Consider the following 115,343-nt stretch of genomic DNA (forward strand, 5'->3'; position numbering starts at 1 on the left):
CACGAAGGTCTCCTGTCGTCGAAGTGGGTGTCTAAGCAGCTCCACTCCACGACGGGAGGCCTTCTCCAATCAACGACCGCTACAGCGAGTCGTCACACTTCCTCAACCAACCTGCCTGGGCAGTACAGCTAGCGCTCCCTGGCCATCTCGTCGATGCGCGCGAGCGCGACGGCCAGCACCGGCAGGTAGGCGGGCGCCCACAGCGGCGCGGTCATCCAGAGTCGGCAGCCGTCGCCCGAGGGGTCGACGCCGTGACGCGTCGCGGACACACCGGCGACCCGCCAGCCCCACGACCGACCGGGCACGAACTCGTCGATCGTGAACGGCAACGGCACGCCGACCGGCGTCCACACCAGACCCGTGACGCCGAGGGTCAGGACGTCGCCCTCGTCCAGTTGAGCCGCGGTGACCGTCAGGCCCCACTGCGGCCACGCGTCGAGGTCGGTGAGCACGTCCCACACGGCGTCCGACGGTGCGGCGATCTGGCGGTCGATCTCGATGCTGGTGCCTTGGAGTTTGATGCCCACCAGCCGACCATGCCCTGGCCGTCGGCGCGCCAAACACGAGGTCACGCAAGGTTTCGCGCCGGGCGCGGTTGGGTATCCACGATTCGCCTGTGAGGCAACACCGGCATCATGTCGACGCTGACACGGAATGGCGCAACAGTGACCGCAGGACTCTCCTCTCTCAACTCCCTCATCGAGCGCATCGCCCAGGGCGATTCGGACGCTCTGTTGAAGTTCTACGACCGGACCTCCTCGCGGGTGTTCGGCGTCATCGGCACCCTGGTCCGCGATCCCATGGAACGCGAAGCCCTGATGGAGCGCATCTACCTCGAGGTGTGGGAGACCGCCACGGACTTCGACGCCGACACGTTCTCCCCGGGAGCGTGGCTGGTGAATCTCGCGCACCGGTTGGCCGTCGAACACGTACGCACCGACGTCGACGCCAGCGGCAAGGCACCCGCAGAGGTGACGGCGAGCCGCGACGAGCCCGGGCGGCGCTTCGAGAAGCTGCCCACCCAGCAGCGCAAGTGCATGGACCTCACCTACGGCCGCGGCATGACCGTCGTCGAGGCATCCGAGCGCCTCGGCATGTCGGAGAAGGCCGTGTCGGCGAGCCTGTCCGACGCCGTCGACGGACTCACCGTGCCTCCGCGCGGCCTGCAGTCCGCCGTCTAGCGCACCACCTCACTCGCGCACCAACGCCTCAGCTCACTCGCGCACCAGCGCCTCAGCTCACTCGCGCACCAGCGCCTCAGCTCACTCGCGCACCAGCGCCTCAGCTCACTCGCGCACCAGCGCGACGGCGAACCCGTCCCACCCCTTGGTGCCGACCGTCTGGATGGCGGCGACGTCGAGCCGCGGATGCTCGCCCATCATGACGAACATGTCGTGCACTGCCCTGGCCTGCGCGTCGTCGGGCGAGGGGTCCAGCACCCGGCCGAAGCGGGCGATGTTGTCCACGACCACCACCGCACCGGGAGCGGCCAGCGTGACGGCCCAGTCGACGTATGCCGAGTTGTTCTCCTTGTCCGCGTCGATGAAGAAGAAGTCGAACGTGTCGCCCCGAGCGGCCAGGCGCGGCAGGGCGTCGAGGGCGGCACCGACGACGATCTCCACGCGGTCGGCGACGTCGGCGCGTTCCAGGTTGGTCGCGGCGACGTCGGCGTGTGCCTGCTCGTATTCGAGCGTCACCACCTGCCCACCGGGGCCCACCCCGCGGGCCAGCGCGATGGTGCTGTAGCCGGCCAGGGTGCCGATCTCCAGCACCCGCTTGGCGCGTGACATCGTCGCCAGTAGCGACAGCAGCTTCGCGTGCTGGGCAGATACCTCGATCTTCGGCATCCCCGCAGCGTCCGCGGCCTCGCGCGCCGCGGCCAGCGCGGCATCCTCGGTGTGCAGCAGTCGACCGAACAGCGCATCGAGGGCTACGGGATCTACGGGCTCTGGCTCGTTCACCCGGCCCACGTTAACCCGTTTCCCTTAGCGCACACCCTCCTTCGCGTACACGACCCGGAGCACGTGCGCGACCTCCGGACCCATGACGGCGTCCGCCAGATCGCAGAAGGTCCTGACGAACGCACGGCCATGGGCGGGTTCGACGGGGCTGAGGTGGTGTGCGATCTCGTGCAGTACCACCAGTTCCCGCAACGCCCACGACGTGCTGCCGTCGGGTACCGCGATCACCGCCTCGTCGCCGTCGCGCTCGTAGTGCGCAGCCGTCCTGCCGCGACGGCTACGCACCCGCAGCGGCTGCGCCTCGGGCCACGCTTGCTGCACCGCAGGCAGATTCAACACGTCGTCGACGTATTGGGAGACGGAGTCGACCGATGCGAACCGCGCCTCGGGCGGCAGCGTGATGTTGGCGCCGAAGAACTCGATCGCATTGCCCCGCGCCCGAGCCCGGTCGAACAGCGTGCGCACGAACTCCTCGGCCGCGTAGACCTTCGAGCGTTGCGCGTCGCGGGGCACGGACGGTCAGTCGTTCAGGGCTGGCCGCGCGCCGGACAGCTCGGGGCTGGGACCGAGCTTGGCGCGCTGCCCCGCCCGGTCGCCTGCCCGTCTGGCTGCCGACGAATACCCAGCCGAGGCGTTGGTGGCGCGCCAGGTGCCGCGCGCCTTGGACGCCTCGCGGTAGAACGACTTCAGCTCGATGTCCTTGTTGCGCAACGCGATCTCGGTACCCTTTGGGCGCTCGACGTCGGCGGCGACCTGCCGCTTGGCCTCGTCGCGCGCGTCGGAGAGTCGCTGCCCGACGCGCGCCCCGAATGCCAGCTGAAAGTTCAGCCGTGCGGTGATGGTCGGCGTGGGCCGATGCCTGCCGGTCGCGATGTAGGCGTCGGACGCCTTGACCATCTGCACGACGAGGCTGGCGTACAGCGCATGGGTGGCGTCGATGTCCTCGGCGAAGCCGTAGGCGTAGACGAACGTCGAGTTCGAGGCGACGTCGCACTTCACGTCGTTGGCCATCGCGATCACCACGAACAGCTGCACGTAGGTCCGCAGCCCACGGGTCCCCGCGTTGCCGATCGTCACCGTGCGCTGCACGGGTTCCTGCGCGGCCGTGCGGGTCGCGGCGTGTGCGCGGGCGACCGCCAGGTCGATGGACGTGGTGGTCGCGAGTCGCTGCGCCGCGGCCATGAAGGCCTCGGCCTCGTGTTCGTTCTCGGTGTTCTCGGCCTGTCGCAGCAGTGCGGCGATACGGGCCAGCATCTTGTCGTCCGTCACGAGCGGATCCAGTCGTGTGTCATGAATTAGAAGCTAGGGAACCAGTACGACTTTTCCGCGCGCGTGACCCTCCTGCAGGTACCGGTGCGCGTCGGCCGCCTCCGTCAACGGGAAGACCTTGTCGACCGTCACCTCGAGGGCACCAGCGTCCGCGAGCGCCAGCAGTTCCGGGCGCGCCGCATCGCGGATGGCCTGGCCGCCGTTCGCTTCGGTCAGCACCTTGATCCCCAGCTCACCGCCGCGCGCGAAGCCAGCGATGGTGGCGATGCGCGACCGGTCGGCGACCAATTCGACCGAGGTGTCCAGCGCCTCGTCGGTGCCGACCAGGTCCAGCGCTGCGTCGACGGGCCCGATCGCACGCACCCGGTCGGCCAGCCCGTCCCCGTAGGCGACCGGTTCGACACCGTATCGCCGCAGCTCGTCGTGCCGCGAGGGGCTGGCGGTGCCGATCACCTTGGCCCCGCGCGCTGCCGCCAGCTGCACGACCATCAGGCCGACGCCACCGCCCGCACCGTGCACCAGGATCGTGTCACCCGTCCCCACAGCGGTTTCGGTCAACAGGTGCCAGGCCGTCGCGCCGGTCAGCACCAGCCCCGCCGCCTGCTCGAAGCTCAGCGCCGCGGGCTTGCGTCCCACGTTGGAGCCGTCTGCCAGCACCTGGTCGGCGTAGGCGCCGCGGACACCGGTCACGATCACCTCGTCGCCGACCGTCAGTGGCCCGGTGTAGCCTCGCGCGCCGTCGCCCACCGCGGCCACGACACCGCTGGCCTCCATGCCGACCGGCATGGGCAGGTTGGCGTGGTCGTCGCCCATCTGCCCGCTGTAGAGCTTGTAGTCGACGGGGTTCGCGCCGGCCGCGCGCACGTCGACGAGTACCTGGCCCGGCCCCGGCGGAGGAAGTTCGATGTCTTGCAGCACAAGGACTTCCGGGCTGCCGTAACCGGAGGCGACCACTGTTCGCGTCATTGTGGGAAGTCTAGCCACTACTTGCCGACGAAGCCGTCCAGCGCCGTCACCAGCTGCGGCGACAGCGGATCCTGCTTCGCGTAGTTCGCGACGCTGTCGGACGGGTCGTCGCGCAGCACGTGGTTGACGCCCTTCAGCTCGACGACGGTCAGCGCGGTGTGGCCGAGCGCGGCGAACAGCGGCTTCTCCGAGGTGCAGTCGGCCTGGGCGTCGGAGTCCGAACACGTCGTCAGGACCGGCATGCCGGCCGGAACCTTCGCCGCCAACGCCAGCGGGTCGATGGCGTCGGCCTCCACGACCGCCTTCACGTTCGCGGGGTTCAGGATCGCGCCGAGGCCCTCGGGCAGCTTCGCCGGCGCTGTGCCCTTGGTCCGCGCCTCGGTCACGGCGTTGGCCCAGGCCGTCAGGACCTCGTCGCCCTGCTGGCGGTTCTTCGCACCCGTGGACACCGCCGCGTCCACGTCGGCGCGCACCCGGCCGGTGATGATGTCGAGGTAGCGACCCGACAGCGGCTGGAACAGCGCCAGCGAGTGGACCTTCAGCGCGTCGGGGGCGGTGTCGGTGACGAGTGCCATCGCGTGCACCGTGCCCTCGCCGAGGGCGTAGACGGAGATGCGCGATGCGTCGGTACGAGACTGTCCGGCCAGGAAGCGGGCCGCGGCCTTCGCACCTGCGGTGTAGACGGCGCTGCCGACGTCCGCGGGCCGCGTCGCGTAGGGCCCCAGGCCGGTCTTGCCGGTGCCGACCTTGTCGTAGCGCAGGCTCGAGATGCCCTTGTCGGAGAGGTACTCGGCGAGCTGGCGCATGTTGCCGACGGGCCCCGCGACGGCGTTGTCCCCGTTGCGGTCGGTGTTCCCGCTCTCGGAGATCAGCAGTGCCGCGGGTCCCGGGGCAGGCTCGCCGCGGTGCCGGTAGGTGCCGTGCAGGGTGAGGCCGTCGGCGACGAACGTGACGTCCTCGTCGACCCAGCCCCCCGGTTCGGTGGCCGTCGGCGCCGGTTCCGACGAGCAGGCGACCACGGCCAGGAGCGTCGCGAGTGCGACGAACAGTCGGATGGCCATCGTCTTCACAGGCACCGTCTTCACAGGCGCACCTCGATCCAGGAGACGACGTCGTCGAGCACCAGTTCGCGCTCGGGCTCGTTGAACACTTCGTGGTACAGCTCGGGATAGACCTTGAGGCTGGCGTCGATGCCGCCGACGCATTCGAGCAGTTGCCTGCTGCCGTCAACCGGGACCAGCTTGTCCTGCTCGCCGTGCACGACGAGCAGCGGCGCGGTGAGAGCCGATGCGCGCCGGGGCATCGACTCGCCGACGCCGATCAGCGCCTTGGCAATGCCGGCGGGCAGCTTGCCCTGATGGACCATCGGGTCGGCCTTGTACGCGGCGACGACGGCCGGGTCGCGGGACACCGCGTCGGTCTCCAACTGCTCAACGGGTAGCCCGGGCAGGATGCTGCCGACCGCCTTGGCGACCACGACCATCACCGGCGACACCCCGTCCTGGGCGAAGACGGCGGGTCCGGAGAGCACCATCGCCGCGTAGTCGTCGGGGTGTTCGACGCCGTAGGAGAAGACGACGCCCCCGCCCATGCTGTGGCCGAGCACCACCCGCTTGAGGCCCGGATGCTCGGCGGCCGCGATGCCGACCAGGGTGTGGAAGTCGCCCGTATACCCGGCGATGTCCTTCAGGTAGACGCGCTTGCCCTCCGAGCGACCGTGCCCGCGCAGGTCGAGCGCGTAGGTGACGAGCCCCGCTGCGCCGAATCGCTGGGCGACGTGGTCGTAGCGACGGGCATGCTCACCGAACCCGTGGCACAGCACCACCACCCCGCGGGGCGCGATCTCTGGGGTCCAGACGTCGTAGACGATGCGGACGGGGCTGCCACCGCCTTGGGCACTCTGGAAGCTGCGTTCCTCGCGGGTTGCCGACACCCCGCGAGACTAACGCCCGCTCTCCGCAGGCGCCTTCGTCGCCGCCCTGGACTCGTCGGTGGTGCTGAGTAGGCTCTGCCCCGTGAGCGTCCTCACAGAGATATCAGCCGTTCCGGAGTCGTCCGACCCCAGAGACGTCTTCCTGTCCGATGCCCAGAAGTACCGGCGCGAACTGCTCGCGCACTGCTACCGGATGACCGGCTCGCTGCACGACGCCGAGGACCTGGTGCAGGAGACCTATCTGCGGGCCTGGAAGTCCTACGACGGGTTCCAGGGCCGGTCGTCGGTGCGCACGTGGCTGTACCGGATCGCCACGAACACCGCGCTGACGTCGCTCGACGGCCGCAAGCGCAGGCCGCTGCCCTCGGGTCTTGGCGCGCCCGCGTCGGACCCGTCGGGCGACATCGCCGAACACCGCGAGATCACGTGGCTGGAGCCACTGCCCGACGCGCCGCGGGAGGACCCGTCGGATCCGTCGATGATCGCCGAGTCACGCGAGTCGGTGCGCCTGGCGTTCGTCGCGGCGTTGCAGCATCTCTCGCCCCGGCAGCGCGCGGTTCTGGTGCTGCGCGAGGTGTTGCAGTGGAAGGCCTCCGAGGTGGGTGAGGCGATCGGCGCCTCGACCGCCGCGGTGAACAGCCTCCTGCAGCGCGCCCGCGCGCAACTCGACGCCGCGCAACCGACCCGCGACGGCGAGATCGCGGACCCGGATTCGCCCGAGGCTCGGGAACAGCTCGCGAAGTACGTGGCGGCGTTCGAGACCTACGACATGGATCAGCTCGTCGAGCTGTTCACTGCCGACGCGGTGTTCGAGATGCCACCGTTCGACGGCTGGTACCACGGCCCGGCGAACATCGTCACGCTGTCCAAGACGCACTGCCCCGCCGAGGGACCCGGCGACATGCGCTTCGTCGCGACCACCGCCAACGGGCAGCCGGCGGCGGCGCTGTACATGCTCAACCGCGAGACCGGCAGGCACGAGGAGTTCCAGCTGCACGTGCTCCAGATCAGCGACGGCGCGATCTCGCACGTGGTCGCGTTCCACGCCGACGGTCTGTTCGAGAAGTTCGGGCTGCCCACTCACCTGTAGCGGATCGAGTGGCCACTCATGCGGCGGCATTTCCCAATAGGCGTGCGATAACTGGCCATTTGGCGGCCGTCGTGACCGGCATCCGGTCGATGACTAGCGTCTCGTCGAGCGACAGCACGTCTCGGTGGATCGTGATGCCCTCGACCGGTTTGCCGTTGGTGCGGTACAACGATCGTCGACTGACGGCCCGACCACAACCATGCTGCTTTCGCACGCGATGCCGCGGTGATTTCGCTGCCCTTCGGTACGTACACGTTGCGGTACACCCGGTCGTAGTGACTCCTCAGCGTCCGAGGGCTGGCGTCGCCGGTGGCGATGAGGTCGTTGCCGAGGATGGGCCTGGCTGGTGCTTTCACGAGTTCACGGTCGCAATCGGCTCCGACGAAACCGCGTCTCTTCGTCGAGTCATCCACAGGCTCGAGTGGCCAGCTTCAGCGCACTACAGCGCTCGAACCGCGCGATGACTGGCCACTCACCGACGACGGGCTCTGATGCCATGTATCCGCAGCTAGGAACCCACGGCTATATGCTATCTAGAACGTGTTCTATGATCGCCGCCATGAAGACCAAGGGCGCTCTGCTGTGGGAACTCAACACGCCATTCAAAGTCGACGAGATCGATCTCGGTGACCCCATCGCGGACGAAGTCCAGATCCGGATGCACGCCGCCGGGATGTGCCACTCCGACTACCACCTGACCACCGGGGCGACCCCGATCGGACTGCCAGCACTCGGCGGACACGAGGGCGCGGGCGTCGTCACCAAGGTCGGCAAGAACGTCACCGGCATCGAGGAGGGCGACCACGCCATCCTCGCGTTCATCCCCGCCTGCGGTGATTGCCCGCCGTGCATGAAGGGCTTCCGCTCACTGTGCGACCGTGGCGCCCTGCTGCTGGGCGGGAAGGCCATCGCCGACGGCACGTCACGCGTCCACGCCGGCTCCCACGAGGTGTCGCCGATGAACCTGCTGGGCACCTTCGCCCCGTACATGACGGTCCACAAGGACTCCGTCGTGAAGATTGACCGCGACATCCCGTTCGAGACGGCCGCCATCATGGGTTGCGCGGTGCCGACGGGATTCGGCTCGGCGACCAACGTGGCCGAGGTGCAGCCCGGCGAGACGGTGGCTATCGTCGGCGTCGGCGGCATCGGCATGAGCGCGCTGCAGGGCGCGGTCATCTCCGGCGCGAAGACCGTCATCGCAATCGACCCCAACGAGTGGAAGCGCGACCAGGCCATCAAGTTCGGCGCCACGCACGTCTACTCGTCGATGGCCGAGGCGATCGGCCCGATGATCGACGTGACCCACGGCTTGATGGCCGACAAGACCATCATCGCGGTCGGCGAGATGCGCGGCGAGTACGTCGAAGAGGCGATGATCCTCACCGCCAAGACCGGTACGTGCGTGGTGACCGGCATGGGCTCGATGATGGACGCCGACGTCAAGCTCAACCTCTTCCTGTTCACCATGTTGCAGAAGACGTTGAAGGGCAACATCTTCGGCGGTGGCAGCTCGCACATCGAGACGCCGCGACTGGTCGGGCTCTACAAGTCGGGCCTGCTCAAGATCGACGAGATGATCAGCAACACCTACACGCTCGAGAACATCAACGACGGCTACCAGGACATGATCGACGGCAAGAACATCCGCGGCGTCATCACGTTCGACGAGAAGGACTGGTAGCCGGCACTCACCCGGCCTGCTGATCGTCGAGCCGAGCGAGCACGCCCGCCGTCCACCGCTGCACCGCGCGTAGGTCCGCAGGCCGCACGTCGGTGAACACGACGGTGCGGACGAGTTCGGCGTGCGCAGGCGCGGCGGCGGCAAGGGCTGCCCGGCCCGCGTCGGTGAGGTCGACGGTCGCCGCCCGGCGATCGTCGGAGGCGCCCTGACGCGAGACCAGCTCGCGTCCCCGCATGCGGCTCAGCTGATGCGACAGCCTGCTCTGCTCCCAGCCCAGCCGCTCCCCCAGCTCGGAGATGCGGCAGCCGGCCCGCTCGTCGAGGGCGACCAGCACCTCGTAGTCGGCCAGCGACAAACCGCAGTCGCGCTGCAGCTGCCGGTTCATCGCGGCCTGCAGCCGACTCGTCATCGCGAGATGGTCCCGCCACACCCGTTGCTCGTCCTCGGACAACCACATGGAATACATGACACATCATTCATGTTGTCGTGTCCAGCGCCCGCACCTAGGCTGGCGATGAACTCGACAGGAGTGATCACATGACCACAGGCGAACTCGTCGAGATCCGGCGCGCAGGCGACCGCGCGGCCACCAAGATCTCCTGGCTCGACTCCAAGCACTCGTTCTCCTTCGGCGGCAACTACGACCCGTCCAATACCCACCACGGACTGCTCCTGGTCAACAACGACGACGTCGTGCGCCCGGGCGCGGGCTTCGACACCCACCCGCACCGCGACATGGAGATCATCACGTGGGTGCTCCGCGGATCCCTCGTCCACCAAGACTCGACGGGCCACTCCGGCGTCATCTATCCCGGTCTGGCGCAACGGATGTCGGCCGGACGCGGCATCCTGCACTCCGAGAAGAACGACTCCTGGCGGCTGACCGGCGAGACGTCCCACAGCGAGCCCGTGCACTTCGTCCAGATGTGGGTGGTGCCCGACGAGTCAGGCATCACGCCCGGCTACCAGCAGCTGGAGATCGACGACGAACTCCTGCGCGGCAAGCTGGTGACCATCGCGTCGGGGATGCCGCAGCACGCCGACGACACCGCGATCACCATCCGCAACAAGTACGCCGCACTCAAGGGCGCACGGCTGCAACCCGGTGACACGGTCGAACTGCCCCAGGCGCCGTACCTGCATCTGTTCGTCCCGCGCGGTGAGGTCAACCTCGAAGGCGCCGGCCAGCTCGTCGAAGGCGATGCCGTGCGCTTCACCGCCTCGGGCGGCCAACGGATCACCGCGACCGAACCATCGGAAATCCTCGTCTGGGAGATGCATGCAGGCCTTGAAGCGGCATAGTCGGATTCTCGCGGCCCTCGCGGCCGCCTCGACGGTGGTGGTGGCGTGCTCCTCGGCGCCATCGCCACCGTCATCCGAAGGGTCGGAGTCATCCGCCCGGCCGGGCACCACCTCGGCTTCCGAAGCGCCTGCCGCCCAGAGCCTCGAAGAGGTGACGGTGCAGGTGCCCGACGACTTCCGCGCGGCGCCGTTCGACGAACCGCGAAAGGCCTTGGTTCCCAAGGGCTGGACGCTGTCGGTGTGGAACCGGTCCGAGAAGCCGCGCCTCCTGGCATGGGCTCCCGACGGGGCCCTGCTGGTGTCCGAGCCGAGCAGCGGCCAGGTGTTGAGCCTCCGCCCGACCGGCGCGGGACCGCAGAATCAGGTCCTGTTGGAAGGGCTCGATCAGCCGCACGGCCTCGCCTTCGCCGGGTCGACGCTGTACGTCGCGCAGAGCGATCAGGTCGACGCCTATGACTACGTCGACGGGCGGGCCACCCGGCCGCGCACCGTCGCGGCGGGCCTGCCGGACGCCAAGAGCCCCGACCTGCGGGGCGCCTACTCGCACGCACTCAAGAGCGTCGCCGTCGGACCCGATGGCGCGGTGTACTTCTCGATCGGGTCGACGGGCAACGTGTCCGCCGAGGACCGCACGGCCACCCCGCCGCGTGCCACGATCATGCGCGTGCCGCCCGGCGGTGGCCCGGCCGAGCCGTTCGCCACCGGCGTCCGCAACGGCACCGGTCTCGCCATCGCGCCCGACGGCTCGGTGTGGACCGCGGTGAACAACCGGGACAACATCGCGGTGCCCGACGAGGGCCCAGACTACGGCAAGGTGATCCCGGACTACGTCGACGAGAACCCACCCGAGTCGCTGGCCAAGGTCACACCGGGCCGCGAATTAGGTTGGCCCTATTGCAATCCCGTTGGCGGTCCAGCCAACATGACGTTCGCCCGCGACGTGCAGACCAACGCCGACGGCTCCGAACTCGACTGCGCTGCGCTGCCTCCAATCGAGCAGAGCTTCGGCGCCCACTCCGCGGCACTCGGGTTGAGCTTCGTCGATGGGGGCCTGCCCGCTCCCTACGGCAGCGGCGCGTTGGCCGGCGTGCACGGGTCGTGGAACCGCGAACCGCCGCGCGCCCCCGAGGTGTCGTTCTTCCCGTGGCAGGACGGGACGCTGGGTAACCAGCAGACCCTCGTCGGCGGGTTTCAGTCCGACGACGGCACCCGGTGGGGACGCCCGGTCGCCGCCGTCGCCGGCCCGGACGGTGCGGTGTACGTCAGCGACGACTACGCCGACGCCATCTACCGGCTCGCTCCGCCTGCCTGATACCGGCGCTGCTGGGCTACGCCTGGGCCCGTCGCCACGACCCCGGTCGCGGTCGGCCAGGCGGCGCGCATAGCAAAGACATTGACCGCGAACGCGATTCGGCCGTGACGCGACCGAGACCGCGCTGTGACGAAAGTTGACAGTGGGTCACCTGTGGTTATTGTGGTCTCTACTCGAGGGACCACGCGAAAGGGCCGCAGGTGCCGAACACAGCCGCAAACTTCCGGCGCCTGATCGCCTGGACGACGACGGCGGTGCTGTGTGCCACGCTGGCGACCATGGCCGTCGCACCCGCGGCGCACGCCGCGGATGGACGAGAGCTCCTGGCCGGTGCGATCGCCGGCACCAAGGGCACTTACCTCGTCTACAACTTCGGCGGCGGCAATCCCGCGCCCATGCTCAACGCCGCGGGCAACTGGTACGAGATGACCAGTGGCGGCCACCTGATGATCATCAAGGCTGCGTCGCAACGACTTACGCCGCGATTGCTGGTCGACTCCCATCGCGGCTACCAAGGGCGCTGCGAACGCGATCCGCGGGCACGCACCGGTGAGGGACTGTTGCAGGCATCGGAGTTGTACAGCCCGCTGCAGGCGTGGCAGGCCCTTGGCCAGCCGACCATCGCGGTCAACGCCAACTTCTTCGACATCCGCGGCCAGCAGGGCGGGTCGTGGAAGTCGACGGGATGTAGTTCGCCGCTGGGCGCCTACGTCGACAACACCCGCGGCCAGGGTCGGGTGAACGCAGCGGTCACGGGCACCATCGCCTACGCGGGCAAGCAGGGCCTGTCCAACGGCAACGAGACCTGGACCGCGTTGAGCACGGTGATCCTTCCCGTCGCAGGCGCACCGTTCGTCGTCACCCCGAAGTCGCCAACCGACTACGACGCGGCCTCCCCCGTGATAGCGGGCCTGATGGACGAGGGCACGCGGTTCGTCGCCGTGGCCGGCCTCGGCCTGCTGGCCCCGGGTGACACCGGACAGATGAACGACGGTGGACCGAGCGCCGCCCGCACCGCACTCGCCTACTCGCGAGCACGGGACGAGATGTACGTGTTCCAGGGCGGCAGCTATACCCCGGACCAGATTCAGGACCTCTTCCGCGGCCTCGGGAGCGACACCGCGATCCTGCTGGACGGCGGAGGGTCCTCGGCGATCGTGCTGCGCCGCGATGCCGGCGGCATGTGGGCGGGCGCGGGCGTGCCCCGGGGATCCTGCGACACCCAGCAGGTCCTGTGCGACTCCCGCGAGCGAGCGTTGCCCAGTTGGCTGGCGTTCAGTTGACGTCAGGCGGCGTCGGACTCGCCGCCCTCGGACGCCGAATCATCGCTCCCCACACCGGCATCGGTGGCCGAGGCCTTCTTGTCGCCCCCACCCGCGGTGGTGGACGACGCAGGGCCGGGCTTGTCGGCAGGCGACGTCGCGTTGGCGGTGTCGCGCACGACGTTGAGCGACGGCTTCTTCGCCGGCTTCTCAGCCGCGGTACCCGTGGTGGACGCGTCGGCGTCGGGCTTCGCATGCTTGGGCGTCGTGGGCTCGTCGACCGTCGACTGCTCTGGCTCGTCCTGACCCTCCGGCTTGGCGTGCTTCGGCCCGGCCGACTCCTCCTCTGCAGCAGGCACTTCCGCGGCAGGCTCGGTTTCATCGGCAGAGGGCGTCTCGGCGACTACCTCGTCCTCGGCGGCCTCTTCGTCGGTGGCCTCCTCGTCCGCAGGCGTCTCCGGCGTCACCTCGGTGCCGTCACCCTCGGCTGCCTCGCCGTCCTCGGCCTGGCCCTCCTCGGCCTCGCCTTCGGCGCCTTCTTCGCTTGATTCCGTTGCCTCAGGCGCGGTTTCGTCTTCAGCACCGCCCGAGATCGACAGCTGTGAGAACGTGGCGTCCGCTGCGGGGATGTCGGCAGCCGACCGCTGAGCGCTGAGCGTGCTCGGCGCCTGAAGCGCCGTGAGCGAACTGCCGATGCCGCCACCGAGCAGCCCGCCCAGCAGGTTGTTGATGACACCGGTGAGCCCACCGAGCAGCCCTGCGAGGGGATTGGCGGCCGTGCCGGGCGTCTGACCCGACGGTACGGCGCCCGTGCCGCCGAGCAGGTTGCCGCTGAGCAGGGCGTCCAGCAGGTTCTTGAGCACGTTGGGCGTGCCCTGCGTCGGGTTGCCGCTGAAGAACTCCTTCTGGAAACCGCCGAGCAGGGCGTTGAACGAATCCGACAGCGCCCGTCCGTAGTTGATGTTCGCGAACGACAGGAACGGCGTCTCGACGCCGGCCTCCGTGAAGTCACGCGTGTAGGTGCCGTCGGCGTTTCGCACGACGTTCGAGTAGCCGATGTTCGTGAGGATGCTCAGCGCCGGAGCGAGCGCGTTGGCCAGCCGCATCGGGATCTGCGCCAGCGGACTGAGGCCGACGATGTTGAGGAAGTCCGACGCCAGGTACAGCGGTTCCAGCATGGGCAGCGTCTTGGACTGCAGCGTCAGATAGAGGTTGAGCGCCAGCGGGTCGTTCAGCTCGACCGCTTCGCCGACGGCGTCGTTGATCAGGTCGATGACCTGCTCGTCGAGCCCTTCCAGCGTCAGGCCGCGCAGCATGTAGGTCGGCAGCAGTGCCGCGGCCGCGTTGTTGCCGAGGGTGAAGGGGTTCGGCCACGACGCGAAGTCGGAGAGCGGCTGGTACTCGTAGGTCGCGTCGATCAGGATCGGCACCAGGTTGGCACCGCCGACACTCGTTCCCAGTGGGCCACCGAGACCGCCGCTCGACGACACCTGGGTGGTGGGGTTGACGGTGTTGATCCCGAAGAGCGCTGCCAGAGGTCCGAATCGGGCGAACATGCCGCCGTCGGGACGCGCCGGGTTGTTGACGAGCACCATCGGCAGCAGGGTCAGACTGCCGAGCAGGGGGTTGTCACCGAACTCGTGCAGCGCGCCGCCGGGCTGGAAGGGGAGGTCCGCCAGCACCTGCTCGTAGGCCATCGCCGCAGCGAAGGCGCCCAAGCCTATGCCGATCGTCGGGACGACGCGCAGATCCAGCACGTCGGGGATGTCCCCCGTCAGTCCATCGATGGCGTCGGAGAGTCCATTCCGCAGCAGGCCGAGCGGATCGATGACGTCGATCAGCGGGTTGTCGTTCAACCGGTCGAGGAGGTTGTTCAGGACCCCGTTGACACCGATCTCGAGGTACTCGGAGCCGTTGATCTCGTTGGCGACCGAGTTCGGGAACGACGGCGTCCAGCCCAGGTCGAGGCCGAGCATCTTCAGCACCGAGAACGTCGGCCCCGCCGTGACGATGTTGACTCCCGCGAGGTCGAGCAGGTTCGACAGGTTGAGCGGGTTCGACAGGTCGAGACCGATCAGCGCCAGCAGCCCGGTCAGGCTGCCGTCAACGGCCTCGTCGAGACCGAGCGCGTCGAGCACGTCGGCGAGTAGCTGCCCGATGCCCGGCACCTGATCGAGCACCACGTCCAAGACCGGCAGATCCAACGCGAGCGCCGAGAGGATTCCCGGCAGCAGGTTCGCAGGCAGTTCGGCGAGCAGCGAGTTCAACAGGCTGCGCGGATCGACACCCGCGGCCTGGGCGAGCGCCGCCAGGTTGATGCCGTTGACCACCGCGCGAACCAGCTGATCGCCGATCGCCTGGCCCCCGTTGTACAACACGGTGCCCAGTCCGCCGGTGATGTCCGGGACTTGACTGGAGTTCGGCAGCAACCGGATCGCGGCGGCCAGATCGACGGCTTCCTGCGACACCGCCTTGGTCGGCTGCGGGGCGGGCGCGGCGCCCATCGTCAGCGCCGAGACCGTCGCTGTCGCGGTCGCGACGACAGCGACTTTCCCTGCCCGCTGACGTGCCTTGCGGTGCCTCGCTGCCATGTGACCAGTCCCTTCCCCGACTTCTAAACGTGATTCACAGCACGTTAACACTTACGCAGACGGCAATAGTACAGATTGCTGTGGGCTCGATTTGGTGGCGAAGGTACGGACTGACGAAGGCCCTCGTCGGCCGTCACCTGGCATGACGGCGGGCGGGACTGCAGCAAACGGCCCCCAGCGACCGCGAGCGCACGAAAACGTAGCAGGGCTAGTTTGTGATCTAGTTACGGCCCTAGGTGCCGAATTTGCTGCAATCGCAAATATCCTGGCTTTCCCGACCAAGATCAATGTCTACGGGTGAATGTCCAGTGCGCTGTCGACCGCAGCCGAGACACTGGACGCGTACGACGAACCGAAGAGAGCGACGTGCATCAGCAATGGGTAGAGCTGGTGCAGACCGCGGCGCCGCTGCCATCCCGGGCGTAGTGGATGCGCATGCTGGTACCCGTCGAGTACGGCAGCGAGATGGGGACAGCCGAAGAGGGCGAGCATTGCCAGATCCGTCTCGCGGTGTCCGCCGTGCGCGGCCGGGTCGATGAGCACCACTCCGCCGGCAGTCCACATGACGTTGCCGCTCCACAGGTCGCCGTGCAGCCGCGCCGGTCGATCACCGTCGTCGAGACGGCCCGAGCGGCAGCGGTCGATGACCTCCCCCGCGCCGCGTCGCGCCGCGAGGGACAGGTCGTCGGCCGCCCCGGCCAGCGCAGGCCCCAGCCGCTCCACCGCGTAGAACTCTCCCCACGACTCGTGAACGGTGAGCGACATGGGCAGAGGACTCGCGGCAGGCCCGAAGTAGCCGGGCTCCGTCCAGCCGTCCGGCGGGGCACCGAACCCCGCGGCACCGGCGTCGTGCGTGATCGCCAGGCGGCGGCCGAACTCGTACGCGGCCGCGGCATCCGGACGGATCGATTCGAGCCGGTCCAGTTCCAGGGTGTCGTGATCCCATGCGATCACTCGCGCGCACGGGACGCCGGCATCGACGGCCGACAGCCAACGCAGCCCACTGGCTTCGTACCCGAACAGGTCGGGCACACCTGCCGAGCTGCGTTTCCGGTGAACCTCCACGACCACGTACGTCTACGGCTGTCCGGCGACCTTGCGCAGCACGCGATCACGAACGGTGATGGGAAGATTCGTCATCACGGCCACCTGCAGCTTGGGCCCGGCGCCGACGACGTACCGCGGACGCGGCCGACGCTGGGTGAGCGCACGCTCCACGACGCCGGCGACCGTCTCGGGCGCGACGGTCATGCGCTGCGCGATGGGGATCATCTTCTTCATGCCTGCGATGTGCCGCCCGTAGAGGGTGCGCTGCTCTGGCGACAACGAGTTCTCGGCGTCTGCGACCATCGCATCGGCCTGACGCCACATGTCGGTGTCCGTCTGGGCCGGCTCCACCACGGAAACGCCGATACCCCACGGGCGCAACTCCATTCGCAGCGCCTCGGCCGCGGCCTCCAGGGCGAACTTCGAGGCGCAGTACGCGCCGAGCATCGGCATCACCAGCTGCCCGTTCACGCTGGAGACGAACACGACGCGCCCGCGCGACGCCCGCAGCCGCGGCAACACGGCTCGGGTCACGGCCATCTGGCCGATGACGTTGACGTCGAACTGACGTCGCCAGTCGTCGGTCGACACGGTCTCCATCGCGCCGCTGACGACGACGCCTGCGTTGTTGACCACCGCATCCAGGCGGTCGGGGAGCGCGGTCGCGAGCGCTGCGACGTCCTCGTCCTTCGTGACGTCGAGGATGACGGGCTTGACCCGGCCCGGAGCGACGTCCCCGATCGCCGAGGCGTCGGCATCGGTGCGCACGCCCGCGATCACGTCCCATCCGCTGGCGGCGAGGTGCTCGGTGATGGTCCGGCCGATGCCGCGGGCGGCGCCGGTGACGAGTACGGAGGGCATGCCGGTCAGGCTAGTCGGCAGGAGCGGGGCCGAACCAGAACACCGCGGCACTGGCGGCCACGGCGATTGCGGCCAGCCCGATCACCGGGGCCACCACGAACCGGGTCATGGTGGCGCCGAGTACCGCACCGCCCAGCATGGTCGCGACAACGCCGTACCGAAGCTTCTCCCGCTGGCCGGTGCCGCCGGCGAGCCTGCTGTCGAACCCGATTCCCACGATGGTCGACGTCAGGACCGTCGTACTCAGCTCCTGGATGCCGAACTGCCGCGCGGTGGCGTTCTGCGCGCCGAAAGTGACGGCCAGACCCGCGATCAGGACCAGCTTGCCGCCGTCGTCGTAGGCCAGCACGCCAGACCCCGCGAGGATCGCGAGCGCGCCGAGCATGACCACCTCGGCGCCAAGTGCCACGCCCAGCCAGCGGCGCACCTCGGTGTCGAGATGCCGCGCGAATCGTCCGCCGAGCACGGTGCCCGCCACGAAACTCGCGAACGCCACCACCGCAGCCGTCATGTCGACACCGGAGTGCGGCACGAACCAGAACCCAAGGAAGATGACGTTGCCGGTCATGTTGGCTACGAAGACGTGGCCGAGCACCAGCACGCTGACGGCGTCGACGAGGCCGGTGGCGAACGTCAGCAGGAGCAGCGCGGTGACCGTCGCTCGTTGCGAGACAGGCGATTCGACGGCCATGGCCCTGCTAGAGGCGTGGGGTCAGGTCCAGCGAGGTGACCGCCGTCATCCTGGTGATCAGCCACGTGTTGTCGCGGTTCTCGAGGTCGAGCCGGTAGGACAGGTAGCGCAGCGACGGGATGCCCTTGGTCACCGGGCTCGTGGCCACGGAGTTCGTGAAGACGAGCGCCGTTGCCGCGCTGGGCGTCAGCGACTCCACGGCCGTACCCATCACCTGGGTGTTGTTGCTGATCTGCGCCTGCTTGTTCGGCTCGACGATCGAGTCGATGTACCGGCGGTAGTCGCTGGCGAAGTCCCCGCCGAGGAACCTCTCCGCGCGATCCGGCAGCGCGTCCATGTCCTCGGGCGTGTAGGTCCACAGCGTCGTGATGGCGTCCGCCGAGATCTGGGCGACCTCGAACTTGACCTGCGCCTCGGCACGGTCGGCGAGGAAGGGCTGCAGCGTCGCACCGGCGAAGGCAGCGGCTCCGATGAACAGCACGCCTGCCGCGACGGCAGCGATCTTGAGCTTCCTGCCTGCCTTGCGGTGCGGTACGAGAACGGGTTCCGGCTCGGGCGCGGGTTCGGTGTCGCCTTCGATTTCGCCTTCGAGGGTCGCGCCTACGGGCGTCGTGTCCTCGGTCGCCGTCTCCGCGGCAGGTTCATCGACGGCATCGGTGACGGTGGTTTCCGAGGCCTCGGCCACCGGCTCCACGTCAACCGGCTCCACGTCAACCGGCTCCACGTCAACCGGCTCGACGGCAGCCGGCGCGGCATCGACCGGTGCGACGGACTTGGTTCGGCGCCAAGGGAATCGGCGCTTCGGGGGCGCGCTCGCACCGGCGTCGGTGGCTGCGGCAGGCTCGGCCGTCTCCTCGGCGGAAGCCGCCTCGACGGGAGCAGCCTCGGCAGTGTCACCCTCGACGGCGTCGTCCGACGTGGTCTCGTCGGCATTCGCCGGGGCGTCGTCCGACGAGGTGTCGGCGACCGCGTCCGACTGCGCCTCGTCGGCGCCGACGTCGTCGAGCTGCTCGGATGTGGTTGTCTTTGGAGCGGTTTCGTCGACCGACTCCGTGACCGGCTCGGTCGACGTCGGCTTCTGCCGGGGCAGTCGGTGCCGGCGCGCGGACTTTCCCTGAGGAACGGCGCCCGCGGTCAGATCACCTGAACCAGCTTGCTGATCTTCCACTGCTCTCCCTCCTCGATTGTCGTGGCGACCCAGCGGCTCGCGCTCTCGACGGTGGGCCGCCCGTCGCGGCCCGGCGTGGTCACGTTCGCCGCGACCAGTACGTCGGCACTGCCGTTCTCGTTCCACCGTTGCACGCCGGCCTCGAGCACGATCCCATTGGTGGGCTCGGCCCGTGCCACCTGGATCACGATCTCGTTCGCGCGCTGCTTGAAGGACGTCGCGAACTCGCCGGTGGCCTGCGCCGCGATGTCCTCGGCGTACTCGTTCGCGTTGAACGGGTCCAGCGAGGTGTAGCGCACCATGAAGCCGCGCACGTAGTCCAAGGCGGCGGCGTCGCGCAGCTCGGTGCGGCGGCCACTCTCGTGGCCCACCACCATGTAGATGCTTCCCGCGATGGCGAGGATCGCGAGCAAGGCCGACAGCATGGCGGTCAGCGGCAGACCCCACCGCACCGGAGCCTTCGGCGTCGCGATGGGCGCCGAGAAGTAATCGCGTTCGGCGGCATCGACTTTGCGGCGCGGGCTCATCCGCCCGCCTCGTCCATGCCGGGCTTCTTCAGGACGGTGAGGTTGGAGACGCGCCACTGGCCGTCGAGCTTGTCGAAGTCGACCCGCACCGTCGCCGAGATGAACTTGAGCGCCTTGGGGTCGGTGCCGCGCTGCCCCTGCAGTGCGACGAGCAGCGCGCCCTGGTTCTGCGACGCGGACAGCACCGCGCTGTTGGTCGCCCAGTACTCGTTGCTGGTGGCTTGGCCCTTCTCGACCACCTGCTGCTGAGCGACGAGCTGCGGACGGTAGGCGTCGGTCGTCAGTGCCTGCGACCGGGCGAAGTCCTCCTTCATGGTCGCGGCACCGTAGCTCAGCATCTGCTCGACGATACGGGGGCCCTGCTCCGCGATCTGGTCGCGCGCGGTCTCGACGGCGCGCTCCTGCCGGTACTCGAACTGGTACCCGAGTCCACCGCCCGCGACGCAGAGCAGCGCCGCCACCAGGCACGCCACCCCGGCACGTCGACGCACGCCGGCGCCGGGGGCTCCCACCAATCGGGCTTCGGTGCGCAGCAGCAGATCCGCGAAGGTCCGCTTCTTGGCATCCCACAGTGGCCAGAGCCAGCCGATGAACAGGCTGATCGTGTCGAGCAGGTGCGCGACGTCGCGCAGCACCAGGCGAGCCGTACCCGCGGGGACGTCACCGCCCGTCACGATCCGGATTCCGAAGACGGCGCGGCCCAGGCTCCACCCGGTCAGCGGCGGCAGCACCCAGCGGTTGACGACCATCGCGAGGAACGCGAGTACGGCCGTGACGGTGAACACCCACCACAGCGGTCCCCACTGTGGCGTCGTGATCGCCAGCAGCGCCATGGTCGTGATGACGGCGACGGCGGGCAGCACGTCGATCGCCAGCGCACCCGCGCGCGCTGCCCAACTCGGGTACCGAACGGTGGCCTCGGGGTTCGCGTTCGGTGGGGTCTCGAGTACTGCAGTCACGACGTGACCTGCTCCAGCTTGGAGATCTTGTAGGTGCCGTCCTCCGGAGCCATCTGCGCGCGCAGGCGGTAGCCCTGCTCCTGGTCCGAAACCTCCAGATTGCTGACCTTGATGCGCATCGCGACCATCACGTCGACCGTTCCGTCGTCGTTGTGGCCCTCGACGGCGGTGCGCATCTCGGTGACCTGCACCTTCACGTTCCCAGCCTGGTAGGCGTCGGCGAGCACACCGCTGTAGAGAGCGGCCTGCGCGCCGAAGTCACCGGTCGAACAGTTGATGATCTTCGCCTGGCTGGCGCTCATGATGGCGGTGTCCGGCGCCTGGGTGGCTGCCACGCAGTCCTTCGCGGCGGCGACGGCCTCGTTCTCCGCGCGCGCCAACGCCTCGCTCTGATCGTGCGACTTGAGCGCCAGGTAACCGCCGACGCCGACGCCTGCGGCCGCCAGTAGCAACACGGCGGCGATGGAGGCGACCCACCCACGCCCGAGCTTCTCGGCTCGGCGCGGGGTGACGTCGGACTCGCGATACCCCTCGACCGGCGCATCGTCCTGCTCGGACGGGGTGTCGGTGGGATCCGTCAACGGCTGGTCAAGGCTGTCCTGCTCATCGGTGGGGTTCAGCCGGCGGGCGCCAGCATCTCCTTCCATCCGTTGTCTCCTGGGTTGCTCGAGTTGTCGACGGAGTACCTGACACCGTCGGGTCCGGTGACCTCACCGCTGGACGGGTTGTAGACCGCGGTCGGACCTGATCCCGGAGTGTAGATGCACGGGTTGGGTTGCTGACCGCTGCAGGTGACGCTGCCCTGGCCAGGGGCCGTGAGCGGGTCACTCGTCGGAGTCTGCGACTGCGGCGGAGGCAACTGGTTGGCGGGCAGCGGATTGGTGCCGTTGTTGACCGTCGGCGCCGGGATCACGTAACCCGGCTTCACCGGCTGATCGCACCGCGCGGCAGGAGCCGGGCAGGTGACGATCTGGTTCGGGTCCCCGTACCACGGGTTGGTGCCCGCCGGGACGTAGGGCTCGTTGCTGCGGCACTCGGTGGGGGTCGCGGCCCGCTTGCCGGGAACCTCCTGGCACGGGTAGTTGCGGGCACCACGAACGACGTTGCCCTGGGTGTCCTTGGGAATCTTGCAGTACACGTTGTCCGGGATCGGCGCGGTCCTCGTGTCGGCCGGTGACCGCCACTCGGCCGCGGGCAGAAACCCTGTATAGCACGGTGGCGGCTGGTTGATCGACAGCGCCAGCGGCAGCAATGCTTGGCCCTCGTAGATCGTGCCCATCTGGCCGACAGCTGCCGCCTGCGGGAACGCCACCAGGAGCTGCTCGACGCCCTTGTTCTGCTTCTTCAGCAGATCGATGACGACGGCGAGGTTGGCCAGCGTCTGCGGCAGCGAGTCCTTCACGTCGGTGAAGAACGCACTGACCTCATCGGCGGTCGGTCCGGCCTGCTGCAGGCCCGAGCGCAACGCCTGATCCTGCTGGGCTGCCTGCGCCGCGATGACGTCGAGGTTGCTCGTCCACTGTGCGATCGCGTCACCCGACTGCACCTGGCTCTCCAGGATCGGGGCCGTGTTGTCGATGATGTCGTTGACCTCGGGCAGGTTGTCCTTCAACCCCTGGGCGATGTTGTTCGTCGAGTCGACCAGGCGCTGCAGTGACGGTCCGAGCCCGCCGACGGCCAGCGAGGTCTCGGTGAGCAGCGAGTCGATCTTCTCCTTCGGCAACACCGCGAGGCCCCGATTGGCGGCGTCGAGTGCTGGGCCGACCTCGCTGGGGACCGTGCTCTTGGTGATGGTCGCCCCGTTGGCCAGGTACTGACCCGGATCGTCGGTGGAGACCAGGTCCAGGTACTGCTCACCGATGGCGGACACCGAGTGCACGTTCGCCGAGGCGTCGACCGGGATCTTGTACTGGCTGTCGATGCTCATCGTGGCCCTGGCGCCGTTGTCGGTCGGCACCACCTCGGTGACCTTGCCGATCTCGGTGCCTCGGTAGGTCACGTTCGCCGTGGCGTACAGACCGCCCGACCGCGGCAGGTCGGCCTTCAGCTCGTACTGACCGATGCCCACCAGGCTCGGGATGCGCAGGTAGTACCAGCCCAGCACGATGAGCGCGATGAGCGTGAGGATCGTGAACAGGATCAGCTGGATCCTGATGAACCGCGTCAGCACTGCTCACTCACCCCTCTCGACAAGCGGCCCACCCGGCACGTTGTGCGGGTTGGGTGTGAAGCGGACGTCCGGGATCATCGTGTTCGGATCACGACCCCACGACTGCTCCAGCGCACGGAGCATGCCGGAGATGCCGGTCCCGGTCAGAATGCCGTTGTCGATGGACGACAGGGTCAGATCCACGTTGAGCGACACGTTGATGTAGTCGCCGCGGACCGCCTTGTCGGTCGACTCGATCGGGAACGGCGCGGTCAGCATGAACTTCAGCGCACCGATCAGGTACGGCGACGCCTTGCCCAACTGCTTTAGCGGCCGTTGCAGATCGCGGAGGTTGGTGTTCAGGTCGTCGCTGATCGGCGCGAGCGCGTCGTCGGCGGCCTTGCTGATCCGGCCAAGCGACGTCACGGCGTCTGCGAACAGATCACGCGTCTCGGCGAAGTGCTGGATCAACGGCGGGAACTCGGTGAGCACCCGATCCAGCGTGTCGTTGCGCTGGGCGACGATCGCCAGCAGGCGGTTCGTCGAGTCGATGGCCCGGGTGATGTCCTGACGCTGCTCGTTGAGTTCGGCGGTGAACGTGTCGAGCCGGTTGAGGAACTCCCGGATCTGGTCGCCGCGCCCGGACAGCATGTTGTCCAGCTCGGTCTGGATGACCTCCAGGTTCGGGATGCCGCCACCGGTGAGGATCGTGCCGATGCTGGCCAGCGTCCGCTCCGTGGTGGGGAACGCCGACGCCCGGTCGAGCGGGATGGTGTCGCCGTTCTTCAGCGTCCCCTGCGGATCCGGCGGCGGATCGAGCTGAATGTGCTGGCTACCGAGGAGGCTGGTCTGACCGATCGCGGCCAGGGTGTTCTCCGGCAGATCCACGTTCGGCGCGACGTCCAGCGTCAGCGTCGCCACCCAGTTCTTCAACTCGATGGAGCGCACGCTGCCGACGAAGACGTCGGCCACCCGGACCCGGCTGTTCACGTTGAGCGCCAGCGTGTCCGGCATCTGGACGTAGATCGTCATCTTCTTGCCGCCGGTGCTGGGACCACCGGGCAGCGGGACGTTGGCGATGCCCTGCCAACCGCAGGAGGTCAGCACGACCGCCGCGACCGACAGCACGCCGGTGCGCTTCGCCAGCCGCACCAACTTCGAGCCCGCGGGCTTCTTGCGCTTCATGCCTTTCAGGACGCTCATCGCCCGCCTCCTGCTTCAGCCGGGAACAACGGACCCGACGGTGCGGGACCCGGTGCCGGCGCCGGTCCCGGCCCGGGGCCCGGGCCTGGTGCGGCCGGAGCCGAGATCGCCGCCAGCGGATTGCCGGGCGTGACACCCGGTGCCGGTGCAGGCGGGGGACCCGGCTGCGGGTACCACGGGGGCGGCAGCGGGGTGTTCTCGCTGAACGCGTTGGGCGGACCGGGCAGGTTGCCGTTGCGCGTCGTGCCGAACGCAGGCGGAGCGACCGGCGGCGCGATGTCGGGGCCACCCATCAACGCGGCGAGCGAGTCCGGCGTCAGCATGTTCGCGGTGAACGGCTGCACCTCGGTGCCCTGCATTCCGGGTGCGACCACCCAGCCGGGCTCGTGGTTGCCGTGCGAGAACAGCGTGTCCCGCGAGAAGATGCCGGGCACGGTCGTGTCCTTGTATCCGGGCGGCGGCTGCAGGCGCGGCTCGGAGTACGCGATCTGCTTCGGCAGCGTCAGCGCGGAGCTGAACTGGTTCAGGCCGAACGGCAGGTAGTTGAACTTGATCGCGTCGAGGATCGGCGCCAGGTACTGCGCGCACAGTTCCGCGGACTCCTGGTAGCCGAGCCGGCTGCCCGCCTGAATGGAGCTGCAGATGAACTCCATCGGGTTGGCGAAGTTGCCGATGACCGGGATGCTGGTGACGCCACCGGGCACGGGCGGCGCGATGTTGAGCGCATTCACCGCGAGCGTCGGGAAGACGTGGAACCCGGTCTCGAGTCCCTTGAAGACGTCGGGCTGCAGGATCGCGTTGGTGACCTCGGCGAGGTTGCCGATGTCGGCTCCGAGGACCTCACCGTTCTCGTCGAAGAACTCGCGCGTGTTGGTGAACAGCACGTTGAGGTCGCGGATGGCGTTGGCCACCTCTTGGTCGCCGTTGGAGAACGAGTTCGTGACCTGCGCCAGATCGTTGTTCAGCGCGACGAACTGCTGGTCGCTGCGATGCAGTGCGTTGACGAACATCGCGAGGCTCTTCACGACTGCGAAGAAGTCGCCGCGGCCCTGGTTGAGGGTGGACAGCGCCTCGGACAGGTTGGTCAGCGTCCGGTTGACCTCCTGGCCCTTGCCTGCCAGCCCGTCGGCGAACGAGTCGACGACGTCGCCGATCGGGCCCATGGGCTGCTCGGGCGTGGGGCCGAGGTCGGTGAGGAGCCGGTCCAGGGAGTCGCGGAGTTCGTCGTACTCGACCGGCACCTGGGTGCGCTCGATCGGGATGACGGCGTCGTTCTCCATCTCTGGACCGCCGGTGTAGGGCGGGGACAGCTGGATGGCGCGCGACGCGACGAGGCTCGGGTTCAGGATCGACGCGCTGGCGTCGGCCGGGACCTTGTACTTGCTCTCGTAGGTGAAGGTGACCTTCATCCGGTCGCCTGCCGGTTCGATCTCGTCGATCGAGCCGACCCGCACGCCCATGATCTGGACCTTGTCACCGGGGTAGAGCGCCAGCGTCTGGGGGAAGTAGGCGACCACCGTGTTGTTGGTCAGCCGCTTGTACAGATTCCACCCGACGAACGCGAGCACGATCGCCAGCACGATGACGATGGTTCCGAGGATCACCGATGCCTTCGACAGGGAAGGCACCTTCAGGTTCCGGACGTTGAAGATCGTCGACATCTCGAAGGCCTCCTATCCCTGTTGCTGACCGGGCGGCAGGAACGGCGGGTTGCCCGGTAGTGGTGGCGTGCCGACGGGCGGGAGTTGCTGTCCCGGCCCAGGCGGTGGCGGCGGACCCGTCAGTGCGGGCGGTGGCGGCGACGTGCCGTCACCCTGCAGGAAGCCCGGCGGGATGTAGGGGTCGGACGGGCCGGGTGTGACCGGCACCGTGCGCGCCCCGGGCGGACCGGGTGCGAACGGCGCGGGCGGCACGCCCTGGACGGGCGGTGCGAACTGGCCGGGGAAGGCCGAGCTGGGAACGCCGGGCGCCGGCGGCGGCGCGTTCGGGTTCGGCGGCAGTCCGATCACGTTCGGCGGGCCATAGTTATTGGAGCCGTACGGGTTCGGCCCGAACGGTCCGTTCTCGGCCTGCGTGCACGGCAGCGGATTGCCCGGCGTCGGGAAGTTGCCCGCCGCAGGTGCGTACGAGCACGGCGAGCCCGCGATGACGGCAGGGCCGGGGTTCTCGGCAGTGCCCTCGAGCGGCGTCGGCGCGGGCGGCGGTGCACCGTTGTCGAAGCGCTGACCGTTGGGATCCGGGAACCGGAACTCGGGCAGACCCGCGTTGCGCCAGAACTCCTCCGGGTTGATGCCGCGCTTCTTGAAGGCGGCGTCGACCCAGGGCTGAATGATCTGGTACGGCAGGATGTTGATCACGATCACCTTGAAGTACGGGCCAGAGGCCACTGCTTCACCGAGCGCCGTTGCGACCTTGCTGACGTTGCTCAGCACGTCCATCAGGTCGAACTTGCGCTCGACCAGCACGTCGCTGATCGTGCGCAGCTGCTCGAGCACCCGATTGATGTTCGGGTTGTCCTTGGTGAAGCCGGCCACCTGCTGGGAAAAGGCCGAGACCCTGGCGAGCAGTGCATCGACCGCCGCGTTGCGCTGGTTGATCTCGCCGAGCAGGGTCTGCGCATTGACGAACAGATCGTTGATCTGACCGCTGCGGTTGCCGAGCACGCCGGCGATCTTGTTGGCGTTGGCGAGGAGCTTCTTGATGTCCTCGTCGCGCTTGCCGATCGTGTCCGAGAACCGGGCCACCCCGTCGAGTGCTGCACTCAGGTGCGGGTAGGTCTGATCGATGGTCTCCGACAGGACGTTCAGCGACTCCTTGACCGTGGTGGTGTCCCACCCGGAAGCGGCCTTCGTCAAGTCCGAGAACGCGTCGTAGATCTGGTACGGCGTCGTCGTCTGGCCAAGCGGCAGAACGCCGTTGGCCTTCAGCGCAGTCGATCCGCGCGGGATGATCTCCAGGTTCTTGCGGCCCAGGATGGTGTCGGTGCGAATCGCTGCGCGGCTGTCGGTGCCGATCTTCGTGCCGTTCAGCGTGTAGCCGATCACGACCTTGTCGCCTTCGATGTCCGCCTTGCGGACCTCGCCGACGTCGACGCCAGCGATGCGCACCTTGTCACCCGGGTTGATGCCGCCGGTGTCGGCGAACTGCGCGTAGTAGACCGGCTGCGCGAAGATCATCGGCACACTGGCGAAGCTCTGCCCCACGCCGATCACCAGCAGCAGGATGAGGATGCCCATCATCCCGTTGCGAATCCGGTTGTCGCCCTCGAGAGTTCTCATTTCGGCGTGCACCTACCCGTTGGCTGGCTGGTCACCTTGACCGTTCGAACCGGACCGCCGGGCTGGAGGCCGTTCAGGATCAGCGATATGTCGCACACGTAGAAGTTGAAGAAGTCGCCGTAGATCCCGCCGGACCTGCCGAGAATTCGAACGGCCTGGGGGAACTTCACCAGCAGGTCGTTGAGTTCGGCCTTCTGGTCGACCAGCGGCTGCTGGATGACGTCGAGGTAGTTGACCGTGTCCCGTAGTAGCGGCCGGTTGTCGGCCAGCAGATCGGAGATGGTGCCTGCGGCGTTGCTGATCTCGGCAACCCCTTCTGCGATCGGGTCGGCCCGGTTCTTCAGTCCCGTCACCAACTTCTCGAAGTTCTGAATCGTCTCGTCGAACTGCTGCTGGTGCTTGATGGTGGTGTCGAGCACGGTGTTGAGATTGCGCACCACCTCGCCGATCGCCTGATCCCTGTCGGCGATGGCCGAGGTCAGCTGGGCGGTCTGGTCGAGGATGTCGTTGATGGTGCCGCCCTGGCCCTGGAAGATCGTGATGACCGACTGGGCGATGTTGTTGACCTTGTCCGGATCCAGCGACCGGAACAGCGGGCGGAATCCGCCGATGAGGGCATCGAGATCCAGTGCGGGCTCGGTGCGCTCGATCGGGATGGTGCCGCCACCGGGCAGGCGGGTCTGATCGTCCCCGCGCTTGAGCTCGAGGTAGCGGTCACCAATCAGGTTGAGGTAGCGGACCGAGGCAGTGCTGCCCTGGAACAGCGGCAGGGTGCGGTCCACGTCGAAGTGCACCTCGACCCGGTCGCCGCCGGGAAGCAGCTCGACTTCGGAGACCTTGCCGACCTCCACGCCGGAGGCGCGGACGAACTGGCCGGGGCGCAGGCCGCTGGCGTTCTTGAAGACGGCCGTGTAGCCGGTGGTGCGGTCGAACCGCATCTGCCCGAACACCACGATGATGAGCGCGGTGAACATGAGCAGCACCAGGGACATGGCGCCGAGCTTGATCGCTGTACCGGTGATTTTCATGGGTTGATCGTGTTCTCCCCGATCTGGCGACCCCAGACGTACTCGATCGCGATGGGCTGACCCAGTTCGAAGTGGTTGTAGGGCGCGATGCTGGCGCCGGTGTCCATCACCAGGTACGGCGCGGGCCACAGATCACGGGTCACGGGCTGCCAGCAGCCGGGGCGTCCCTCGGGTCCGCCGCTCGCGTTGACGCGAGGGAGGTTGTCGGGGAACACGTACGGGTTCGCGGCACCGATGATCGAGGTGCGGGTGTTCAGCGAGTAGCCGTTGCCGCCGCCGAAGGCCGCGCGGGCCTTGGGCTCGACGTCGTGGAAGTTGCGGATCGTGCAGAACAGCGCGGGGCTGTACTCGTCGAGCAGTGCCGACGTCGGCAGCAGGTCCTGGATGCCGCGCTGCAGGTACGGTCCGCCGCGCTCGAAGACGTCGCCGCCGGTGTTGCCGAATCCGACCGCACCCATCAGCGCCTGGTCGAGGTTGCCGCGCTGCTCGTTGAGCGTCCGGGCGGTGGTCACCGCGTTCTCGAGGCCGTCGAACAGATCGGGTGAGGCATCGGCGTAGATGTCGGCGAAGCCGGTGAGTCCCTGGAAGTCGCGGCGCAACTGCGGCATCCGCGGGTTGAGGTCGGCGAGGAGTTCGTTGCCGGTCTCGATCGACTGTCCGAACCGGTCACCGAGACCGTCGAGCGCCTGGGCGGTCGCAGTCAGGGTCTGGTTGAGCTTGATCGGGTCGACCTGCTTGGTCACCTCGACCACGGTCTCGAAGAGGGTGTTGAACTCGGTGGTGACCGCCGAAGCGTCGATCGGCGTGGATCCGCTGACCCGCGCGGGGCTGGGATCCGACGGCGAGGAGAACGCGATGTACTTGTTGCCGAAGACGGTGCTCGCCTTGATCTCCGCGTCCACGTTGGACGGGATCAGGTTCACGAACTTCTTGTCGACGTCGAGCAGGACCTTGGCCTTGGCCTCGCCGCCCACGTCGACCGCCTCGACCTCGGTGACCCGGCCGATCTCGACGCCGTTGTAGGTGACCTTCGAGCCGGGGTCCATCGACAGGCCCGAGCGCGCCGAGATCATCGTCAGCCGTTCGGGATTGGCGAAGCCGCCGCGGAACTGCACCCACACCAGGCTGACGACGACTGCGGCAACGACCAGCAGCACCAGGCCGGCCATCTTGTACGGCGGCGTCCGCGGCTTGTTGACCGAGGACTCGATCTGATCAGGTCTGGTCATGTCGCTACACCGTGAGGTTGAAGTTGGCGTCGGTGCCGTACAGCGCCAACGATGCGAACAGGACGACGAGGACGATCGCGATCAGGGAGGCGCGCATCGAGCGGCCGACGGCCTCGCCGACGCCGACCGGGCCGCCGCTGGCGTAGAAGCCGTAGTAGCAGTGGTTGAGCATCACGATGACCGAGATGATGATCGCTTGCACGAACGACCAGGCGACGTCGTCTGGTCGTAGGAACGTTCGGAAGTAGTGCTCGTAGGTTCCGGTCGACTGTCCGTAGAACAGCGTCGTGGTCACCTGCGCCGACAGGAACGACATGATGATCGCCATCGCGTACAGCGGGATGATCACGACGAAGCCGGCCATGATGCGCGTCGACACCAGGTAGCTGATCGACTTGATGCCCATGACCTCGAGCGCGTCGATCTCCTCGCTGATGCGCATGGCGCCGAGCTCGGCGGTCGCGCCGGCGCCGACGGTCGCAGCCAATGCCTGGCCCGCGACGACCGGTGCGGCGATGCGGACGTTCACCAGCGCGGCGAAGAAGCCGGTGAAGGCCTCGACGCCGATGTTGCCCAGCGATGCGAAGCCCTGGATGGCGATCAGCGAGCCGCCCGAGAGGGTGACGAAGCCGACGATGGCGACGGTGCCACCGATGACGGCCATCGCGCCGGTGCCCATGCCGATCTCGGCGATGAGCCGCAGCATCTCCTTGCGGTAGTAGCGCACCGCGTGGCCGATGGATCCGACGGCGGTGACGATGAACCACGCGACGTGGCCGACGCTGTCCAGGCCACGGGCGGGCGCACTGGCGAGCTTCGTGGCCCGCGGGATCGCTCTCGGGAAGCGCTGCCGCAGGACTGCTGATGTTGACACGTCAGCCCCCCGTTCCGAATCGGACGCCGATGGTGGTCAGGACCACGTTCACGGCGAAGAGGGCGATGACGCAGAGGACCAGCGTCTCGTTGACCGCGGTACCCACGCCCTTGGCGCCACCGGACACCGTCAGGCCGCGATAACAGCCGACGAGGCCGGCTATGAGCCCGAAGGTCAGGGCCTTGACGACGGAGATGAGGACCTCGGGTAGGCCGGTGACCAACGTCAGCGTCGAGACGTAGGCGCCGGCCGAGATGTTCTGTATGTAGACGCCGAAGACGAAGCCGCCGACGAGACCGATCGTGATGACGGCGCCGTTGAGGAGGAAGGCGACGAACGTCGAGGCCAGCACGCGCGGGACGACCAGACGCTGGATCGGGTCGATGCCGAGCACCTCAAGGGCGTCGATCTCCTCGCGGATGGTGCGCGCGCCGATGTCAGCGCAGATGGCGGTCGATCCGGCGCCCGCGACGACGAGCACGGTTACCAGCGGACCGAGCTGGGTAACCGCTCCGAGTGCTGCACCGGCGCCCGAGATGTCGGCGGCACCGAACTCGGCGAGCAGGATGTTGAGCGTGAAGATGATGAGAACCGTGAGCGGGATGGCGACCGCGATGGTGGGCAGGAACGCCACCGTCATCAGGAACCAGCCCTGCAGGATGAACTCGCGCCACTGGAATGGTCCGCGGAACGTGGCCTTGGCGGTCAGCACGCACATCTTGACGAAGCCGCCGACAGCGGTCAGTCCTGGCCTGACCTGGTCGCGGACGTAACCGACCAGGCCCGGTGACGACGCCGTCACGAATGGGCCTTCAACGCTGCGTCAACGCAGCCGTGGCCGCTGCGGCGGACCGATGCAACCCGTCGCACTCGCCCTCCTCGTTCCTGCCCCGAACCTGTGATCGCCCTCTCCCTACTGGTTGGTAGTAAGGCGGACCACAGGAGAGTACCCGATGCCGGAGTGGCGTCGCACCGCATCGGCAAACTTGAGATTCGTGCGCTCGGCAAACTCATCGTCACAGGTCAGCCCTTCGGGCTCGTCATCGAATGCGTTGACGCGCTTGTACTTTCGCTGGCGTCAATGGAATCGGCCGCCCCCAAGCGCGTCCTGAGTTCGGTCTTCAATACTTTGCCAGCGGGGTTGCGAGGCAGCGCCTCGACCACCTCGACGGCCTTGGGGTGCTTGTAGCGGGCCAGCCGCTCGGTGAGGAAGTCGTCGAGATCCGCCACCGTCAGCTCCATGGGTGCGGTCGCACCGAGCGCGACGACGGCCACCGGGATCTCGCCCCAGCGTTCGTCGGGACGGCCGATCACGGCCACCTCGGCGATCGCCGGATGGGCGGCCAGGACGTTCTCGACCTCGGCGCAGTAGATGTTCTCGCCGCCGGAGATGATCATGTCCTTCTTGCGGTCGACGACCCAGATGTAGCCCTCGTCGTCACGGCGCACCAGGTCGCCGGAGTGGAACCAGCCGCCGTGGAACGCCTCTGCCGTCGCCTCGGGGTTGTTCCAGTAGCCGGCCATCAACGTCGGTGCGCGGTAGACGATCTCGCCGACCTCGCCATCGGGCACGTCGTTCATGTCCTCGTCGACGACCCTGGCCGCGACGGTCGGGATCACCCGGCCGACCGAACCGAGCTTGCGGATGGCGTCGTCGCTCAGCAACATGCACGTCACCGGCGACATCTCCGTCTGACCGAACGCGGCAAAGATCTCCGCACCCGGGAACGTGGCCGCCATGTCGCGCAGCAGCGTGTCCGACGCGGGGGCCGCGCCCCACGACAGAGCGCGCAGCCGTAGGTTCCGCGGGTGCGCCTTCTGCGCCGCACAGACGGCCTGCCATTGGGCGGGCACCAGGAAGATCGCGGTGACCTTCTCGGCCTCGAGGACGCCGAGCAGGCCGTCGGGGTCGAACGCTCCGAGTGGATACAGCACCGTCGGCCTGCCGAGAGTGAGGCCGCTGATCATGTTGCCGATGCCTGCGATGTGGAAGAGCGGGACGCCGACGAAGCCGACGTCGTTGTTGAGGTCCGCGCCGATCGTGAAGAGGCTGCTCGCGCCTTGGACGGCGATGTTGGTGTGCGTGAGGACGGCGCCCTTGGGCCGTCCCGTGGTCCCGGACGTGTACATGATCAGTGCGGGTGAATCGTTGGGGACGTCGACCGGTTCAGGCGGTGGCCCGTCCTCGGCGATCAGCTCGTCGTACCCGAGCACCCCGTCGTCGGTCGCGCCGCCCGCGACGATCACCGTGGCCAGCGTGGAGTCGAGGTCGCGCACCGCGGTCGCGACGCCTGCCAGGACGGACTCCGTGATGACGATCCGCGCCTCGCAGTCACCGACCAGGTAGGCGATCTCGGGCGGGGTCATCCGGAAGTTGACAGGGACGGCGATGGCGCCGAGCAGGTTCGCCGCCAGGAAGGACTCGACGTACTCGGTGCGGTTGAGCATGAGGATCAGTACGCGATCGCCGAACCCTATGCCGCGTCGGCTGAGGGCGCCTGCCAGGGCGGTGACCCGCCGGTCGAGTTCGGCCCAGGTGGTGGTGCGGCCGAGGAAGCGCAGCGCAGTGTCGTCGGGCTGCATCAATGCGTGGCGGGCAAGCTGGTTCATCCAGTTGTGCCTGCGAGCCAGGTACGGCTGTGCGACGGCCTGACCGGAGGCCGAAGGTGGTGAAGACGCTGGCGAGGCCGTCAACTGTGGGCCGCTCCCTGTCGCTGGTTCGGGTTGCACGTCGCTGATATTTGATCAAACATGATGTTGTCCGGGTCACACTAAGGTCTCGACCGCGGCGTAACAACCCCGTCACGGGTGGGCGGCCCGACCGACGGCATCGAGATGGAGCGCGCCGTGAAGGCATCGACCGCAGTGCGACCGGCGAAGTCACGTTCGGTGCGTCGCGAGCAGCTGTCCGACGAGGTCGCCTCCCATCTGCGCGCGGGCATCATGTCGGGTGCGCTGCGCCCCGGCACGTTCATTCGCCTGGACGAGACGGCCGCCGAACTGGGCGTCAGCATCACCCCGGTGCGCGAGGCGCTGCGCACGCTGCGCGGCGAGGGCATGGTGCAGCTCGAACCCCACCGCGGCCACGTCGTGTCGCCGTTCAGCCGGGGTGACATCGAGGATCTGTTCTGGCTGCAGGCGACGATCGCCACGCAGCTGGTGCGCTCGGCGGCCGAACGCATCACGGACGCGGAGATCGACGAACTCGAGCGGCTCGCCGACGAGGTGGCCGCCGCGATCGAGAACCAGGACGTCGAGGCGCTCGCGAGCGCGGAGTTCGCGTTTCGGCGGGCGGTGAACCTGGCGGCGGGCCGAACCAAACTCGCCTGGTTCCTGCTGCACGCGACGCGGTACCTGCCGTCGCGCATCTACGCCGACGATCGGCAGTGGGGCAAGGTCGCCATGGCCAACCATCGACAGCTGATCGCCGCACTGCGCCGGCGCGACGCCGCGGCGGCCGTCCAGCTCACCCGCGATCAATTCACCGACGGCGCACGGCGTCTCACCGCGCGCCTCGACGAGCTGGGGCTCTGGATCTGACCGTCAGCCGGCGGCGAGCTGCTCCGCGCGGGCCTTCAAGTTGCCTGCCAGGTGGTCGAGTGCGTCGTTGACGACCTTCTTCACCATCATCGCGGGCACCGGCATCGTGGTCTCGACGTCCATGTCGACGGTGAGGAGCGTCGTTGGCCCCATCTCGACGACAGAGAACAGCTGCTCCTGCTTGGCGAAGTGCTCGCCCTGCTGCATGACCGTCTGGATCTGGTTGGGTCCCGGGTAGTAGACGGCCTGGATGTACATGCCGTCCATGCCTTGCACGGAGGTGTCCAGACGCAGCTGGCTGGGCCTGCCGTCGTCGTAGCGGGCCAGGATCCAGCAGCCCTTGATCTCTTCGTTCCACTGGGAGTAGGCCTCGAAGTCGGCGACGATCGCCATGATCGTCTCGGCCGACGCCGACACCTCGACGGTCTTGCTCACGATGGGCATCCGGCGAGCATATCGGCGCGTGCCACGATGACTCCGATGAGCACACGCATCCGGGTCGCCGTCCTCGACGACTACCAGGACGTCGCCCTGAGCATGGCCGACTGGACGCCGGTCACGACGCGCGCCGACGTCACCGTCTTCACCGACCACGTCGCCGACGCAGGAGGACTCGTCGACAGGCTGGCCCCGTTCGACGTGGTGATGGTCATGCGCGAACGAACTCCGTTGCCGCGCAACGTCCTCGAGCGTCTTCCCCGGCTGCGGATGATCGCCTCGACCGGTCCGTTCAACGCGTCGATCGACATGGCCGCCGCCGAGGAACTAGGCATTCGCGTCGGCACCACCGGTGGATCGGTGGCATCGACGGTGGAGCTGACCTGGGCGCTGATCCTGGCGACGTCCCGGCACCTGGTCGCCGAACGGCAGGCCGTGGCCGAGGGACTCTGGCAGACCGCGGTCGGACGCGAATTGGACCGCCGGGTGCTCGGCGTACTGGGGTTGGGCCGCATCGGGACGCGGGTGGCGCGGATCGGCGCGGCGTTCGGCATGGACGTGGTGGCGTGGAGTCAGAATCTGACGCCGGAGGCGGCCCGGGCGGAAGGCGTCCGCTACCTGCCGCGCGACGAGTTCTTCGCCTCGGCCGACGTGCTGACCGTGCACCTCAAGTTGAGCGAGCGCACGCGCGGACTTATCGGCGCCGAGGAGCTGGAGGCGATGAAACCGACTGCGCTGCTGATCAACACCTCGCGCGGGCCGATCGTCGACGAGGGCGCGCTGGTCTCCGCACTGCGTTCGGGATCGATCGCGGGCGCAGGCCTGGACGTCTTCGACACTGAACCGCTGCCGGCCGATCATCCGCTGCGCACGATGCCCAACGTCACGGCGACCCCGCACATCGGCTACGTGGCCGACCGGCCGTACGAGATCTTCTTCGGGGATGCCGTCACGGCGATCTCGGCGTGGTTGGACGGCGACTCATCGCTCGCCGATCGACTGTCGTGAAAGCCGCCCAGTCACATCGGTAACGCCAGTCACTGGCCGAGGCGCGGCAACCGATCGGCGGTTGTCCCATCTGGTCAGCGAATTGCCGATGGCGAGAACAGGGTTCGGGCACTAATTCGCTCGTCAGGTGGAACATCGCGCGGTCGAGTGGGCCGACGCTTGCGGTGACTCATGTGGCAGATGTGACCAGCGTCAGTCGACCACGGCCCCAGCCAACACGGCCCGGATCGCGTCCGGGATGGGGACGGGACGTCGGGTGGTCCGGTCGACGTAGACGTGCACCCAGTGACCCACCGCGGCAACGGGTGCGGCGTCGGTGTCGGGCGCGAAGACCGACAGCCGGTAGGTGACGCTGCTCGTCCCGAGCCTGGTGACGGCCAGCCCCACGACGAGCGGATCGGGGAAGGCCAGTTCGGCGAAGTACCGGCAACCTGATTCGGCGACGACGCCCAGCCACGGCGCGGTTACGGGGTCGACGTCGGCGCTGGTGTTGATCCACGCGTTGATCGCGGTGTCGAACAGCTCGTAGTAGACCGCGTTGTTGAGATGGCCGAACATGTCGTTGTCCTTCCACCGGGTGAGGACGGGCCAGTGCACCGGGAAGTCCCGGCTGGTCAGTGATCTTTCATCGACGGCCATTCCGCCAGTCTTTCAGGCAGGCTGGTGGCATGAAGATTCGCGGAGCCGTTCTCGAACGCATCGGAGCCCCCCGCCGCTACGCCGACTCCCATCCGCTGAGCGTCGCCGACCTCGACCTCGCGCCACCCGGTGACACCGAACTCCTGGTTCGGATCGAGGCGGCGGGCCTGTGCCACTCCGATCTGTCGGTGGTCGACGGCAACCGCGTCCGCCCCGTGCCGATGCTGCTCGGCCACGAGGCGGCAGGCATCGTCGAGGAGGTCGGCGCCGCCGTGACCGACGTGCAGGCCGGGCAGCGGGTGGTCATGACCTTCCTGCCGCGCTGCGGCGAGTGCTCGGGGTGCGCCACGGACGGACTGGCGCCGTGCGTACCGGGCAGCGCCGCCAACGGCGTTGGAACGCTGCTCGGCGGCGAGACCCGCCTGAGCCGCGACGGCGAGCCCGTATTGCACCACCTCGGCGTCTCGGCTTTCGCGACGCACGCGGTGGTCGACCGACGATCGGTGGTGCCGGTGGCCGATGACGTCCCGCCCGTAGTGGCGTCGCTGCTCGGCTGCGCGGTGCTCACCGGCGGTGGCGCGGTGCTGAATGCCGGCCGTCCCGAGCCGGGGCAGACGGTCGCCGTCATCGGAGCCGGAGGAGTCGGGATGGCCGCCCTGCTCACCGCGCTCGCGCACGACGACGTACGGGTCGTCGCCATCGACCGGCTCGAGGACAAGCTGGCCCGCGCCCGCGAACTGGGCGTGCACGCCGCCCGCACGCCGGACGACGTCGGCGACTTGAAGGCCGAGGTCGTCATCGAAGCCGTCGGCCACGCGGCGGCACTCGAGACCGCCATCGCGGTGACCGCACCCGGCGGCCGCACGGTGAGCGTCGGCCTGCCCCATCCCGATGCGCGAATCAGCCTGTCGCCGTTGAGTTTGGTGGCCGAGGGTCGCTCGCTGATCGGCAGCTACCTGGGCTCGGCGGTGCCTGCACGCGACATCCCGCGCTTCGTCGAGATGTGGCGCGAGGGCCGGCTGCCGGTCGAAGCGCTGGTGTCTTCGACCATCGGGCTCGACCAGATCAACGAGGGCATGGACGAACTGGCCGACGGCCATGCGGTGCGGCAGGTCATCGAGTTCTGATCAGCGGATGGTGCTGACGCCGCCGTCGACTGGGATCACCGCACCGGTGATGTAGGTGCTCGCGCGACTGGCCAGGAACACCGCGATGCCCGCCATGTCGTCGGGCGCGCCGATACGGCCCAGCGGGAGTGCGGAACCGACGGCCTCGGAGCCCGCGGCCAGCAGCTCCTTCGTCATCCGGGACTGGAACAGCCCCGGCGCGATCGCATTGACCAGGATCTTCGGCGCCAACTCCCCGGCCAGGTGGCGGGTCAGCATGTGCACGGCGGCCTTGCTGGCGCTATAGGAGAAGTTGTCGCGGCCGCGTTCGGGGGCCACGATCCCGTCGATGCTGCCGGTGTTGACGACGCGGGACGGATCGTCGTCCGTCGCCCCCTCGGTGAGCAGCGGCACCAGCGCCCGGGTCAGCAGGAACACGCCCTTGACGTTGACGTCGAAGACCTTGTCGAAGCCCGACTCCGGGAAGTCCTCGAACGAGGCACCCCAGGCCGCGCCTGCGTTGTTGAACAGCGCGTGGATCGCGTCCTCGCGTTCGGTCAGCGCAGCCGTCAGCGCATCCACCCCGGCGGCCGTGCCGAGATCGGCTGGTATCGCCTCGACCCGACCGAGTGGCGCCAATTCGGCGGCCGCCGCTGCCAATTCGGCTTCCTTGCGGCTCGACAGGTACACGCTGGCGCCAGCTTCGAGCAGCCCACGGGCGATCATCACGCCGATGCCGCGACCGCCGCCCGTGACGACGGCTACCTTCCCGTCGAGCCGGAACAGGTCAGTCATTGGCGGCGGCCGTGGTCTTGACGTCGATCCCGAGCGGCTCCGCCGACCGGACCGCCTCGTCCTTGATCAGGCCGCGCAGTAGTGCCGTGCTGAATTCGACGGCGATCTCCTGCGCACTGCGCCTGCCCTGCGGCCGCAACCATCGGTAGGAGCCCAGCGTCATCCCGATGTAGCCAAGGGCCAGCACGTGCGAATCGCACTCGAAGAACTCGCCGCTGGCGATCCCGCGGTCGATGACGTCGCGGACGTGTTCGTAGACGGCGGTCTCCGAGTGGCGGATGTAGGCCACCTGCTCCTCGGTGAACCACTCCGTGATGTAGGGGCCCTCCTGGAAGTAGACGGCCGCCCGCTCGATGTCGCTGGCGATGCCGACGAGCAACCGACGGGTGAAGTGGTAGATCGTCTCGCGCGCGGTCGCCGTCGGGTCGTCGTGCAGGGCCGCGACGGTGAAGTCGGCAGCGCTCTTGTAGATGTCGTAGAGGATCAGCGACTTGCTGGCGTAGTAGTGGTAGACCGTCGCCTTGTTCAGGCCGACGGCATCGGCCACGTCGTCCATCCGCGTCCCGTGATAGCCACGCGCAGCGAACAGCTTCGTGGCGACGGTCAGCAGTTCGTCGCGCCGGGTCGAGCCGGCGGGCGCGGATTCCCTCGCCGCCGAGCCGCTCGTGCGAGGAGTGTTCGACGCCGATGCACGGCGAGCATCGGGTTCAGTGGACATGGCGACTCACTATAGGCAGGCCGGGACGGCGCCCGGGTATCTATCAACTGGTTGGCCAGTTTATTCTCGTGCCCTGATCGGGTACCCCTGCCCGCAGCCGGAGGGATAGACTTCCGACGACCACGCAGCAGCTGGGAGGCACTCATGGATCCGAACCCGGATTACGACGCGAGCGACGAAATCGAGTACTTCTTCCAGTTCCTGCCGTGGGGCCTGCGCGGCGTGTACCCGCCCCCGGCCTACCCACCGGTCTGATCCACCGCGACCACCGTCACCTCGTCGCCGACGCTGATCGTCCCCGACGACAGCAGCCGGCACACCGAACCCGCTCGGCGGCTCAACGCCGCGGCAGCCCCGCGACCCATGTCGTCGTCGAGCAGTCGGCACGGGGCCGACACCCGCACCACCTCCAGCTGGACGTCGCCGATCGTGATCCGCGTGCCCGGCTTCGTCGGGATCTCGCCGGCGTCCACCGTCACGTTGCGCCGCGTGCCGCCGCTGTCGATCTCGCGGCCTAGGTCGGCTGCCGCCCGGTCCAGCATCTCGCGCGACTGAATGGTGACGTGGCGGTGCCGCGTCCCGTGATAGCGGTCGCCGACCAGCCCGCGACCCTCCTCCGCCAGCACCGAGTCGACCGCCCGCACGGGTAGCCGCCGCCCCTTCGCGGTGTGGATCGCCACGACCTTCACCGCTGCGCGCCCGCGAGGTGCTCGCCGAAGAAGTCGGCGATCCGGCGCCAGGCGTCGGTCTTCAGCGAGCGCATCATGCTGACCACGCAGCGGATGGCGTTGCCGCGGTACAGGTCCGGCGCAGCGGCGAGGAAGCCGGCAGGCTGCCCGTGCGGGTTTCGAACGTGGTGTCCGTCATGGTCGGTCCAGGGTGCGCACCCGTTCCATGATCCACGGCCGACGGGCGGCGCTCCACGACCGGCTCGTGGCCGTCAGGTCAGGCCGCCGCGGCCTTCACTGCTCGACCAACCTCTGCCCGCAACCGCGTGTACTCGGGCGACCGCCTGAGTTCGTCGGGGTCCACTCCCGTGCGCGGCAGGTCCACCGGCAAGTCGAGCGCCACTTGGCCCGGCCGGCGCGTCAGCACGACGATGCGCGACCCGAGGAAGGCGGCTTCGTCGGCGCTGTGGGTCACGAACACCGTCGTGCGGCCGGTCTCGGCGCTCACCTGCCGGACGTCCTCCTGCAGTCGCTCGCGGGTGAGCGCGTCGAGCGCCGCGAACGGCTCGTCGAGCAGGAACAGTGGCGTCTCGGCAGCCAGTGCCCGCGCGATGGCCACCCGCTGCTGCTGCCCGCCGCTGATCTCCCAGATCTTGCGGTGACCGACCCCCTCGAGGCCCACGCGCTGCAACAGCTCCTCGCGACGCTCGTCCCTGCGGTCCCGCGGCACCCTCGCGTACTTCAGCGCCAGATCCACGTTGCCACCGACGGTGCGCCACGGAAACAGGCGCGGCTGCTGGAACACCACGCCCGAAGTCACGCCGGGTGTCGGCGATGCGCCGGACACCCTGACCTCACCGGCAGTCGGCTCCTCGAACCCGGCGATCAGTCGCAGCAGCGTGCTCTTGCCGCAGCCGGACGCTCCGACGAGCACCAGGAAGGCGCCCGGCTCGACGTCGAGATCGACTGGACCCAGGGCGGTTACGTCACCGTACCGGTGAGCGACGTTCGCGATCCTCAGCCCACCCCTGACCGCGACGTCACTGCTTGAGGGCATCGGGCAGTCCCTTGGTGTAGATCGCGTCTTGGAACGTCTGCAGCGGCGCGGCCGACGGGATCTGCTTCTGCTCGGCCAGGAACTCCGACGCGCTCTGCAGGTTGGCGGCGAGATTGCCCGGCTTGCCCTCGGAGCCAAGCCATTCCGGTGAGGCGACCTCGGCGGGGGTCAGGTAGACGCCCTGCTTCAGCTGCCCTTCGAGCGCTTCCGGCGTTAGCCCGACCTCGGCGGCGATGGCCTTGGCCGCTGCAGCCGGGTCATCCTTGATGACGTCGAGTGCGCGTGCCTCCTGTTGTCGCCAGATGTCGACGACCTCGGGATGGGCGTCGGCGAACTCGGTGCGGACCGCGGCCAGGTCGAGGGTCGGCTTGCCGCCCTGCGCCAACTGGCGGCTGGTGATCAGATCCTTGCCGGTGTTGCGCAGGTCGTCGAGCGTCGGCAGCCAGGTGTACGCCGCATCGATGTCACCGCGGTCCCACGCCGCCAAGATCGCCTGCGGTTGCAGGTCGACCAGCTGAACGTCGCTGGGGGACAACCCGTTCTGCGACAGTGCTGCAAGCAGGCTGTAGTGTGCCGTCGACGCGAACGGCGTTGCGATCCGCTTGCCGCGCAGCTCGGGGATGCTGTTCACCCCGGCCTCGTTGCGGACCACCAGGGCCTCGTTGTCGCCTGCCACGTCCAAGACGAACGCCACCTTGTAGGGGATGTTGAGCGGTGCGGATAGCCCGCGCGCCACGGGGCTCGAGCCGAGCGCGCCGAAGTCGAGTTCCTTGGCGATGAACGCGGTGTTGACGTCGGCGCCCGAGTCGAACTTGATCCACTTGATGTTGTAGTCGGGCAGCGCCTCTTCGAGCCACTTGTTGTTCTTGACGATCAGGTCACCGCTCGGGAACGACTGATAGCCAAGGCGAATGGTCTCCTTGTTCGAGTCGTTGCCCGAGTTGTCGACCGCGCAACCCGCCAGCGCCATGGTCGCGACCGCCGCAGCGGCCAGCAGGGCCCTTAGCGTCATATCTTTCCTCTCCAAGGGACGGCGCGCCGTTCAGCGGCGCGAAGTAGACCGTCGATGATCAGACCCGAGAACCCGATGGCGAAGATGCCGACGAGCACGACCGGGGTGTTGTTGTAATTGCTTGCGTCCTTGACCAATCCGCCGACCCCGGGAAGGCCGTTGAACAGCTCCGCGGCCACCACCGACGAGTAGGCCATGCCGACTGCGAGCCGGATGCCGGTGAACGTCTCGGGCAGCGCCGACGGGATCACCACGTCGCGAATCACTTCCGCACGGCTGGCGCCCAGCGCCCTGGCGGCTTCCTGCAGGCCGACGGGTGCTGCGACGACGGCGGCCGTGGTCGCGACCGCGGCGGGCGGCAGCGCGGCCAGCGCCAGCAGCGTGACCTTGGGCGCCTCGTCGATGCCCAGCCAGATCACGAGCAGGAAGAAGTAGGCCAGCGGCGGCAGCGCGCGGATGAACGTCAGCCACGGTTCGAGCACGCTGCGCACCCAGCTCACAGACCCCATCACCAGGCCGAGCAGCACGCCGAGCACGATGCCGATGATCACGCCCACCGCCACGCGGCGCAGCGTCATGTACAGGTGCTCCCACAGCAGATAGCCGGCGTAGCCGCGGACGCCGTCATGCGTCGTCGACACGTCGAGGAACGCGCGCCACACCGTGCTGGGGAACGGCACGAACGTTTGGTTCCAGACGCCGCTGGCGGCGACGAGCTGCCAGACGACACCGAATACCAGCACCGACAGCAGCGGAAGGGCAGCGCGCGTGGTCCTGCCACGCCACTGGTTCTTGGGCGCGTTGCGCACCGGCGAGTCGACATGCGACTCGTCGGGCGTGATGTCGACGAAGACGGACACGTGACCTGACTTTCCTGGTGTGAGCGGGCGGACGCGCTCAGCGACAGCAGGAGTCGGCAGGCGGTGTCACGCGCATCCGGTATTCATACCGACGTCCTTAGATCAGCCGAAGTACTGCGCTCACGACGATTTTTAGTTCGCTGTAGTGGCGTTTCACGCGAACGCGACCGGGTAGTTGAAGATAGTGACACTTGCGCAACCCATCGCCACCGAGCCGACGCTGCCCAGCGCGCGCGGCCCGCTGTCCGCCACCGTCATCGACCTCCTCGCCGAGCGTGCCCCGCACGGACACCTGCAGCGCATCGAGTCCTCGGTGGGCGACGCCGATCCGTATGGACTCGACCTCCATCTGGCTCTCGCCGTCTGTTACGAGTTGCACTACAGCGGTTTCCGCGGCGTCGATTCCGGGTGGGAGTGGAACGCCGGCTTGCTGCACCTGCGCGGCCGACTCGAAGACCTGTTCTTGGACGCTCTGCGCCGCGACGTCGGCCCGATCACCGCCGACGACACCGCCGAGGCCGAGATGACCCGGCTGTCCGTCGAACCCACCAGCGGCAACGGACCCACCTGGCACTTCCTGAAGGACGGCACCTGGGAGCAGGTTCAGGAGTACTTCGTCCACCGCTCGATCTATCACCTCAAGGAGGGCGACCCACACGCCTGGGCCATTCCCCGCCTGCGTGGCCGCGCGAAGGCCGCGTTCGTCGCGGTCGAGTTCGACGAGTTCGGTGGCGGACGCGCGTCGGAGATCCACCAGGAACTGTTCGCCGACCTGCTCGCCGCGTCCGGCCTGGACTCCTCGTACCTGGGTTACATGGACTACGCGGTCGGCGAGACGCTGGTCGCGGTCAACCTAATGTCGATGTTCGGCCTGCACCGCTCGTTGCGTGGCGCAGCGGTCGGGCACTTCGCCGCCACCGAGATCACCTCACCGTCGGGGTCGCAGCGCATGGTGCGGGCGCTGAAGCGCCTGGGTGGGCCCGATGAGGCCATCAAGTTCTACGCCGAACACGTCGAAGCCGACGCCGTGCACGAGCAGATCGTGCGCACCGACGTCGTGGGTGACCTGGTGATGCGTGAGCCGCACGTCGAAGCCGACGTGGTGTTCGGGATGCGGGCGTTCGACTTCGTGGAGGACCGCCTGGCCGATCACATGGTGCGGTCGTGGACCCAGGGCACGACGTCGCTGCGTCGTCCGCTCGACGACTGATCCTCCGTACGGCGAACGACGACCGGAATCAAGCCTCGGCCGGTGCCTCCGCGCTGACGGTCGTCGACGCGTCGTCGTCCTTGGCGCGCTGACGGCGCCGGTGGCTGGTGTCGCACAGCGGATAGATCTTGCTGCGCCGACAGGTGCAGATGGCGCACATGAACCGGTCGGACTCCACGACGGTGCCGTCGGGCATCTCGATGCGGACCGGGCCCTGCACCATCACCGGCCCGTTCGGGACGATGCGGACCACCCGGGCCTCGTCGCTCACGGTCGGACGGCTTCGATCACGGCGAGCCGTTCGTAGCGACGACCCGGCTCGAGCCGGCCCGTGCGCTCCAGCCACGGAGCGCGCGCCTTCATCACGGGGCCGAATGGAATGCGCTGATGGGTAACGACATTCGAGCGGAGGCCGGCCGCGCGGAGCGCTTCGACGGTCTGGTCGATGCCTGCGAATTCGGAGTGCACGACGAGCAGTCGTCCGCGCTCGGCCAACAGGTTCGGTGCGTACGCGCAGAGCGGGTCCAGTACCAGACGTCCGTCGATGCCCGCGTCGAACGCCAGCCGCGGGCCCGCGTTCTCCGGGAGGTTCTCTTCGCTCTCCTCGTCGAACGGCACGTACGGCGGGTTGCTCAACACGAGGTCGAACGGGCCGTACTCGGCTGCCCGGGCCCAGTGGCCGAGGTGCACGTCGACCTCGACGCCCGCAGCCACGGCGTTCGCGCGAGCGACTCGCACGGCACGGCTGCTCAGGTCGAAGGCGGCGACCGACGCTGCGCCCTGGGCTGCGGCGTTGATCGCCACGAAGCCGCTGCCCGTGCACAGGTCTGCGACCCGCAAACCGGCGGGTGGAGCGTGCCGCTCCATCACGTCGACGATGAGTTGTGAATCTTCCTGAGGGCGATACACGCCTGCGGCGGTCATTTCGCTCGGCTCGAGGATGGCAGTTGTCACATCGGCTCCATTTCCCCACGGTGGTTCGCCGTGTGGCTACAGCGACATATCCACTGGTGCCCTCTTGAAATCGAAATAAACCTGCCTGGTGAAGGGCCTGATCGAGATGCACACTCGCTATGCGGGGCTCATCGGCGTACTGTTCGAGTAGTCCACTCTTGGACACCACGCGCCGTTTAGTTAGAAGCGGACGACAAGGCTGCACCGTTTGATTCGGTCGCGCCCCCGCTTCGTTGAGTCTCCTGCGAGCGTCGGCACCCCGAAACCTCCCGTGCAGACACGGCAAATTGCCGGGTCCGTTCGCTACGGACTGGATACGCCGCAGGTTGTCGCGGTCGTTTCCGTAGGACGCCTGTTAGGGGGTCCGCCCGATGACTATCTCTGCTTTCGTGAATCAGGTCGACGAGTGTGCCGGAGGTGCCTCGTGACCATGCAAATGGACGCTCCCATGGACACTTCATACCGGGCCGCTGAGGTCGCACCGGACGACAAACTGGTGCACCTGGCTCCCCTGGCCGAGACGACACCCGTCGAGATCGCGCCGCCGGAGAGCCCCGCTACGGCATCACGCCGGAACAACGACGAATACGCCGACGTCATCGACATGTTCCGCGTCATGCGGATGTTCGACGAGGGCACACCGCAGCATCAGCGTCACCGCGACGCGATCATCGAACGGTGCCTACCTCTGGCCGAGCACATCGCGCGCCACTATGACCGGCGCGGCGAGGACTTCGAGGACCTGCGTCAGATCGCCCGGCTGGGTCTGGTCAATGCGGTCAACCGCTTCGACGCCGAAAAGGGCAGCGGCTTCCTGTCTTTCGCCGTCCCCACGATGATGGGCGAGGTGCGTAGGCACTTCCGCGATCACGGTTGGGCCATGCATGTGCCGCGCCGGCTCAAGGATCGCCACGTGCAGTTGACGCGCGCGATCTCCGAGCTCACGCAGACCAAGGGCCGTGCGCCGACACCGAGTGAGCTGGCGGAATACCTGGAGGTCGACCGCGCAGACGTCGTCGAGAGCCTGGTGGCGTCGGCGGCCTACCGCACGCAGTCGATCGACGCGCCGGTGCCCGGTGGCGACGGTGACTCGAGGATGCTGGCCGACACGGTGGGCACCGTCGATCCGTCGTTCGCCCGCATCACCGACCAGGAGTCGGTGCGCCCGCTGATCGCCGGTCTGCCCGATCGCGAACGGACGATTCTGTATTTGCGCTTCTTCGAATCGATGACGCAGAGCCAGATCGCCGAGCGCATCGGGGTGTCGCAGATGCACGTGTCGCGGATCCTGGAGCGGACGCTCAAGGATCTGCGCGACAAGCTGGGTTAACCCGCTACAGCGCCGCCCGCGTCGAGTTCGCGGGGTTTCGGCCACGAAGTCGGCATCTCGACTGCCCGTGCGCGGGCTGCGAGGGCCGACTTCGTCGCTGCGACCGCCGTGATCGCGGTTGCTGCGGCGACCCTCGCACCAGATGCGGCCGACGCCGTCGTGATCGCGGCGGCAGAACACCACCGCTTCGCCTCGGCGAGCACGCGGTCGGTCGGTGCGACGCGAATGACCTCGCTCGCCGGGATGTAGACGTAGTGCATGGTGTCGACGGTCAGCGCCGTCGCGCCCAGCACGCTCGTCTCTCGGTAGACCTCGCCGCACTTGCGGCAGCGGACCTCGTAGCGCACCGCATCGGGACCGTCTTCGGTGAAGCAGTAATCAGCGATGGCGACACAGCTGGGGCAGCGGGCCACGCCACGCTCGACCACGGGATTCATGCACTGATCCTGCGTCTACGCGCGCGTCGATACAGCAGGTCCGACCATGTCGATGCCGTCCCGGTACGAAAACGAGATCAGCGGCTCCGCGATGATGACTCCCATGACCGATGTGCACGGGCGGGTATGGCGAGGGGGACGGCCGCAGGAGGACTTCTCCTTCGACCAGATCTCCGACTATCTCGCCGATGACGGCACGCTGGTGTGGGTCGACGTCTACGACCCGGACCACGCGACGCTGACGGCACTGGCCGACGAGCTGACGCTCAACGTGTGGGCGGTCGAGGACGCGATCGCGCCCAACGAGCGCACCAAGGCCACCGTCTACCACTCGCACACGTTCTTCACCGTCTACGCGATCGATACGGTCGCGCCCACCGACGACTCCAGCTCGACGCTGCTCAAGTACCGCATCTCGGGCTTCGTCCTGCCGCGCGGGCTGATCACGGTGCGGCTCCCGGCGGCGACGGGAGGGCGCTGGGACACCGGCCTGGTGTCGGATCGATTCGACGAGCTGGGCGGCCAGGAGCACGGCGTGGGCGCGCTCGTACACGGTCTGCTCGACGTGGTCGTCGACGGGCACTTCGATGCAGTGCAGGCCCTCGACGACGGCATCGAGGCGCTGGAGGACGAGCTCTTCGCCGAGGACGGCCCCAAGGGCGGCGGGCTGCAGCGAAGGACGTTCCGCTTCCGCAAGGACCTCGTCGAGCTGCGGCGCGTGGTGTTGCCGATGCGCGAGGTGGTCAGCGCGATCCAGCACCGCCGCCTCGACGCGAAGACGTCACCGGAACTAGACCCGCTCTACGCCGATCTGTACGACCACGTCCTGCGGGCGTCGGAGTGGACGGAGTCGCTGCGCGACATGGTCACGACGGTGTTCGAGACCAATCTGTCGCTGCAGGACGCGCGGCTCAACACCGTGATGAAGAAGCTGACGGGCTGGGCAGCGATCATCGCAGTGCCGACGGCCGTCACCGGCTTCTACGGCCAGAACGTGCAGTATCCCGGCATCGAGACCGTGCACGGGTTCGTGGTCAGCTCGGCGATCATCGTGGTTCTGGTGGCGCTGCTGTACGTCACGTTCAAGCGACGCGACTGGCTGTGAGCGCCGTTCGCCTCGGATCGCACGCCGCTCACCGTGACTAAGCGGGCCGCTCACCGACAGAGGGGTGCGCGCGTGCCCGGCGGGCAAATGCGAGACTCTTCGGATGCAGATCGGGATTCCGCGCGAGTCACACGCGGGTGAGACGCGTGTCGCCGCCACGCCCCAGACCGTCGGGCAACTCCTCAAACTGGGCTATTCCGTCGTCGTCGAGTCCGGTGCCGGAGACGCCTCGAGCTTCTCCGATGCCGCCTACGTCGAGGCGGGCGCCAGTGTCGGGTCGCCCGAAGAGGCACTGTCCGCCGAGGTAGTGCTCAAGGTCAACGCGCCCAACGACGCCGAGATCGCAGCGCTCGCCGACCACGCCACGCTGGTCAGCCTCATCTCGCCGGCGCTGAACCCGGAACTGGTCGAGAAGCTGTCCGCTCGCCCCATCACGGTGCTGGCGATGGATGCCGTTCCGCGCATCTCGCGGGCGCAGTCACTCGACGTGCTGTCGTCGATGGCGAACATCGCCGGCTACCGCGCCGTCGTCGAGGCCGCGCACGCCTTCGGCCGGTTCTTCACCGGCCAGGTGACCGCGGCGGGCAAGGTCCCGCCCGCCAAGGTGCTGGTGGTCGGCGCGGGCGTGGCCGGCCTCGCCGCGATCGGCGCGGCGGGCAGCATGGGCGCCATCGTGCGGGCCACCGACCCGCGCCCCGAGGTCGCCGACCAGGTCAAGTCGCTCGGTGGCGAGTACCTGTACGTCGACAAGGAGGCCGCCGAGGTCTCGGCCACCGGCTACGCCAAGGAGATGGACGACGACTACAAGGCCCGCGAGGCCGCGCTCTACGCCGAACAGGCGGGCGACGTCGACATCATCATCACCACCGCACTCATCCCCGGTCGGCCGGCGCCCCGCATCATCACCGCCGACATGGTGGCATCGATGAAGCCGGGCAGCGTGATCGTCGACATGGCCGCGGCCAACGGCGGCAACGTCGAGGGCACCGTCGAGGACCAGGCCATCGTCACCGACAACGGCGTGACGATCATCGGGTACACCGATCTCGCCGGCCGGCTGCCTGCAACGGCGTCCCAGCTCTACGGCACCAACCTGGTCAACCTGCTCAAGCTGCTCACCCCGGAGAAGGACGGCCGGCTCACGCTGGACTTCGACGACGTCGTGCAGCGTTCGGTCACCGTCGTACGCGACGGCGAGACCACCTGGCCGCCCCCACCGGTCCAGGTCTCCGCGGCGCCGGCGGCTGCGGCCGCGGCCGCCCCGGTCGAGGCCCCCAAGGCCAAGGAGCCGATGACGGCCGGTCGCCGGTTGGGCATCACGCTCGCTGCCGCTGCGGTGCTGTTCGCCCTGCTGGCGTTGTCCCCAGCAGCGCTGCAAATGCACCTGACGGTCTTCGCGCTGGCGATCGTCATCGGCTACTACGTGATCGGCAACGTGCACCATGCGTTGCACACACCGCTCATGTCGGTGACGAATGCGATCTCCGGGATCATCGTCGTCGGTGCCCTGCTGCAGGTCGGGGAACCCGACGGTGCGATCGCCGCACTGGCCACCCTCGCCATCCTGCTCGCCAGCATCAACATCTTCGGTGGCTTCGCGGTCACCCGCCGCATGCTCGCGATGTTCTCCCGCAGCTAGAGCTTGCCCAACCGATCGGAACCAATCTCCCCATGTTGACCCTGGAAACTGCTGCGACCGCGGCCTATGTCGTGGCAGCACTGCTCTTCGTCCTCTCCCTGGCCGGACTGTCCAGGCACGAGACGTCCCGCGCCGGCATCAGCTTCGGCATCGTGGGCATGGCGATCGCGCTCATCGCGACCATCGCGCTGGCCATCAACCACGAGATCGAGCCGTTGGGCCTCGGGCTGCTGTTCGGCGCCATGGCGATCGGCGCCGCCATCGGGCTCTGGCGGGCCCGGATCGTCGAGATGACGGGCATGCCCGAGCTGATCGCACTGCTGCACTCGTTCGTCGGCCTGGCTGCGGTACTGGTGGGCTGGAACGGCTACCTGCACATCGAGGCTCACCCCGACGGGCCGGATGCCGTCGCGATGTCCGAGCAGGGCATGCTCGGCATCCATTCCGCTGAGGTGTTCATCGGCGTGTTCATCGGCGCGGTCACCTTCACCGGGTCGATCGTGGCCAACCTCAAACTGTCGGCCCGGATGAAGTCAGCGCCACTGATGCTGCCCGGGAAGAACATCCTCAACCTCGGATCGCTGGTGCTCTTCGCAGCGCTGACGGTCTGGTTCGTCATCGATCCGCAGCTGTGGTTGCTGATTGCGGTCACCGCGCTCGCGCTGCTGCTCGGCTGGCACCTGGTGGCATCCATCGGCGGCGGCGACATGCCGGTCGTGGTGTCCATGCTCAACAGCTACTCGGGCTGGGCGGCCGCCGCGGCCGGCTTCCTGCTCGGCAACAACCTGCTGATCGTCACCGGCGCGCTGGTCGGCTCCTCCGGTGCGTACCTGTCCTACATCATGTGCAAGGCCATGAACCGGTCCTTCATCTCCGTGATCGCAGGCGGCTTCGGGATCGAGGCCGGGCCCGCCGACGACAAGGACTACGGCGAGCACCGCGAGATCACTGCCGAGGGTGCAGCCGAACTGCTCGGCTCGGCGAGCTCGGTCATCATCACCCCCGGCTACGGCATGGCGGTCGCGCAGGCGCAGTACGGCGTCGCCGACCTCACCCGCAAGCTGCGCGAGCGCGGCGTCGACGTGCGGTTCGGCATCCACCCCGTCGCGGGCCGCCTGCCCGGCCACATGAACGTGCTGCTGGCCGAGGCCAAGGTGCCCTACGACGTCGTCCTGGAGATGGACGAGATCAACGACGACTTCGACGGCACCTCCGTCGTTCTGGTCATCGGCGCCAACGACACCGTCAACCCCGCGGCGTCCGAGGATCCCAGCAGCCCGATCGCGGGCATGCCGGTGCTGACGGTGTGGAACGCCGACAACGTCATCGTGTTCAAGCGCTCGATGGCGTCGGGCTACGCCGGCGTGCAGAACCCGCTGTTCTTCCGGGACAACACGCAGATGCTCTTCGGCGACGCCAAGGACCGCGTGGACGCGATCAACGCCGCGCTGTAGCCCCATGGCCCGCGTCCCCGCGTGGTCGGTGCCGCTGTTCTTCGTCGTGGGCGCGGTGTCGCAGTACGCCGGCGCAGCGGTGGGCGTGTTCCTGTTCGAGACCACCGACCCCGCGGCAGTGGCGTGGCTGCGGGCGGCCGCGGCTGCGATGGCACTGCTCGTGTGGCGACGTCCGTGGCGCACCCGCTGGACCCGCCGCACGATCGTTGCCGCGGGCGGATTCGGCATCGTGACGGTGGCCATGAACGTCGCGTTCTTCGAGGCGATCGCCCGCATCCCGCTCGGCACTGCCGTGGCCATCGAGTTCCTCGGTCCGGTCGCGGTGGCGGCGCTCGGATCTCGGCGTGGCCGTGACATGGTCGCCGTGGTCCTCGCCGCCGGAGGCGTCGCGGCGTGTGCGGGCGTGCAGGCGGGTGCCGACGCCGTCGGGGTCGGCTTCGCGCTCTTGGCCGCCGCGCTGTGGGCCGGCTACATCCTGCTCGGCAAGCGGGTCGCCGATGCGGGGGCCGGCCTCGACTCACTGGCCGTCGGGATGGCCGTCGCGGCGGTGGTGCTCGCGGCGCCCCTGTTGCTGGGTCAGTTGATCGACGACGCTTCGGTGTTCGCCTATCCCCGCACCTGGCTGCTGGGCGCCGCGGTGGGCGTCCTGTCGACCGCGGTGCCGTACGGCCTCGACCAGGTGGTGCTGACGCGGATCGGCCGGGCGCGGTTCGCGCTGCTGCTGGCGCTGCTGCCCGCGACCGCGGCCATCGTCGGTGCCATCGCGCTGGCGCAGCGGCCGACCGTCGCCGAGGCGGTGGGCATCGCACTGGTGATGGTGGCTCTGGTGGTGGCGTCCGGCGGCGATACAGTGGCCTCGAGAAACTAGGAGATGCAACCATGCCGGTCGACCGCCTGCTCCCCTCCGACGAGGCCGCCGAGCTGATCGCGCTGACCCGCGACGTCGCCGACAAGGTGCTCGACCCAATCGTCGACGAGCACGAGCGCACCGAGACCTACCCCGACGGGGTGTTCGCGCAACTGGGCGCCGCGGGCCTGCTGAGCCTGCCGCAGCCCGAGGAGTGGGGCGGCGGCGGCCAGCCGTTCGAGGTGTACCTGCAGGTGCTCGAGGAACTGGCCGCGCGGTGGGCGGCGGTCGCCGTCGCCGTCAGCGTGCACAGCCTGTCGTCGCACCCGCTGTTGACCTTCGGCACCGACGAGCAGAAGCAGCGTTGGCTGCCCGGGATGCTGTCTGGCGACCAGATCGGCGCGTACAGCCTCTCCGAGCCGCAGGCCGGGTCCGACGCAGCGGCGTTGCGGTGCAGCGCCATTGGCGACGACGACGGCTACGTGCTGAACGGGTCGAAGTCGTGGATCACCCACGGTGGCGTCGCGGACTTCTACACGTTGTTTGCGCGGACGGGCGAGGGCAGCAAGGGGATCTCGTGCTTCCTCGTCCCCGGTGACCTGGAGGGGCTGACGTTCGGCAAGCCCGAGGAGAAGATGGGCCTCGCCGCCGTACCGACGACGTCGGCGTTCTACGAGAACGCGCGCATCGACGCCGACCGCCGGATCGGCGCCGAGGGTCAGGGGCTCCAGATCGCGTTCAGTGCGCTGGACTCGGGACGGCTGGGCATCGCCGCCGTCGCGGTCGGCATCGCCCAAGCCGCGCTCGACGAGGCGACGCGTTACGCCAACGAGCGAACGACGTTCGGCCGCAAGATCATCGACCACCAGGGCCTCGGCTTCCTGCTGGCCGACATGTCGGCCGCGACGGTGAGCGCCCGCGCCACCTACCTCGACGCTGCCCGCCGACGCGACCTCGGGCTGCCGTACGGCGCGCAGGCCAGCGTCGCCAAGCTCATCGCCACCGACGCGGCCATGAAGGTCACCACCGACGCGGTGCAGGTGTTCGGCGGCGCCGGCTACACCCGCGACTACCGCGTCGAACGGTTCATGCGCGAAGCGAAGATCACCCAGATCTTCGAGGGCACGAACCAGATTCAGCGCCTGGTGATCGCGCGCGGCCTGACCAGTTAACCGCGAGCAGACACCAACTCGCACTCAGAGCCCCCTCCGCGTGCGAGTTGGTGTCTGCTCGCGGGCGCGCCTAGCGCCAGGCGCGGGCCGGTTCGCGCGGCCAGCGGTGCCTACCGCCCAGCGGTCGGCGCGCCGGGGCGACGCGACCACACTCGCGCAACCCGAAGCGGCCGTGCCAGCGCGCCATCCCCTCGGGGGCCCACCAGTTGCGCGGACCCATCAGGTGCATGAACGCCGGCACCAGCAGCATGCGCACCAGCGTCGCGTCCATCAGCACGGCGAGCGTCAACCCGAGCCCGAACATCCGCATGATCGACACCTCCGACGCCATCAGCGCCGCGAACGAGATCGCCATGAGAAGCGCAGCGGCCGTGACGATCCGGCCGGTACGCGACAGCCCGAGCGCGATCGCCTCGTCGTTGTCGGCCTTGGTCTCCCGCCCGCCCTTGAGCCAGTACTCGCGGATGCGCGAGATCAGGAACACCTCGTAGTCCATCGACAGCCCGAAGGCGACGCAGAACAGCAGCACGGGTACGTGCGCGACCAATGATCCCGTCGCCGTCGTGCCGAGCGCACCCAGCGCTCCGTCCTGGAAGATCCACACCAGCGCGCCGAACGTCGCCGTCAACGACAGCACGTTGAGCACCACGGCCTTGATCGGCAGCAGCAGGCTGCCCGTCAGCATGAACAGCAGCACGAACGTGATTACGCCGATCACCAACAGCACCAAGGGAAGTCGCGCGCTGATCGCCTCGGCGTTGTCGTGGGTCACCTGTGCGATGCCGCCGACGAGGAAGGGCTGGTCGTTCGGCCCGATCACCGAGTGGATCCAGTCCAGCGGGCTGGGTTTCTCGTCGGTGACGGTCGGGGCGCTGCTGGTGACCGTCAGATACGCACTGCCGTCCACGATTCCGGTCGGGGCCGACGGCGGGCCACGCAGCGCACCGCCGGAGAAGGTGCCCGTGGGCGCCGACACCGACGTCACGTGCCGGGTCGCGGACAAATCGCGCGCGAAGCGCGACAGCTCACCCGCATCCACGTCCGAGGCATCGGGCACCACGATCGTCATCGCGGTCGCCGGGTTGTAGCCGAAGTCGTCGCGCAGCTGGTCGCCGACCTGGCGCGCCGACGCCGAATCCGGCAGCATCCGCTCGTCGGGGAAGCCCCACTTCACGTGCAGGAACGGCGCACCCAGGGTCAGCAGCAGCACGGTCACGCCGATGCCGACGGCCACCGCGCGGCGGGTCGCGAACCGCGCGGTGCGATACCAGAACGTGCCCTCGAGCGTCGGCGCCGCAGCCGGCCGACGGAACGCGCGCCGGGCCAGGGGCCGCAGATCGAGGGCGTCGATGCGGTCGCCGAGCACCACGATGGCGGCGGGCGCGATCACCAACGCGGCCAGCGCCGTCAACGCCACGACCGTGAGGCCAGCGAAGGCGAACGACTTCAGGAAGTACATCGGGAACAGCACCAGCGCGACCATCGACAGCCCAACGGTGGTCGCCGAGAACAACACCGTCCGGCCCGCGGTGGCCATCGTCTGACACAGCGCCGTCTCGACGTCCGAACCGCTCGCCCGCTCCTCGCGGTAGCGGCTGGTGATCAGGAGGGTGTAGTCGACGGCCAGCGCGAGGCCCATGGCGATGGTCAGGTTCAGCGCGAACGTCGACACCTCGGTGACGTGGGTGAGCAGACGCAGCAGCGCGGTCGACCCGACGATCGCCCAGATGCCCACCAGCAGCGGAATCGACGCGGCGAGCAGTCCGCCGAAGACGCCGACGAGCACCAGGAACGTGAAGGGGATCGCGAGCGCCTCCATCATCAGCAGGTCGCGTTCGGACTGCTGGTTGATCTCCACGTACGCCATCGCGGGTCCCCCCGCGGTCACCGTCACGTCGCCGCGCGTCCCCGCGAACCTGTCGGCGAGTTCCTCGGCGTGCCGCTGCGCCTCGCTGCCGCCGCCCGCGATGCCCACGACCACGAGGCCGGTGCGGCCGTCGCCACTGACGAGCGCGTCGGCACCTGCGGGCGGCACCGTCCACGGCGACTGGACGTCGGCGACGAACGGGTAACCGGCCACGCGGTCGACGATGTCGTGGCCGACGGCTCGAGCAGACGCACCCCGCGCTCCGCCACGTGCGTCGGGAGCCTCGACGGCGAACACCATCTGCAGGTCGCCCTGCCCGAACTTGTCTGCCATCAGGTCGGCGACCCGAGAGGACTCGGCGCCGGGATCCCGGAAGCCGGCGGCGGAGAGCGACTTCGTGACGTGAACGCCGTAGATGCCGGCGCCGACGGCCAGGAGTGCGGCCACGACGAGGATGAAGCGGGGTGCCCTGAATGCGAGGCGAGCGAGGAACTGCAGCTCAATGAACCTTCCGTGCTGACGAAGGTCCAGCGTGCGTGATCATTTTCAAGACCACACGAGTTATCGACCAGTTCGTCGAATCGATCATCGTGACGGTCGATCGACGCGGTTTCAGTCCTCGCGGGTGCGGCCGGCCAGGCCGATGAGTTCTTCGTGCAGCTCGAACCAGACGGTGTGGTACGAGTCGACCAGCGGGCGGCTCAGCCACGCCAGGTCGCCCGCGGCGGCCAGACGCAGCGCGGCCGCGAGCCGGTCGGCGTAGCGGCTCAGCCGCGGCAGCAGCTCCGCCGCCGCGGCGATCACGGGAGTGACGCGCTGGTGGACGTCCTGCACGCTCGCCAACACGTCGGCGTCGCCTGCTGGATCCGCCGCACCGCCGGCCCGCCCGAGTTGCCACTGCGAGAGCGCGGCCTTGAAGTCGGCGTTCACCGGGGTGAACCGCTCGTAGACCGCCTCGGCGGCCGCGTGGTCGACGCTCGCGCGTTCGGCCGCGAGCAACTCCGCCAGCCGCTCGCGGCCGGCCGGGGTCAGCCGCAACGCGGGTGCGCTGAGCAGGGCCCCGTCGGCCACCAGACGGTCCACGACCGCGCTCGGATCGGCGCCCAGCGCGCCGGCCAGGTCGGCGGCGCCGACCCGCCCCTTCAGCCGCACGGTCTGCAGCACGTCGCGTTCGTTCATGACCTGTGCCATCTGTTCTTCGCGCAAGCGCTCATCACCCGCCCAGCCTGCGTCGCGCCGCCACCAACGTCGCCACCAACGGCTCGGGCGACCTCACGTCCACCAGGCCCGCCGAGAGCGCACCGGCCACCGCATCCTCCGAGGCATCCATCGCAGGGTGGTCGCCGTCGGCGTGCACCCGCAGCGGGCTCACCCGCCGGGCGATGTCGTCGAGCCGGTGCAACTCAGGGGTGTCGGCAGCCGACCACGCCGTCGGTTCCAGCGCGCCGGCCCGCACCTCGCCGCTGTCGCCGTCGACGGTGATCATCGTGCCGTCGACCACGGCGCCCAGCCCGCCGCCGCACCCGACGACCGCGGGCAGCCCGAGCTCCCTGGCGACGATCGCGGCGTGGCTGGTGGCGCCGCCGACCTCGGTGACCACGCCGCGCGCTGCGACCATGCCCGCCATGTCGTCGGGGCTGGTCGTGGGTCGCACCAGGATCACGTCCTGGCCGGCGTCGGAGGCGTCGACCGCGGCGTCGCTCGTCGTACAGGCCAGCCCGGACGCCACGCCTGGGCTCGCGGGCAGCCCGGTGGCCAGCAGCCGGGCCGCCAGCCGGGTCTCGGGGGCCAGCGTGGTCGCCATTGCCGCCCGCAGCTGCGCCGGGGTGACGCGGGCCAGCACCTCGGCCTCGTCGATCACGCCCTCGTCGTGCAGCGCCAGCGCGAGGCGCACCGCAGCGCGGGCCGACCGCTGCGCGACGCGCGACTGCAGCAGCCACAGTTTGCCCGCCTCGACGGTGAACTCGACGTCCTGCACGTCGGCCCCGTGCTGCTCGAGGCGGATGCCCGCCGCCAGCAACTCGTCGTGGACGTCGGGCATGGTGCGGGCCAGCACGTCGAGGGTCTCGCAGTCCCTGGCGCCGGAAACGACGTCGTCGCCCTGTCCCGTCGGCAACCACTCGCCGAACGGTTCGGGCGAGCCGGTCGCGGGATTGCGCGTGAAGAGCACGCCGGTGCCCGACTCGGAGTCGAGGTTGCCGAACACCATCGCCTGCACGAGGACGGCGACCCGGTCGGGCTCGTCGAGATGGTGATGGGTTCGGTAGGCGAGCACGCGGTCCGACGTCCACGACTCCAGGACGGCGGCCATCGCGCCGCGTAGCTGCTCATACGGGTAGGCCGGCGGGTCGACGTGCACCGCGCGCCGGTAACCCCGCCGGAACCGGTCCAGCGTGTCGCGGGCGAAACCGGGCGAGTACCGCGCTGCCAGCGCGTCGGCAACGGCGTCGTCGATGCCGACGTCGAGCACCGTCTCCAGCATCCCTGGCATCGACGTCACCCCGCTGCTGCGCACCGCGACCAGCAGCGGCCGCTCACCACCGCCGAACGTCGCGCCGGTGTGCTCCTGCAGGGCCTTGAGACCGTCCAGGACGTCCGGCCAGGCCTCGTCGAGCACCGCGTGGGGGTCGGCAGCGCACTCCCGGCACCAGGCGATGGTCAGGCAGAACGCAGGGGGCACCGGAAGCCCGAGGCGGGCGATCTCGCCGAGCGCCCTGCCCTTGCCGCCGACCAGCGCGCGGGGATGGTCGGAGTCGGCGTCGAGCGTCAATACCCGGTGGTGATGCGCACCGTGAACGCCAGGTCGCTGCGCTTTCAGGATCATCACCACCTCCGCCGTCGGTCCGGACGCACCCCGGCACATTGGTTGCCCGAGTCTAGGCACCCCACACCGTGGTGGCCCCATACACCACCCGCGGGGTGGCCGGCGTCGGATATGGTCACCCAAGCGCGACGCACGGGGCACGCCGCCAGTAGATTTGCGGCGATGGTCCGCTTTGCAGCGCGAAATCGTCGGGGACGAGAACGGCATCGTGACATCGGCGTCGCGGTGCGCACCACGGGCTTCTTGAATGGACCGACGATGGCCGGACACCAAACGGTGCTGGTCAGCGCGTCCACCACGGGCCCGGCAGCCACAACTTCAGCGTCGTCCGACACGGACGTCTGACACACACGGGCCGACAAGGGACACACCGAATGGTCAATCAACTCGAGCATGCCACCGAAGCGCTCCGCAAGGCGCTCGGCCAGGTCGAACGGCTCAAGAACCAGAACCGCGCACTCCTGGAGCGCTCCGGCGAGCCGATAGCCGTCGTCGGCATGTCCTGCCGGTACCCCGGCGGGGTCGAGAGCCCCGAGGACCTCTGGCGCATGGTCGCCGAAGGCCGTGACGTCATCTCCGAACTGCCGGAGGACCGCGGCTGGGACACCGCCGGGCTGTACGACCCCGATCCGGACGCCCCGGGCAAGTCGTATGCCAGGACCGGCGGCTTCGTGGAGAACGTCGCCGACTTCGACGCGGGCTTCTTCGGCATCGCCACCAACGAGGCCATGGCCATGGACCCACAGCAACGCATGCTGCTCGAGCTGTCCTGGGAGGCGCTCGAGCGCTCCGGCGTCGATCCGAGTTCGCTGCGCGGTAGCTCGACGGGTGTGTTCGCCGGCGTCATCGCGGGCGGCTACGGCATGTCCGACGACGCCATCGAGGGCTACCGCCTGACCGGCATGACGTCCAGCGTGACCTCGGGCCGCGTGGCCTACGTGCTGGGCCTCGAGGGCCCGGCCGTGTCGGTCGACACGGCGTGCTCGTCGTCCCTGGTGGCGCTGCACATGGCGGTTCAGGCGCTGCGCCTCGGCGAATGCGACCTCGCGCTCGCCGGCGGTGTCACCGTCAACGCGACGCCCACCATCTTCGTCGAGTTCAGCCGTCACCGCGGCCTCGCACCCGACGGTCGCTGCAAGCCCTACGCCAACGCCGCGAACGGCGTTGGCTGGGCCGAGGGCGGCGGCGTGCTCGTCGTCGAGCGGCTGTCCGACGCGCTGCGCAACGGTCACCAGGTGCTCGCGGTCGTCAAGGGCACCGCCGTCAACCAGGACGGCGCGTCCAACGGGTTGACCGCGCCCAACGGCCCGTCGCAGCAGCGCGTGGTGCGCGCCGCGCTCGCCAACGCAGGCCTGACGACGGCTCAGGTCGACGTCGTGGAGGGCCACGGCACCGGCACCCCCCTCGGTGACCCGATCGAGGCCCAGGCACTGCTCGCGACCTACGGCCAGGAGCGGTCGAACCCGCTGTGGCTGGGGTCGGTGAAGTCCAACATGGGCCACACCCAAGCCGCGGCCGGCGTCGCTGGTGTCATCAAGATGATCATGGCGATGCACAACGACGTGCTGCCCAAGTCGCTACACGTCGACGAGCCCAGCCCGCACGTCGACTGGACCGCGGGTGCGGTCTCCCTGCTGGCCGAGGCGCAGCCGTGGCCGGCGGGACCCACGCCCCGCCGGGCAGGCATCTCGTCCTTCGGCATCAGCGGCACCAACGCACACGTCATCGTCGAAGAGCCTGCGGCAGTGGACCATTCGGTCACCGCCGAGGCGCCGGAGACCCAGCTGCTGCCGTGGGTGCTCACCGCGAAGTCCCCCGCTGCGCTCGCCGGGCAGGCGACCAAGCTCAGCTCCTACCTCGACGGCCACGACGTCACAGACCTCGACGTGGCGTGGACCCTGGCGGGACGCGCTGCCTTCGAACACCGCGCCGTGGTGCTCGGCACCGACCGCGAGTCGCTGCTCGCCGGACTGGCCGAACTCTCCGCCGCCTCCGACACCCCGTCCCGTGCGATCAGCGGACACGCGACGCCCACCAGCAAGACCGCCTTCGTCTTCCCGGGCCAGGGCAGCCAGTGGCTCGGCATGGGCATCGAACTCCTGGAAAGCTCAACGGTTTTCGCCGAGGAGATCGCCGCGTGCGGTGAGGCGCTGGCGGAGTTCGTGGACTGGTCGCTGATCGACGTGCTGCGCGGCGTCGATGGTGCGCCGAGCCTGGACCGCGTCGACGTCGTTCAGCCGGTGCTCTTCGCGATCATGGTGTCGCTGGCCCGGCTGTGGCGTTCGCTCGGCGTGACCCCGGATGCCGTGATCGGCCACTCGCAGGGCGAGATCGCCGCGGCCTACGTCGCAGGCGCACTGTCGCTGCGCGACGCCGCTCGCGTCGTGGCCCTGCGCAGCAAGCTCCTGGTCGTCCTGTCCGGCGAGGCAGGCATGGTGTCGTTGGCGTGCAGTGCCGATCGGGCGCACGAATTGCTGCTGGGCCTCGAAGGTCTCGGCATCGCCGCGATCAACGGCCGCTCCGCGGTCGTGGTGTCCGGCGCCAGCGCCCAGCTCGACGAACTGATCCGCCAGTGCGAGGCGCTCGAGATCCGGGCACGCCGCATCGACGTCGACTACGCATCGCACTCGGTGCAGGTCGAGGCGATCCGTGACCAGCTGATCGAGGCGCTCGCCGACGTCGAACCCCGGTCCGTCAAAACGGCTTTCGTCTCGACCGTCACCGGCGAGCTGATGGACACCGCGGGCCTGGACGCCCAGTACTGGTACCGCAACCTGCGCCAGACGGTCGAGTTCGACCAGGCCGTCCGCACCGCGTGCAAGCACGGCTACCGCGCGTTCATCGAGTCCAGCCCCCACCCGGTGCTCATCGCGGGCGTCGAGGACACCGTGCTCGACGCCACCGAGGGCGTCGAACCGATCGTGGTGCCGTCCCTCGGCCGCGACGACGGCGGCCTCGACCGCTTCATGGCATCGGCCGCCCAGGCCTGGGTCGCGGGCGTTCCCGTGGTCTGGCGCCAGGCGTGCGCCGGTGGCGCACTGGCGGACCTGCCCACGTATGCCTTCGAGCGGCGCCGGTTCTGGTTGTCCGGTGGCGCAGGCGGTTCCGGCGACGCGGCAGGCTTCGGCCTGGCCGGCTCCGGCCACGCACTGCTGAACGCCGTCGTCGAGGTCCCCGACTCCGGTCAGATCATGCTCACCGGCCGACTGGCCGCCTCCTCGCAGGGCTGGCTGTCCGACCACGCGGTCGGTGGCACGGTGCTCTTCCCCGGCGCAGGCTTCGTCGAACTCGTCATCCGCGCGGGTGACGAGGTGGGCTGCCCTGCCATCGAGGAACTGACCCTGCAGGCGCCGCTGGTGGTGCCGCCGACCGGCGTCCCGTTGCGCGTGGTGGTGGGATCGGAGCAGGAGTCGGGTTCCCGCGCGGTGTCGGTGTTCTCCCGGCCCAATGACGAAGCGGCGGAGTGGGTCTGCAACGCCGAGGCCGTCGTCGGAACGGAAGCGGGAACCCCCGCGGCCGACCTGGCGGAGTGGCCGCCCACCGGCGCCGTCCCGGTCGACGTGACCGACGCATACGCCATGCTCGCCGAGCGCGGCTACGAGTACGGTCCCGCCTTCCGCGGGCTGAATGCGATGTGGCGCCGCGGCGCCGAGGTGTTCGCGGAGGTCGCACTGCCGCAGGACGTGGCTGCCGGTGACTTCGGCGTCCACCCCGCGCTGCTCGACTCCGCACTGCACGCGGTGGCACTCGCCGCCGAGGATCACGCTCTGGCACTACCGTTCTCGTGGGAGCAGGTCACCCTGCACGCCGCGGGCGCATCGTCGGTCCGCGTCCGCATCACCCCCACCGGCACCCACTCGGTGTCGATCGAACTGGCCGACGGTCTCGGCCTGCCGGTGCTGTCGGTCGGATCGATGACGGCCAGGCCGGTCAGCGCTGACCAGATCGCGTCGGCCATGGCGGGTAGCCGCGCCGAGGGCGAACTGTTCGAGGTGGAGTGGTCGCCCGTCACCGCACCCGAGACGGTGACACCGCTGCCCGAGGGCGTCGTCACGTTCGAATCCGTCCCTGTGGCAAGCGATTCCGCTGATTTGCCCGCCGCCGTCCGGGACGCGACCATCGCCGCGCTGACGAGCATCCAGTCGTTCCTCGCCGAGCCGGCAGGCACGCTGGTGGTCGTCACCCGTGGCGCCGTGGCACCACTGCCCGGCATCGACGTCACCGACCTGGCCGGTGCGGCGGTGTGGGGCCTGGTCCGCGCAGCGCAGACCGAGAACCCGGGCCGCATCGTGTTGGCCGACATCGGTTCGAGCACGGCAGGTGACTTCGACCTGGCCACCCTGCTCTCGGTCGGCGAGCCGCAGGTCGTGCTGCGCGACGGTGCGCTCTACGCGCCCCGCGTGGTCCGCAGCCGCGGCACCGACGGCGTCCTCACCCCGCCCGACAGCGGCAAGCCTTGGCGCCTCGGCGTCACGACCGCGGGCACGTTCGAGGACCTCGCGCTGCTCGAGGTGCCGAACTCCGACGCACCCCTGCCGCCCGGCCACATCCGGGTCGAGATGCGCGCCGTCGCAGCCAACTTCCGCGACGTGATGATCACCCTCGGCATGTTCACCCACGACGCGCTCATCGGTAGCGAGGGCTCCGGCGTCGTCACCGAGATCGGTCCGGACGTCACGGGTTTCGAGGTCGGCCAGCGCGTGATGGGCCTGTTCCCCGAGGGCACCGGCACGCTCGTCGCGGCCGACGCCCGCCTGATCGCACCCATCCCCACCGGGTGGACCGACGCCGAGGCCGCCGCCGCACTCGTGGTGTTCACCACCGCCTACTACGGACTGAAGGAGCTGGCCGACGTCCAGCCCGGCCAGTCGATCCTCATCCATGCCGCCACAGGCGGCGTGGGCCTGGCCGCCGTGCAACTCGCCCGCTACTGGGGCATGGAGGTGTACACCACCGCCAGCCGCCCCAAGTGGGACACGTTGCGCGCGTTGGGCTTCGACGACGACCACATCGGCGACTCGCGAAACCTGGACTTCGAGCAGAAGTTCCTCGAGGTCACCGGTGGTCGCGGGTTCGACGTCGTGCTCGACTCGCTGGCAGGCGACTTCGTCGACGCATCGCTGCGTCTGCTGCCCCGCGGTGGCGTCTTCCTCGAGATGGGCAAGACCGACATCCGCGACGCCGACACGATCGCCGCCGCCCACGAGGGCGTCCGGTACCGGGCGTTCGACCTGTTCGAGCCCGGCCGGCCCCGCATGCACGACTACATCGTCGAGCTGTCCGGCATGTTCGAATCCGGCATCCTCACGCCGCTTCCGGTCACGACGTTCGACGTCCGTCGCGGCCCCGCGGCGCTGCGGCACCTGAGCCAGGCCCGCCACATCGGCAAGATCGTCATGACGATGCCCGGCAACTGGTCCGCGGGCACCGTCCTGATCACCGGCGGCACCGGCATGGCAGGCGCGGCGATCGCTCGCCACGTCGTCGCCGAGCACGGCGCGCGTCACCTCCTGCTGGTGTCGCGCCGTGGACCCGACGCCCCCGGCGCGAGAGAACTCGTCGACGAACTCACCGCCGCGGGCGCGAACGTCCGCGTGGTGGCTGCCGACGCCGCCGACCGCGCCCAACTGCAGGCCGTGCTCGACGGCGTAGAGGTGCCGCTGACGGCGGTCGTGCACGCCACCGGTGTGCTCGACGACGCCGTGATCGGCTCGCTGACGCCCGAGCGTGTCGAGCCCGTGCTGCGCGCCAAGGTCGACGCCGCGTGGAACCTGCACGAACTCACTAGGGGCGCCAATCTCGGTGCCTTCATGCTGTTCTCGTCGATGGCAGGCGTGGTCGGCTCGGCCGGCCAGGCCAACTACTGCGCCGCGAACACGTTCGTCGACGGTCTCGCCACGCACCGGCGGGCCCACGGCTTGCCCGCGACGTCGCTCGCGTGGGGCCTGTGGGACCAGGCGAGTGCGATGACCGGTCACCTCGAAGAGGCCGACCTGTCCCGCCTCGGCCGCGATGGCATCCTCGCGATGTCGAGCGACGACGCGATGGCGCTGTTCGACAGCGCACTCGTCGTCGGCGAGCCCCTGCTGGCACCCGCGCGGATCGATCGCAGCGCGCTGCGCACCCGGTCCGCCCAGGGCGTGCTGCCGCCGATGTTCAGCCGCCTGGCCAGCGCGCCGACCCGCCGCCGCGTCGACGACTCGCTGGTCGCCGCGAAGTCGAAGTCGGCTCTGGCACAACGTCTGCAGGGTCTCTCGGAGCCCGCGCAGCAGGCGCTCATCCTGGATCTGCTGCGGTCGCACATGTCGACCGTGCTAGGGACGACCGAGCCGGAGTCGATCAACGCCGACCTGGCGTTCTCCGATCACGGCTTCGACTCCCTGACCGCCGTCGAGCTGCGCAACCGGCTCAAGACGGCGACCGGTCTCGCGCTGTCGCCGACGCTGATCTTCGACTACCCCACCCCGCAGGCACTCGCCGGTTACATCCGCACCGAACTGGCCGGGGACGCCTCGGCCCAGGAGCAGGCGCGGCAGACCACGACGGTCCAGTCGGTGGTCGACGAGCCGATCGCCATCGTCGGCATCTCCTGCCGCTACCCCGGCGGCGTCGACTCGCCGGAGACGCTGTGGGACATGGTCGCAGCGGGTCGCGACGTCGTCTCCGACTTCCCGACCGACCGCGGCTGGGACCTGGCAAACCTGTTCGACGCCGATCCCGATGCGGCGGGCACGTCCTACGCCAACACCGGCGGCTTCCTCTACGACGCCGCTGACTTCGACCCGGCGTTCTTCGGCGTCTCACCCACCGAGGCGCTGGCCATGGACCCGCAGCAGCGGCTGTTCCTGGAACTCGCCTGGGAGGCCCTGGAGCGCGGCGGGTTCGACCCCGCGTCGTTGCGCGGCAGCGCCACCGGCGTGTTCGCGGGCGTCTACGCCCAGGGTTACGGCATCGGTGCCGACGGCGCCGAGGGCTTCCGTCTGACGGGCCAGGCGTCGAGCGTGGCGTCGGGCCGGGTGTCCTACGTGCTCGGCCTCGAGGGTCCCGCCGTGTCGGTCGACACCGCGTGCTCCTCGTCGCTGGTCGCCCTCCACATGGCGGTGCAGGCACTGCGCCTCGGCGAGTGCGATCTCGCGCTCGCGGGTGGTGTCACGATCAACGCGACGCCGGACGTCTTCGTCGAGTTCAGCAGGCAGCGCGGCCTGTCCTCCGATGGTCGGTGCAAGTCGTTCGCGGGTGCCGCGGACGGCACCGGATTCGCCGATGGCGGCGGCATTCTCGTCGTCGAGCGGCTGTCGGACGCCCAGCGCAACGGCCACCAGGTCCTGGCGGTCGTGCGCGGCTCCGCGATCAACCAGGACGGCGCGTCCAACGGACTCACCGCCCCCAACGGTCCGTCGCAGCAGCGCGTCGTGCGTGCCGCGCTCGCCAACGCAGGCCTGACGCCGTCGGACGTCGACGCCGTCGAGGCGCACGGCACCGGAACCACGCTGGGCGACCCGATCGAGGCGCAGGCACTGCTGGCGACCTACGGGCAGAACCGCTCCGAGCCGCTGTACCTGGGCTCGATCAAGTCGAACATGGGCCACAGCCAGGCCGCCGCAGGCGTCGCAGGCATCATCAAGGTCGTCGAATCACTGCGCCACGACACGCTTCCCGCGACGCTGCACGTCGACGAGCCCAGCCCGCACGTGGATTGGTCGATGGGTTCGATCGCACTGCTGACCGAGCCGCGACCGTGGCAGCCCAACGGCCACCCGCGCCGCGCAGGCGTCTCGTCGTTCGGGATCAGCGGCACCAACGCGCACGTCATCATCGAGGAGGCTCCGGCCAACCCGGCGACCGACGCGCGCGTGGTCACCGAGCATCCGCCGGTCGTGCCGTGGACGCTGTCGGCGAAGTCGCCCGACGCGCTGACCGCCCAGGCCCGCCGCATCGCCGAGCACCTCGACGCCCACCCGGACGTCGACCCGCTCGACGTCGGCTGGACCCTCGGCGGCCGCAGCGCCTTCCCGCACCGCGCGGTGGTGCTCGGCGCCGACCGCGACGAGCTGCTGCGCGGGCTGACCGCGCTGTCACTCGACGAGCCGGCCAACGGCTTCGTCCGCGGCCGCGCCAGCGGCGGTGGCAAGACGGCGTTCGTGTTCCCCGGCCAGGGCTCCCAAGCGCTCGGCATGGGACGCGAGCTGCACGCCGCCTACCCGGTGTTCGCCGACGCGTTCGACGCCACGGCACGCGAACTCGACCGCCATCTGCTGCGCCCGGTGCGCGACGTGATGTGGGGCGCCAACGGCACGCTGCTCGACAGCACCGAGTTCGCCCAGCCGGCCCTGTTCGCCATCGAGGTGGCGCTGTTCCGCCTGCTCGAATCGTGGGGTGTGCGACCGGACTACCTGATCGGACACTCGATCGGCGAGCTGTCGGCCGCACACGTGGCCGGCGTCCTGTCGCTGGAGAACGCGGCAGCGCTAGTCGTGGCCCGCGGCAGGCTCATGCAGCGGCTGCCCGAGGGCGGCGCGATGGTCGCGGTCGCCGCGACCGAGGACGAGGTCGCACCACTGCTGCGCGACGACGTCTCGATCGCCGCGGTGAACGCGCCCGGCTCCGTGGTGATCTCGGGCCCGCAGGACGCGGTGCTCGCGGTCGCCGAGACGCTGCGCGAGCAGGGTCGGCGCACGCACCGGCTCGCGGTGTCGCACGCATTCCACTCGTCGCTCATGGAGCCGATGCTGCTGGAGTTCAACACCCTTGCCAGCGGCATGTCCGTCACGGCGCCGAGCATTCCGGTGATCTCCAACCTCACCGGTGAGGTCGCAGGCCCTGACTTCGGCACGTCGGCGTACTGGCAGCGGCACATCCGCGAGGCGGTCCGCTTCGCCGACGGCGTGCGCGCGCTGGCCGCGGCGGGCGTCACCCGGTTCCTCGAACTCGGGCCGGCCAGCGGGCTGACGGCGTCGATCGCGCAGACACTGGCCGATCGGGATGCGGCGGTCGAGCCGGTCGCCGCGTCGGTGCTGCGCAAGGACCGGCCGGAACCGACGACGCTGCTGACGGCGCTCGCCGAGTTCTCGATCGCCGGTGGCGACGTGTCGTGGCGCGGCATCTGCGAAGGCGGACGGTTGGCCGACCTGCCCACCTACGCCTTCCAGCGCCGCCGCTTCTGGCTGTCGACGCAGGGCTCCGGTGCCACCAACGCCGTTGGCCTCGGCCTCGGTGGTACCGAGCACGCGCTGCTCGGTGCGGTCGTCGAGATGCCGGAGTCCGGTGGCGTGACGCTGACCGGTCGCCTCTCGGTTTCCACGCAGTCGTGGCTGTCCGATCACGCCGTCGGCGGGGTCGTGCTGTTCCCGGGCGCCGGGTTCGTCGAGCTGGCGATCCGCGCGGGCGACGAGGTCGGCTGCAACACCGTCGACGAGCTGATGTTGCACGCACCGCTGGTCCTCCCGCCCGAGGGCGTCGCCGTCCAGGTGGTCGTGAGCGCGGCGGACGCGGGCGGCGCGCACGTGGTGTCGATCTTCTCCCGGCCGGACGCCGACGGTTCGCCGTGGACGCTGCACGCCGAGGGCGAACTCGGCGTCGAGGCGACCAAGCCCGGTGCCGAACTCACGGTGTGGCCCCCAGTCGGGGCCCGCGAGGTCGACGTCGCAGACGCCTACGAGGTGCTGTCGGCGCGCGGCTACCAGTACGGTCCTGCCTTCCAGAACCTCACCGCGATGTGGCGCCGCGGCGACGAGATCTTCGCCGAGGTGAAGCTGGGACAGGACGTGTCGGTCGCCGGACTCGGCGTGCACCCCGCGCTGCTCGACGGCGCCCTGCACGCGGTGATCCTGGGTAAAGACTCCGACGAGCTGGCGCTGCCCTTCTCCTGGCAGAAGGTGTCGCTGCACGCCGCGGGCGCCTCGGCGATCCGGGCTCGGATCGCTCCGAACGGCCCGAGTTCGATGTCGATCGACCTCGCCGACGGACTGGGTCTGCCGGTGCTGTCGGTGCAGTCCATGGTCGCCCGGCCGGTCACGGCCGAGCAGCTGGCTGCCGCGGTCGGCGGCACGAAGAACGGCGGCGAGCTGTTCGAGGTCATCTGGTCCCCCGTCACCCAGCAGGCAGACGCCGCAGGGGCCGATGGTGACGTCCCGGTGTACGAGCTGGACACCCAGGCCCAGGCGTCCGAGGTGCCCGGCGTGTACGCCGCCACCCACGCGGCACTCGAGCGCATGCAGTCCTGGCTCGCCGGGCCTTCTGCGGACGCGAGGAGCAGTCAGGATCCAGCCACGCTCGTCGTGGTCACCCGCGGCGCGGTCGCCATGCCGGGCGAGAAGCTCGCCAACCTGGCGGGCGCGGCGGCATGGGGCCTGATCCGGGCCGCTCAGACCGAGCACCCCGGCCGCGTCGTGCTCCTCGACACCGACGACACCGCACCGGTCGACCAGAGTGTCCTCGCGTCCGTCGTCGCCACAGGCGAACCGCAGATCTTGCTCCGCAAGGGCACCCTGCACCTCGCCCGCGTAGTGCCGAGCCGGGCCGCCGAGGCCGTGCTGACACCGCCCGCCGACGGTTCGCCGTGGCGGCTGGCGGTCGGGACGCCGGGCACGTTTGACGACCTGGTGCTCGAACCCATCCCGGATGCCGGCGAACCGCTCGGTGCAGGCCGGGTGCGGGTGGCGATCCGAGCGATCGCGGCGAACTTCCGCGACGTGATGATCACCCTGGGGCTGTACCCGGGTGAGGCCGTCATGGGCATCGAGGCGACCGGCGTGGTCACCGAGGTGGGTCCCGACGTGGCGGGTGTGTCGGTGGGCGACCGCGTGATGGGTCTGTTCCCCGAGGGCACCGGCACCGTCGCCACCACCGACGCGCGCGTCGTGCTGCCCGTCCCGCCGGAGTGGCGTGACACCGAGGCCGCCGGCTTCACTGTGGGCTTCGCGACCGCGTTCTTCGCGCTGCGCCAGATCGCCGACGTGCAGCCCGGCCAGTCCGTGCTGATCCACGCCGCCACCGGCGGCGTCGGCATGGCGGCCGTGCAGCTGGCCAGGCACTGGGGCCTGGAGGTGTTCGCCACCGCCAGCCAACCCAAGTGGGACACGTTGCGCGCCATGGGCTTCGACGACGACCACATCGGCGACTCCCGCACGCTGGACTTCGAGCAGAAGTTCATGGCCGTGACCGGTGGGCGTGGTGTCGACGTGGTGCTCGACGCGCTGGCGGGCGACTTCGTGGACGCGTCGCTGCGGCTGCTGCCGCGGGGCGGTGCGTTCCTCGAGATGGGCAAGACCGACATGCGCGACGCCGACGCCGTGGCCGCCGCCCACCCGGGCGTGCGGTACCGCGCCTTCGACCTGTTCGAAGCCGGCGCCGACGGCGTGGCCAGGATCCTCACGGGCGTGGCGGAGCTCAGCCGCAGCGGGGTGCTCAAGCCGCTGCCGGTCGATCCGTGGGACGTGCGTCGCGCGCCTGCCGCGCTGCGTCACCTCAGCCAGGCCAAGCACATCGGCAAGGTCGTCATGACGATGCCCGACAACTGGGCGATGGGCACCGTGCTCATCACCGGCGGTACCGGTATGGCGGGTGCATCGGTGGCCCGCCACGTCGTCGCCAATCACGGTGCGCGCGACCTGCTGCTGGTCTCGCGTCGGGGTCCGGACGCGCCAGGTGCCGACGAGCTGGTCGCCGAACTCACCGAGGCGGGCGCCAGCGTGCGCGTCGTCGCGGCCGACGTGTCCGATCGGGACGCGCTGGGCAAGGTGCTGGCCGAGATCGACCATCCGCGGGCGCTATCGGCGGTGTTCCACACCGCTGGCGTGATCGACGACGCCGTCGTCACGTCGCTGACCCCGGAACGCGTCGACACCGTGCTGCGCGCCAAGGTCGACGCGGCCGACAACCTGCACGAGTTGACCCGCGACCTCGATCTGTCGGTGTTCGTTCTGTTCTCCTCGATGGCCGGCCTGGTCGGTGCATCGGGGCAGGCGAACTACTCGGCGGCGAACGCCTACCTCGACGCGCTGGCCAATCACCGGCGCTCGCTGGGACTGCCCGGGATGTCGCTGGGCTGGGGTCTGTGGGATCAGGCCAGCGGCATGACCGGCCACCTGGAGAACGTCGACATCGCACGGCTCAACCGCGACGGCATCCTCGCGATGTCCGTCGAGGAGGCCCTGGCGCTGCTGGACGAGGCACTGGTCGTCAACGAGCCGTTCCTGGTGCCAGCCCGCATCGATCGTGCTGCACTGCGGACGAAGTCGACGGCGGGCACGTTGCCGCCGATGTTCCTCGACCTCATCTCGGGTCCGTCGCGCCGCCAGGTTGGCGACTCGATGGCGGCCGCACAGTCGCGCTCGGCGCTGACGGCGCGGATGGCGGGGCTGCCGGTCGACGAGCAGCAGGCGATCCTGCTGGACCTCGTGCGCTCGCACATGGCGACGGTGCTCGGCTTGCCGTCACCGGAGGCGATCGGCGCGGACCTGGCGTTCCAGGATCACGGCTTCGACTCGCTGACAGCGGTGGAGCTGCGCAACCGGCTCAAGGCGGCGACGGGTCTGACGCTGTCGCCGACGCTGATCTTCGACTATCCGAACCCGACGTCGCTCGCGGAGTACTTCCGCACGCAGCTGGTCGGCGAGGACGGCGAAGCGGCCGGGGACAAGGTCAGTGCGGTCGACGTGGAGCTGCAGCGCGTGGTGTCGTCGATCCCGATCAAGCGGCTACGTCAGGCCGGCGTGCTCGACATGCTGCTCAACCTCGCCGGTCAGTCGGGTGACGTCACCGAGGACGCGGCAGGCGACCGGGGTGCGCAGAGCATCGAGGACATGGACCTGCAGGACCTGCTCAAGGCGTTCGACGACGATGACGACGACTAGGAAGCGATGAGGGTTCTGGTCGTCGGTGCCGACGGCACGCTGGGCCGGGGCGTCGCGCTCCGGCTAGTGAGCCTCGGGCACCACGTGGTCGGTCTCGGCGCGCGTCGTCCCGAGAGTTGGCCGGGTTCGGTCGAGTTCGTGTCATCCATCGCGGATTCGTCGGGCTTCGACGCCGTCGCGATGTGCACCGACGTCGACGTCCCTGGCGACGTCCGACGGGTCGTCGTCCGGCACCCGCTGGTGCTGGGCCGTGACGCCGACGAGTCGGTGCTGCGGGCGTTCGCGCGGCCGGTGCATCTGTACTCGGGCGACGAAGTGGACCGGCCGCTGCAGGTGGTGCACCCGCACGACCTCGAACGGGCGTACGTGCACGCAGTCGTCAGCGGGGCCACCGAGCCCGTCGAGATCGCGGCCACCGGCCAGACCACGTTCCGCGCCATCGCCTCGGCGGTCGGCAGGCCAATGGTGCGGGTGCCAGCAGGCTTCGCCTCCCCGCCGGTCGAGTTCGGCCCCTGGCTCGACGGTTCCGACGCCATCGCCCCGACCTGGTCGGCGTCCGAGTGCGTCGAGGACTTCGCACTGGTGGTGCGCGCCCGGTTCGCGCTGGGCGACCACGTCGTCGCGCTGCCGTGGCGGCTGCCGCGGGTCCGCGAGATACCGGCCGTCGACACCCCCGCCGACGACGGCGTCGCCCCGGTGACCGCCGGGATCGACGGACGCGCAGGCGAATTCGACACGCCCATCGACCCGCGCTTCCCCGCGTTCGTCGCCACGAACCTCTCGGAGGCGCTGCCGGGGCCGTTCACGCCGTCGTCGGCGTCGGTGACCGTGCGCGGCACCAGGGCCGCTGCGCTGGTGATCGCCCAGCGGCTGCGGCCGGGCGGCGCCGTGCAGCGCGAGATGGCCAAGCGCACGACCGGCGTGTTCGGCCACCGCCTGTACGCGGGCATCACGTCGGGTCACTTCATGGCGCAGACGGTGCCGCTGGTGGACCCGGACATGATCATCAACGGGTTCTTCGGGCGCACGATCGAGGGCCTTTCGCTGTTCGGCGACGAACGGCCGCCCATCGAGAAGCGTTCCCTGCCCAGCCATCTGCGCGGGGTGCTGACGTTCGCCAACAATCTGCTCGGCCTGACGGCAGGTTCTGGACGCGACACCCGGGACCTCGTCGGCGACGTGGCGCGGCTCGAGGAGCGGGCTCGGTCAGCGGCCGAGCTGGACGATCAGCGGTTGCGCGAACTCATCGTGCTGGCGCGTGACCACGTGGTGCACGCCTGGGTGCTGGCGTCCGCGTCGATCCTGGTCTGTACGGCCTACGGGGTGATCCTGCGGCTGCTGTGTGGGCGCGACGTGCTGCCGTCCGCCGGAGCCGATGTCGCGAGCGCGCAGTCCCTCGGCGCGGTGCACCGCCTTGCGGCCATCGCCCGCACCGACCCCGCGCTGAGCGCACTGTTGAAGTCGGGCGATGCCGATCCCGACACGCTGGCCGCCGTCGCGCCGGACTTCGCGGCCCGGCTGAAGCGCGAGGTCGACGCGATCGGTCACCGGGGACCCGGCGAGGTGGAGATGCGCAGCGCGTCGTTCGCCGACGACCCCCGGCTGCTGCTGCGGATGGTCGCCAAGACCCTCGAGCTGCCGCCGTGGGAGCCGCCTCCCCCGCCCGATATCCCGCTGTGGGTGCGGCCCATCGCCGCCGCGGCGTCGAGCCAGCTGCGCGACCGCGAGGTCCGCCGCGACCGGATGGTCAGGACCATCTGGCTGCTGCGTGGGCTGCTGCGCGAGTACGGCCGCCGCCTCGTCGCCGAAGGCATCGTGACCGAGGTCGACGACGTGTTCTACCTGCTGGTCGACGAACTCGACGCCCCGCCGCCCGACGTGGCCGCGGTCGTCGCCAGGCGTCGCGCCGAGCAGACTGAGTTGGAGCGGATCGTGCCGCCCGAGGCGTTCAACGGCACGTGGGCACCCACCGAGACCGCTGCGGTCCTGACCGGCGGCGAGGTGCTGCACGGCATGGGCGTATGCGCCGGTGTGGCCCGTGGCCGGGTGCGGGTCGTGACGCCCGAGACCATCGACGACCTGGAACCCGGCGAGATCCTCGTCGCGCAGGTCACCGACGTCGGATACACACCGGCGTTCGCCTACGCGGCGGCGGTGGTCACCGAACTCGGCGGCCACATGTCGCACGCGGCGATCGTCGCCCGCGAGTTCGGCGTGCCCTGCGTGGTGAACGCCCGCGGCGCGTCGTCGAGCCTGCCGACCGGGACGATGATCGAAGTGGACGGCACCACCGGCGACGTCACGGTGCTGGGCTGACACGTCACCGCTGGCGTGCCGGAGGGCTGACTCGACGGGTGTCATATCGTGGCGGTCATGGACTTCTCGATGTCGGCCAAGGGCCAGGACTACTACGACCGGCTCACCGCCTTCATGACGGAGCACGTGTTCCCCGCGGAGGCGTCCTACGAGGCGTATCGGCACGAGATGGGCAGAGACGATCACACGGTGCCGCCGGTTGTCGAGGACCTCAAGAAGCTGGCCAGGGAGCAGGGGCTGTGGAACCTGTTCCTGCCGTCTGAGTCGGGGCTGACCAACCTGGAGTACGCGCCGCTGGCCGAACTGAGCGGCTGGAGCATGGAGATCGCTCCGGAGGTGCTCAACTGCGCGGCACCCGACACCGGGAACATGGAGACGCTGCACCTGTTCGCCAACGAAGAGCAGAGCAAGCAGTGGCTCGAGCCGCTGCTGAACGGCGAGATCCGTAGCGCCTTCGCGATGACCGAGCCCGCAGTGGCGTCCAGCGATGCCCGCAACATCGAGACGACGATGCTGCGCGACGGCGACGACTACCTCATCAACGGGCGCAAGTGGTGGATTTCCGGTGCCGCCGATCCGCGTTGCAAGCTGCTGATCGTCATGGGCCGCACGAACCCTGACGCCGCGAGCCATCAGCAGCAGTCGATGATCCTGGTGCCCATCGACACGCCAGGGGTGTCCGTCGAGCGGTCGCTGCCGGTGTTCGGCTACCAGGATCAGCACGGGCACTGCGAGGTCTCGTTCGACAACGTGCGGGTGCCGGTGGCCAACCTCCTGCACGAGGAGGGCAGCGGGTTCGCGATCGCCCAGGCTCGACTCGGGCCCGGCCGCATCCACCACTGCATGCGTGCGATCGGCGTGGCCGAGCGGGCGCTGGCGCTGATGGTCGACCGCGTGACCAAGCGCATCGCGTTCGGCAAGCCGCTGGCCGAACAGGGCGTGGTGCAGCAGCAGGTTGCGTTGTCGCGCAACGAGATCGACCAGGCGCGTCTGCTGTGTCACAAGGCGGCGTGGACCATCGATCAGCACGGCAACAAGAGCATCGAGGCGCGTAAGCAGGTCGCCCAGATCAAGGCCGTGGCACCGCAGATGGCGTGCAACGTGCTCGACCGGGCCATCCAGGTGCATGGCGCGGCGGGCATCAGCGACGACGTGCCACTGGCGCGGCTGTACGGCTGGCACCGGGCGATGCGTCTGTTCGACGGGCCCGACGAGGTGCACATGCGAACGATCGCACGGACCGAACTGGGCGCGGAGAAGTCGGCGCTGGCGGCGGCGGTGACGTCCTAGTGAGTTCGAGCGGCGGGGTGTCCCACGGAAGCGAGCTGTCGGGTGCGTGGAACTTCCGCGACGTCACCGAGGAGACGGGGATTCGGCCGGGCCGGTTCTTCCGTTCCAGTGAGCTGAGTGCCCTCGACGAGGCGGGCCGCGCTGCTCTGGCCGGGTACGGCATCACCGACGTCGCGGACCTGCGCTCGGTGCGCGAACTCGAGCGCCGCGGGCCGGGCCGGGTGCCCGACGGGGTGCGGGTGCACCTGCTGCCGTTTCACGAACTGTCGGCGTCGACCGCGGGCGCGCCGCACGAGCAAAGCTTCGAGCGGATGATGACCGAGAAGCCCGACGACGAGGACGTCGCGGTCGCGGCGATGCGCTTCATGACCGAGGAGTACCTGCGGTTCCCGGCACTGCCCGGCGCGCATCTGGCAGTGCGACAAGTGATCTCGACGCTGGCCGACGATCGCCCGCTCATCGCGCACTGCTTCGCGGGCAAGGATCGGACCGGGTTCACGGTGGCACTCGTGCTCGAGACGGTCGGGGTGCCCCGCGACGCGATCCTGGCCGACTTCCTGCGGAGCAATGCGGCGGTGCCGCAGCTGCGCGAAAAGATCCTCGAGTCGATCAAGACCAAGGCGGGCGAGGACGCGACGCCGGAGATCGTGACGTTCGCCGAAGCGCGGCTGACCGAGGAGGTGCTGGGCGTGCGCGAGGAGTACCTCGACGCCGCGCGGCGCACCATCGACTCCGAATACGGCTCGCTGCCAGGCTATCTGGAATCGCTCGGCATCACCGATGACGAAGTGTCACGGCTTCGGGCGGCTCTGCGCGGCTGAACCTACTGCTGCGCGACTTCGACGTCGGACATCAGGATCCGCACTCCACCCGTCGAAAGCCGTCCCAACGCCTGGAAGAACGCCCCCGCCTCTGGAGTGGTGACCGCGGCGACGGCGGCGTCGTAGTCCGGGTAATACAGGTCGATCATCCGGTAGGCAGGCGTCGGTGAGCCGTCCTCCTTCGGCCACACCTTCGACGCCTCGAAGCGAACGTAGCCGGGAATCTTGCGCGCGGCGTCGAGCTGTTCGGCCTCGTAGGCCGCCTCGAACGCCGACGGATCGGTCGGGTTGTCGTAGATGACCGTGATCTTCGTTTCGGACAACGTGACTCCTCTGCTCGTTCGACGCCGCGACGCCCCGTGGCGGCCGCACTCAATCATGGCGTGCGCGAGGCATCGCTGCTTGTCGGGCCCCGGCTTGAGATCCCACCGAGTCACATCCTTCCCGTCGGCATCAGCGGTCACTGGCGGCGGCGCGGCAACCGACTTGCGGTTGTCCCGCCTGGTCAGCGAATCCCCGGTCGTGTCGGTGCCTCCTTCGATCGTCGCGGGATGGACGACGCGCGACGGTTGCACGGGCTCGAGCTGCGGTACGCGCTGAGCGTCTACCTGTCTCAGCACGGTCCGTGTTCGATCTCCACGCTGATCGCCGGTCTCACCCATCAGGGTTTCGACCTCGGCGACCACGCGCCGAAAGCGGTGTCCGATGCGCTTCGGTGGGAGATCGGACGGGGCCGGGTCGTGCGCGTCCGCCGCGGGACGTACGACGCGACGGAGTGGCCGCGCTCGACCGCGCACCGCATCTTCAAGCGGGTGCTCGCCCTACGGAGCCGCGCTCGGGAGCTGCGGCCGGTCGACCTGGACGCCTACGACGACGCCTTCTGGGAATCGCTCGGCTGATTCGCTGACCAGATGGGACAACGCGAAGTCGATTGCCGCAGCTCGTCCAGTGACTGGTGGTGCCGTTGTGACTGGGACGCTAGCTGACGAAGACGCCGATCACCCAGACCACCGTGGCCAAAAGTCCGCCCGCCAGTTCGACCCCGACCGACAGCGCCACGCCCTTGAGCGCGTGCACAGTCGACGCCCATGCTCGCTTCTGGTCGCGCCGCTTCCCCAGTTCGGCAAGGTAGATGCCGAGCACGAAGCCCACCACTAGCCCGACCACCGGGATCACGAAGAACCCGACGAATCCGAGTGCAGCGCCGGCGAACAGGCTGCCCGTACTAACGTCAGCGGTCCGCATCCGCTTGGCGGGCCACAGGTACTTGATCAGCAGGGTGCCCGCGAGGATCGCCGTGACGACGCCGAGGGTCACCCACCCTGCGATCGTCTGCTCGACGAACGCCCAGACCGCGATCGCCGCGAAGACCAGCAGCGTGCCAGGCAGCAGCGGAATCAAGATCCCCGCCAGACCGACGGCGATCGCCACCCCGACGAGGAAGATCCCGATCGTGTCCATGAACCGAGCCTATGGGGTGGTGGCCCCGAGCTGGCGGGCGAGATCCTGGAAGTCCTCCGCCAGGTAGTCGAACTCGCCGTCCTCCACTCGCGGTGGCTTCCGCCCGGGCCCACGTTCGAGCGGCCGCGCGACGTAGGCCGTCATCAACCCGGCATCGCGGGCGGCCCGCAGATCGCTGGGGTGCGCCGCTACCAGGGCCAACTCACCGGGCGCGACGTCGAGCAGCTCGGCGCAGCCGAGGTAGGCCTCGGGGTCGGGCTTGTAATGGCGGAACAGCTCGGCGGAGATCACGCAATCCCAGGGCAGACCCGCGCGCTTGGCCATGTTCGTCAGCAGTGACACGTTGCCGTTCGACAGCGTCGTGATCGTGAAGGAGCCCTTTAGCCGGGTCAGACCCTCGACGGTGTCGCGCCACGGGTCGAGCCGGTGCCAGGCCCGGTTCAGCTCGTCGACGTCGTCGTCGGGAATTCCATAGATGCCGGCACGCTCCAGCAGCTCGTCGAGGATCAGACGGTGCAGGGCGTCGATCTTCAGCCATGGAAGTTCGCCGCTCCGAACGCGGTCCATGGCCGCCGGATAGCCGGCACGCCAGTCGTCGGCGAACCGAGCCCAGTCGCGGTCCACGCCGTGCGCCTCGCCGAACGACGTCAGCTCGCGGATGACGCTGCCACGCCAGTCGACGACCGTGCCGAACACGTCGAACGCCAACGCGCGCAGCGTCATCGCTCGACGTTCTTCGCGCAAGCGCTCATCACGGTACGAGGACCAGCTTCCCGCGCACCTCACCGGCGGCGAGCGCCTCGAGCGCGGCGCGTCCGTCGGCCAGCGGGTACCGCACAGGCGGCGCGGGACGCAGCCCGGCGTCGACCAGGCCCGCGACGCCCGCGCCGACCATCGCCTGCGCGCCTGGCGTGCGACCGGCGAACTCGCCCCAGCCCACCCCGACCACGCTCACGTTGCGCAGCAGCAGCCGATTTACCTTCACCGTCGGGATGCCGCCTGCCGCAAAGCCGATGACGAGCAGCCGCCCTTCGGTGGCCAGCACGCGGATCGCGTCGTCGAACGCGTCGCCGCCCACCGGGTCGACGACCACGTCGACGCCGCGGCCGTCGGTGTGGTCGCGCACCGCCTTCGCCCAACCGTCGGTCAGCGGGAGCACGACGTCGGCCCCGAGGGACTCGACGAACTCCGTCGCGCCGGGTCGGTGGACCATGGCGATCACCCTGGCGCCCATGGCCTTCGCGACCTGAATCGCTGCCGTGCCGACACCGCCGGCGGAGCCGAGCACGAGCACCGTCTCACCGGCGAGCAGCGCCGCGCGGCGGGCCAGGGCGAAGTGCATCGTGTAGTAGTTGCCCAGCAGGCAAACCGCCGACGCGTCGTCGAGGTCGGGGTTGGTCGGCGTCACGCTGTCGACCGGGAGCGCCACCCGCTCGGCCCAGCCGCCGAGCAGACTGAATCCCGAAACCCGTTGTCCCGCAGTAAAACCGGAACCTTCCGGCGCGGACCGCACCGTGCCCGCCACCTCGACACCTGGGATGAACGGCGGCTCCATCTTCATCTGGTAGCCGCCCTGCAGCATCAGCAGATCGGGGAAGCAGACGCCGGCCGCACCGACGTCGACGACCACGGCGGAGTCACCCGCCGCGTCGTCGACATCGGTGTAGCTCAGCCCGGACGGTCCGGAAAGGGATTGCGCGACAAGCGCTTTCACTTACACGCTGCCCGGTCGCTCAGCTGGAGCCGCATCAGCCGAGCTTGAAGCTGGCCGACTTGGCCGCCGACAGATCGATGATCTCGCCCCACTTGCTGGCGACGTCGTCGATCGACGGCACGCCGTCGGAGAACGTCACGCCCTCGTTCTGGAAGAGCGCGGTGCGCTGCACCTTGCCGCCGCCGACGATGAAGATCGAGTCGGTGTCGGCCAGCTCCTCGGTCATCAGGTACGCCACCACCGGCGCCACGTACTCCGGCGTCAGCTTCTCGAAGACCTCCTTGGGCAGGATGTCCTCGGTCATGCGGGTCGCTGCGATGGGAGCCACCGCGTTGGTCTTGATGTCGTACTTCGCGCCCTCCTGGGCCAGGGTGTTGATCAGGCCGACGAGACCCAGCTTGGCGGCGCCGTAGTTGGCCTGGCCGAAGTTGCCGAACAGACCGCTGGTCGACGTCGCGACGACGACGCGGCCGAAGCTCTGCTCGCGGAAGTGCGGCCACGCAGCGCGAATGACGTTGTAGCCGCCGTAGAGGTGCACCTTGAGCACGGCGTCCCAGTTCTCGAACGTCATCTTGTGGAAGGTGCCGTCGCGCAGGATGCCCGCGTTGCTGACCACGCCGTCGACCTTGCCGAACTCGTCGATGGCGGTCTTGATGATGTTCTCCGCGCCCTCGGGCTCGGCGACGCTGTCGTAGTTGGCCACCGCGCGGCCGCCCGCCTCCTTGATCTCCGAGACGACCTGATCGGCCATGTTGTGTCCGGCGCCCGATCCATCTCGCGAGCCGCCGAGGTCGTTGACGACGACGCTCGCGCCCTCCCTGGCCAGCGTCAGGGCGTATTCACGACCCAGTCCGCCGCCTGCTCCAGTGACGACGACGACGCGATCCTGCACTCCGGGCATTGCACTCCTCTTTCGAAAGGGTTCGGGCTAAATGGGTCTCGATGCTGGACGTGCCTAGAACAGCCGGCGTGCCAGCTTCCACGCCTTATCTGTATACGGCGGGTAGATGATGGCGGATAGGTCGGGTCGGGTCGTCTTCGTCAGAACCGACTTGCGGTGACTGAACTCCTCGAACCCGAACTTGCCGTGGTAGGCGCCCATGCCGGACGGGCCGACGCCGCCGAACGGCAGCTTCGTGGTGGTGAACTGGAACAGCAGGTGGTTCACCAGCATCCCGCCGGCAGGCACCTCCTTGATCACCCGCTCCCGCACGCTCTTGGTCTTCGTGAACAGGTAGGCGGCCAGCGGCTTCGGCCGTGAATTCACGAAGTCGATTGCCTCGTCGAGGTTTCCGACGGTGACGATCGGCAGGATGGGGCCGAAGATCTCGTCGCGCATCAGCGGCTCGTCGAGATCGGGGTCGACGACCACCGTCGGCTGGATCTTGATCTCGCTAGCGTTGGACCCGCCACCGATCGCGACCGTGCCCTTGGTCGCGGCCAGGGACGACACCAACCGGTCGAAGTGCCGCTCGTTGACGATGCGCTTGCCCGAGGAGTCGCCCGCCTCGAACGCCTCGACCGCACTCTTGATCTTGTCGACGAGTTCGTCGCGGATCGATGCGTCGGCGATGACGTAGTCCGGGGCGATGCAGATCTGTCCGGAGTTCAGCAACTTGGAGAAGGCGATGCGCTTGGCGGCGACGTCGATGTCCGCGTCGGCGGCCACGATCACCGGGCTCTTGCCGCCGAGTTCCAGGGTCACGGGCGTCAGGTGCGACGCCGCGGCCTCGTAGACCTTGCGGCCGATCTCCGTGCCGCCGGTGAAGCACAGCCGGTCGAAGCCCTGGGCGATGAGTTCCTGGCTGACCGCTCCATCGCCTTCGACGACCGCGACGGCGTCGGTGTCCAGGTAGCGACGCACCAACTGGGCCATCAGCGCCGACGACGCGGGCGCAACCTCGGACGGCTTGAGCACCACGGCATTGCCTGCGGCGAGCGCGCCGACGGCGGGACCGAGCGTCAGCGCGAATGGGAAGTTCCAAGCACCGATGACGAGCACGACGCCGTAGGGCTCGTACTCGACCCACCCGCGGCCGGGCAGCTGCGAGAACTCGAGCAGGCGCTGCTTGCGCTTGGCCCACTTGCCGACGTTCTTGGCGGCGTCGCGCGCCTCGCCCGCCGTGCTCGCGATGTCGGCGAGCCACGCCTCGAACGGCTTGCGGCCCAGGTCCTGGTTGAGCGCGTCGGCGATCTGCGCTTCGTTCTCGACGATCATCCGCTCGAGCGCCTTGAGCTGCTGCTTGCGCCACTCGATGCTGCGGGTGCGTCCCGTGGCGAAGGTCTTGCGCAGCCGCTTGACGGTGCTCGGAATGTCTTCGGTCGTCGAGCTGGGCGGTGCAACGGATTCGGTGGTCATGCCCCGTCCTTCCTGCCGGTCGAGCAACATCGGCCTGCTCCTCGTGTGGGGCCGATCGTAGCCAACCACCTGGTTGGTGAACAGGGCGTTGCCCGGGAAGGCGGCTACTGGCGCTCGCCCACCACGAACTCGGAGAACGCGTCCTCGTCGACCTCGTCGGTCAGCACCCAGCGATCGAGTTCGCGCATCGCCTGCTCGGAGGTGATGCCCGATGCGGTCCAGCCGTGGTCGTTGAGCCAGGTGGTGACGTCCGCGCGGTCGGGGTCGTTGTACATCAGGTCGGCAACGTCGAGTGGCTGGCTCATGTCGACGTCGGTGAACTTGGCCCGCAGCGCATCGAACTTCTCCCGCATGCGGGCGCGGCGCTCCTCAGAATGGACGCCGACGGTCTCGGCCGCGACGCGGCTACCCGGCGCACTGAGTTCGGTGATTCGCTCGAACAGTCCGTCCTGGGCGTCGGCGGGAAGGTACATGAGCAGGCCCTCGGCCAGCCATGCCGTCGGCGCGGACGAGTCGAAGCCGGCGTCACGCAGCGCCGTGGGCCAGTCGAACCGCAGGTCGATCGCCACCTCGCGGCGTTCCGCGGATGCCGCCACGTCGTGCTTCGCCAGCGTCGTCGCCTTGTACTCGAGCACCTTGGGCTGGTCGATCTCGTAGACGACGGTCCCGGCGGGCCAATCCAGCCGGTATGCCCGCGAGTCGAGCCCCGAGGCGAGGATGACGACCTGGCGGATGCCAGAGGCGACGGCGCTCGCGTAGTAGTCGTCGAAGAAGTGGGTGCGGACGGCTTGGTAGTTGCCCATGTGCTCGAAGATCTCGGCGACCTCGGCATCGGCTTCGGCGATCCTGGCGATGAACGCCTCGTCGAGCATGTACTCCCAGACACCGGTGCCCGCGCCGTCGACCAGGATCTTCGCGTACGGATCGCGGATCAGCGGCTGGTCGCGCTGGGTCTCACCGGCGCGTGCAGCCGCCACCATCACTGCGGTCGACCCCACGCTCGTCGCAATGTCCCAGGTGTCGTCGTGCGAGCGAAGCGAACTCATGTGTGCCGTTCCATCGTCGAGGTTGCCTGCACGCTCGACGGCGAGCAGGGGAAATCGTTCGCAAGCCTACCGAATAGGTTAGTCAGTCTAGAAGCCGACGTTGCCCACGGCACCGCCGCGCGATCGGGACGGCAACACAGGAGTTGCTGGAGCTAAGAGCCGAGTGTCCAGAGCTTGTTCGCCAGGAGGAGCTCCAGCTTCTCGACGATGACGCCGAGTTCGTCGTGGCCGCCCACGTAGCCGGCGTAGAAGCCCATTCCCCACATGACCGCCACCAGCAGCTCGACCAGGGTCGTCACGTCGGTTTCGGTCGTCAACTCGCCGCGCTCGATGGCATCGGTGACCGCCCAGCTGATGAATGCCCGCGACGTCTTCAGCGAATTGTGTTCGTCGCGACTCAGTTCGGGGTGCCGCTGGGACTCCAGCACCGACGTGACCAGGAACGCAGCAGCCGATCGGTCCCGGGTGTCGGCCTGCATCGCCGCAGAGAAGAAGGCGGACAGCCGCTTCAGCAGCGACGTCTCCTCCTCGGCCTTGGCCATGCCCGCGGCAACCACCATTTCGTTCGTCTTCTCGACCACTTCGCTGTAGAGGACGCGCTTGCTGGCGAAGTAGTGATTGATGGCCGGACGCGTCAAATCGGCGCGGATAGCAATCGCCTGGAATGTCGCAGCGTCGTAGCCGAGTTCGCTGAAGACCTCGCGAGCAGCGCGGACGATCCGCTCACGCGTCTCTGCCGCCTTCGCTGCTGGCGGACGTCCTGGACCTCGGGTGGCGGTATGCGGCACAGCCAAATTGTGCCATACGTCAGATAGCCCTTCGTTGCGAAATGGTTGCGGAAGCCTAAGAGAAACGGTTTCAGCAAAGGGGCACTGTCGACTGATCACGGAGTTCACCCCGCGGATGACGGATCCCTGACCGTTTCGGGGTTACACCAACGTCAACCTGGAGTTCAGGCGTCGGCCGCGCGAACTATGGTGCTCCCATGGGGGGAACCATTTCGAAGGAGTCGTACATCGAGACCGGGTTGGAGGTGTTGTCCGACTTGGGGTACGGCGGGTTGAAGCTCGCCGAGGTCTGCAACCGACTCGGTGTCACGACGGGCTCGTTCTATCACTACTTCAGCAGCTGGTCGGCCTTCGGACAGGAGTTGGTCGCCTACTGGGTGCATGCCCGCACCGTGCGCGTCGCGGACAACCTGCGCGCCGAGAGCGACCCGCGGCGGCGGGTCGACGTCCTCATACAAGAGGCGCTGATGCTGCCCTTCGAGGCCGAGGCCGCGATCCGGGTCTGGAGTTCGATCGACCAGACCGTGCACGAAGTCCAGGCCGAAGTGGATCGTCAGCGCTACGAGATGCTGCTGAACGCGGGCGTCGAGATCCTCGGTGATGGAAAGCAGGCGGAGCGCTTCGCGACGACCGCGCTCTACCTGCTCGTCGGATGCGAACAGTCGACTGTGCCGCGGGACCCCGAACACCTGACGTGGATCGCCGATCGGCTGCTGTTCGCGCTCGACAACGGCGTGTTCGCCAACGTGCCCGGCGGACGCTGACCCCTCGACCCGCCAACGCGGCGGTGGCCACCGGTCTACCATCCGGTGCATGCTGACCCCGGCCGGCCTGCTGCACCGGGCGCGGAGTCGGCTCGCCGAGAAGGATCCCGAACACGACGCGTTCCGGCGTGCCGTACGCGCGGCGATCGTGCTGCCGATCACGGCGGGGGTCGCCTTCGCCGTCGGAAGCGGTTCGCAGACACCGATGTTCGCGATCTTCGGCACCGTGGCGCTGCTGATCACCGTCGACTTCCCCGGCAACCGGGCGTCCCGGGCGGTGGCGTACGGCGGACTGGCCTTCAACGGCGCGGTGCTCATCACCATCGGGTCGCTGGTGGCGCCCATCCCGTGGCTCGCGGTGACGACGATGTTCGTGCTCGCCGTGGTGGTGATGTTCTCCGGCGTGCTGTCGGAGATCGTGGCCGCCGGACAGCGCTCGACGCTGCTGACGTTCGTGCTGCCTGCCTGCACTCCACCGGGCCCGATCCCCGACCGCCTCCTCGGCTGGGCCATCGCGCTGGCGGTCGCCGTCCCCGCCGCCCTGTTCCTGCTCCCACCCCGCCACCACGACGACCTCCGCCGGCACGCCGCCGAGGTGTGCCGCACGCTGGCCGACCGCCTCGACGGCGATGCGACGGCCGAGGACGTCTCGTCCGCGATGGGGGCGTTGCGGTCGAACTTCCTCGGCGCGGACTTCCGGCCGGTCGCGCTTACCGCGGGCAGCCGGGCCCTGGTGCGCGTGGTCGACGACCTGCAGTGGCTGTCCGACCGCATCACCGACGGCAGCGGCGACCTGCTGGCCCAGATGCGCGGTCCCGTCACGCGGGTCCTGCGCGATGCGGCAAGGGTTCTGACGACCTCGCCGTCGTCCGGCCGCGACGTCTTCCGCGAAGACCTCGCCAACGGCTTGGCCGCGCAGCGTGCGGTGGCGCAGAGCCGCTACCGCGACGACATCGTCGAGATCCTCGGCGAGGCCAGTGACGGCGCCGCGATCGGCGTCGGCCGACGGCTGCTGACGCGTCGCACGATCTCGGCCGCGGTCGGAGCGACAGGCCGGATCATCGGCATCGCCGCGGCAGCGGACGCACGCCCGGTGTGGGCGCGGGTGCTGGGCCGGCGGCTGCCGAAGACCGGCGCCGCCGACCGCGTGCTGTCGGAGTCCGAGGCGCTGGCCTACCTGACCACCGGGTTCGTCGCCACGCGCGCGGTCGTCGTGCGCAACAGCCTGCGGACCGGCCTCGGGCTGGCGTTGGCGGTCGCCGTCACGCACGTCTTCCCCGTGCAGCACGGCTTCTGGGTGGTGCTGGGTGCGATGTCGGTCCTGCGCAGCAGCGCGCTCACCACGGGCACGCGGGTGGTGCGCGCGGTGGCGGGCACGGTGCTGGGTTTCCTGATCGGCATCGCGTTCATCGAGCTGCTGGGCGTCGACCCGGTGGTGATGTGGCTGGCGCTGCCCATCGTCGCGTTCGGATCGGCCTATGTGCCCGAGGTGGCGTCGTTCGTCGCCGGGCAGGCGATGTTCACGATGATGGTGCTGATCATCTTCAACCTCATCGTGCCGACGGGGTGGAGCGTCGGGCTGATCCGCGTGGAGGACGTCGTGGTGGGCGCGCTGGTCGGCGTCGTGGTGTCGGTGCTGCTGTGGCCGCGCGGCGCGGCGGCGTCGGTGTCGCGGGCAGTCGACGCGGCGCTCGCAGTGGGCACCACCTACCTGACCGCGGCCGTGCGCCGCGTCACCCGAGGCGCCGACGAGGCCGCCAACGACCGGGTGTTCGCACTCGGCCACGACGCCATGACGGCGTCCCGCACCCTCGATGACGCCGTGCGGCAATACCTTTCGGAGAGCGGTGGGTCCACCGACGGCAGGGCGCCGGTGATCCGGGCTGCCAACCGGGCGATCCGGCTGCGCAACGCCGCCGAGCTGATCGCCGACGTCGTCCCACCGCCGCTGGCCGCCTACCCGCGCGTGCGCGACATCCTCGAGGCGCACACCGCCGCGGTGTGCGAGCGCCTCACCGGCACCCCCGGCCGCGACCACGCGCCGATCAGCGACGACTTCGTGTTGGCCCTGCGCGCCGAGGCTTCCGGCGAAGCGCTGTCGGTGTCGGCGGCGCTACCCCTGGTGGCCGTCGCGGCCAACCTCGGCGAGTTGGAACTGCTCTATGCCACCCCCACCCCAGCGATTTCGGCGCGCTAATCCGCGGTGAGCGCGGGGTAGCGCGCCGAAATCACTAGGAAGTGGAGTGCGGGCGCAGGGCGTTCGGCGGGATGGACCCGAACCGCCCGGCGTTGAAGTCGTCCATCGCCTCGATGATCTCCGACTTGGAGTTCATGACGAACGGCCCGTACTGGAAGACCGGCTCGCGGATCGGCTTGCCGCCGAGCAGCAGGACCTCGAGCGCGGGTCGGTTGGAGTCCTGGCTTCCGCCCGCGTCGACGGTGATGCGGTCACCCGGCCCGAACACGGCCAGCTGACCCTGCTCGATGGAACGGCCGACGGGGCCGACGGACCCACGACCGGACAGGACGTAGACCAACGCGTTGAAGTCGCGGTTCCACGGCAGGTTCAGCCGCGCACCGGGCTCGATCGTCGCGTGCGCCAACGTGATCGGCGTGTGGGTTGCGCCGGGGCCGGCCTGGCCGTCCACGTCGCCGGCGATGATGCGCACCAGCGCACCGCCGTCGTCGGAGGCGAGCAGCTTGACCTCGCCGCCCTCGATCGACTGGTACTTCGGCGCCGCGAACTTGTCCTTCTTGGGCAGGTTCACCCACAGCTGGACGCCGTGGAAGAGGCCGCCGCTGTCGACGAGTTCGGCGGGCGGGGTCTCGATGTGCAGGATGCCCGAGCCCGCGGTCATCCACTGCGTGGCGCCATCGGTGATGAGGCCGCCGCCGCCGTGTGAATCCTGGTGGGCGAAGCGACCGTCGATCATGTAGGTGACGGTCTCGAAGCCGCGGTGCGGGTGCCAGTCGGTGCCGCGGGGTTCACCGGGCTGGTATTCGATCTCGCCCATCTGGTCCATGTGGATGAACGGGTCGAGTGCGGCGGCGCTGACTCCGCCGAAGGCGCGGACGACGGGGAAGCCCTCGCCCTCGTAGCCGCGCGGGCCGGTGGTGATCGAGCGCACGGGGCGCTCGGTGTCCGACGGTGTCGGCCCGGTGACGCGGGGCAGGGTGAGCGTGTCGGCGGTGATGGCGGGCATCGGTACCTCCTCGATTGGGAACTACCGCGTATAACCGGACCGCGGTCCGATTGATTCCGGCAGTCAGCCGAGCTGGGCCAGCGCCGCGGCCCGGGCCTCGGCCGCGGTGGCGGTGTTCAGCGCCGCCTCGGCTGCCGCCTGGCACTGCGCCAGCGTGACCTGGCCGAGCTTGGCGCCCACCGCTGAGATCGCCGCGGCAGCCGCCGACAGCGACGAGACGCCGAGGCCGACGAGCACGCAAGCCAGCACCGGATCGGCAGCGGCCTCACCGCACACGCCGACGGGCTTGCCTGCCGCCGCGCCGGCACGGGCCGCCATCGCGACCAGCGCGAGGACCGCGGGCTGCCACGGGTCGGTGAGCGTCGCGAGTTCGGCGGACATCCGGTCGGCGGCCATCGTGTACTGCGTCAGGTCGTTGGTACCGATCGACAGGAAGTCGACGTGCTCGAGGATGCGGTCGGCCAGCAGCGCCGCGGCGGGCACCTCGATCATCACGCCGGGCGTCAGGCCCATCGACCGCGCCTCGTCGGCGAAGGACTTGGCCTCGGCGGCGGTCGCGATCATCGGCGCCATGACCCACGGCGACGTGCCGGTGTTGCGCGCGGCGTCGGCGATGCCCTGGAGCTGCCTGGTGAGGATCGCGGGGTTGCCGAACGCGATCCGGATGCCGCGCACGCCGAGCGCCGGGTTGGCCTCGTCGGGGTGACCGGCGAACTTGAGCGGCTTGTCGGAGCCTGCGTCGAGCGTGCGGACGACGACCTTCCGGTCACCGAACGCCGTCAGCACCTGCCCGTAGATCTCCGCCTGCTCGTCGACGCTGGGTTCGGTGTCGCGGTTGAGGAAGCACAGCTCGGTGCGGAACAGGCCGACGCCCTCGGCCGGCGTCTCGGCCGCTGCGCGCGCGGCAGCGCCGTCCTGCACGTTGGCAAGGATCGCGACGGGATGCCCGTCGGCGGTGACGCCCGGTCCGGTCCACTGCCGGGCCGCCTCGGCGTCGCGGCGGGACCCCTCGACGGCGCGTGCCGCGACGGCCTCGTCGGGTGTGACTGTGACGGTGCCGACGGATCCGTCGACCATGATCATCGTGCCTGCGGGCACGTCGTCGAGGCCGTCGACCGCGACGACGCACGGGATGCCGAGCTGACGGGCGATGATCGCGGTGTGGCTGGTGGGGCCGCCGAGCGAGGTGGCCAGCCCCACGACGAGTGACGCGTCGAGGCCTGCCGTGTCGACCGGCGCGAGGTCCTCTGCGCACAGGATCGACGGGCGCTCGGGAACCGGGACACCGGGCTCGGGCAGGCCGCTCAGTTCTGCGATCACGCGGTCGCGGATGTCACGCAGATCGGTGACGCGTTCGGCCATCAGGTCACCGGCCTTGGCGAGTGCATCGGCGATCTTGCCGACGGCTCCTGCCACGGCGCGGGTGGCGGGTGCGCCCGCGACGATGCGCTTCTCGGCGTCACGGAGCCACGCCCGGTCCTGCGCGAGCTGCGCCGTGGTCGCGAGCACCTCCGATGCGACGCCGGTGGCGTGTGCGGCGCGGGCGCGCAGCCGGTCGGCCACCGCGGCGGATGCCGACTTGAGCCGTTCGACCTCGGCCGGGCGTTCCGACTCCGCGATGTCGGCGACCGGCGTCTCGTCGAGACTCGGGCGGGCGCCGGGGCGGACTACCGGCGCGTACTGCACCCCACCAACGGCCGGGACACCGTGGAGCACCTGACCCTGCTGCGGGAGTGAGGTGGCTGACGTCGTCGTACTCATGTGATCGAGGTTACAAGAAATCGTTGACAAGTCAACACAGACAAGAGTAAAACAACATGTATCAACATTTTGCCGAACGATAACCCACATGATCGGAGACCGATGTACGCGGAGGAGCGGCAACAGGCAATCGCCGCACTGGTGATGAGCCAGGGTCGCGCATCGGTCGCCGAACTCGCGCAGGAGTACGACGTCACCACCGAGACCGTGCGCCGCGACCTGGCCACACTCGACCGGGCGGGCGTCCTGCGCCGGGTACACGGCGGCGCCGTTCCCGTCCGCGCACTGCACCTCGTGGAAGCCGGGGTCGGCGAGCGGGAGACGACCCGCGCCGACCACAAGGACGCCATCGCCGCCGCCGCGACCGAGTTCTTCCCGCTCGGCGGTGCCACGGTGCTGCTCGATGCGGGGACGACGACGGCGCGCATCGCCGCACACCTTCCCACCGACCGCGACCTCGTCGTCGTCACGAACTCGGTGCCGATCGCAGCGCGGCTAGCCGCGATGCCGACGGTGACGCTGCAACTACTCGGCGGACGGGTCCGCGGCATCACCCAGGCCGCGGTCGGCGAGCAGGCGTTGCGGGTACTCGACACCATCCGGGTCGACATCGCGTTCATCGGCACCAATGCCATCAGCGCCCGCCATGGCTTGTCCACCCCGGACAGCGAGGAGGCCGCCGTGAAGCGGGCGATGGTGCGCAGCGCGAACTACGTCGTGGTCGCAGCCGATTCCAGCAAGGTCGGTCGCGAGGAGTTCGTCAGCTTCGCGCCCATCACCGACGTCGACACCCTCATCACCGACACCGAGATCAGCGACGACGACCGTCGGTCGCTCACCGAGCACGGCGTCGAGGTCGTCCAGGCAGGAGCCACGACGTGATCGTCACAGTCACACCCAACCCCAGCATCGACCGCACGGTCACGCTGGCCGCCCCGCTCGCCCGCGGCGCGGTACAGCGCGTCACCTCGGCCACCTCCGAGCCGGGCGGCAAGGGCGTCAACGTCGCGCGGGCGCTCGCACTCGCCGGGGTCGACGCCGTCGCCATCCTGCCCGCGGGCGACGACGATCCGATGATCGCGGCGCTGCGCGCCATCGGAGTGACGTTCCGCGGGGTACCGGTCAGCGGCACGGTGCGCACCAACGTCGCGATCACCGAACCGGACGGGACGACGACCAAGCTCAACGAGCCCGGGGCGACGCTCGATGCCGCGGCCCGCGCGGCTCTCACCCGGTCGGTACTCGCCGCAGCCGCCGACGCCGCGTGGGTGGTGCTGTCCGGCTCGCTGCCGCCGGGTCTGCCCGACGACTGGTACGCCGAGGTGGCCTCGAGCTTGCGGTCGTCGGCGTGCAAGGTGGCCATCGACACCTCCGAACGCCCGCTCGGCGCGCTGGCGGCGTCGTTCGGCACGGCCGCACCCGACGTCATCAAGCCCAACGCCGAGGAACTCGCCAGCCTGGTGGGCGCCGACCCGTTGCACCTCGAGAGTGCCGCAGCCGCAGGCGATCCCGAGCCCGTCGTCTCCGCTGCCCGCGAGGTCATTGCCCGGGGGGCACGCACCGTGCTCGTCACCCTCGGGGCCGCGGGGGCGGTACTGGTCGACGAGGCGGGAAGCTGGATGGCCACCCCGCCACCCATCGTCCCGCGCAGCACCGTCGGCGCCGGCGACAGCTCGCTGGCCGGTTACCTGCGCGCCGAAGTCGGTGGGGCGCAGCCGCCACAGCGCCTGCAAATGGCGGTGGCCTACGGCAGCGCAGCTGCCGCGCTGCCCGGGTCGGCGCTGCCGTCACCGGACCAGATCGACCTCGATGCCGTTCGGGTGTATGCGCTTACGCCCGCGTCCGCCCGTCCATAGCGCCCGTCCATAGCCCAATGACCACTCGCACCATCATGACTACGAGGAAGTAGCGACATGCCCATCATCACCACAGACCTGGTCGCGCTCGACGTCGACGCCGGCGGCGACAAGGAGTCGGTCATCCGGCTGCTCGCCGGTCGGCTTGCCGACGCCGGCCGCGCCACCGACCGCGACGGGCTGATCGCCGCCGCGATGGCCCGCGAGGCGCAATCCGCCACGGGGTTGCCCGGTGGCATCGCGATCCCGCACTGCCGCTCACCGCACGTCGACGAGGCGACGATCGGCTTCGCCCGGCTGTCCCCCAAGGTCGACTTCGGCGCCCCCGACGGCCCAGCCGACCTCGCATTCCTCATCGCCGCGCCGGAAGCCGGCGGCTCGCAGCACATGAAGCTGCTCTCCAGCCTGGCGCGGGCGCTGGTGCGCAAGGACTTCGTCGCGTCGCTGCGCGCAGCGTCGTCCGACGCGGAGATCGTCGAACTGGTCGAGGGCGTCGTGAATCCCGCGCCGGCGAATCCTGCACCCGCCAAGACTGCCGCGGCACCGGACGCGGCTCCGGTCGACGAGAAGCCCACCGAGGCGGCGCGCACCCTGGTCGCGATCACCGCCTGCCCGACCGGCATCGCCCACACCTACATGGCCGCCGACTCACTGGTCGCCGCCGCCAAGGAGGCGGGTGTGACGCTGCACGTCGAGACGCAGGGGTCGTCGGGCAGCACGCCGCTGTCGGCCGAGACCATCGCCGCCGCCGACGCCGTCATCTTCGCCACCGACGTCGGCGTCAAGGACCGGTCGCGGTTCGCCGGCAAGCCCGTCATCGCCTCGGGCGTCAAGCGCGCCATCAACGAGCCTGCCAAGATGATCTCCGAAGCCCTCAGCGCCGCAACCAATCCCAATGCCGCGCGCGTCGAGGGCTCGGCCGGCGCGTCGGCGTCCTCGAGCGGACCGGCGGCCGGCGGCATCGGCTGGGGCACGCGAACCCGGCAGATCCTGCTCACCGGCGTGAGCTACATGATCCCGTTCGTCGCGGCGGGCGGTCTGCTCATCGCGCTCGGGTTCCTGCTGGCGGGCTACGACATCGCCAACACCCCCGACGGCGAGACGAAGAGCCTCGGCAACATCATCGCCGCGGGCAACTCGCTCACGAACCTCCCCAGCGGCGGACTCACCCAGTACCTCGGCGCAGTGCTGTTCACCCTCGGCGGCCTGGCATTCGGCTTCCTGGTACCGGCGCTCGCGGGTTACATATCGTTCGCGATCGCCGACCGGCCAGGCATCGCACCGGGTTTCACTGCAGGCGCGGTGGCCGTGTTCGTCGGCGGCGGCTTCATCGGCGGCATCGTCGGCGGCCTGATCGCCGGCTTCACCGCCCTGTGGATCAGCAAGATCGCCGTCCCCAAGGCCATGCGCGGCCTCATGCCGGTCGTGATCATCCCGCTGGGCGCCTCGCTGGTCGTCGGCCTGCTGATGTTCCTGCTGCTGGGCCGCCCCTTGGCCGCCATCACCTCCGGCCTGACCAGCTGGCTCGGCGGCCTCTCCGGCAGCTCGGTGATCCTGCTGGGCGTCATCCTCGGCTTGATGATGTGCTTCGACCTCGGCGGTCCGGTCAACAAGGCGGCCTACGCCTTCGCCACCGCGGGCCTCAACGTCGCCGATCCCTCGTCGCTGCGCATCATGGCCGCCGTGATGGCTGCGGGCATGGTGCCGCCGCTAGCGATGGCGCTCGCATCGACGCTGCGGCCCAAGCTGTTCACCGAGCCGGAGCGCGAGAATGGCCGTGCGGCATGGCTTCTCGGAGCATCTTTCATCTCCGAGGGTGCCATCCCGTTCGCCGCGGCCGACCCGCTGCGCGTCATCCCCTCCATGATGGCCGGCGGCGCGGTCACCGGTGCGCTCATCATGGCCTTCGACGTGACGCTGAAGGCACCGCACGGCGGCATCTTCGTGTTCTTCGCGATCGGCAACCTGGTGTGGTTCATCCTGGCCCTGGCACTCGGGACCATCGTGGCCGCCGTCGCCGTGATCGCGGCCAAGCAGTTCGTCAGCAAGAAGGACACCGCCGCAGAACCCAGCCCCGCGCTGGCCAACGCCTGACCATCAACCCCCACCCACTGCTCGATTCACACCACAGAGGAGACACCATGCCCAGCAAGACCGTCGTCGTCGGATCATCCATCGGCCTGCACGCCCGGCCAGCCGCGATCATCGCCGAAGCCGTCGTCGCCTCCGGGGCCGAGGTCACCCTGGCCACCGCCGGTGAGGAGCCGGTGGACGCCGGATCGGCGCTGATGATCATGACCCTCGGGGCTGGCAACGGCGACCAGGTCACTGTGGAATCCGACGACGAAGCGGCCCTGAGCACCGTCGCCGACCTCGTCGCCAAGGACCTCGACGCCTGACCTTGATTAGCTGACACGCGGACCCGCCTGAGCTGCGCCATCGCAGCCGGGCGGGTTTCGTGCACTCGAGAAAGCGCGTTCGACCCCGCTCAGCCACCCGTATAGTTTCTTTCGTGCTTTTGGGTCGGGGGCGTGTTGGGTCGGAGTGCGCCGTCACGCAGCAGAGATTTAGTTTGCTGGTGGCGGGTCAGCACATGCCAGGTCGTGAGATTTTGGCAGGGGGTGACAAGTGGTTCGGCGCTTCGCGGTAGTCGCCGCGGTGCTGAGCTTGGCGTTGCTCAGCGCACCGCCCGCAGTGGCGATCGACCCGCCGGTGATCGACAAGGGTGCACTGCCGCCCGACGTGACCGGGCCCGACCAACCCACCGAGCAGCGGCGCGAGTGCTCGGCGCCCATGGTGTTCCCGAACTCCAACTTCGCCGACAGGCCGTGGGCCAACAACTACCTGCGGATCGCCGATGCGCAGAAGTTCGCAACCGGCGCCGGGGTAACTGTCGCGGTCATCGACACCGGAGTGAACGGCTCGCCGCGGGTTCCGGCGGAGCCTGGCGGCGACTTCGTCGACAAGGCCGGCAACGGAATGTCCGACTGCGACTCGCACGGGACCCTCACCGCGGCGATCATCGCAGGCAAGGGTTCGCCGACGGACGGGTTCATCGGCGTCGCGCCGGATGCTCGAGTGCTGTCCATGCGCCAGACGTCGGACAACTTCCAGCCCGTCGGCGCTCGCAACGATCCCAACGACCCGAACTCGACGCCCACGGCAGGGTCTCTTCGCAGCCTGGCCAGGGCGATCCTGCATGCGGCCAACATGGGCGCGCAGGTCATCAACATCAGCGAGGCCGCCTGCTACAAGGTGACCAGGCGCATCGACGAGAACAGTCTCGGCGCGGCCATCGAGTACGCCGTAAACGTGAAGGGTGCGGTCGTCGTGGTCGCAGCGGGCAACACCGGCGGGGACTGTTCGCAGAACCCGCCGCCCAACCCGGCGCTGCCCGCGGATCCGCGCGGCTGGCAGGGCGTGCAGACCATCGTGTCGCCGGCCTGGTACTCGCCGCTGGTGCTGACCGTGGGCGGTATCGCCGAGAACGGGCAGCCCAGCACGTTCTCGATGTCCGGCCCGTGGGTCGGCGCCGCGGCGCCCGCCGAGAACATCACCGCCCTGGGCTACGACGGCAACCCGGTCAACGCGCTCCAGGGCCAGGACGGTCTGATCCCGATCAACGGCACGTCGTTCGCGGCAGCGTTCGTCTCTGGTCTCGCGGCAATGGTCAAGCAACGCTTTCCCACCCTGACGCCGGCGCAGATCATGAACCGCATCACCGCGACGGCGCGCCATCCCGGTGGCGGAGTCGACAACTACGTCGGTGCAGGCGTCATCGATCCGGTGGCTGCACTTACGTGGGACGTCCCGGAGGGTCCGGATTCGGTGCCCTACGAGGTCAAGCAGTTGCCGCCGCCGGTGTACGTGGCGCCACCCGACCGTGGCCCGATCACGATCGTCGTGATCGCAGGGGTGAGTTTGGCTGCCGCGCTGGGCATCGGGGCACTCGCGCGTCGAGCCCTGAGGCGCCGATGAGGGAGTTCCTCGGCCAGTTCGGATTCCGCGCCACCACCGGGCATCTGCTGTGGGCGGCGGTGCTCATCCCCGCCTGCGTGCTGCTGTTCATGAAGCTGGACCTGCTGTGGTTGGGAATCACGCTCGGAGTGCTCATCGCGATCGCGGCGCTGCTCACCGTGCGCGGGCGCCGGTTCGCCGGCTGGATCGTGGCCATCTTCTCCTGGCGCAGACGGCACCGGGCGGCGCCCGCCGCACCGTCGGAACCGGCCGTCGGCGCGACGGTGCTGCCTGGCGATCACGTCGCAGTGCGTTGGCACGGCGATCATTTGGTGTCGGTCATTGAGCTGGTGCCGCGGCCGTTCACCCCGACGGTGATCGTCGCGGGCGAGGCGTTCACCGACGACGTGGTCGACACCAAGCTGGTCGAGCAGTTGATCGCCGCACACTGCCCCGACCTGGAGGCCGACGTCGTCTCGGCGGGCCAGCGCGTGGGCCGTACCGCGCCCGCAAGCCTCGTCGCGCTGTACGAGCAGGTCGTCGGGCCGTATCCGTCGCCGTCGAACCGGCGGACGTGGATCGTGTTGCGGGCCCTGCCGGAGGCGACGCGAAAGTCCGCGCTACGCCGCGAGGTCGGCGTGGCCGGGTTGGCCCGGTACCTCGTCTCGTCGACGACGCGCATCGCGGATCAGTTGGCGAGCAATGGGATCGACGCGCGGTGCAGTCGTAGCTTCGACGACTTCGACAAGGCGACCGAGATCAGCTTCGAGCGGGAGACGTGGTCGTCGATCAAGGGGCGCAGCACGTTCACTGCCGCGTACACCGCGCCGGGCGGCCCCAACGTGTGGTGGAGCGCGCGGGCGGACCACACGATCACGCAGGTGCGGGTGCGCCCGGGTGCCGCTCCGACGACGACGGTGCTGCTGACGACGTTGGCGAATCCTTCGACGCCGCGCGGGTTTTCGTGCCTGTTCGGCGGTCAGCGTGCAGCGATGCTGGGGCAGAGTCCGGTCACCGATCGGCACTACGAGCTGCCGATCGGCTCTGCGGGCGTGCTGATCGGCGAGACGGCCGACCGGTACCCGGTGTACATGCCGTTCGACGATGTGGACGTCAGCATCAACCTCGGTGATGCGCGGCTGTTCACGCAGTTCGTCATCCGGTCGGCGGCGGCGGGAGCGATAGTGACCCTCGGCCCGCAGTTCAGCGACTTCGCGGGCTCCATCAACGCCCGGGTCGGAAAGGTCGCCAAGATCGGTTGGCCCAAGGCGACGACGTACCTCAGCCCGCATCCAGGGGTGGGACGAGTCGTGTTGCGACACAACTTCATCGACACTCCGCGGCACCGTCAGCTACCCATCAGGCTGATCAATCCGCGCGAGGAGAGTCGCTACCAGATGGCGCTCGAGCAGTGAGCGCCAGTCACGGGGAGCCGTAGGAGGAGACATGTCGGGGGAAGTGAAGGTCGATCCGGCCGAGCTGGAGGCCAAGGCCGCCGAGATTCGCAAGCCGATGCCGGCGGCGCCGGGCCAGCCGCTGCCGCCGTGTGCATTGCAGGTCGCGCGAACCGCGGTGGGCGAACTCAACAAGAAGGCGGAGGCACTACGCGGTTACGCGGTGACCGGCCACGTCGAAGCGGTCCGGATCGCGGAGTCGTTGCTCTCGGCAGCTGCAGCGTACCGACAGGTCGACGATCAGTCGGGCGGCGCAATCAGGTTCGGCGAGCCATCGACATCGATCGGACCCGTGCAGCCCGGGGGGCCCATGACTCCGTCGGTTCCCCTCCCATCCGAGCCGACTTACCAGTGCCCCACGTCGTCTTTCCTGATGGTCGATCAGGCTGCAGCCGAAATGGAGGCGCCTGATCAGGCTGCTTCACTCGGTGCCTTCCAGGGGCAGTGGGAGAGCTTCGCCGCTGCGCTGAAGGCAGAGTCAGCCGTATTCGAGTGGGCCGGTGCGTCGTGGGAGGGCGGAGCGGCGGAGGCAGCATTGGAAGCCCTCGCCCGGCATCGGAAGTGGTTGCAGGAGATGGCAGACGCATCCCGCCAACTCGCCGATGAGGCCGGCGACCTCGCGGAGACGCATAGGAGTGCGGCAGACGCTCATCCGAAGCTCGCCCAGGTGAAGGACTTGGACGCACGGATCCTGTTGTCCCGCGACGTCAACGAGCAGATGCAGCTCCTCAAGCTGCGTCAGAAGATGCAGGAACGCTCGGAGGAGGTACTTCAAGGCTACGTAGGCCGGGCGGCTGGGAAACCACTCAAACTGCCGAAGCCGCCCATGTGCCCGGTGCCGACGGGCACGGTAACGCCGCCACAACCACCTCAGCCACCTGGCGGACCCGGTAAGGACGAAGGGGACAGTGAGCGCTCTGGCGGTGGCGGCGGCGGTGCGCCACGGGGTGAACAGCAGCCGCAATCACAGCCAGCGCCGGGTGACGTACCCGTCTCGCCAGCCGCAGCTCAGGCCCAGCCGTCGCCGGGCGGTCAGGCGGGCGGCGGCGGGACCCCTGCTGGTGGTGGCGGATCGCCCACCGGCGGAGGCGGCGCTCCCGCCGGTGGTGGTTCTCCGCCAGGTGGCGGGATGCCCGGCCTCCCCGATCTCGGCGGCGGACCGCCGACCGATCTTCCGATGCTCGACGACCCGACATTGAGCCCGGCGTCGGCCGGAGGCGGCGGATCCGGTGGCGGTTCGGGCGGTGGCTCCGGCGGAGGCGGGGGCGGCGGTGGCCCAATGCCGCTGCAGCCCAACGTCGGGAGCGTTTCCGTGGGCCCGGGTGCGGGCGGTGGTGCGACGGGCCCCGCCGGAGGTGCGGCAGCTGGTGGCGGTGCCGCCGGTGGCATGGGCGGCATGGGTATGGGAGGTGGCATGCCGATGCACGGCGCCGGCCATGGTCAGGGTGGCGCGTCCGAGAAAAAGCGCTCGCCTGGCACGTCGCCCGACGAGACGCTCTACGAGGAAGATCGGGCGTGGACCGAGGGCGTGATTGGAAACCGGCCACGACGCCGGGATAGCGGCGACAAGGAAGCCAAGTGACCGAGGAGATGCACCCGCAGGTGCTCGCCGTGCTGCAGCAAGCGCAACGGCTGCAGTCGCTGATGGACGATCAACTGGCGAAGATGAACCAGCAGACGTTCACGGCGATGGACGAGACCAAGACGGTCGAGGTGACGCTGAACGGGCACAGCTGGCTGACCGACGTCTACATCGAGGACGGGCTGCTGCGACTGGGCGCCGAGGTGGTCGAGGCCCGAATCAACGAAGCGCTGCAGAACGCTACGGCGGAAGCTTCGGCCTCCATTGAGGCGGACCGGGAGCGGATCGACTCGGTGGTCGCCGAGATCACCGGCGAGGGTGAGGACGTGGGCCGATGGTGAACTTCGGCGTCCCGACGAGAGGCATTCGAGTGCGAATTGGCGTGTTGCCGACATCGACTTCTGACTTACTGTGGAGAAAGTGGCCATCGGTGAACACCATCGAATACGCACTCGATCTCGCGGGGGTTCGGAAATGAGGACGTCGACCACGGAGGCGCGCGCATGAGCATGCCTCCTCAGGGCGGATGGCCTCCCCCGCCGCCAGGGCCGCAGCCGCCCAATCAGCCGCAGTATGGCTCGCCGCCGGGTTATCAGCCGTACTCAGGGCAACAGCCATATCCGCCGCAGGGCCAATGGCAGCAGCCGCCTCCTCCGCCTCAGAAGAGTGGCGGAGCAACGAAGTGGTTGTTGGTCGCGATTGCCGTGCTCTTGGTGATCGGCGTGACGATCGGCGCAACCCTGCTGTTCACGCGCGACGGGGATGGCCCATCGACTCCGCCGACATCAGATGTTCCGTCAGACATCGCTAGTGCCAACGACACTGGGCCCGTCGAGATCATCACGGAAGAACCGACGTGCGAGGCGTTCATTCGTATCAATGATGCTCTCGCAGAGGTCCATTCGAAGGGTTGGTCTGAAACGCGTTCTAGTCTGGGACCTTCAAGCGAGTGGACCGATGCAGAGCGAGAACAGCTGGAGTCAGTGTCCACGGCGATGCGCAATGCCGCAGATCAAGCGCTCCCCCTTGTATCGCAAACCCCCCACCGGGTAACCCGCGAGCTATATGAGCAGTTTATTGCGTATAGCCGTGCATATGTGGCTGCGATTCCTAAGTACGAGCCACGGGACAATGCTCTGGCCTCGACCAGCGTTGGCACTATGGCAACACTGTTGGCGATTTGCACGGCGATTGACAACGGTGCGGCAGGTAGATCACTTGGCGTATCGCCAATTGATCCGCCACAATCCGCTCCAGCGTTACCCGACTCTCCTGCATCCGCGATATTCATGCCGCAGCGCCTACCTTCTTGTGCAGGACTTACGCAATTGTCCGAACAGTACAACGACGCGACCAGAGAATGGCAAGCTGTTGACACTGACTTGGCCGCGTCCCAGTGGTCACCCCAGCAACGTGAAGCGCACCGCTCAGCCCTCGACGCAATGACGAAGTGGGCAGACAGTCTTTTAGCTTTGGGTCGCGAGAGTGACAGCTCTGTGTTTGAAGACTTCACTGCCGCCGCTACCGTGTACCTACGCGCATTCATATCCGCAGGCGATTCTTATACGTCGGCGGACAGTTGGCTCACTTTCGCCGCGTATCAGTTCAATCAAACCATGATTGGTGCATGCGATGCAGCCCCGGAGTAGCTCCGAGTGAGCACGCTGGGTCGCCCAGTTGATGGACATAAGGGCCAAATGACCGTACCCCCTGGGGCATGGCCAGAGGGCGATGAGGATCAGCATGGCGTGGAGACGAAGACGTTGACCGCCAAGCTAACTTCCCTGCAGAAGACCTTGGATGCTTGGCGCCTGACCACTACTTCCCTCTTCGACGGCAACACCTGGGTTGGATCTGGATCGAACGCGGCGGACCTGCGCGTGGCCCAGCATTTGCGGTCGATGGAATCTATACAGTCGCAACTTGCGAACGCGATCCTATTTCATATACGTGCGCAGGCGTCGATTATCGCCGCCAAGAGCGAGATAATCGCCATCTGCAACGTTGCCCAGAGCGAAATCGATAGCTTGGACATCCAATCGTTCGCTAATCAGCAGGACCTCGAACAGCGAGTTGACGACATTGTCGAGGAAGCCCTTCGCCAGAATCAGACCGTCGTTCAACGCGCAGCTGACGCGCTGAAAGTAGATCGCGCTTATGAGAGTTCGGTTCTGGACAACGCGACGCGGGAAATCGAAGCCATCAGCCGTCGCCCTGGCGTAGGAACACAGTCGTCGGCCAATGAAGGTAGCGGTGGGGCGCCGAGCACGAACGCCCCGCAACATGGTGCAGACAAGAGTCTTTGGAGTAGAGGCACCGTAGAACGACCCTCCTCCAGTGGGTCTGAACCTGCCGTGGGCACACCAGTTGGCGGACAGACTTCCGGTAAGCCTCCAGAGGGAGCTCCGAGCGGCACTAACGTTCCAATGGGAGGCGTTGTCTCTAGCGGAACGAAACCGACTGCAACCGGCGCAACACCTCAAGGAGCACCAGCCGCAAACAGCGCTCTAAGCGGAGCCCAACGGGCTCCAGGTTCGAGCGCCGCCGGAACTAGTACTTCGCCACGCGGTCAGGTGAGCACTGATCCAGCTTCCGTTCCTTCTGCACCGTACTCTCCGAATCTAGGTAGTGCCCCGTCGCAAACCAGTACCCCAGGCGGGGGTGGTAGCTCCGGACTCAGCGCCGGCAGCAGCGGAGGCACATCCTCCTCCAGCGCCCAATCCACCAGCGGTTCAACAACCCAAGACGCCAAGCCCGCCACAGGCAGCAAGGACTCCCAGCAAGGCCCAAGCACCGGCGCTCGCCCCGAGGCAGGCGCAGAACCCGGGCGCGGCGCGAGCGGTGGCGGGGCTCCTGACGCGGCCAAGGCCGTGGAGGCAACCAACAAAGCGGTTCCCCTTGCGCAGCAGCCGGTTACACCGGCCAGTCCGCTGCAACCGGTGACTCCGCCCGTCATGCCAACCGAGCCAGCCGCCAGCACGCATGCTCCGGCCGGTGCGTCCGGTGGCGGCAGCGGCGGTGGCATGAGTGGCGGCGCGGGCACTTCCGCCGGCGGTGGCGCGGCGGGTGGCGGTGCGCCGTCCGGTGCTGCGCCAGCAAGCCCGCCTCCACCGCCCATGCCGCTCGCTCCCCCAAGTACGCCGACACCCGCTGCACCTACTGGGCCGCCCGGCGGCGGTGCAGGAGCCAACCCAGCGGCGGCCGCCGGACCGGGCGGGCCCGGCGTCAACCCGGCATCCACGGGACGCAACGATGCCGGCGCGGTAGGCGCAGCGCCCGTGCCGGTTTCGACGGCGCGCATGGAACGCGACGCGATCGCATCGGCGTCCGCGGGCGGAGCCATGAACCGCAAGAAGAACGGCAACGCCGCGCTGATCACGGCTCGTCGCATCGCCGCAGCGCTCAACATCGGCGTCAGCGACTTCGGGTTCTACTGGGTCACCGGGCTCACCGCCGACGGCTCCATCGTCGTGGCCAACAGCTACGGGCTGGCCTACATCCCCGAGGGCGTCAACCTGCCCGCCCACGTCACCATGGCCACCGCCGACGAGACCCTGCCGCCGCAGGAACGCGCCAAGTGGGCGACCTACCCCATCCTCGCCATCCAGGGCTGGGCTCAGGCTCACGGCCAGAAACTGCGCGCCGTCATCGCGACCGAGGAGCAGTTCGCGAGCTTCGATCCGGGCACCGCCAAGATCGTCCTGCGACCCGACGACATCCCCGAAAGCGGCCAGATGGAGGGCCGTTGCCGCCTCGAGGTCATCGCACCCAGCGCCGCCGCGCGGCTTGCCTCGGTACCGAACGCAGACCTCACCGAACTACTCCCACCCGCGCCGGCCAACACTGCAGCGCCAGAAGACAAGTCGAACGTCCTGTGGTTCGAGCTCATCAAGCCACTGATGAGCACCTCCCCCGAACGCGTCGGCGTGCACCTGCAGGCGTTCATCAACTACGCCGAGCATGCCCAGGAGCAAGCGCTCTACCGCGCGCACACGGCTGTCGACGCCGAGGTACAACGCGCCGCGATCGCAGACTGGGTCTACTGGCAACACCTGAGCGTGCTGATGTGGGAAGCAAGCGGCGCAGACGCCAGCGTCTGACCTGCAGACGGCAGCGTCCACGGCCGGTGTTCGGTAGTCCGTGTCGAGCGGCGGTGTCGGGTGCCGTGCTCGGCTCTGAACACCCGATGACTACGCGGGCCTCCAGATCCCGACATAGCGGGTCACAGTCAGTGAGGCGTCTCTCGTCGAAAATGACTGTGCGCCATGTCACTTGCCGATCGCTTGAACCTGACACTGACGTCACATTCTAAAGTCGAAGAGTGGAACTACGAAACGCGACGGCCCTGGTGACCGGTGCCAACCGAGGGTTGGGTGCGGAGTTCGTCCGCCAGTTGATCGAGCGAGGCGCCGCCAAGGTCTACGCCGCAACGCGGCGACCGGAAACCATTGCCGGAGGCGACACGCGCATCGTGCCCACCTACCTCGACATCACCAACGACGCGACCGTAGTCGACCTCGCCGGCACTGCCACTGACGTCGACCTGGTGATCAACAATGCCGGCGTCGCCACGATGCAGAACCTCGTCTCGGGTGATCTCGATGCCATCCGCCTCGAACTAGCCACCCATTTCTGGGGCACACTGTCGGTGACACGCGCCTTCGCGCCAATCCTGGCACGCAACGGCGGTGGCGCCATCCTCAACGTCCTGTCGATCGGATCCTTTCAAGTGTTCCCCGGCAACGGCGCTTACGCCGCGGCCAAGGCCGCCGAGTGGCAGCTGACCAACAGCACTCGACTCGAGTTGGCAGGCCAAGGCACCCAAGTTCTCGGACTACACCTGTCAGCCACCGACACCGACATGCTGGACGGCATCGACATGCCCAAGAACAACCCTGCCGACGTGATCCGCCAGGCACTCGACGGCCTAGAGTTCGGGTTGGACGAAGTACTGGCCGACGCCGAAACCAGGGCAGTAAAAGCGCTGCTGGCCCAGCCGCCAGGGGCCATGTACAGCGGGGTTGAGCAGTAGTGGCGAGCCCCCCTTTCTGAGTTCACCCGGTTCCAAAGTCGGGGCTGTGTATTTAGTTCAGCTGCATGCCATCTCACGGCGCTCGCGTACCCCAACGCCGCCTACGACGGGGGTGTCGACCGCCAGATGAACTGGGAGCGGGGCTCTCTGGCCCTCAACGCCTTCAGAGCCGGGCGGCTAGGGCGCCTGTCGCCACCACGCGGCCACGTACAGCGCGAGCGAGGTGGCCAGACCCACGACCACCCACAGCACCACGGTGTAGTCGACCCACGATCCGATCGGTGGCGACCCGGGGAACAAGTTGCGGAGGGGCAGGACGGCGAACAGCATCACCGCGAACCACGTGACGATCGGCGGAAGAAACTGCTTGCGGCCGCGCAGCGTCAGGATCGACACGAGGAGCGTGCAGATCGGCAGGATCAGCAGCACCACGCACATCGCGATGCCGAAGCCAATCGTCGGGCCCGTGCGTGCGACGTGGATGTCGAGAGCCTGCCCCGGGCCGGAGTCGGCCTGCCGCGCGTGCACCGCCCAGGAGGTCACCGAGTCGGTGACGGCCACCTGGACCGGTACGGCCACCCGAGCCCCGCTTGTACCGGTGAACGCCAGCACCTGCACGTCCGATGTCTGGTACGTGTCGAATGGCCACTGTCGGATGTCCCCGTCGGCGTAGAGGCTGACCGGTTGTGAGCCCACGCGCGTGCCGCGTGCGAACGTCAATGAGTCTGCGCTCGCGGCGGGACTGACCTGGACGGTCAGGTCGTCGCGCAGGTCGCCCTCGGGGTTCAGCAGGTCCGCCCCCGGATACACCGCAACTCGGGTCTCGAGCGAGAACGTCTCCCCCGATACGGCATCGACGTCGAGGTACACCAGCGCACCGTTGGGGGCGGGCCTTTGATCGTCAGGGGCGTCGGCGCGTCCCGCGAGCCCGTACGCCAGGATGACTGCAACGTAGGTCCCGAATAGGGCGATCACCGACACCACCGCCCACGCCCTCGCGTTGGCTCTCGTCCTCGTCATGGCGTCTCCTCGATGTTCAGCTGGGTTCTCGACGAAGGCATCACGCAGCGGCCCCTTCGACGGGATAGCTTCGGCGCCTCGGGAGGAACGTGCCGCCTACAGTCTCATGACGAGGTGACGAGCGCCTCTTCGCCGACCTGTGGCGGATTTCCGAGGAGGACCATGTCGACACCGCGGGACACCGCTGCGCCCGAACCCCTGGCCACGCACGGACCAACTCGCGCGTGGGCTGCCGTCGCGGTGCTCGCCCTGGTCGGCACCCTCAACTACGTCGACCGCTTCCTGCCGGGCGTGTTGGCCGAGCCGATCAAGCAGGAACTGGCGTTGTCCGACACGGCAATCGGCGTCATCAACGGTTTCGGGTTCCTCATCGTCTACGCCGTGCTGGGCATCGTGATCGCGCGGGTCGCCGACCGTGGCATATTCGGCGCGGTCATCGCCGGCTGCCTGACACTGTGGGGATCGATGACCATGCTGGGCGGCGCGGTGCAGTCCGGCTTCCAGTTAGCGCTGACCCGCGTCGGCGTGGCCGTCGGCGAGGCGGGCAGCACACCGGCAGCCCACGCCTACGTGGCGCGCAACTTCGTCCCGGAGAAGCGGTCGGCTCCGCTGGCGGTCATCACCATGTCCATACCGCTGGCCAGCGCCGCCAGTCTGCTCGGCGGCGGTCTGCTCGCCGAGAGCATGGGCTGGCGCGCGGCTTTCGTCGTGATGGGCGGGATCAGTGTTCTGTTGGCACCCCTGGTGCTGTGGGTGTTGGGCCGCCGCCAGACCCTGCCCACCCCACCGCCGCGAGATCGCGCCGCTGCGCTGAACTGGTGGGATCTTCTACGCAAACCCAGCTTCTTGGCCATGGTGGCCGGCACCGCGCTGGTGTCGGCGGCCGGCTACTCGCTGACCACCTTCGCCCCTGCGTTCCTGATGCGTACCCGTGGCATGTCGCTCGGCGAGGTCGGTATCGAGTACGGCCTGGCCACTGGATTGCTCGGCGTCCTTGGGCTGCTCATCGTCGGGCGGATCGCCGACCGGCTGGCCACCCGCGACCCGCGCTGGTTGCTGTGGATCGTGGTCATCCTCATCGCGGCCCTGCTGCCTGCGTCGGCGTTGGCATTCGTGGTCGAGAGCCGCACGTTATGCGTGTGGCTACTGGCACTGGCGTACGTCATCGGCACCGCGTATCTGGCGCCGTCCATCGCGGCCATCCAGCGACTGGTGCTCCCCGAACAGCGCGCTACCGCGTCCGCCATCTTCTTGTTCTTCAACGCGACGCTGGGCGCGGTCGGGCCGTTCCTGACCGGTGTGATCAGCGATGCACTGACCGCCGACCTCGGCCCGCAGGCACTGGGCCGCGCACTGCTGATCCTGGTACCGACCATGCAGCTCGTGGCGATCGGCTGCTACGCGCTCGCCGCGCGCCGCTATCGCCGCGACATCATCGAGGAGCCCGGACAACTGCGATCGACCAGCTAGCGCGGAAGCGCCTTAGCCGGCCAACACGGCTCAACGGCGAAATCGCGTCGTCGCGGCGAGTTCGGCCCTCGGGACCCGCAGGGTGTTCACTGCTGCGGATTCGTCGGCGTAACCGAATGCGATGCCGACCAATAGTTTTCGCTCGGCCACCCCGAGTTCGGCGCGCACGGTGTCGGCGTAGAAGCTCAGCAGCGGTGATTACGCGCGCGAAGCGGCGCAGACCCTGCTCGATGCCGCACTGCGGTAGCGGCTCCGTACGTAGCACAGCGCTACGGTGGACTGATGAAGTTCGTCGGTCTGCGCAAACTGCGGCGAAACGCCTCGGACCTCGTTCGCCGGGTCGAGGCGGGCGAAGAAATCACCGTCGCCGGCCGTTCAGCCGCGCGACTCGTGCCTGCGATTCCGCGCACCTGGAGGCAGTGGACCGACGTCGCGGAACTGTTCGAAGGGCCTGCGGATCCTGACTGGGACGCCGATCGCGAGATGGTGGCCCCTGACGTGCGTGACCCATGGGCCCGTCAGTGAGGGCTGTTCTGGATACCAGCGTGGTCATCGAAACGGACGACAGATCACCGCGGCGGTCGTCGAGGCCGGACGTCTGGCGCGAGCACGATCGACAAGACTTCTCATCGCCGCGACAGCCCACGCGCACTCCGCGCGGCTCTACACGCGTAACACGACGACACTCTCGGTCTCGATGAGTTGGTCGACATCGTGCCCGTCCGACCCACCTGCCGAGTGTGAACGTCACGACGAATATCGCCCGAGAACGTCGTCGGGTTCACACTGGGCGACGCAGCTTAAGGTCGACAGGCGTATCCGGCGCCGCATGCCGCGGACCGGCGCCGCTATCGGGCACTGCTGAATCACTCACGGGCGCTTCGTCTATCGGCGCGCGCTCGCGGTGCTTGCCGCCGGCCGCCTCGTCGCGCTCACGCTCGTCGGCCTGGCGCGCGGCAGCCTGCGCATCGGTGGCGCCACCGGCGTCCTTGCCCGCACCGGTGGCCATCTGCACGATCTGCTGCGCGCCCTGCATACCGGCTTGCGGTACCTGACTCACGGCACCCATCGCCTGCTGCGGCATCTGCGCGGCCTGGCTCGCCATCTGCATGGGCGTGCTCATCAGCTGGCTCATCTGACCCATCGCGCCGCCCCCGGCACCAGCCGCGCCGGCGCCAGGAGAACCGGCCGCCACGCCCGCAGCCCCACCAGCAGCCCCGCCGGCGCTACCGCCACCGAACTGCTGCTTCTCATACGCCGCAGCCAGTTCCTCGTCGGTGCCCTGGTACTTGCCCGCCGCCGCGACGATGTTGGACGCCGTCTGCGCCGCAGCCTGCTTCACCGCGGGCAGACCCTCGATGATCGGCGTCTCCAGCGCGGGCAGCTTCTCCGCGATCGCCGCGGAGATCGCATCGCTTCCCGTCACCGTGAACGCGGCGGGCGCCTCCGGCAAGGCCCGCGCCGACGTCTCGAGCTGTGAACCCAACTGTGACAGCATCTCCGGGTCGACCCGAAGCGTGTCGCCTGCGCCGCTACCGATACCCATGTCAGAACCGCAGGTTCCGCAGCACGTCGTAGACGCTGGCGATCCAGAGCAGCAGCGGGATCACCGCCGCGATCGCCACGCCGTCGAGCAGTTCGAGGATCCGCTTGGTCACCGGCGACACCCGTCGCACGCTGTCGGTCGCACCCACGATGATCAGCGCGACGATGCCGAGCCCGGCGTACAGCGTCAGCACCAGCCACGCCGACTCCGGATACCAGTTGGACAACCGGACCGCGACGCCGGTCGGAACGACCACCGCGGCCGCGAGAAGCGCCCACGCACAACATCGTTCGGCGTACAGCCGCGACCGGAACCCGCAGGTGGCCGTCACCAGTCCCGCGACGATCAGGCTGTGCATGAAGAAGTGGCCCTGCACCACCACGGTGATCGCACCTGCGGCGAGCACCGTCGCGCCGGCGCTCACGAAGCCGATCAGCAGCTGCTTCGCGAGCTTGCTGCGCTCGGTGAGTCGAGCCGCCGACTCCGGCACCGACGCGATGATCGCCTGCCAGGTCGGTGATTCCTCGTCGGTCGGCTCGGGCGCCGACACCGGGTCCAGCAGTTCGTCGTTGTGCACCGTCTCACCGGGCGCGGGGATCGGAGGCAACGCGATGCGCGCGACGGCGACGGTCAGCTTCGCCGCGTTCGTCACCACGATCAGCCCAAAGGCGATGGCGCCTGCAGGAACCCAGTAGGACCAGCCGTACCCGAAGGCGACTGCCGCGGCGGTGATGGCGATCGCCGTCACCGCCAGGAACGATGCGATCTCGGCGCGCTTGCGTGGTCCGCCGCGGGTGGCCAGCACCAGCAGCAGCACGACGGCCGCGGCACCGGCGACGTTCGGCGCCCCCAGCCCCTCGATGCCCCGCGGGATCGGAACGGCGAGGGCGACGGCACCGGCCAGCAGCGGCATCGACGCCACCAGCAGGCTCTCGCACATGTCGACGTTCCGGTACCGGTTCTTCGCCAGCATGCTGCCGCCCAGCACAGCCAGGCCAAGCACGCCGATCGCCAGCGTCCACCACCAGCTGCGCCCGGTCGCGTCCCACGCGCGCATGGCCGCGACGGTCAACACCAGGCACACGGCTGGGATGGCCAGGCCGACGAAGCGGTTCAGTGCCGTGCGGTCGAACTCCGGTGACTCGTCGAGCACTGCGATCGCGTCGATGACGTCCTCGACCAGAGGCCGGTACCGCTCGGTGCGGCTGACCGAGACCAAAGTCAGCAGCGATCCGTCGACCACGCCCGCCTCGTCCAGTGACTCCGAGACCTTCAGCGGCGGCGCTCCCGGGCGCGCGAACGCCCACTCTCCTTGGGCCTTGAAGTCGAAGCCCGCCAGGACGTCCTTCGGCGAATCCTCGAGGAGATCGGCGAGGAACGACACCGTCTCGTCGATGTAGGCCTCCACCGGAGCAGCCGCCGGCAGGACCAGATCGGTCATGCGCTTGCCGGTCAGGATCGTGACCCGGGTAGTCGACGGCCTGCCGGGCGTCACGCCCGACGTATTGGGTGCAGCCGCCGTGGTGGTCAACGCCGCTCGAGCCTGTCGAAGTCGTCCGACAGCGCCGCAGCCAACTCCACGATCCGGCGGCGGAAGGTGTTGCTCAACAGCTCCAGCTGGATCTCGGTGCCCGCCGCGATGTGCTTGTCCCAGGGCAACACGATGACCCGGCCGGGCGGAACGTGCCGCTCGAACTGCTGGACGAGATCGTCGACGTCGATGTTCGGCTTGCCCGGCACGACGTGGTTGATGACGACGCAGGACCTACCCATCAGATCTTGATACCCGTTCTGACGCAGCCAGTCCATCGTGACCGCGGCCTGGCGGGCGCCGTCGATCGACGCACTGGCCACGATCACCAGCCCGGACACGGTCGACAGGACGCCGCGCGAGCCCGATTGGAACAGCCCGGCGCCGCAGTCGGCGAGCACCAGGTTGTAGTAGCGCGACACGATGCCGACGGCGGCGGACCAGTCCTCTTCGTTGAACTCGCGACGCGCGCCGCTGTACTCGTCGGACGAGAGCACCTCGAGGTTCGAGCCGTTCATGCTGGTGTAAGCGCGGATGTCGTTGTACCGCGCCAATTCCTTGTCCGACAACAGGTCCGCGATCGTCGCCGCGGACTGGCGTCCGGCGCGGTCCGCCAGGTTGCCGGCGTCGGGATCGGCGTCGACGGCCAAGATCCGGTCACCGCGAATCTTGCTCAGCGCCGAGCCGAGGGCGACGGTCGTCGCGGTCTTGCCGACGCCGCCCTTCAGGCCCAGCACGCCGATCTGGTACGAGTCGCGGGCGTTGCGACGGATCCGCGCGAACAACTCGAGTTCGTACATCTCGTCGGGCGACAACCCGACGTTGATCCGGGTGAGCAGGTAGAGGAAGCGGCGCCAGCCCTTCTTCGACGGCATCTTGACCGCGGAGCGGACACCCACGTGTGACAGTGCGTCGATCGCCCGGTGGTTGCCCATCGACGCAGCAGACGACACGGCCGGCTGGCCGCCGGTCCATGCGCCGGGATTGTCGACCTGATCGAGGAAGTGCTGAGACGGCGCCGGGGCAGCGGCCTGCCGCGGCTGCGGCTGCGGCGCCGAGCGCGGCTGTTCGTAGCGGGCTCCGGCGTGACCCTGGCCCTGCGGGCTGCGCATCATGCCGTTGGGCTGGACGCGCGACTGCCCGGCCGCACGCGTCGGCGGGATCTGCGTGGTGACCTCGGTCGACCGCGGTGGAGGTGCAGCGGTGGACTGGGTCGGCGTCAGCGGCATCGGGTCAACGGGGTTGGTACCGATGGGCATTGGCGTCGACGAAGCAGCCAGGGCGGCTTGTACGGCCTTGGGATCCACGGTCGTCGTCTCGTCGTCGCCGGCCTCTGCGGCCTCGGACGAGTGGAAGAGCCGGTCATAGTCCGCCGACATGTGTGCCTCTCGGGGTTGGAAGACGATTGAGCGCGAAGCGAGGTGGGCGAGACGGTCCAGCCAGACGGCTCGGACCCGCCCCGCCCACCTCCATGCCTCGTGGTGCTACGCGAACATCCCGGTGACGCCGGCTTCGGTCTGCGCCATGGTCTGGCCGGCCTCGCTGATGGTCATCGCCAGGTTCTGCAGTGCGTTGTTCAGCTCGAGAGATGCCTCGTCCCAGCGCATCTGCACGGCCTGGTAGGCCTCCGAGCCCGAGCCGCCCCAGACTGCGGCCAGGGCGCCGAGCGACGCCTTGCCCTCGTCGAGCAGACCCGCGGTCGTCGCGACCGATCCCTGAATCTCGCCCGAGCCACCCTCGATGCCGGCGAAGTTCCAAAGCTGTTCACCCATGTTCATGTCTCCGTTTCTGAGTTCGGTTGGTCTGGATCAGAGGTTCATTGCGGTCGTCAGCGCCGAGGTCTGATCCTCGTCGGTCGACGTGTACTGGGTGCCGGACGTGTGGATGTTGCCCGAGATGTCGTTCAGCTGCTGGATCTGCGCCTGGGCAGCCTCGTGGAAGCGGACGAGCGCAGCCTGTGCGGCAGTTCCCGCCTGGCCGTGCCACTGGCCGGCGAGCGAGCCCGCCGTCGACTCGACCTGGGCGATGACGCCCTTGAGTTCTCCGGAGATGCGCTCGAAGTTGGCTGCCTCCTTGGCGAGGACAGCGGCATCGGTATTCATCTGTGCCATCGGTGTTTACCTTTTCTCTTTTCCTGTGTCCTCACCACGGGAAATGGCGAGTCCTTCCGCCCCCTTGGGCCGGGAAGTCTTGTGTCGTGGACGACTCACCAGTCGTCGTCCTCGTCCTCGCTCAGGTCGTGAGCGAGTGGTGACGGCGCCTGCAAGCCCTGCTTGGAGCCGCCGCTCTTCTTGTTCTGACCCATGTGACCCATCGGCCCACCGCCGCCTGCACCGTTGACCGGAGCGAGACCGGCCCCCGACCCACCGGCACCCGCACCCATCGGCACCTTCTCCGTGCTGCCGACCAGGTTGGCCATCAGCGGCGTCTGCGCCATCGAGCCGCCCATGCCGGGCAACGATGCCGCCCGAACCAGACCGGCTCCGGCACTGGCACCCGAACCGCCCACCAGCGGGTGATTCGAGAACGGGCTGGCACCGATCAGGCCGATCTGAGCGGGTTGTGCATTGCCCCCGCCCATTTGGCCGAAGATCGACGACATCTGCTGCAGCGGCCCCGTCAGTTGCTGCAGCGGCTGCGTCACCATCTGAGTGGCCTGCTGCGGGGCCTGCATCGCCATCGACCCGAGCTGGGAACCCATCTGCATCGCCATCTGGACGCCTTGCTGAGCGCCCTGCATCGGGTTCTGCTGAGCCGCGTTCTCGGCCTTCTGGGCCTGCCCCTCGGCACGCGTGCCCGCGTGGTTCGCCATGCTGGCCGCCCGGCCACCGTGCAGCGCGGCGGACTCGACCTTCGCCCGTGCGCTGACCGTGGCGATGGACAGCTCGCGGACCACCGCCCCCGGCGCCATCGCGGCCACCCGGCCCGCTGCCGCGCCGAGTGCTCCCTGCCCGACCCCCGGAATGACGACCGGCTTGAGCGGCAGGATCGGCTCGAACAGGGTGTTCGCCGTGGTCTCGGCCTGGTAGGCGTCCATCGTGAACGCCGCCTGATTCCACATCCGGACGAAGTAGTCGGCCTCGTTGATACCGATGGGCACGGTGTTCACGCCGAGGAAGTTCGTGGCGTGCAGGGTCGCGCGCGTCACGTGGTTCATCTCGATTTCGGGCAGCGGAGGCGTCGCCATCAGCGCTGCGGTGTACGACGTTGCCTGCGCCGTCGCCTGCAAGGCGCGCTTCTGCGCCTGCATGGCGGTCGTGCGCAGCCAAGCGACGACCGGCATGGTCGCTTGGACCGCACGCTCACCTGCCGCGCCCGACCACGCTCCCTGCAAAGCCGACAGGCTGCTCATCAGCTCGTCTGCCTGCGTCTCGAGCAGGATCGCGAGCGCTTCCCACCCGGCGGCGGCCTGCATCATGGGCGCAGGACCGGCGCCGAGCATCAGCCGGGAGGTGTTGACCTCCGGCGGCATGGCATGCCACAGCATGGTGGGAATAGCAGCGATTGCAGACATTGTTTGCTGAGCCCGAAATCAATTAAGAGTTGATGTGGTTATTACGACAGGACGGCGGCGTTCTCGCCGTCGACCGTCGTGTAAATGCCACCGATTTCCATGTAGGCCGCACCGGTGCGGGACAGCTCTTCCTGCGCGAATGCGTTGAGGGCAAGAGCCTGTGCACCCTCGGTGGCGAACGCCATCGCCGCCTGCAGGGATACCTCGTCCGCACCGGCCGGCATAAGTACTGTTACCTCGGCACTTGCGGCCGTTCCGCCTGCCAGTCCGCGGGCGCCATTTGCGACCACCTGGCCGCCGATGCCGACCGCCGCGGGGTTGTGAGACATGGGTTGCATTGCGCGATCTCCTTACCTATTCCGAACCGACTGGACAGCCCACGATTCGGCGGTAATGCGAGATCCAATGATCCCTAGCATGTGATCCCCCGACCCGTTTGCTAGTCAATCGTAGCGAGCGTTGCTGAATGACTGATGAGAATGCTACCGGGCCTCCGGAGGTGCCGCGAACACTTCTTCTGCCGGGGGGTCCACGTACGGGGCCTGAACGACTTCCTTGCCGTCCGGCGAGACGAGAAACGCCTGGCCAGGCGGCCTGCGCTTGAGCTTGATCTCGCTGGACGGGAACTCCGCCTTCTCGCCCGAGAGGAACAGCGTCGGCGAACCCGCGCCGAACGCAGCGCCCACGAACTTGTCCATCGTGGCCCGGTGAGCCTGGCTCATCTGACACGTCACGATCAGATGCAGGCCGATGTCGGCAGCGGCCGGCAGCAACGGTCCGAGTGGCGCCATCGGTGGCATGACACCGCCGGCCGCCACGATCATGTGCCAGTCGTCGACCAGCAGCACGACGTCGGGCCCGGTCCACCACGACCGCGCCCGCAGCTGCGCGGTGGTCAGGTCGGGCGGCGGCAGCCGCTTCTGCAGATTGGCCGCCAGTGCCTTGATCGACTCCTCCAGCGAGGAGTTGTTCCGGTTGACGGCGCCAGCGGCCAGCAGATGGCTCTGCGGGACGGCGTCGAGCAGACCCGACCGGTAGTCGGCCAGCATGAAACGCACCTGCGAGGGGTCGTTGCGCGCGCAGATCGCCGACGCGACGGCGTGCGCGATGGTGGTCTTGCCGGACTTCGGCGCCCCGAAGATCAGTAGGTGCGGCGTGGCGTGCATCGGGTTGTACGCCACCGACAGGTCCGACTCGCGCAGGCCGATCGGCACCGTCCACCTGGTCCGGTAGTCGCTCTCCGGCCCTGGCGGGCTCGGGTCGAGGTCGTGGAGGTAGATGCGCTCGGGCAGCACCCGGACCTGTGGCGCCTGGTCGGTGTGCAGCGACGCGATGTGGGCCACCGCGGCGGTGATCGCAGGCACCATGTCCTGGGCGCTGTGCACGCCGTCGAGCCGCGGCACACCGATCATCAGATGATGCTTCTCCGTCGACACCGCGCGACCGGGCCGGTTGGTCGGGATCTCCCGGGTGATCCGGTCGATCTGCGTCTCGTTGACGTCGCCGAGGCGGAACTCCACCTTGGTGCCGAGGTAGTCGCGCACGCGCGCCTTCAACTCGGTCCAGCGCGGCGTCGAGATGACGCAGTGCACGCCGAAGGCCAGGCCTTGGCCGGCGAGGTCCTGCACGACCGGCTCGAGGTCGGGGAACTCCTGCACGAACGCCGGCCAGCCGTCGATCACCAGGTAGACGTCGCCGAACGGGTCGGCCGACGCCGGATGGCTGGGATCTTGGCGCAGCTGCCGGTACGTCGCGATGGACCCGACCCGGTGCTGCTTGAACATCGCCTCGCGTTGCCGCAGAACGGCTTTCATCTCGGCGACCATGCGGTTGACGCGGTCGGGCTCGGACCGCGTCGCAACGCCACCGACGTGCGGGAGGTCCTCGAGGTACATCAGCCCGCCGCCGCCGAGGTCGATGCAGTAGAACTGCACCTGGCGCGGCGTGTGCGTCGCGGCCGCGGACAGCAGCATCGTCTGCAGGAACGTGGACTTGCCGGTCTGGGGTGCACCGCCGATCGCGATGTTGCCACCGGCGGCCGACGTGTCGATCCCCCAGACCTCCTGGCGGTGCCGACGTGGCTCGTCCATGATCCCCAGGCCGAACCGCAGCGGCTGCGGGTTGTCCCGCTCGACGAGTTCGTTGACCGGAGTGGGATCGGTCAACGGGGGCAACCACATTCGGTAGGCGCGCACCTCACCCGTCGCCAGCTGGTCGAGGACGACCTCGCGCAGCACCCGCTGTTCCGGCTCGACGGTCACGGGGCCACCGGCTCTGCGATCGGGGCAGCGGTGAACTGGTGGATCCGCACCTTGCTCGCGGCCGCGTGCCGCGGTGCGGCGTCGCCGTTCTCGGACTGCGCAGCGGCGGGCACGTAGGGCTCGCCGGTGTAGATGCTCTTGAACTTCACCGGGTCCTCCATGCCGACGCGCAGGAAGCCGACGCCGCTTTCCTTGTTGGTGATGTACTGCGCCTCGGGCGTGCCGATCACTGCCTTGGACTCCGCGGAGCTGGTGGTGCGCAACGCGATCCGGTAGGTCAGGTTCGGCTCGAGCTTGTCGATGCGCACGCCGCCGGTGTTCAGCGACTGCGTGGCGAGCAGCAGGTGCACGCGCAGTGAGCGACCGACGCGGCAGATCCGGTCGAACAGCGCGATGAAGTCGGGGTGGTTCTGCAGGAGTTCGGCGAACTCGTCGACGACGACGAACAGTGTGGGCAGCGGCGGCAGGTCGGCGCCGCGCTCGCGGTGCTTCTCGTACTCCGCGACGCCCGACAGCGCGCCGGCCGCCCCGACCTGGATACCGGCCTGGCGCAGGATCGACTGCCGACGGTCCAGTTCGCCGGTGAGCACCTCGCCCATGCGGCTGACCAGTTCGGCTTCTTCCTCCATGTTCGTGACGACGGCCGCGGTGTGCGGCAGCTTCTCCATGCCGAGAAACGTCGACCCGCCCTTGAAGTCGGTGAGCAGGAGGTTCACCTGATCGGGATGGTGCGTGGCCACCAGCGAGAGGATCAGCGTGCGAAGGAATTCCGACTTGCCCGATCCGGTCGTGCCGATGAGCATGCCGTGCGGACCTGCGCCGAACTCGGCGCCCTCCTTGATGTCGAGGTACTGGATGTCGCCGGTCTTCAGTTCGTGGCCGAAGGGGATCTTGAGCCGGTCCCGGTCGGTGTCGGTGAACATCCGCCACCGCGCGGGCGTGACTTCTTCGATCGTCTGCGCGCCGACCAACTGGTGCCACTCGGTGGCGACCTTCTTCTGCACGCGGGTGCTCTTGTCGATGATCGTTCCGGTGATCGACCAGCCCGCCAGCTTGCGCGCGATGCGGCCGGCTTGCGCGGCGGTCATCGTGTCGGACTGGCTGGTCACCAGACGGAATGGCTGGTTGGGCAGCTTGTCGTCGGCGGTGCCGTCCGGGTCTACCCGGATGCGGTAGACGGACCCACGGTGATTGCCGAGCGTGATGACGGTGACGCCGGCGCGGCCGTCGACCGGGAAGCCGGCCTTGCCGCCGGTGAGGTCGATGACCACGACGTACGGCCCGGCGGGTGCCGAGTCGGCGGTGTGCGGGCCGCGGGCGGTCAGATCGGCGAGACCATCGGGGCGGGTGAAGACGAGCCGGGTCGCGCCCGCCGCGTCGGTGTCGTTCTGATGCTGCACGTGCGGCAACCACTTCAGCCACGCCCACCGCGGGTCCTCGGGAGTGTCGGTGAGGACCCGTAGCTGCAGCAGGTCCGGCGGATGGAACACCGCCAGGTGGCAGATCATGGCGGTCAGCAGGCCCTCGCGGTCGCCGTCACCGCCGATCGCGATGGTCGGAAAGGTGCGCAGCTGAACGAGTTTCGGGCAGTCGTGGATCAGGCCGTGCGTGCGCAGGAACTTCGTCACCCACATGTGGCTGACCGGCTCCAGGTGGGGCTGCGGCGCGGCCTGCGGGCCTGCGAGTTCGCCACCGACCGACGGTTTGAGCAGCCGGTCGACGGCTGGCTCGGTACCGAGGCCGATCCGCACGGCCGCGTAGAAGTCCGAATTCGACTGGCGGGACCACTGCCGGTGCGTGCCGATGATCGACAGCAGGTCGTCGGGATGCGGTGCGTGGTAGTTGAAGAACGTCACCTGAGCTGCCGCCGAGGACGTCACGCGGGTGCGCAGACCCGCCAGGTAGCGCAGGTACTCCTTGCGGTCGGCGTTGATCTCGGGCACCTTCTTGCCACCGGAGCCGCCGCCCGCCATGAAGCCGACCGTCGCCATGACCATCATCAGCGGCATCATCAGCATGTACGGCGACAGCTGCCGCACGCCGGTGAAGATCATGATCACGATCATTCCGAGCATGCAGCCGCCCATGACCCAGGGCATCGCCTTCTGCATGCCCGACGGCGGGATCTCGATGCCGAGGTCGTCGGGCGGGGTCACGTTGATCTCGCCGGGGGTCAGGCGAGGGCCCCGCTTGATGGTCGGCGTGAACTTCTTGGTGGTCATCAACCGCCTCCGGTATTCGCCGCGGGCTGCGCGCCGCCGCGCGTGCCCTCTCCGACAGGCCGCGGGAACGGATCCGCGGGCAGGGTGTCGTGCTCGAGCAGAGCAGCTTCCTTGGACAGCACGGGCCCGTCGACCAGCAGGCTGACCACCTGCCACGGGGCGGTCAGCGGACCGGACAACCCGAGCGAGTTCGCGGTGTCGTCGTTGGGCACGCCGTACCGAACGCCTTGCGGGTCGATGTAGTACAGGCTTTCGCCGTACCGCGGATCCGGCGACTGCAGCCGGATGAACTGCCCGCCGTTGACGTAGACCGTCGAATCCCCGCCGATCTGGTGGATCCCGGAGTTCATCGCCACCGCCGGGATCGGCAGCCGACGTCCGGCGACCACCGCGGTCTTGGGTGCCTGAGCGCCCGGCTCGCGCTTCCACGCCCAGCACAGCGTCGGTGTCTCCTGAC

General features: G+C 68.8%; 100 protein-coding genes (1 of these 100 running past the window's edge). 37 read left to right on the forward strand and 63 right to left on the reverse strand.

Annotated features, from left to right (window positions below):
• Positions 1-128: 128 nt before the first annotated feature.
• The gene (locus LOK44_RS13695) at positions 129-527 is read right to left on the reverse strand and encodes an SRPBCC family protein (protein WP_372481239.1); all 399 of its coding nucleotides are present in this window, start codon (positions 525-527) and stop codon (positions 129-131) included.
• Between the two features lie 138 nt (positions 528-665).
• On the opposite strand from LOK44_RS13695, the gene LOK44_RS13700 reads away from it, so the two are divergent.
• Positions 666-1,181, forward strand: a complete 516-nt coding sequence (locus tag LOK44_RS13700; protein WP_237570629.1) for a sigma factor-like helix-turn-helix DNA-binding protein — start codon at positions 666-668, stop codon at positions 1,179-1,181.
• A gap of 105 nt (positions 1,182-1,286) precedes the next feature.
• Here LOK44_RS13700 and LOK44_RS13705 read toward each other — a convergent pair whose 3' ends face one another.
• From LOK44_RS13705 to LOK44_RS13730, 6 genes are read right to left on the reverse strand one after another with little or no spacing between them, the layout of a single operon-like run.
• Positions 1,287-1,970, reverse strand: a complete 684-nt coding sequence (locus tag LOK44_RS13705; protein ID WP_372481240.1) for an O-methyltransferase — start codon at positions 1,968-1,970, stop codon at positions 1,287-1,289.
• A gap of 15 nt (positions 1,971-1,985) precedes the next feature.
• The gene (locus LOK44_RS13710) at positions 1,986-2,474 is read right to left on the reverse strand and encodes a TIGR04338 family metallohydrolase (RefSeq protein WP_237570631.1); all 489 of its coding nucleotides are present in this window, start codon (positions 2,472-2,474) and stop codon (positions 1,986-1,988) included.
• 6 nt (positions 2,475-2,480) lie between these two features.
• Positions 2,481-3,230, reverse strand: coding sequence for a DUF2786 domain-containing protein (locus tag LOK44_RS13715; RefSeq protein WP_237570632.1), 750 nt, complete (start codon positions 3,228-3,230; stop codon positions 2,481-2,483).
• Positions 3,231-3,263: 33 nt separating this feature from the next.
• On the reverse strand, positions 3,264-4,196 hold the full coding sequence (locus LOK44_RS13720) for an NADP-dependent oxidoreductase (RefSeq protein ID WP_237570633.1): 933 nt from the start codon (positions 4,194-4,196) through the stop codon (positions 3,264-3,266).
• A 17-nt stretch (positions 4,197-4,213) separates the two neighbouring features.
• Positions 4,214-5,257, reverse strand: a complete 1,044-nt coding sequence (locus tag LOK44_RS13725; RefSeq protein WP_237571170.1) for an alpha/beta hydrolase family protein — start codon at positions 5,255-5,257, stop codon at positions 4,214-4,216.
• A 20-nt stretch (positions 5,258-5,277) separates the two neighbouring features.
• Positions 5,278-6,129, reverse strand: coding sequence for an alpha/beta hydrolase (locus LOK44_RS13730; RefSeq protein ID WP_237570634.1), 852 nt, complete (start codon positions 6,127-6,129; stop codon positions 5,278-5,280).
• 82 nt (positions 6,130-6,211) lie between these two features.
• Between LOK44_RS13730 and LOK44_RS13735 the strand changes: the two genes are divergently transcribed.
• Positions 6,212-7,219 carry a sigma-70 family RNA polymerase sigma factor gene (locus LOK44_RS13735; RefSeq protein WP_237570635.1) on the forward strand — a complete coding sequence of 336 codons (1,008 nt, stop codon included), beginning with the start codon at positions 6,212-6,214 and terminating at the stop codon, positions 7,217-7,219.
• Between the two features lie 16 nt (positions 7,220-7,235).
• Here the strand turns inward: LOK44_RS13735 and LOK44_RS13740 are convergent, their stop codons facing one another.
• Entirely contained in the window at positions 7,236-7,388 is a 153-nt protein-coding gene (locus tag LOK44_RS13740) for a hypothetical protein (RefSeq protein WP_237570636.1), read from the reverse strand.
• 390 nt (positions 7,389-7,778) lie between these two features.
• On the opposite strand from LOK44_RS13740, the gene LOK44_RS13745 reads away from it, so the two are divergent.
• A complete protein-coding gene (locus LOK44_RS13745) occupies positions 7,779-8,903 on the forward strand; it encodes an NDMA-dependent alcohol dehydrogenase (RefSeq protein ID WP_237570637.1) in 1,125 nt (374 codons plus the stop codon).
• 7 nt (positions 8,904-8,910) lie between these two features.
• Here the strand turns inward: LOK44_RS13745 and LOK44_RS13750 are convergent, their stop codons facing one another.
• Positions 8,911-9,369 carry a MarR family winged helix-turn-helix transcriptional regulator gene (locus tag LOK44_RS13750; protein WP_237570638.1) on the reverse strand — a complete coding sequence of 153 codons (459 nt, stop codon included), beginning with the start codon at positions 9,367-9,369 and terminating at the stop codon, positions 8,911-8,913.
• Positions 9,370-9,440: 71 nt separating this feature from the next.
• Here LOK44_RS13750 and LOK44_RS13755 point away from each other — a divergent pair, with 71 nt between their 5' ends.
• The 3 genes from LOK44_RS13755 to LOK44_RS13765 all read left to right on the forward strand — a co-directional run bounded on the left by LOK44_RS13755 (position 9,441) and on the right by LOK44_RS13765 (position 12,800).
• A complete protein-coding gene (locus LOK44_RS13755; protein ID WP_237570639.1) occupies positions 9,441-10,205 on the forward strand; it encodes a pirin family protein in 765 nt (254 codons plus the stop codon).
• A complete protein-coding gene (locus tag LOK44_RS13760; RefSeq protein WP_237570640.1) occupies positions 10,183-11,517 on the forward strand; it encodes a PQQ-dependent sugar dehydrogenase in 1,335 nt (444 codons plus the stop codon). Before LOK44_RS13755 ends, LOK44_RS13760 begins: the two co-directional genes overlap by 23 nt.
• A gap of 200 nt (positions 11,518-11,717) precedes the next feature.
• Complete coding sequence (locus tag LOK44_RS13765) at positions 11,718-12,800, forward strand: phosphodiester glycosidase family protein (RefSeq protein ID WP_237570641.1); 1,083 nt, start codon at positions 11,718-11,720, stop codon at positions 12,798-12,800.
• 2 nt (positions 12,801-12,802) lie between these two features.
• Here the strand turns inward: LOK44_RS13765 and LOK44_RS13770 are convergent, their stop codons facing one another.
• The 17 genes from LOK44_RS13770 to fadD5 form a co-directional block, all read right to left on the reverse strand.
• Positions 12,803-15,370, reverse strand: coding sequence for an ATPase (locus tag LOK44_RS13770; protein WP_237570642.1), 2,568 nt, complete (start codon positions 15,368-15,370; stop codon positions 12,803-12,805).
• Positions 15,371-15,661: 291 nt separating this feature from the next.
• A complete protein-coding gene (locus LOK44_RS13775) occupies positions 15,662-16,435 on the reverse strand; it encodes a fructosamine kinase family protein (protein ID WP_237570643.1) in 774 nt (257 codons plus the stop codon).
• 12 nt (positions 16,436-16,447) lie between these two features.
• Positions 16,448-17,278 (reverse strand): SDR family NAD(P)-dependent oxidoreductase, encoded by an 831-nt coding sequence (locus tag LOK44_RS13780; protein ID WP_237570644.1) that lies wholly within the window; start codon positions 17,276-17,278, stop codon positions 16,448-16,450.
• Between the two features lie 10 nt (positions 17,279-17,288).
• The gene (locus LOK44_RS13785) at positions 17,289-17,969 is read right to left on the reverse strand and encodes a YoaK family protein (RefSeq protein WP_163919719.1); all 681 of its coding nucleotides are present in this window, start codon (positions 17,967-17,969) and stop codon (positions 17,289-17,291) included.
• A gap of 7 nt (positions 17,970-17,976) precedes the next feature.
• The gene (locus LOK44_RS29970) at positions 17,977-19,137 is read right to left on the reverse strand and encodes a mammalian cell entry protein (protein WP_308192745.1); all 1,161 of its coding nucleotides are present in this window, start codon (positions 19,135-19,137) and stop codon (positions 17,977-17,979) included.
• Entirely contained in the window at positions 19,104-19,664 is a 561-nt protein-coding gene (locus LOK44_RS13795) for an Rv1363c family protein (protein ID WP_237570645.1), read from the reverse strand. The genes LOK44_RS29970 and LOK44_RS13795 overlap by 34 nt, the downstream gene beginning before the upstream one ends.
• Positions 19,661-20,623, reverse strand: a complete 963-nt coding sequence (locus LOK44_RS13800; RefSeq protein WP_237570646.1) for an RDD family protein — start codon at positions 20,621-20,623, stop codon at positions 19,661-19,663. The genes LOK44_RS13795 and LOK44_RS13800 overlap by 4 nt, the downstream gene beginning before the upstream one ends.
• Positions 20,620-21,270: an Rv1363c family protein gene (locus tag LOK44_RS13805; RefSeq protein ID WP_163919722.1), complete on the reverse strand. Its 651-nt coding sequence runs from the start codon at positions 21,268-21,270 to the stop codon at positions 20,620-20,622. The genes LOK44_RS13800 and LOK44_RS13805 overlap by 4 nt, the downstream gene beginning before the upstream one ends.
• Complete coding sequence (locus tag LOK44_RS13810; RefSeq protein ID WP_163919723.1) at positions 21,240-22,793, reverse strand: MCE family protein; 1,554 nt, start codon at positions 22,791-22,793, stop codon at positions 21,240-21,242. Before LOK44_RS13810 ends, LOK44_RS13805 begins: the two co-directional genes overlap by 31 nt.
• Positions 22,794-22,796: 3 nt before the next feature.
• A complete protein-coding gene (locus LOK44_RS13815) occupies positions 22,797-23,975 on the reverse strand; it encodes a virulence factor Mce family protein (protein ID WP_235887166.1) in 1,179 nt (392 codons plus the stop codon).
• Positions 23,972-25,636, reverse strand: a complete 1,665-nt coding sequence (locus LOK44_RS13820) for a virulence factor Mce family protein (protein WP_163919724.1) — start codon at positions 25,634-25,636, stop codon at positions 23,972-23,974. The genes LOK44_RS13815 and LOK44_RS13820 overlap by 4 nt, the downstream gene beginning before the upstream one ends.
• 12 nt (positions 25,637-25,648) lie before the next feature.
• Entirely contained in the window at positions 25,649-27,253 is a 1,605-nt protein-coding gene (locus LOK44_RS13825) for a virulence factor Mce family protein (RefSeq protein ID WP_163919725.1), read from the reverse strand.
• Positions 27,250-28,281 (reverse strand): virulence factor Mce family protein, encoded by a 1,032-nt coding sequence (locus LOK44_RS13830; protein WP_163919726.1) that lies wholly within the window; start codon positions 28,279-28,281, stop codon positions 27,250-27,252. Before LOK44_RS13830 ends, LOK44_RS13825 begins: the two co-directional genes overlap by 4 nt.
• Entirely contained in the window at positions 28,278-29,510 is a 1,233-nt protein-coding gene (locus LOK44_RS13835; RefSeq protein ID WP_237570647.1) for an MCE family protein, read from the reverse strand. Before LOK44_RS13835 ends, LOK44_RS13830 begins: the two co-directional genes overlap by 4 nt.
• A gap of 4 nt (positions 29,511-29,514) precedes the next feature.
• Positions 29,515-30,384 (reverse strand): MlaE family ABC transporter permease, encoded by an 870-nt coding sequence (locus tag LOK44_RS13840; RefSeq protein WP_237570648.1) that lies wholly within the window; start codon positions 30,382-30,384, stop codon positions 29,515-29,517.
• Between the two features lies 1 nt (position 30,385).
• Positions 30,386-31,186 carry an MlaE family ABC transporter permease gene (locus tag LOK44_RS13845; RefSeq protein WP_163919729.1) on the reverse strand — a complete coding sequence of 267 codons (801 nt, stop codon included), beginning with the start codon at positions 31,184-31,186 and terminating at the stop codon, positions 30,386-30,388.
• Between the two features lie 221 nt (positions 31,187-31,407).
• A complete protein-coding gene (gene fadD5, locus LOK44_RS13850; RefSeq protein WP_237570649.1) occupies positions 31,408-32,994 on the reverse strand; it encodes a fatty-acid--CoA ligase FadD5 in 1,587 nt (528 codons plus the stop codon).
• 225 nt (positions 32,995-33,219) lie between these two features.
• On the opposite strand from fadD5, the gene LOK44_RS13855 reads away from it, so the two are divergent.
• Positions 33,220-33,924, forward strand: a complete 705-nt coding sequence (locus LOK44_RS13855) for a GntR family transcriptional regulator (RefSeq protein ID WP_237571172.1) — start codon at positions 33,220-33,222, stop codon at positions 33,922-33,924.
• 3 nt (positions 33,925-33,927) lie between these two features.
• Here LOK44_RS13855 and LOK44_RS13860 read toward each other — a convergent pair whose 3' ends face one another.
• Positions 33,928-34,368, reverse strand: a complete 441-nt coding sequence (locus tag LOK44_RS13860; RefSeq protein WP_163919731.1) for an SRPBCC family protein — start codon at positions 34,366-34,368, stop codon at positions 33,928-33,930.
• A gap of 36 nt (positions 34,369-34,404) precedes the next feature.
• Between LOK44_RS13860 and LOK44_RS13865 the strand changes: the two genes are divergently transcribed.
• The gene (locus LOK44_RS13865; RefSeq protein WP_237570650.1) at positions 34,405-35,370 is read left to right on the forward strand and encodes a D-2-hydroxyacid dehydrogenase family protein; all 966 of its coding nucleotides are present in this window, start codon (positions 34,405-34,407) and stop codon (positions 35,368-35,370) included.
• Between the two features lie 192 nt (positions 35,371-35,562).
• On the opposite strand, the gene LOK44_RS13870 is transcribed toward LOK44_RS13865, so the two are convergent.
• Entirely contained in the window at positions 35,563-36,009 is a 447-nt protein-coding gene (locus LOK44_RS13870) for an acyl-CoA thioesterase (protein ID WP_237570651.1), read from the reverse strand.
• Positions 36,010-36,038: 29 nt separating this feature from the next.
• Between LOK44_RS13870 and LOK44_RS13875 the strand changes: the two genes are divergently transcribed.
• The gene (locus tag LOK44_RS13875) at positions 36,039-37,136 is read left to right on the forward strand and encodes an alcohol dehydrogenase catalytic domain-containing protein (protein ID WP_237570652.1); all 1,098 of its coding nucleotides are present in this window, start codon (positions 36,039-36,041) and stop codon (positions 37,134-37,136) included.
• Here the strand turns inward: LOK44_RS13875 and LOK44_RS13880 are convergent, their stop codons facing one another.
• Positions 37,137-37,910: an SDR family oxidoreductase gene (locus tag LOK44_RS13880; protein ID WP_237570653.1), complete on the reverse strand. Its 774-nt coding sequence runs from the start codon at positions 37,908-37,910 to the stop codon at positions 37,137-37,139.
• Positions 37,903-38,628 (reverse strand): TetR/AcrR family transcriptional regulator, encoded by a 726-nt coding sequence (locus tag LOK44_RS13885; RefSeq protein ID WP_237570654.1) that lies wholly within the window; start codon positions 38,626-38,628, stop codon positions 37,903-37,905. The genes LOK44_RS13880 and LOK44_RS13885 overlap by 8 nt, the downstream gene beginning before the upstream one ends.
• Before the next feature lie 144 nt (positions 38,629-38,772).
• On the opposite strand from LOK44_RS13885, the gene LOK44_RS13890 reads away from it, so the two are divergent.
• Complete coding sequence (locus tag LOK44_RS13890; protein ID WP_099045876.1) at positions 38,773-38,883, forward strand: hypothetical protein; 111 nt, start codon at positions 38,773-38,775, stop codon at positions 38,881-38,883.
• Here the strand turns inward: LOK44_RS13890 and LOK44_RS13895 are convergent.
• From LOK44_RS13895 to LOK44_RS13910, 4 genes are all read right to left on the reverse strand, one after another.
• A complete protein-coding gene (locus LOK44_RS13895) occupies positions 38,868-39,308 on the reverse strand; it encodes an MOSC domain-containing protein (protein WP_237570655.1) in 441 nt (146 codons plus the stop codon). The genes LOK44_RS13890 and LOK44_RS13895 overlap by 16 nt on opposite strands.
• A 265-nt stretch (positions 39,309-39,573) precedes the next feature.
• The gene (locus tag LOK44_RS13900; RefSeq protein WP_237570656.1) at positions 39,574-40,353 is read right to left on the reverse strand and encodes an ABC transporter ATP-binding protein; all 780 of its coding nucleotides are present in this window, start codon (positions 40,351-40,353) and stop codon (positions 39,574-39,576) included.
• On the reverse strand, positions 40,337-41,365 hold the full coding sequence (locus LOK44_RS13905) for a taurine ABC transporter substrate-binding protein (RefSeq protein ID WP_237570657.1): 1,029 nt from the start codon (positions 41,363-41,365) through the stop codon (positions 40,337-40,339). Before LOK44_RS13905 ends, LOK44_RS13900 begins: the two co-directional genes overlap by 17 nt.
• Complete coding sequence (locus tag LOK44_RS13910) at positions 41,362-42,225, reverse strand: ABC transporter permease (protein ID WP_237570658.1); 864 nt, start codon at positions 42,223-42,225, stop codon at positions 41,362-41,364. The genes LOK44_RS13905 and LOK44_RS13910 overlap by 4 nt, the downstream gene beginning before the upstream one ends.
• 184 nt (positions 42,226-42,409) lie before the next feature.
• On the opposite strand from LOK44_RS13910, the gene LOK44_RS13915 reads away from it, so the two are divergent.
• Positions 42,410-43,435 carry an iron-containing redox enzyme family protein gene (locus tag LOK44_RS13915; RefSeq protein WP_237570659.1) on the forward strand — a complete coding sequence of 342 codons (1,026 nt, stop codon included), beginning with the start codon at positions 42,410-42,412 and terminating at the stop codon, positions 43,433-43,435.
• 28 nt (positions 43,436-43,463) lie between these two features.
• Here the strand turns inward: LOK44_RS13915 and LOK44_RS13920 are convergent, their stop codons facing one another.
• Together LOK44_RS13920 and LOK44_RS13925 are read right to left on the reverse strand one after the other, a co-directional pair.
• Complete coding sequence (locus LOK44_RS13920; protein ID WP_237570660.1) at positions 43,464-43,706, reverse strand: CDGSH iron-sulfur domain-containing protein; 243 nt, start codon at positions 43,704-43,706, stop codon at positions 43,464-43,466.
• A complete protein-coding gene (locus LOK44_RS13925) occupies positions 43,703-44,389 on the reverse strand; it encodes a HemK2/MTQ2 family protein methyltransferase (protein ID WP_237570661.1) in 687 nt (228 codons plus the stop codon). The genes LOK44_RS13920 and LOK44_RS13925 overlap by 4 nt, the downstream gene beginning before the upstream one ends.
• Positions 44,390-44,837: 448 nt before the next feature.
• Between LOK44_RS13925 and LOK44_RS13930 the strand changes: the two genes are divergently transcribed.
• Positions 44,838-45,719, forward strand: coding sequence for a SigB/SigF/SigG family RNA polymerase sigma factor (locus LOK44_RS13930; protein ID WP_283817822.1), 882 nt, complete (start codon positions 44,838-44,840; stop codon positions 45,717-45,719).
• Here LOK44_RS13930 and LOK44_RS13935 read toward each other — a convergent pair.
• Positions 45,716-46,156 carry a hypothetical protein gene (locus LOK44_RS13935; protein WP_237570662.1) on the reverse strand — a complete coding sequence of 147 codons (441 nt, stop codon included), beginning with the start codon at positions 46,154-46,156 and terminating at the stop codon, positions 45,716-45,718. The genes LOK44_RS13930 and LOK44_RS13935 overlap by 4 nt on opposite strands.
• A 103-nt stretch (positions 46,157-46,259) precedes the next feature.
• Between LOK44_RS13935 and LOK44_RS13940 the strand changes: the two genes are divergently transcribed.
• The 5 genes from LOK44_RS13940 (at position 46,260) to LOK44_RS13960 (ending at position 52,373) form a co-directional block, all read left to right on the forward strand.
• Positions 46,260-47,261 (forward strand): magnesium transporter CorA family protein, encoded by a 1,002-nt coding sequence (locus LOK44_RS13940; protein ID WP_237570663.1) that lies wholly within the window; start codon positions 46,260-46,262, stop codon positions 47,259-47,261.
• A 103-nt stretch (positions 47,262-47,364) separates the two neighbouring features.
• Positions 47,365-48,900 (forward strand): Re/Si-specific NAD(P)(+) transhydrogenase subunit alpha, encoded by a 1,536-nt coding sequence (locus LOK44_RS13945; protein WP_237570664.1) that lies wholly within the window; start codon positions 47,365-47,367, stop codon positions 48,898-48,900.
• A 32-nt stretch (positions 48,901-48,932) separates the two neighbouring features.
• Positions 48,933-50,354 (forward strand): Re/Si-specific NAD(P)(+) transhydrogenase subunit beta, encoded by a 1,422-nt coding sequence (gene pntB, locus LOK44_RS13950; protein WP_237570665.1) that lies wholly within the window; start codon positions 48,933-48,935, stop codon positions 50,352-50,354.
• Positions 50,355-50,358: 4 nt separating this feature from the next.
• Complete coding sequence (locus LOK44_RS13955) at positions 50,359-51,222, forward strand: EamA family transporter (RefSeq protein ID WP_237570666.1); 864 nt, start codon at positions 50,359-50,361, stop codon at positions 51,220-51,222.
• An 11-nt stretch (positions 51,223-51,233) separates the two neighbouring features.
• Positions 51,234-52,373, forward strand: coding sequence for an acyl-CoA dehydrogenase family protein (locus LOK44_RS13960; protein ID WP_237570667.1), 1,140 nt, complete (start codon positions 51,234-51,236; stop codon positions 52,371-52,373).
• 70 nt (positions 52,374-52,443) lie between these two features.
• On the opposite strand, the gene LOK44_RS13965 is transcribed toward LOK44_RS13960, so the two are convergent.
• From LOK44_RS13965 to LOK44_RS13975, 3 genes are all read right to left on the reverse strand, one after another.
• On the reverse strand, positions 52,444-54,687 hold the full coding sequence (locus LOK44_RS13965) for an MMPL family transporter (protein ID WP_237570668.1): 2,244 nt from the start codon (positions 54,685-54,687) through the stop codon (positions 52,444-52,446).
• A gap of 165 nt (positions 54,688-54,852) precedes the next feature.
• Positions 54,853-55,419: a MarR family transcriptional regulator gene (locus LOK44_RS13970; RefSeq protein WP_237570669.1), complete on the reverse strand. Its 567-nt coding sequence runs from the start codon at positions 55,417-55,419 to the stop codon at positions 54,853-54,855.
• 34 nt (positions 55,420-55,453) lie between these two features.
• Positions 55,454-57,064: a pyruvate, phosphate dikinase gene (locus LOK44_RS13975; protein ID WP_237570670.1), complete on the reverse strand. Its 1,611-nt coding sequence runs from the start codon at positions 57,062-57,064 to the stop codon at positions 55,454-55,456.
• Positions 57,065-57,438: 374 nt separating this feature from the next.
• On the opposite strand from LOK44_RS13975, the gene LOK44_RS13980 reads away from it, so the two are divergent.
• Genes LOK44_RS13980 through LOK44_RS13995 form a run of 4 tightly spaced genes read left to right on the forward strand, consistent with a single transcriptional unit; the run spans position 57,439 to position 74,345 of the window.
• Positions 57,439-69,918: a type I polyketide synthase gene (locus tag LOK44_RS13980; RefSeq protein WP_237570671.1), complete on the forward strand. Its 12,480-nt coding sequence runs from the start codon at positions 57,439-57,441 to the stop codon at positions 69,916-69,918.
• 6 nt (positions 69,919-69,924) lie between these two features.
• Positions 69,925-72,234 carry a PEP-utilizing enzyme gene (locus LOK44_RS13985; protein WP_237570672.1) on the forward strand — a complete coding sequence of 770 codons (2,310 nt, stop codon included), beginning with the start codon at positions 69,925-69,927 and terminating at the stop codon, positions 72,232-72,234.
• A gap of 57 nt (positions 72,235-72,291) precedes the next feature.
• Positions 72,292-73,524: an acyl-CoA dehydrogenase family protein gene (locus LOK44_RS13990; RefSeq protein WP_237570673.1), complete on the forward strand. Its 1,233-nt coding sequence runs from the start codon at positions 72,292-72,294 to the stop codon at positions 73,522-73,524.
• Between the two features lie 17 nt (positions 73,525-73,541).
• Entirely contained in the window at positions 73,542-74,345 is an 804-nt protein-coding gene (locus LOK44_RS13995) for a tyrosine-protein phosphatase (protein ID WP_237570674.1), read from the forward strand.
• 2 nt (positions 74,346-74,347) lie between these two features.
• Here the strand turns inward: LOK44_RS13995 and LOK44_RS14000 are convergent, their stop codons facing one another.
• Entirely contained in the window at positions 74,348-74,668 is a 321-nt protein-coding gene (locus LOK44_RS14000) for an EthD family reductase (RefSeq protein ID WP_237570675.1), read from the reverse strand.
• 228 nt (positions 74,669-74,896) lie between these two features.
• Between LOK44_RS14000 and LOK44_RS14005 the strand changes: the two genes are divergently transcribed.
• Entirely contained in the window at positions 74,897-75,244 is a 348-nt protein-coding gene (locus LOK44_RS14005) for a hypothetical protein (RefSeq protein WP_237570676.1), read from the forward strand.
• Between the two features lie 79 nt (positions 75,245-75,323).
• Here the strand turns inward: LOK44_RS14005 and LOK44_RS14010 are convergent, their stop codons facing one another.
• The 7 genes from LOK44_RS14010 to LOK44_RS14040 all read right to left on the reverse strand — a co-directional run bounded on the left by LOK44_RS14010 (position 75,324) and on the right by LOK44_RS14040 (position 81,713).
• A complete protein-coding gene (locus LOK44_RS14010) occupies positions 75,324-75,806 on the reverse strand; it encodes a DUF456 domain-containing protein (RefSeq protein ID WP_237570677.1) in 483 nt (160 codons plus the stop codon).
• Between the two features lie 9 nt (positions 75,807-75,815).
• Positions 75,816-76,529, reverse strand: coding sequence for a haloacid dehalogenase type II (locus tag LOK44_RS14015; protein WP_237570678.1), 714 nt, complete (start codon positions 76,527-76,529; stop codon positions 75,816-75,818).
• Between the two features lie 28 nt (positions 76,530-76,557).
• The gene (locus LOK44_RS14020; protein WP_237570679.1) at positions 76,558-77,520 is read right to left on the reverse strand and encodes an NADPH:quinone oxidoreductase family protein; all 963 of its coding nucleotides are present in this window, start codon (positions 77,518-77,520) and stop codon (positions 76,558-76,560) included.
• Between the two features lie 34 nt (positions 77,521-77,554).
• Positions 77,555-78,421 (reverse strand): SDR family NAD(P)-dependent oxidoreductase, encoded by an 867-nt coding sequence (locus tag LOK44_RS14025; RefSeq protein ID WP_237570680.1) that lies wholly within the window; start codon positions 78,419-78,421, stop codon positions 77,555-77,557.
• A gap of 54 nt (positions 78,422-78,475) precedes the next feature.
• Positions 78,476-79,879 (reverse strand): aldehyde dehydrogenase family protein, encoded by a 1,404-nt coding sequence (locus LOK44_RS14030; RefSeq protein WP_237570681.1) that lies wholly within the window; start codon positions 79,877-79,879, stop codon positions 78,476-78,478.
• Between the two features lie 104 nt (positions 79,880-79,983).
• Positions 79,984-80,925, reverse strand: coding sequence for a class I SAM-dependent methyltransferase (locus LOK44_RS14035; RefSeq protein ID WP_237570682.1), 942 nt, complete (start codon positions 80,923-80,925; stop codon positions 79,984-79,986).
• A 152-nt stretch (positions 80,926-81,077) separates the two neighbouring features.
• The gene (locus tag LOK44_RS14040; RefSeq protein ID WP_237571174.1) at positions 81,078-81,713 is read right to left on the reverse strand and encodes a TetR/AcrR family transcriptional regulator; all 636 of its coding nucleotides are present in this window, start codon (positions 81,711-81,713) and stop codon (positions 81,078-81,080) included.
• Positions 81,714-81,910: 197 nt separating this feature from the next.
• On the opposite strand from LOK44_RS14040, the gene LOK44_RS14045 reads away from it, so the two are divergent.
• On the forward strand, positions 81,911-82,477 hold the full coding sequence (locus LOK44_RS14045; protein WP_237570683.1) for a TetR/AcrR family transcriptional regulator: 567 nt from the start codon (positions 81,911-81,913) through the stop codon (positions 82,475-82,477).
• A gap of 49 nt (positions 82,478-82,526) precedes the next feature.
• Complete coding sequence (locus tag LOK44_RS14050; protein ID WP_237570684.1) at positions 82,527-84,674, forward strand: FUSC family protein; 2,148 nt, start codon at positions 82,527-82,529, stop codon at positions 84,672-84,674.
• Positions 84,675-84,708: 34 nt separating this feature from the next.
• Here LOK44_RS14050 and LOK44_RS14055 read toward each other — a convergent pair whose 3' ends face one another.
• Both LOK44_RS14055 and ptsP read right to left on the reverse strand, forming a co-directional pair.
• Positions 84,709-85,680 carry a pirin family protein gene (locus LOK44_RS14055; protein ID WP_237570685.1) on the reverse strand — a complete coding sequence of 324 codons (972 nt, stop codon included), beginning with the start codon at positions 85,678-85,680 and terminating at the stop codon, positions 84,709-84,711.
• A 63-nt stretch (positions 85,681-85,743) separates the two neighbouring features.
• Entirely contained in the window at positions 85,744-87,441 is a 1,698-nt protein-coding gene (ptsP, locus tag LOK44_RS14060) for a phosphoenolpyruvate--protein phosphotransferase (protein WP_237570686.1), read from the reverse strand.
• A gap of 102 nt (positions 87,442-87,543) precedes the next feature.
• Here ptsP and LOK44_RS14065 point away from each other — a divergent pair, with 102 nt between their 5' ends.
• The 9 genes from LOK44_RS14065 to LOK44_RS14105 all read left to right on the forward strand — a co-directional run bounded on the left by LOK44_RS14065 (position 87,544) and on the right by LOK44_RS14105 (position 97,939).
• Positions 87,544-88,323: a DeoR/GlpR family DNA-binding transcription regulator gene (locus LOK44_RS14065; RefSeq protein ID WP_237570687.1), complete on the forward strand. Its 780-nt coding sequence runs from the start codon at positions 87,544-87,546 to the stop codon at positions 88,321-88,323.
• On the forward strand, positions 88,320-89,297 hold the full coding sequence (gene pfkB / locus LOK44_RS14070; protein ID WP_237570688.1) for a 1-phosphofructokinase: 978 nt from the start codon (positions 88,320-88,322) through the stop codon (positions 89,295-89,297). The genes LOK44_RS14065 and pfkB overlap by 4 nt, the downstream gene beginning before the upstream one ends.
• Before the next feature lie 57 nt (positions 89,298-89,354).
• On the forward strand, positions 89,355-91,391 hold the full coding sequence (locus LOK44_RS14075) for a PTS fructose transporter subunit IIABC (protein WP_237570689.1): 2,037 nt from the start codon (positions 89,355-89,357) through the stop codon (positions 91,389-91,391).
• 47 nt (positions 91,392-91,438) lie between these two features.
• Complete coding sequence (locus tag LOK44_RS14080) at positions 91,439-91,696, forward strand: HPr family phosphocarrier protein (RefSeq protein ID WP_163919773.1); 258 nt, start codon at positions 91,439-91,441, stop codon at positions 91,694-91,696.
• A 229-nt stretch (positions 91,697-91,925) separates the two neighbouring features.
• Positions 91,926-93,275 carry a type VII secretion-associated serine protease mycosin gene (mycP, locus tag LOK44_RS14085; protein ID WP_237570690.1) on the forward strand — a complete coding sequence of 450 codons (1,350 nt, stop codon included), beginning with the start codon at positions 91,926-91,928 and terminating at the stop codon, positions 93,273-93,275.
• The gene (eccE, locus tag LOK44_RS14090; protein WP_237570691.1) at positions 93,272-94,669 is read left to right on the forward strand and encodes a type VII secretion protein EccE; all 1,398 of its coding nucleotides are present in this window, start codon (positions 93,272-93,274) and stop codon (positions 94,667-94,669) included. The genes mycP and eccE overlap by 4 nt, the downstream gene beginning before the upstream one ends.
• Before the next feature lie 31 nt (positions 94,670-94,700).
• Complete coding sequence (locus LOK44_RS14095) at positions 94,701-96,290, forward strand: PPE domain-containing protein (protein WP_237570692.1); 1,590 nt, start codon at positions 94,701-94,703, stop codon at positions 96,288-96,290.
• Positions 96,287-96,631 (forward strand): YbaB/EbfC family nucleoid-associated protein, encoded by a 345-nt coding sequence (locus tag LOK44_RS14100; protein WP_308192746.1) that lies wholly within the window; start codon positions 96,287-96,289, stop codon positions 96,629-96,631. The genes LOK44_RS14095 and LOK44_RS14100 overlap by 4 nt, the downstream gene beginning before the upstream one ends.
• Before the next feature lie 348 nt (positions 96,632-96,979).
• Positions 96,980-97,939: an ESX-1 system-associated protein gene (locus tag LOK44_RS14105; RefSeq protein WP_237570693.1), complete on the forward strand. Its 960-nt coding sequence runs from the start codon at positions 96,980-96,982 to the stop codon at positions 97,937-97,939.
• A 288-nt stretch (positions 97,940-98,227) separates the two neighbouring features.
• On the opposite strand, the gene LOK44_RS14110 is transcribed toward LOK44_RS14105, so the two are convergent.
• Positions 98,228-98,575: a hypothetical protein gene (locus LOK44_RS14110; RefSeq protein WP_237570694.1), complete on the reverse strand. Its 348-nt coding sequence runs from the start codon at positions 98,573-98,575 to the stop codon at positions 98,228-98,230.
• A 669-nt stretch (positions 98,576-99,244) separates the two neighbouring features.
• Between LOK44_RS14110 and LOK44_RS14115 the strand changes: the two genes are divergently transcribed.
• Both LOK44_RS14115 and LOK44_RS14120 read left to right on the forward strand, forming a co-directional pair.
• A complete protein-coding gene (locus LOK44_RS14115; RefSeq protein WP_237570695.1) occupies positions 99,245-100,390 on the forward strand; it encodes an EspK C-terminal domain-containing protein in 1,146 nt (381 codons plus the stop codon).
• A gap of 221 nt (positions 100,391-100,611) precedes the next feature.
• Complete coding sequence (locus tag LOK44_RS14120; RefSeq protein WP_237570696.1) at positions 100,612-101,322, forward strand: SDR family oxidoreductase; 711 nt, start codon at positions 100,612-100,614, stop codon at positions 101,320-101,322.
• Between the two features lie 177 nt (positions 101,323-101,499).
• On the opposite strand, the gene LOK44_RS14125 is transcribed toward LOK44_RS14120, so the two are convergent.
• On the reverse strand, positions 101,500-102,342 hold the full coding sequence (locus LOK44_RS14125; protein ID WP_237570697.1) for a DUF4436 family protein: 843 nt from the start codon (positions 102,340-102,342) through the stop codon (positions 101,500-101,502).
• Between the two features lie 162 nt (positions 102,343-102,504).
• On the opposite strand from LOK44_RS14125, the gene LOK44_RS14130 reads away from it, so the two are divergent.
• Positions 102,505-103,812, forward strand: a complete 1,308-nt coding sequence (locus tag LOK44_RS14130; protein ID WP_237570698.1) for a spinster family MFS transporter — start codon at positions 102,505-102,507, stop codon at positions 103,810-103,812.
• A gap of 30 nt (positions 103,813-103,842) precedes the next feature.
• Here the strand turns inward: LOK44_RS14130 and LOK44_RS14135 are convergent, their stop codons facing one another.
• On the reverse strand, positions 103,843-103,980 hold the full coding sequence (locus LOK44_RS14135; RefSeq protein ID WP_237570699.1) for a nitroreductase family protein: 138 nt from the start codon (positions 103,978-103,980) through the stop codon (positions 103,843-103,845).
• Positions 103,981-104,094: 114 nt separating this feature from the next.
• On the opposite strand from LOK44_RS14135, the gene LOK44_RS14140 reads away from it, so the two are divergent.
• Complete coding sequence (locus tag LOK44_RS14140) at positions 104,095-104,337, forward strand: type II toxin-antitoxin system Phd/YefM family antitoxin (protein ID WP_237570700.1); 243 nt, start codon at positions 104,095-104,097, stop codon at positions 104,335-104,337.
• Positions 104,338-104,593: 256 nt separating this feature from the next.
• On the opposite strand, the gene LOK44_RS14145 is transcribed toward LOK44_RS14140, so the two are convergent.
• The 10 genes from LOK44_RS14145 to eccB form a co-directional block, all read right to left on the reverse strand.
• A complete protein-coding gene (locus LOK44_RS14145) occupies positions 104,594-105,358 on the reverse strand; it encodes a hypothetical protein (protein WP_237570701.1) in 765 nt (254 codons plus the stop codon).
• 1 nt (position 105,359) lies between these two features.
• Positions 105,360-106,889 carry a type VII secretion integral membrane protein EccD gene (eccD, locus tag LOK44_RS14150; protein ID WP_237570702.1) on the reverse strand — a complete coding sequence of 510 codons (1,530 nt, stop codon included), beginning with the start codon at positions 106,887-106,889 and terminating at the stop codon, positions 105,360-105,362.
• A complete protein-coding gene (locus tag LOK44_RS14155) occupies positions 106,886-108,268 on the reverse strand; it encodes a MinD/ParA family ATP-binding protein (RefSeq protein WP_237570703.1) in 1,383 nt (460 codons plus the stop codon). The genes eccD and LOK44_RS14155 overlap by 4 nt, the downstream gene beginning before the upstream one ends.
• Positions 108,269-108,373: 105 nt before the next feature.
• A complete protein-coding gene (locus LOK44_RS14160; RefSeq protein ID WP_163919796.1) occupies positions 108,374-108,661 on the reverse strand; it encodes a WXG100 family type VII secretion target in 288 nt (95 codons plus the stop codon).
• 36 nt (positions 108,662-108,697) lie between these two features.
• The gene (locus LOK44_RS14165; protein WP_163919797.1) at positions 108,698-109,000 is read right to left on the reverse strand and encodes a WXG100 family type VII secretion target; all 303 of its coding nucleotides are present in this window, start codon (positions 108,998-109,000) and stop codon (positions 108,698-108,700) included.
• Between the two features lie 95 nt (positions 109,001-109,095).
• A complete protein-coding gene (locus tag LOK44_RS14170; protein ID WP_237570704.1) occupies positions 109,096-110,376 on the reverse strand; it encodes a PPE family protein in 1,281 nt (426 codons plus the stop codon).
• A 68-nt stretch (positions 110,377-110,444) separates the two neighbouring features.
• On the reverse strand, positions 110,445-110,741 hold the full coding sequence (locus LOK44_RS14175; protein ID WP_237570705.1) for a PE family protein: 297 nt from the start codon (positions 110,739-110,741) through the stop codon (positions 110,445-110,447).
• 144 nt (positions 110,742-110,885) lie between these two features.
• Positions 110,886-112,664 carry a type VII secretion protein EccCb gene (eccCb, locus tag LOK44_RS14180; RefSeq protein WP_237570706.1) on the reverse strand — a complete coding sequence of 593 codons (1,779 nt, stop codon included), beginning with the start codon at positions 112,662-112,664 and terminating at the stop codon, positions 110,886-110,888.
• Entirely contained in the window at positions 112,661-114,886 is a 2,226-nt protein-coding gene (gene eccCa / locus LOK44_RS14185) for a type VII secretion protein EccCa (protein ID WP_237570707.1), read from the reverse strand. The genes eccCb and eccCa overlap by 4 nt, the downstream gene beginning before the upstream one ends.
• Positions 114,886-115,343: the end of a type VII secretion protein EccB gene (gene eccB, locus LOK44_RS14190; RefSeq protein ID WP_237570708.1), read on the reverse strand. It continues 1,021 nt past the right edge of the window; the window shows 458 of its 1,479 coding nt (coding positions 1,022-1,479); its start codon lies beyond the right edge, outside the window; it ends in the stop codon at positions 114,886-114,888. The genes eccCa and eccB overlap by 1 nt, the downstream gene beginning before the upstream one ends.

The sequence above is a fragment of the Mycolicibacterium lacusdiani genome, assembly GCF_021916785.1.
GTDB lineage: Bacteria > Actinomycetota > Actinomycetes > Mycobacteriales > Mycobacteriaceae > Mycobacterium > Mycobacterium lacusdiani.

Bases quoted from the DNA above. Each gene is read 5' to 3' on its own strand.
- LOK44_RS13960 (WP_237570667.1), top strand. From the start codon at position 51,234: ATGCCGGTCGACCGCCTGCTCCCCTCCGACGAGGCCGCCGAGCTGATC.
- LOK44_RS14035 (WP_237570682.1), bottom strand. From the start codon at position 80,925: ATGAGTTCGCTTCGCTCGCACGACGACACCTGGGACATTGCGACGAGC.
- LOK44_RS13720 (WP_237570633.1), bottom strand. From the start codon at position 4,196: ATGACGCGAACAGTGGTCGCCTCCGGTTACGGCAGCCCGGAAGTCCTT.
- LOK44_RS13780 (WP_237570644.1), bottom strand. From the start codon at position 17,278: ATGCCCTCCGTACTCGTCACCGGCGCCGCCCGCGGCATCGGCCGGACC.
- LOK44_RS14130 (WP_237570698.1), top strand. From the start codon at position 102,505: ATGTCGACACCGCGGGACACCGCTGCGCCCGAACCCCTGGCCACGCAC.
- LOK44_RS13935 (WP_237570662.1), bottom strand. From the start codon at position 46,156: ATGAATCCCGTGGTCGAGCGTGGCGTGGCCCGCTGCCCCAGCTGTGTC.
- LOK44_RS14095 (WP_237570692.1), top strand. From the start codon at position 94,701: ATGTCGGGGGAAGTGAAGGTCGATCCGGCCGAGCTGGAGGCCAAGGCC.
- LOK44_RS13880 (WP_237570653.1), bottom strand. From the start codon at position 37,910: ATGACTGACCTGTTCCGGCTCGACGGGAAGGTAGCCGTCGTCACGGGC.
- LOK44_RS14045 (WP_237570683.1), top strand. From the start codon at position 81,911: ATGGGGGGAACCATTTCGAAGGAGTCGTACATCGAGACCGGGTTGGAG.
- LOK44_RS13750 (WP_237570638.1), bottom strand. From the start codon at position 9,369: ATGTATTCCATGTGGTTGTCCGAGGACGAGCAACGGGTGTGGCGGGAC.
- LOK44_RS13955 (WP_237570666.1), top strand. From the start codon at position 50,359: ATGGCCCGCGTCCCCGCGTGGTCGGTGCCGCTGTTCTTCGTCGTGGGC.
- LOK44_RS14145 (WP_237570701.1), bottom strand. From the start codon at position 105,358: ATGGGTATCGGTAGCGGCGCAGGCGACACGCTTCGGGTCGACCCGGAG.
- LOK44_RS14170 (WP_237570704.1), bottom strand. From the start codon at position 110,376: ATGCTGTGGCATGCCATGCCGCCGGAGGTCAACACCTCCCGGCTGATG.
- LOK44_RS14155 (WP_237570703.1), bottom strand. From the start codon at position 108,268: ATGTCGGCGGACTATGACCGGCTCTTCCACTCGTCCGAGGCCGCAGAG.
- LOK44_RS13855 (WP_237571172.1), top strand. From the start codon at position 33,220: ATGGAGCGCGCCGTGAAGGCATCGACCGCAGTGCGACCGGCGAAGTCA.
- LOK44_RS14010 (WP_237570677.1), bottom strand. From the start codon at position 75,806: ATGGACACGATCGGGATCTTCCTCGTCGGGGTGGCGATCGCCGTCGGT.
- LOK44_RS13865 (WP_237570650.1), top strand. From the start codon at position 34,405: ATGAGCACACGCATCCGGGTCGCCGTCCTCGACGACTACCAGGACGTC.
- LOK44_RS13820 (WP_163919724.1), bottom strand. From the start codon at position 25,636: ATGTCGACGATCTTCAACGTCCGGAACCTGAAGGTGCCTTCCCTGTCG.
- LOK44_RS14110 (WP_237570694.1), bottom strand. From the start codon at position 98,575: ATGTTGCGGGGCGTTCGTGCTCGGCGCCCCACCGCTACCTTCATTGGC.
- LOK44_RS14140 (WP_237570700.1), top strand. From the start codon at position 104,095: ATGAAGTTCGTCGGTCTGCGCAAACTGCGGCGAAACGCCTCGGACCTC.
- LOK44_RS14015 (WP_237570678.1), bottom strand. From the start codon at position 76,529: ATGACGCTGCGCGCGTTGGCGTTCGACGTGTTCGGCACGGTCGTCGAC.
- LOK44_RS14160 (WP_163919796.1), bottom strand. From the start codon at position 108,661: ATGGGTGAACAGCTTTGGAACTTCGCCGGCATCGAGGGTGGCTCGGGC.
- LOK44_RS14050 (WP_237570684.1), top strand. From the start codon at position 82,527: ATGCTGACCCCGGCCGGCCTGCTGCACCGGGCGCGGAGTCGGCTCGCC.
- LOK44_RS13875 (WP_237570652.1), top strand. From the start codon at position 36,039: ATGAAGATTCGCGGAGCCGTTCTCGAACGCATCGGAGCCCCCCGCCGC.
- LOK44_RS13795 (WP_237570645.1), bottom strand. From the start codon at position 19,664: ATGAGCCCGCGCCGCAAAGTCGATGCCGCCGAACGCGATTACTTCTCG.
- LOK44_RS13945 (WP_237570664.1), top strand. From the start codon at position 47,365: ATGCAGATCGGGATTCCGCGCGAGTCACACGCGGGTGAGACGCGTGTC.
- LOK44_RS13975 (WP_237570670.1), bottom strand. From the start codon at position 57,064: ATGATCCTGAAAGCGCAGCGACCTGGCGTTCACGGTGCGCATCACCAC.
- LOK44_RS13980 (WP_237570671.1), top strand. From the start codon at position 57,439: ATGGTCAATCAACTCGAGCATGCCACCGAAGCGCTCCGCAAGGCGCTC.
- eccCa (WP_237570707.1), bottom strand. From the start codon at position 114,886: ATGACCACCAAGAAGTTCACGCCGACCATCAAGCGGGGCCCTCGCCTG.
- LOK44_RS13930 (WP_283817822.1), top strand. From the start codon at position 44,838: ATGGACACTTCATACCGGGCCGCTGAGGTCGCACCGGACGACAAACTG.
- LOK44_RS13835 (WP_237570647.1), bottom strand. From the start codon at position 29,510: ATGACCAGACCTGATCAGATCGAGTCCTCGGTCAACAAGCCGCGGACG.
- LOK44_RS13860 (WP_163919731.1), bottom strand. From the start codon at position 34,368: ATGCCCATCGTGAGCAAGACCGTCGAGGTGTCGGCGTCGGCCGAGACG.
- LOK44_RS14055 (WP_237570685.1), bottom strand. From the start codon at position 85,680: ATGCCCGCCATCACCGCCGACACGCTCACCCTGCCCCGCGTCACCGGG.
- LOK44_RS14030 (WP_237570681.1), bottom strand. From the start codon at position 79,879: ATGACCACCGAATCCGTTGCACCGCCCAGCTCGACGACCGAAGACATT.
- LOK44_RS14115 (WP_237570695.1), top strand. From the start codon at position 99,245: ATGCCAACCGAGCCAGCCGCCAGCACGCATGCTCCGGCCGGTGCGTCC.
- LOK44_RS13890 (WP_099045876.1), top strand. From the start codon at position 38,773: ATGGATCCGAACCCGGATTACGACGCGAGCGACGAAATCGAGTACTTC.
- LOK44_RS13770 (WP_237570642.1), bottom strand. From the start codon at position 15,370: ATGGCAGCGAGGCACCGCAAGGCACGTCAGCGGGCAGGGAAAGTCGCT.
- LOK44_RS14025 (WP_237570680.1), bottom strand. From the start codon at position 78,421: ATGCCCGGAGTGCAGGATCGCGTCGTCGTCGTCACTGGAGCAGGCGGC.
- LOK44_RS13760 (WP_237570640.1), top strand. From the start codon at position 10,183: ATGCAGGCCTTGAAGCGGCATAGTCGGATTCTCGCGGCCCTCGCGGCC.
- LOK44_RS13990 (WP_237570673.1), top strand. From the start codon at position 72,292: ATGGACTTCTCGATGTCGGCCAAGGGCCAGGACTACTACGACCGGCTC.
- LOK44_RS13985 (WP_237570672.1), top strand. From the start codon at position 69,925: ATGAGGGTTCTGGTCGTCGGTGCCGACGGCACGCTGGGCCGGGGCGTC.
- LOK44_RS14175 (WP_237570705.1), bottom strand. From the start codon at position 110,741: ATGCAACCCATGTCTCACAACCCCGCGGCGGTCGGCATCGGCGGCCAG.
- fadD5 (WP_237570649.1), bottom strand. From the start codon at position 32,994: ATGAACCAGCTTGCCCGCCACGCATTGATGCAGCCCGACGACACTGCG.
- LOK44_RS13970 (WP_237570669.1), bottom strand. From the start codon at position 55,419: ATGAACGAACGCGACGTGCTGCAGACCGTGCGGCTGAAGGGGCGGGTC.
- LOK44_RS14125 (WP_237570697.1), bottom strand. From the start codon at position 102,342: ATGACGAGGACGAGAGCCAACGCGAGGGCGTGGGCGGTGGTGTCGGTG.
- LOK44_RS13805 (WP_163919722.1), bottom strand. From the start codon at position 21,270: ATGGAAGGAGATGCTGGCGCCCGCCGGCTGAACCCCACCGATGAGCAG.
- LOK44_RS14165 (WP_163919797.1), bottom strand. From the start codon at position 109,000: ATGGCACAGATGAATACCGATGCCGCTGTCCTCGCCAAGGAGGCAGCC.
- LOK44_RS13940 (WP_237570663.1), top strand. From the start codon at position 46,260: ATGACCGATGTGCACGGGCGGGTATGGCGAGGGGGACGGCCGCAGGAG.
- LOK44_RS13745 (WP_237570637.1), top strand. From the start codon at position 7,779: ATGAAGACCAAGGGCGCTCTGCTGTGGGAACTCAACACGCCATTCAAA.
- LOK44_RS14005 (WP_237570676.1), top strand. From the start codon at position 74,897: ATGGACGACGCGCGACGGTTGCACGGGCTCGAGCTGCGGTACGCGCTG.
- pntB (WP_237570665.1), top strand. From the start codon at position 48,933: ATGTTGACCCTGGAAACTGCTGCGACCGCGGCCTATGTCGTGGCAGCA.
- LOK44_RS14080 (WP_163919773.1), top strand. From the start codon at position 91,439: ATGCCCAGCAAGACCGTCGTCGTCGGATCATCCATCGGCCTGCACGCC.
- LOK44_RS13900 (WP_237570656.1), bottom strand. From the start codon at position 40,353: ATGCCCTCAAGCAGTGACGTCGCGGTCAGGGGTGGGCTGAGGATCGCG.
- LOK44_RS13815 (WP_235887166.1), bottom strand. From the start codon at position 23,975: ATGAGCGTCCTGAAAGGCATGAAGCGCAAGAAGCCCGCGGGCTCGAAG.
- LOK44_RS13825 (WP_163919725.1), bottom strand. From the start codon at position 27,253: ATGAGAACTCTCGAGGGCGACAACCGGATTCGCAACGGGATGATGGGC.
- ptsP (WP_237570686.1), bottom strand. From the start codon at position 87,441: ATGAGTACGACGACGTCAGCCACCTCACTCCCGCAGCAGGGTCAGGTG.
- eccE (WP_237570691.1), top strand. From the start codon at position 93,272: ATGAGGGAGTTCCTCGGCCAGTTCGGATTCCGCGCCACCACCGGGCAT.
- LOK44_RS13725 (WP_237571170.1), bottom strand. From the start codon at position 5,257: ATGGCCATCCGACTGTTCGTCGCACTCGCGACGCTCCTGGCCGTGGTC.
- LOK44_RS13785 (WP_163919719.1), bottom strand. From the start codon at position 17,969: ATGGCCGTCGAATCGCCTGTCTCGCAACGAGCGACGGTCACCGCGCTG.
- LOK44_RS14075 (WP_237570689.1), top strand. From the start codon at position 89,355: ATGCCCATCATCACCACAGACCTGGTCGCGCTCGACGTCGACGCCGGC.
- LOK44_RS13905 (WP_237570657.1), bottom strand. From the start codon at position 41,365: ATGACGCTAAGGGCCCTGCTGGCCGCTGCGGCGGTCGCGACCATGGCG.
- LOK44_RS13885 (WP_237570654.1), bottom strand. From the start codon at position 38,628: ATGTCCACTGAACCCGATGCTCGCCGTGCATCGGCGTCGAACACTCCT.
- LOK44_RS13755 (WP_237570639.1), top strand. From the start codon at position 9,441: ATGACCACAGGCGAACTCGTCGAGATCCGGCGCGCAGGCGACCGCGCG.
- LOK44_RS13870 (WP_237570651.1), bottom strand. From the start codon at position 36,009: ATGGCCGTCGATGAAAGATCACTGACCAGCCGGGACTTCCCGGTGCAC.
- LOK44_RS13830 (WP_163919726.1), bottom strand. From the start codon at position 28,281: ATGAAAATCACCGGTACAGCGATCAAGCTCGGCGCCATGTCCCTGGTG.
- LOK44_RS14065 (WP_237570687.1), top strand. From the start codon at position 87,544: ATGTACGCGGAGGAGCGGCAACAGGCAATCGCCGCACTGGTGATGAGC.